89 protein-coding genes and 5 pseudogenes (1 of these 94 only partly in view) are annotated in these 115,343 nt (G+C 56.4%); 56 read left to right on the forward strand and 38 right to left on the reverse strand.

All coding sequences use genetic code 11. The features are described 5' to 3' along the window. Positions 1–387: 387 nt before the first annotated feature. On the reverse strand, positions 388–975 hold the full coding sequence (locus tag P3T16_RS23685) for a TetR/AcrR family transcriptional regulator (protein WP_429344107.1): 588 nt from the start codon (positions 973–975) through the stop codon (positions 388–390). Between the two features lie 1,333 nt (positions 976–2,308). Here P3T16_RS23685 and P3T16_RS23690 point away from each other — a divergent pair. The 5 genes from P3T16_RS23690 to P3T16_RS23710 all read left to right on the forward strand — a co-directional run bounded on the left by P3T16_RS23690 (position 2,309) and on the right by P3T16_RS23710 (position 6,755). After that, positions 2,309–2,701, forward strand: coding sequence for an H-NS family nucleoid-associated regulatory protein (locus P3T16_RS23690; protein WP_429344108.1), 393 nt, complete (start codon positions 2,309–2,311; stop codon positions 2,699–2,701). Positions 2,702–3,558: 857 nt separating this feature from the next. Continuing rightward, positions 3,559–4,071 carry a hypothetical protein gene (locus tag P3T16_RS23695; RefSeq protein ID WP_429344109.1) on the forward strand — a complete coding sequence of 171 codons (513 nt, stop codon included), beginning with the start codon at positions 3,559–3,561 and terminating at the stop codon, positions 4,069–4,071. A 147-nt stretch (positions 4,072–4,218) separates the two neighbouring features. Further along, complete coding sequence (locus P3T16_RS23700; protein WP_429344210.1) at positions 4,219–4,863, forward strand: glutathione S-transferase family protein; 645 nt, start codon at positions 4,219–4,221, stop codon at positions 4,861–4,863. A 69-nt stretch (positions 4,864–4,932) separates the two neighbouring features. After that, positions 4,933–5,739: an isocitrate lyase/PEP mutase family protein gene (locus P3T16_RS23705; RefSeq protein ID WP_429344110.1), complete on the forward strand. Its 807-nt coding sequence runs from the start codon at positions 4,933–4,935 to the stop codon at positions 5,737–5,739. A 380-nt stretch (positions 5,740–6,119) separates the two neighbouring features. Continuing rightward, positions 6,120–6,755, forward strand: a complete 636-nt coding sequence (locus P3T16_RS23710; protein ID WP_429344111.1) for a DUF7002 family protein — start codon at positions 6,120–6,122, stop codon at positions 6,753–6,755. A 120-nt stretch (positions 6,756–6,875) separates the two neighbouring features. On the opposite strand, the pseudogene P3T16_RS23715 reads toward P3T16_RS23710, so the two are convergent. After that, positions 6,876–7,195: pseudogene (locus tag P3T16_RS23715) on the reverse strand (methyl-accepting chemotaxis protein); the annotation flags it as partial. Positions 7,196–7,856: 661 nt separating this feature from the next. Here P3T16_RS23715 and istA point away from each other — a divergent pair. The 4 genes from istA (at position 7,857) to P3T16_RS23735 (ending at position 13,303) form a co-directional block, all read left to right on the forward strand. After that, the gene (istA, locus tag P3T16_RS23720; protein ID WP_429344112.1) at positions 7,857–9,380 is read left to right on the forward strand and encodes an IS21 family transposase; all 1,524 of its coding nucleotides are present in this window, start codon (positions 7,857–7,859) and stop codon (positions 9,378–9,380) included. A 12-nt stretch (positions 9,381–9,392) separates the two neighbouring features. After that, positions 9,393–10,160 carry an IS21-like element helper ATPase IstB gene (gene istB, locus P3T16_RS23725; RefSeq protein ID WP_429344113.1) on the forward strand — a complete coding sequence of 256 codons (768 nt, stop codon included), beginning with the start codon at positions 9,393–9,395 and terminating at the stop codon, positions 10,158–10,160. 744 nt (positions 10,161–10,904) lie between these two features. Further along, positions 10,905–12,821: a bifunctional diguanylate cyclase/phosphodiesterase gene (locus P3T16_RS23730; protein ID WP_429344114.1), complete on the forward strand. Its 1,917-nt coding sequence runs from the start codon at positions 10,905–10,907 to the stop codon at positions 12,819–12,821. Between the two features lie 173 nt (positions 12,822–12,994). Then, positions 12,995–13,303: an IS607 family transposase gene (locus P3T16_RS23735; protein ID WP_429344115.1), complete on the forward strand. Its 309-nt coding sequence runs from the start codon at positions 12,995–12,997 to the stop codon at positions 13,301–13,303. A gap of 144 nt (positions 13,304–13,447) precedes the next feature. Here the strand turns inward: P3T16_RS23735 and P3T16_RS23740 are convergent, their stop codons facing one another. Next, the gene (locus P3T16_RS23740; protein ID WP_429344116.1) at positions 13,448–14,623 is read right to left on the reverse strand and encodes an acetyl-CoA acetyltransferase; all 1,176 of its coding nucleotides are present in this window, start codon (positions 14,621–14,623) and stop codon (positions 13,448–13,450) included. Between the two features lie 259 nt (positions 14,624–14,882). On the opposite strand from P3T16_RS23740, the gene P3T16_RS23745 reads away from it, so the two are divergent. Beyond that, on the forward strand, positions 14,883–16,508 hold the full coding sequence (locus P3T16_RS23745) for a LuxR C-terminal-related transcriptional regulator (RefSeq protein WP_429344117.1): 1,626 nt from the start codon (positions 14,883–14,885) through the stop codon (positions 16,506–16,508). On the opposite strand, the gene P3T16_RS23750 is transcribed toward P3T16_RS23745, so the two are convergent. After that, positions 16,509–17,132 (reverse strand): TetR/AcrR family transcriptional regulator, encoded by a 624-nt coding sequence (locus P3T16_RS23750; RefSeq protein ID WP_429344118.1) that lies wholly within the window; start codon positions 17,130–17,132, stop codon positions 16,509–16,511. A 122-nt stretch (positions 17,133–17,254) separates the two neighbouring features. On the opposite strand from P3T16_RS23750, the gene P3T16_RS23755 reads away from it, so the two are divergent. From P3T16_RS23755 to trxA, 6 genes are all read left to right on the forward strand, one after another. Beyond that, positions 17,255–18,283: a saccharopine dehydrogenase family protein gene (locus P3T16_RS23755; RefSeq protein WP_429344119.1), complete on the forward strand. Its 1,029-nt coding sequence runs from the start codon at positions 17,255–17,257 to the stop codon at positions 18,281–18,283. A gap of 163 nt (positions 18,284–18,446) precedes the next feature. Next, positions 18,447–19,319 (forward strand): glutathione-dependent disulfide-bond oxidoreductase, encoded by an 873-nt coding sequence (yghU, locus tag P3T16_RS23760; protein ID WP_429344120.1) that lies wholly within the window; start codon positions 18,447–18,449, stop codon positions 19,317–19,319. 318 nt (positions 19,320–19,637) lie between these two features. After that, entirely contained in the window at positions 19,638–19,949 is a 312-nt protein-coding gene (locus P3T16_RS23765; RefSeq protein WP_429344121.1) for a hypothetical protein, read from the forward strand. 155 nt (positions 19,950–20,104) lie between these two features. After that, on the forward strand, positions 20,105–20,368 hold the full coding sequence (grxC, locus tag P3T16_RS23770) for a glutaredoxin 3 (RefSeq protein WP_429344122.1): 264 nt from the start codon (positions 20,105–20,107) through the stop codon (positions 20,366–20,368). Between the two features lie 79 nt (positions 20,369–20,447). Further along, a complete protein-coding gene (locus P3T16_RS23775) occupies positions 20,448–20,954 on the forward strand; it encodes a DUF1993 domain-containing protein (protein ID WP_429344123.1) in 507 nt (168 codons plus the stop codon). Between the two features lie 193 nt (positions 20,955–21,147). Then, a complete protein-coding gene (trxA, locus tag P3T16_RS23780) occupies positions 21,148–21,474 on the forward strand; it encodes a thioredoxin TrxA (protein WP_429344124.1) in 327 nt (108 codons plus the stop codon). A 317-nt stretch (positions 21,475–21,791) separates the two neighbouring features. Here the strand turns inward: trxA and P3T16_RS23785 are convergent. From P3T16_RS23785 to adh, 11 genes and pseudogenes are all read right to left on the reverse strand, one after another. Then, positions 21,792–21,941 (reverse strand): annotated as a pseudogene (locus tag P3T16_RS23785) (RNA-guided endonuclease InsQ/TnpB family protein); the annotation flags it as partial. A 704-nt stretch (positions 21,942–22,645) separates the two neighbouring features. Next, the gene (locus P3T16_RS23790) at positions 22,646–22,906 is read right to left on the reverse strand and encodes a hypothetical protein (RefSeq protein ID WP_429344125.1); all 261 of its coding nucleotides are present in this window, start codon (positions 22,904–22,906) and stop codon (positions 22,646–22,648) included. A 685-nt stretch (positions 22,907–23,591) separates the two neighbouring features. After that, on the reverse strand, positions 23,592–24,383 hold the full coding sequence (map, locus tag P3T16_RS23795; RefSeq protein WP_429344211.1) for a type I methionyl aminopeptidase: 792 nt from the start codon (positions 24,381–24,383) through the stop codon (positions 23,592–23,594). After that, complete coding sequence (locus P3T16_RS23800) at positions 24,383–24,616, reverse strand: ParD-like family protein (RefSeq protein WP_429344212.1); 234 nt, start codon at positions 24,614–24,616, stop codon at positions 24,383–24,385. The genes map and P3T16_RS23800 overlap by 1 nt, the downstream gene beginning before the upstream one ends. 406 nt (positions 24,617–25,022) lie before the next feature. Continuing rightward, positions 25,023–26,207, reverse strand: a complete 1,185-nt coding sequence (locus P3T16_RS23805; protein ID WP_429344126.1) for a thiolase family protein — start codon at positions 26,205–26,207, stop codon at positions 25,023–25,025. A gap of 70 nt (positions 26,208–26,277) precedes the next feature. Further along, positions 26,278–27,474: a DUF3322 domain-containing protein gene (locus tag P3T16_RS23810; protein WP_429344127.1), complete on the reverse strand. Its 1,197-nt coding sequence runs from the start codon at positions 27,472–27,474 to the stop codon at positions 26,278–26,280. Beyond that, on the reverse strand, positions 27,455–27,697 hold the full coding sequence (locus tag P3T16_RS23815; RefSeq protein WP_429344128.1) for a hypothetical protein: 243 nt from the start codon (positions 27,695–27,697) through the stop codon (positions 27,455–27,457). Before P3T16_RS23815 ends, P3T16_RS23810 begins: the two co-directional genes overlap by 20 nt. Positions 27,698–28,163: 466 nt before the next feature. Continuing rightward, positions 28,164–28,562 carry a thioredoxin family protein gene (locus P3T16_RS23820; protein ID WP_429344129.1) on the reverse strand — a complete coding sequence of 133 codons (399 nt, stop codon included), beginning with the start codon at positions 28,560–28,562 and terminating at the stop codon, positions 28,164–28,166. Between the two features lie 203 nt (positions 28,563–28,765). Continuing rightward, positions 28,766–29,236: pseudogene (locus P3T16_RS23825) on the reverse strand (methylated-DNA--[protein]-cysteine S-methyltransferase); the annotation flags it as partial. Between the two features lie 634 nt (positions 29,237–29,870). After that, positions 29,871–30,266: a DUF779 domain-containing protein gene (locus P3T16_RS23830; protein ID WP_429344130.1), complete on the reverse strand. Its 396-nt coding sequence runs from the start codon at positions 30,264–30,266 to the stop codon at positions 29,871–29,873. A gap of 116 nt (positions 30,267–30,382) precedes the next feature. Then, a complete protein-coding gene (gene adh, locus P3T16_RS23835; RefSeq protein WP_429344131.1) occupies positions 30,383–31,912 on the reverse strand; it encodes an aldehyde dehydrogenase in 1,530 nt (509 codons plus the stop codon). Positions 31,913–32,185: 273 nt separating this feature from the next. On the opposite strand from adh, the gene P3T16_RS23840 reads away from it, so the two are divergent. From P3T16_RS23840 to P3T16_RS23855, 4 genes and pseudogenes are all read left to right on the forward strand, one after another. Then, the gene (locus tag P3T16_RS23840; RefSeq protein WP_429344132.1) at positions 32,186–34,099 is read left to right on the forward strand and encodes a sigma-54-dependent Fis family transcriptional regulator; all 1,914 of its coding nucleotides are present in this window, start codon (positions 32,186–32,188) and stop codon (positions 34,097–34,099) included. A 1,161-nt stretch (positions 34,100–35,260) separates the two neighbouring features. Further along, positions 35,261–35,944 (forward strand): antibiotic biosynthesis monooxygenase family protein, encoded by a 684-nt coding sequence (locus P3T16_RS23845; protein WP_429344133.1) that lies wholly within the window; start codon positions 35,261–35,263, stop codon positions 35,942–35,944. Between the two features lie 47 nt (positions 35,945–35,991). Next, positions 35,992–36,207: pseudogene (locus tag P3T16_RS23850) on the forward strand (formate hydrogenlyase); the annotation flags it as partial. 761 nt (positions 36,208–36,968) lie between these two features. Next, positions 36,969–38,807, forward strand: coding sequence for an FAD-dependent oxidoreductase (locus P3T16_RS23855; RefSeq protein ID WP_429344134.1), 1,839 nt, complete (start codon positions 36,969–36,971; stop codon positions 38,805–38,807). Positions 38,808–39,112: 305 nt separating this feature from the next. On the opposite strand, the gene P3T16_RS23860 is transcribed toward P3T16_RS23855, so the two are convergent. Next, the gene (locus P3T16_RS23860; RefSeq protein WP_429344135.1) at positions 39,113–39,370 is read right to left on the reverse strand and encodes a hypothetical protein; all 258 of its coding nucleotides are present in this window, start codon (positions 39,368–39,370) and stop codon (positions 39,113–39,115) included. A gap of 172 nt (positions 39,371–39,542) precedes the next feature. Between P3T16_RS23860 and P3T16_RS23865 the strand changes: the two genes are divergently transcribed. Beyond that, a protein-coding gene (locus tag P3T16_RS23865) for an IS5 family transposase (RefSeq protein ID WP_429344136.1) occupies positions 39,543–40,360 on the forward strand; the annotation gives its coding sequence in 2 pieces (ribosomal slippage) (positions 39,543–39,891 and positions 39,891–40,360; 819 coding nt in all). Between the two features lie 533 nt (positions 40,361–40,893). On the opposite strand, the gene P3T16_RS23870 is transcribed toward P3T16_RS23865, so the two are convergent. The 3 genes from P3T16_RS23870 to P3T16_RS23880 form a co-directional block, all read right to left on the reverse strand. Continuing rightward, a complete protein-coding gene (locus tag P3T16_RS23870; protein ID WP_429344137.1) occupies positions 40,894–42,378 on the reverse strand; it encodes a PLP-dependent aminotransferase family protein in 1,485 nt (494 codons plus the stop codon). Positions 42,379–43,311: 933 nt separating this feature from the next. Further along, positions 43,312–44,031 (reverse strand): TetR family transcriptional regulator, encoded by a 720-nt coding sequence (locus P3T16_RS23875; protein ID WP_429344138.1) that lies wholly within the window; start codon positions 44,029–44,031, stop codon positions 43,312–43,314. A gap of 719 nt (positions 44,032–44,750) precedes the next feature. Further along, positions 44,751–45,212 carry a nuclear transport factor 2 family protein gene (locus tag P3T16_RS23880; protein ID WP_429344139.1) on the reverse strand — a complete coding sequence of 154 codons (462 nt, stop codon included), beginning with the start codon at positions 45,210–45,212 and terminating at the stop codon, positions 44,751–44,753. Between the two features lie 876 nt (positions 45,213–46,088). Between P3T16_RS23880 and P3T16_RS23885 the strand changes: the two genes are divergently transcribed. The 4 genes from P3T16_RS23885 (at position 46,089) to P3T16_RS23900 (ending at position 50,690) form a co-directional block, all read left to right on the forward strand. Further along, positions 46,089–46,448, forward strand: a complete 360-nt coding sequence (locus P3T16_RS23885) for a hypothetical protein (protein WP_429344140.1) — start codon at positions 46,089–46,091, stop codon at positions 46,446–46,448. Between the two features lie 26 nt (positions 46,449–46,474). Further along, positions 46,475–48,781 (forward strand): N,N-dimethylformamidase beta subunit family domain-containing protein, encoded by a 2,307-nt coding sequence (locus P3T16_RS23890; RefSeq protein ID WP_429344141.1) that lies wholly within the window; start codon positions 46,475–46,477, stop codon positions 48,779–48,781. A gap of 221 nt (positions 48,782–49,002) precedes the next feature. Next, positions 49,003–49,464, forward strand: coding sequence for a nuclear transport factor 2 family protein (locus tag P3T16_RS23895; protein WP_429344142.1), 462 nt, complete (start codon positions 49,003–49,005; stop codon positions 49,462–49,464). Positions 49,465–49,688: 224 nt separating this feature from the next. Beyond that, complete coding sequence (locus P3T16_RS23900) at positions 49,689–50,690, forward strand: NADP-dependent oxidoreductase (RefSeq protein WP_429344143.1); 1,002 nt, start codon at positions 49,689–49,691, stop codon at positions 50,688–50,690. A gap of 124 nt (positions 50,691–50,814) precedes the next feature. On the opposite strand, the gene P3T16_RS23905 is transcribed toward P3T16_RS23900, so the two are convergent. Both P3T16_RS23905 and P3T16_RS23910 read right to left on the reverse strand, forming a co-directional pair. Next, on the reverse strand, positions 50,815–51,258 hold the full coding sequence (locus P3T16_RS23905) for a hypothetical protein (protein ID WP_429344144.1): 444 nt from the start codon (positions 51,256–51,258) through the stop codon (positions 50,815–50,817). 950 nt (positions 51,259–52,208) lie between these two features. Next, positions 52,209–53,711 carry a PLP-dependent aminotransferase family protein gene (locus P3T16_RS23910; RefSeq protein ID WP_429344145.1) on the reverse strand — a complete coding sequence of 501 codons (1,503 nt, stop codon included), beginning with the start codon at positions 53,709–53,711 and terminating at the stop codon, positions 52,209–52,211. Between the two features lie 414 nt (positions 53,712–54,125). Here P3T16_RS23910 and P3T16_RS23915 point away from each other — a divergent pair, with 414 nt between their 5' ends. The 7 genes from P3T16_RS23915 to P3T16_RS23945 all read left to right on the forward strand — a co-directional run bounded on the left by P3T16_RS23915 (position 54,126) and on the right by P3T16_RS23945 (position 62,396). Beyond that, positions 54,126–55,442, forward strand: coding sequence for an urea ABC transporter substrate-binding protein (locus tag P3T16_RS23915; RefSeq protein WP_429344146.1), 1,317 nt, complete (start codon positions 54,126–54,128; stop codon positions 55,440–55,442). Positions 55,443–55,451: 9 nt separating this feature from the next. Then, complete coding sequence (locus P3T16_RS23920) at positions 55,452–56,321, forward strand: ABC transporter permease subunit (RefSeq protein ID WP_429344147.1); 870 nt, start codon at positions 55,452–55,454, stop codon at positions 56,319–56,321. After that, positions 56,303–58,252 carry an ABC transporter permease subunit gene (locus P3T16_RS23925; RefSeq protein ID WP_429344148.1) on the forward strand — a complete coding sequence of 650 codons (1,950 nt, stop codon included), beginning with the start codon at positions 56,303–56,305 and terminating at the stop codon, positions 58,250–58,252. Before P3T16_RS23920 ends, P3T16_RS23925 begins: the two co-directional genes overlap by 19 nt. Further along, positions 58,236–58,967, forward strand: coding sequence for an ABC transporter ATP-binding protein (locus P3T16_RS23930; protein WP_429344149.1), 732 nt, complete (start codon positions 58,236–58,238; stop codon positions 58,965–58,967). The genes P3T16_RS23925 and P3T16_RS23930 overlap by 17 nt, the downstream gene beginning before the upstream one ends. A 65-nt stretch (positions 58,968–59,032) precedes the next feature. Continuing rightward, entirely contained in the window at positions 59,033–60,487 is a 1,455-nt protein-coding gene (locus P3T16_RS23935; RefSeq protein ID WP_429344150.1) for an amidase, read from the forward strand. A 191-nt stretch (positions 60,488–60,678) separates the two neighbouring features. Next, a complete protein-coding gene (locus P3T16_RS23940) occupies positions 60,679–61,461 on the forward strand; it encodes an aldolase (protein ID WP_429344151.1) in 783 nt (260 codons plus the stop codon). A gap of 41 nt (positions 61,462–61,502) precedes the next feature. Beyond that, on the forward strand, positions 61,503–62,396 hold the full coding sequence (locus P3T16_RS23945) for a dihydrodipicolinate synthase family protein (RefSeq protein ID WP_429344152.1): 894 nt from the start codon (positions 61,503–61,505) through the stop codon (positions 62,394–62,396). 626 nt (positions 62,397–63,022) lie between these two features. On the opposite strand, the gene P3T16_RS23950 is transcribed toward P3T16_RS23945, so the two are convergent. Genes P3T16_RS23950 through P3T16_RS23960 form a run of 3 tightly spaced genes read right to left on the reverse strand, consistent with a single transcriptional unit; the run spans position 63,023 to position 65,824 of the window. Next, positions 63,023–63,874 (reverse strand): MFS transporter, encoded by an 852-nt coding sequence (locus P3T16_RS23950; protein ID WP_429344153.1) that lies wholly within the window; start codon positions 63,872–63,874, stop codon positions 63,023–63,025. 8 nt (positions 63,875–63,882) lie between these two features. Next, on the reverse strand, positions 63,883–64,347 hold the full coding sequence (locus P3T16_RS23955) for an MFS transporter (protein WP_429344154.1): 465 nt from the start codon (positions 64,345–64,347) through the stop codon (positions 63,883–63,885). Positions 64,348–64,378: 31 nt separating this feature from the next. Beyond that, the gene (locus tag P3T16_RS23960) at positions 64,379–65,824 is read right to left on the reverse strand and encodes an N-acyl-D-amino-acid deacylase family protein (RefSeq protein WP_429344213.1); all 1,446 of its coding nucleotides are present in this window, start codon (positions 65,822–65,824) and stop codon (positions 64,379–64,381) included. 155 nt (positions 65,825–65,979) lie between these two features. On the opposite strand from P3T16_RS23960, the gene P3T16_RS23965 reads away from it, so the two are divergent. Next, complete coding sequence (locus P3T16_RS23965; RefSeq protein ID WP_429344155.1) at positions 65,980–66,876, forward strand: LysR family transcriptional regulator; 897 nt, start codon at positions 65,980–65,982, stop codon at positions 66,874–66,876. 276 nt (positions 66,877–67,152) lie between these two features. Here P3T16_RS23965 and P3T16_RS23970 read toward each other — a convergent pair whose 3' ends face one another. Continuing rightward, positions 67,153–68,013: a helix-turn-helix domain-containing protein gene (locus P3T16_RS23970; protein WP_429344156.1), complete on the reverse strand. Its 861-nt coding sequence runs from the start codon at positions 68,011–68,013 to the stop codon at positions 67,153–67,155. A 505-nt stretch (positions 68,014–68,518) separates the two neighbouring features. On the opposite strand from P3T16_RS23970, the gene P3T16_RS23975 reads away from it, so the two are divergent. From P3T16_RS23975 to P3T16_RS23985, 3 genes are all read left to right on the forward strand, one after another. Then, positions 68,519–69,427, forward strand: coding sequence for an alpha/beta hydrolase (locus P3T16_RS23975; RefSeq protein WP_429344157.1), 909 nt, complete (start codon positions 68,519–68,521; stop codon positions 69,425–69,427). 79 nt (positions 69,428–69,506) lie between these two features. Beyond that, entirely contained in the window at positions 69,507–71,162 is a 1,656-nt protein-coding gene (locus P3T16_RS23980) for a flavin-containing monooxygenase (protein ID WP_429344158.1), read from the forward strand. Between the two features lie 134 nt (positions 71,163–71,296). After that, complete coding sequence (locus tag P3T16_RS23985; protein WP_429344159.1) at positions 71,297–72,031, forward strand: SDR family NAD(P)-dependent oxidoreductase; 735 nt, start codon at positions 71,297–71,299, stop codon at positions 72,029–72,031. Positions 72,032–72,165: 134 nt separating this feature from the next. On the opposite strand, the gene P3T16_RS23990 is transcribed toward P3T16_RS23985, so the two are convergent. From P3T16_RS23990 to P3T16_RS24000, 3 genes are read right to left on the reverse strand one after another with little or no spacing between them, the layout of a single operon-like run. Next, entirely contained in the window at positions 72,166–73,149 is a 984-nt protein-coding gene (locus P3T16_RS23990; protein WP_429344160.1) for a 3-hydroxyacyl-CoA dehydrogenase, read from the reverse strand. Then, the gene (locus tag P3T16_RS23995) at positions 73,146–74,402 is read right to left on the reverse strand and encodes an iron-containing alcohol dehydrogenase (RefSeq protein WP_429344161.1); all 1,257 of its coding nucleotides are present in this window, start codon (positions 74,400–74,402) and stop codon (positions 73,146–73,148) included. Before P3T16_RS23995 ends, P3T16_RS23990 begins: the two co-directional genes overlap by 4 nt. Next, positions 74,399–75,892 (reverse strand): NAD-dependent succinate-semialdehyde dehydrogenase, encoded by a 1,494-nt coding sequence (locus P3T16_RS24000; RefSeq protein ID WP_429344162.1) that lies wholly within the window; start codon positions 75,890–75,892, stop codon positions 74,399–74,401. Before P3T16_RS24000 ends, P3T16_RS23995 begins: the two co-directional genes overlap by 4 nt. A 165-nt stretch (positions 75,893–76,057) precedes the next feature. Between P3T16_RS24000 and P3T16_RS24005 the strand changes: the two genes are divergently transcribed. From P3T16_RS24005 to P3T16_RS24020, 4 genes are all read left to right on the forward strand, one after another. Continuing rightward, complete coding sequence (locus P3T16_RS24005; protein ID WP_429344163.1) at positions 76,058–76,813, forward strand: GntR family transcriptional regulator; 756 nt, start codon at positions 76,058–76,060, stop codon at positions 76,811–76,813. A 390-nt stretch (positions 76,814–77,203) separates the two neighbouring features. Beyond that, positions 77,204–78,316 (forward strand): substrate-binding domain-containing protein, encoded by a 1,113-nt coding sequence (locus P3T16_RS24010; RefSeq protein WP_429344164.1) that lies wholly within the window; start codon positions 77,204–77,206, stop codon positions 78,314–78,316. Positions 78,317–78,398: 82 nt separating this feature from the next. After that, positions 78,399–80,876 (forward strand): ATP-binding cassette domain-containing protein, encoded by a 2,478-nt coding sequence (locus tag P3T16_RS24015; RefSeq protein ID WP_429344165.1) that lies wholly within the window; start codon positions 78,399–78,401, stop codon positions 80,874–80,876. A 185-nt stretch (positions 80,877–81,061) separates the two neighbouring features. Then, entirely contained in the window at positions 81,062–81,910 is an 849-nt protein-coding gene (locus tag P3T16_RS24020; protein WP_429344166.1) for an ABC transporter permease, read from the forward strand. A gap of 684 nt (positions 81,911–82,594) precedes the next feature. Here the strand turns inward: P3T16_RS24020 and P3T16_RS24025 are convergent. Then, positions 82,595–83,656, reverse strand: coding sequence for a DNA-binding protein (locus tag P3T16_RS24025; RefSeq protein ID WP_429344167.1), 1,062 nt, complete (start codon positions 83,654–83,656; stop codon positions 82,595–82,597). A gap of 164 nt (positions 83,657–83,820) precedes the next feature. Between P3T16_RS24025 and P3T16_RS24030 the strand changes: the two genes are divergently transcribed. Beyond that, on the forward strand, positions 83,821–85,038 hold the full coding sequence (locus tag P3T16_RS24030) for a tyrosine-type recombinase/integrase (protein ID WP_429344168.1): 1,218 nt from the start codon (positions 83,821–83,823) through the stop codon (positions 85,036–85,038). Positions 85,039–85,323: 285 nt separating this feature from the next. Here P3T16_RS24030 and P3T16_RS24035 read toward each other — a convergent pair whose 3' ends face one another. The 3 genes from P3T16_RS24035 to P3T16_RS24045 form a co-directional block, all read right to left on the reverse strand. Continuing rightward, a complete protein-coding gene (locus tag P3T16_RS24035; RefSeq protein WP_429344169.1) occupies positions 85,324–85,773 on the reverse strand; it encodes a helix-turn-helix domain-containing protein in 450 nt (149 codons plus the stop codon). A 206-nt stretch (positions 85,774–85,979) separates the two neighbouring features. After that, on the reverse strand, positions 85,980–86,969 hold the full coding sequence (locus tag P3T16_RS24040) for a hypothetical protein (protein WP_429344170.1): 990 nt from the start codon (positions 86,967–86,969) through the stop codon (positions 85,980–85,982). Positions 86,970–87,135: 166 nt separating this feature from the next. Further along, entirely contained in the window at positions 87,136–89,244 is a 2,109-nt protein-coding gene (locus tag P3T16_RS24045; RefSeq protein ID WP_429344171.1) for an AAA family ATPase, read from the reverse strand. Positions 89,245–89,358: 114 nt separating this feature from the next. Between P3T16_RS24045 and P3T16_RS24050 the strand changes: the two genes are divergently transcribed. Continuing rightward, positions 89,359–92,496 carry a hypothetical protein gene (locus P3T16_RS24050; RefSeq protein WP_429344172.1) on the forward strand — a complete coding sequence of 1,046 codons (3,138 nt, stop codon included), beginning with the start codon at positions 89,359–89,361 and terminating at the stop codon, positions 92,494–92,496. Positions 92,497–92,821: 325 nt separating this feature from the next. On the opposite strand, the gene P3T16_RS24055 is transcribed toward P3T16_RS24050, so the two are convergent. Both P3T16_RS24055 and P3T16_RS24060 read right to left on the reverse strand, forming a co-directional pair. Next, positions 92,822–93,358 (reverse strand): TetR/AcrR family transcriptional regulator, encoded by a 537-nt coding sequence (locus P3T16_RS24055; protein ID WP_429344173.1) that lies wholly within the window; start codon positions 93,356–93,358, stop codon positions 92,822–92,824. A 171-nt stretch (positions 93,359–93,529) separates the two neighbouring features. Further along, positions 93,530–94,675 carry an alkene reductase gene (locus tag P3T16_RS24060; RefSeq protein ID WP_429344174.1) on the reverse strand — a complete coding sequence of 382 codons (1,146 nt, stop codon included), beginning with the start codon at positions 94,673–94,675 and terminating at the stop codon, positions 93,530–93,532. A gap of 265 nt (positions 94,676–94,940) precedes the next feature. On the opposite strand from P3T16_RS24060, the gene P3T16_RS24065 reads away from it, so the two are divergent. Beyond that, entirely contained in the window at positions 94,941–95,525 is a 585-nt protein-coding gene (locus P3T16_RS24065; RefSeq protein ID WP_429344175.1) for an alpha-ketoglutarate-dependent dioxygenase AlkB family protein, read from the forward strand. 200 nt (positions 95,526–95,725) lie between these two features. Here P3T16_RS24065 and P3T16_RS24070 read toward each other — a convergent pair whose 3' ends face one another. Then, on the reverse strand, positions 95,726–95,998 hold the full coding sequence (locus tag P3T16_RS24070) for a hypothetical protein (RefSeq protein ID WP_429344176.1): 273 nt from the start codon (positions 95,996–95,998) through the stop codon (positions 95,726–95,728). Between the two features lie 202 nt (positions 95,999–96,200). Beyond that, complete coding sequence (locus P3T16_RS24075; protein ID WP_429344177.1) at positions 96,201–100,004, reverse strand: hypothetical protein; 3,804 nt, start codon at positions 100,002–100,004, stop codon at positions 96,201–96,203. Positions 100,005–100,599: 595 nt separating this feature from the next. Here P3T16_RS24075 and P3T16_RS24080 point away from each other — a divergent pair. From P3T16_RS24080 to P3T16_RS24140, 13 genes are all read left to right on the forward strand, one after another. Then, the gene (locus P3T16_RS24080) at positions 100,600–101,244 is read left to right on the forward strand and encodes a hypothetical protein (protein WP_429344178.1); all 645 of its coding nucleotides are present in this window, start codon (positions 100,600–100,602) and stop codon (positions 101,242–101,244) included. 1 nt (position 101,245) lies between these two features. After that, positions 101,246–101,782 carry a hypothetical protein gene (locus tag P3T16_RS24085; RefSeq protein WP_429344179.1) on the forward strand — a complete coding sequence of 179 codons (537 nt, stop codon included), beginning with the start codon at positions 101,246–101,248 and terminating at the stop codon, positions 101,780–101,782. 95 nt (positions 101,783–101,877) lie between these two features. Next, on the forward strand, positions 101,878–102,642 hold the full coding sequence (locus tag P3T16_RS24090) for a sigma-70 family RNA polymerase sigma factor (RefSeq protein WP_429344180.1): 765 nt from the start codon (positions 101,878–101,880) through the stop codon (positions 102,640–102,642). Then, positions 102,639–103,277, forward strand: coding sequence for a hypothetical protein (locus P3T16_RS24095; RefSeq protein ID WP_429344181.1), 639 nt, complete (start codon positions 102,639–102,641; stop codon positions 103,275–103,277). The genes P3T16_RS24090 and P3T16_RS24095 overlap by 4 nt, the downstream gene beginning before the upstream one ends. An 8-nt stretch (positions 103,278–103,285) precedes the next feature. After that, positions 103,286–106,714: a UvrD-helicase domain-containing protein gene (locus P3T16_RS24100; protein ID WP_429344182.1), complete on the forward strand. Its 3,429-nt coding sequence runs from the start codon at positions 103,286–103,288 to the stop codon at positions 106,712–106,714. A 106-nt stretch (positions 106,715–106,820) separates the two neighbouring features. Beyond that, positions 106,821–107,300 carry a hypothetical protein gene (locus tag P3T16_RS24105; protein WP_429344183.1) on the forward strand — a complete coding sequence of 160 codons (480 nt, stop codon included), beginning with the start codon at positions 106,821–106,823 and terminating at the stop codon, positions 107,298–107,300. A gap of 15 nt (positions 107,301–107,315) precedes the next feature. Then, positions 107,316–107,789 carry a DUF7665 family protein gene (locus tag P3T16_RS24110; RefSeq protein ID WP_429344184.1) on the forward strand — a complete coding sequence of 158 codons (474 nt, stop codon included), beginning with the start codon at positions 107,316–107,318 and terminating at the stop codon, positions 107,787–107,789. Next, complete coding sequence (locus tag P3T16_RS24115; RefSeq protein ID WP_429344185.1) at positions 107,767–108,258, forward strand: hypothetical protein; 492 nt, start codon at positions 107,767–107,769, stop codon at positions 108,256–108,258. The genes P3T16_RS24110 and P3T16_RS24115 overlap by 23 nt, the downstream gene beginning before the upstream one ends. Before the next feature lie 5 nt (positions 108,259–108,263). Next, entirely contained in the window at positions 108,264–109,643 is a 1,380-nt protein-coding gene (locus tag P3T16_RS24120) for a hypothetical protein (protein ID WP_429344186.1), read from the forward strand. Between the two features lie 668 nt (positions 109,644–110,311). Next, positions 110,312–111,181 (forward strand): ankyrin repeat domain-containing protein, encoded by an 870-nt coding sequence (locus tag P3T16_RS24125; RefSeq protein WP_429344214.1) that lies wholly within the window; start codon positions 110,312–110,314, stop codon positions 111,179–111,181. A gap of 2 nt (positions 111,182–111,183) precedes the next feature. After that, on the forward strand, positions 111,184–112,848 hold the full coding sequence (locus P3T16_RS24130) for a hypothetical protein (protein WP_429344187.1): 1,665 nt from the start codon (positions 111,184–111,186) through the stop codon (positions 112,846–112,848). Continuing rightward, positions 112,835–113,308 (forward strand): hypothetical protein, encoded by a 474-nt coding sequence (locus P3T16_RS24135; RefSeq protein ID WP_429344188.1) that lies wholly within the window; start codon positions 112,835–112,837, stop codon positions 113,306–113,308. The genes P3T16_RS24130 and P3T16_RS24135 overlap by 14 nt, the downstream gene beginning before the upstream one ends. Positions 113,309–113,316: 8 nt before the next feature. Further along, complete coding sequence (locus P3T16_RS24140; RefSeq protein WP_429344189.1) at positions 113,317–113,907, forward strand: hypothetical protein; 591 nt, start codon at positions 113,317–113,319, stop codon at positions 113,905–113,907. A gap of 199 nt (positions 113,908–114,106) precedes the next feature. Here P3T16_RS24140 and P3T16_RS24145 read toward each other — a convergent pair whose 3' ends face one another. Together P3T16_RS24145 and P3T16_RS24150 are read right to left on the reverse strand one after the other, a co-directional pair. Next, positions 114,107–115,141 carry a carbon-nitrogen hydrolase family protein gene (locus P3T16_RS24145; RefSeq protein WP_429344190.1) on the reverse strand — a complete coding sequence of 345 codons (1,035 nt, stop codon included), beginning with the start codon at positions 115,139–115,141 and terminating at the stop codon, positions 114,107–114,109. Positions 115,142–115,176: 35 nt separating this feature from the next. Beyond that, a pseudogene (locus tag P3T16_RS24150) lies at positions 115,177–115,343 on the reverse strand (solute symporter family protein) (it continues 1,666 nt past the right edge of the window).

Here is a 115,343-nt window from a genome sequence, read left to right on the forward strand (position 1 = left end):
CGGCGTGAAGCGGCCATCACTCGGTGGAGCTACAGGCAAGGAAAAGCGGCGAATCGCGTATGGCTACCTGGCGCGGCGGTCGTGCAGCGTATAGGGAGAGGTATGTGTGCGTGAGCAATGGCTTGCCACCCGAAGTGGCAAGCCACGCCGGAGTGCAAAAGGTCCTTTGACAAGAACAACCGTTTGCCCCAAGCAGACAGTCAGCATGAACAGTTTTGCGCACTTTGGGATGAGCAGTGGCGCGGAATATTCATGTCGACGTCCGTGCGCTGGCTCCTCTAGCAGAGGGGTAGGGACGTGGGCACGGCCGCATGGCCCACCGAAGATCTGCCACGTGTGTAGATGCACAATAAAATTGGCAACTTCCTAGTCTGGAGACATAACTTCCTATGCGACCGAATCCTGTGATTGCTTCGCTGAAAACAAAGAAATGAGCTCTGCTGCGACGGTATTGAGAATTTGACGTGACAGCTTGGGATCTGAAACTGCTCGTGACAAACCCATGGCGCCGACGCAAGCGCTATACGCCAGAATCGCTTTAGCTCGATGATTGCCCTCGATCTCTGGCGGAACTTGGTTTTCGATATGCGACAGGCTGCGTTCCAGCCGTTGGGTATAGACTTCTCGCGCATCATCTGTGCTTCGCGAGACATCGTTAATTAGCGATGACAGCGCGCAGCTGCTATGCACTTCATCCCGGTGTTTTTCCGACAGATATGCCTGGATGGTTTTCTTGAGCGTTGGCTGCTGAGTAAGATCAGACTCTTCTATCTCAGCAAACGACGCCATCAGAGCTTCGACAACCAGGTCGTCGCGAGAAGTGAAATGCTTGTAGAAACCACCAACCGTCAGGCCCGCCTCCTTCATGATATCCGCAACGCTAATGCCTTCAATCCCAAGCTCACGAAAGCGCCTGGCAGCAACATCGACAATCCGTTGATGAGTTTCGGCTTTTTCCGCCTGTGAATGTCCCATAATGTGTGCTCCAAAGGGGTAAAAAAGTGTTGTAGAACAATATGATAATCCAGATGACGCGCGTCGCTGGTCGAGGGCAACAGTAGCCGATGACGGATTGCAAGCGAGCCCCTGAAAATAGGGTCAGATTAAATGTGAGCGTCCAACTATTTCGAAACAGTATATCGATAAGATTTTACCTGCAATCTTCAGGAAGATTATTTTGCTAATCGACCGCTTGAAGTCTGACATTTCCTGACCGTCGAAAGAGGGCGGGCTGTACCGCGTGCCAGTCCACGCGCCCTGACCAAATCTGCATATACAGATTGTCTTGCGCAGGGCAAACGGGCGCCCTGCCGAAGGGTGCGGCGAGGCCGCTACAACCAAAGCTATCTTTCATACTCCCGCGCGGCGAACCGTCCCGGGTGGCAAGCCAGCGCTCGCGCACCATACGTCTGTGCGCTGTATGAGCGCTGCGACAGGCAGTCGCACGCGACTCCCGGCTTTTCCTTGCAAGTAGCTCGAGGGCGTGATGACCACCTCGCACCGGAACACGGACAGCCGTATCCGGGCGAGGCAGACGTTCAGTCAACTTCTGCCCACGATGGGCGACAACGCCCGCAGCAGCAGGGTGCACGCTCCAGGCGCGTCGCGATGTGTATTTCACCGCACCGATGGTCGCCGTATAGGCCGGATCAATTCTGATCAGTTCGACACCCTCCCTGACGCACTTCGCCTCAAACGGCTGCCGGTATTTTGCGTAGAGCAGCCCCGAGGGCATGTGTGCCCCCTTCGGACTGAGCTGTGAAATCGCATTTTTTTGCCGTGAAGTCGAGGTCCTCGGCGACCAATGGCTTACGCGCCTCTTTCGCCCACGCCGCTGCCGCAGTCAGCGCATCTGAGCGCACTGCATTGTGCGGGCCTGAGCCCGTGTCTTTCCGCAGCAATGGAAACCGCTACGTTCGCAAAAGGTTGCCAAACGGTTCGGTCTCCGTCACGGCCACGTGGTCGACGTTAAAGTCAATGCCAAACGCGCTGTACACCACATCTAGAGTGGTCTTCTCCGCCGGCTGGTGATTGAGCGGACACATAGGCACGCCAGCCACATTGACCTGCTCCAAGCTGGAACGGCAAGCCGAAAGACTGGGATCGCACTGCCTAGTGCTCGCTACATTCTTCTAGTTTGCGCAAATAGTATTGTCAAAAACTCGTATACTATTGGCGAATTCTCATAAAATTCTTTTCTTTGTCCGTCTAGCGGGCTATAGTCCAACCTAATCCGGCTCGATTTGTGCGCGAGATGTGCTTGTGAGACGGAGTCGTTATTTCCCAACTTTTTTAGTCCAAAGACACGATGGCTACGTTATCCCAGATTGAGCAACGGATCGCGAACCTGCAAAAGAAGGCCGACGATCTCCGTCGCAAGAAGTCCGCATCGGTTATTTCCAGCATCAAAAAGATGATGGCTGACCATGGACTTTCAGTGCAGGATCTTGAGGCTGAGACGGCGGAATTGCGCAAGCGAGGTCGACCGGCCGGGTCGAAGAATGGCGTGCACGCCGCAGCCACGAAGGCTCCGCACGTGAAAGTTTCTCCGAAATACAGAGATCCTGTATCTGGGGCGACTTGGAGCGGACGAGCAAGACCGCCAGCTTGGATCAAAGATGCTAAGGACCGCAGCAAATTCCTGATCGATGGTCCGTCGATAACGGCGGCGCCGACGACAGCAAAGGGCAAGCGCGGCTAGAGACAACGCGCCGTTGCCGCTAGCAGCAGGGGCGACTGCAGTCATAACATTGGCCCTCGCTGGAGGGCTTCTGGCAGCTGCAGTGAGGCACAAAGAAAAAGTGCGAAGAGCAGGGCGGAACGAGCTAGCTGTGCATGCCACAGATGTAGCAACAGCGATGGACATCGCTGAGTCACAAAAATCTGCTGAACGTCGACGTCTGTGGCAGGAATGACCGCCCGCCAAGCGCTCCGGAAGCGTCTGCGCTGCCTCGTCATGTTGCGGCGGCCATTCTCAATTCGCACTTAAACGGCGGCTTGGGATCCTGTACGCGTTTGGTCGCTGGCAAGTGTGCCGTGCGGGAGGGGCGGGACTCCCACTCCAAGGTTGGGATATTCCGCCGCACAATGCCCTGCGCAGAATCGATGTGTAGGGCGTACTGCGAAGCAGCGTCCGCTCTATTATTTCAAGACTTCGACGGCCCTTCGGTCTACGCATATCCACAGCGCTATAGGCCCAAGTTGCGTAGGCCTCATGTCCACCCGACGCTCTCGTACTGCAGGATGATCCGAAACTGCGTCGAGTACGGACTTTGCCGTCGGCGCCCATCCTTGCGCGTTCACCTTGCCTGCACGCATGACACCATATCGCGCGACAGCCGCCGATAAAACTGATGTAGTAGTATTTCCGTGATTCGTTAGCCTTCGTGAGGCGCGCCGCGCGAGCCATCTTCCGTGTGCGCTGCATCTTCGCAAGCCCATCTTCAAGCCTGAGTTAATGTCGCTTAGCGATCAGCGGTCTACTATGCTTCCAGCACTCAGGGGCAAGGTCCGTTATCCTTCGTCGGTGCGACCTTTGGGATAGAGCATTACATTCCCTTGATTGGCATCTACCCCAGCGCGCAGCGACATTTAAGATTTCTCTTAAAAACCACGGCATTCAAGCAACGCTTTCTATTTCAGACTCTTATCCTCGGCCTGACGGCGGAGATCTGCGAGCCGAGTCGGGAAAAAAAGGGCACAGCAGATGCTGTGCCCACTCGACATGAGCTACAGGGTTTGGAGGAGCAGCAATTGTCGAAAAGCCTTTCGCATGTGATCGGGCCTCTGCGCCTGCAGGAGATTGAAAGGCACATAGGTTTGATCACGGCAAAGAATACCCAATTTAAGAATGGAAATACATACCTGCCGTTTGAATTTATTCTTCGTTTAAAACGAATAGTTGCTGGACGACGCTATGCGGTCGGCAAAATTCTACTGCACGCCTGGCAGCAGACCATCTGCGACCTGTATGAAGAAATGCTGTTAAGCATCCGCTTCTCGGGTGAGAGCGTCCTGGCAACCGCCACGCACGCTGGATATCGGCCGTGCAGAATCGCACGTTACGTCTAGAAGACCCAGATCGGCGCGTCGATCGCGCAAAAAAGACGATTATGGGTATAATCTATAAATGATGTTGACCAACGTGCGGAGTAGGATGAGTCGGGATACTATCCTCTGCCTACCTGCTTGTAACCACCCCAAATACCAAGGCACATGATGCGCATTCTTGACTACCCTGGATTTCCGAATCCACTTCGTGTACGAATCGCCCTAGCGGAAAAGGGTCTTTCGAACAAAGTTGAGTTCGTCACAATAGATCTGCCTGCAGCTGAGCACAAACAGCCTCCGTTCCTGGCCATCAACCCTGAGGGCACCGTACCAGTCTTACAGCTCGACGACGGGACGTACATCTCGGAATGCACCGCAATCATCGAGTATCTTGACAATTTGGACGGCAAGCCATCTCTAACGGGTGTGACACCAAAAGAAAAAGCTGTCATTCATATGATGCAAAAACGCGCAGAACGGGAATTGCTGTATGCCGTTGGCATCTATTTCCACTATGGGACACCTGGCGCAGGGCCGGCAGTTGAAGCATACAAGCTGCCACAATGGGAAGGGCGTACGCAGTGGGGAGCTTTCGAACGGGAACGAGCCGTAGCGGGAATGCACTATTTCGACCGCGTTTTGTCTAACCAGCCCTACGTTGCTGGTGATCAATTCTCGATGCCAGACATCACGCTTTTTGCCGGACTGTATTTTGCGGCATTTGCAAAGATTGACATCCCCGAGGAATGCCAGTCGCTTAAGGCATGGCATGCAAAAGTGTCCGAACGTCCGTCGGTGAAGAATCCAGCCTGACGAGATGAATCGGGCCGCGCAATCGCTTGAGCATGATCTGTTTAACAGACAACTTAGATAGAGGGAATCATGACGAATGCAGTTGCAATTTTCCGAAAGCTTCATGACAACACTACGCCGCTTCGCCTTCCGAATGCGTGGGATGCTGGAAGTGCCCGCCTGTTTGAAAGTCAAGGGGCAACTGCGATAGCGACTACCAGTGCAGGTGTCGCCTGGGCGCTTGGTTATCAGGACGGCCGACTTCTTCCGATTGGAGAGGTAGTCGCCGCCGCATCGCGCATGGTGCGAGTGTTGACAGTTCCGCTCTCGTTTGACATCGAGAACGGCTATTCTGATGACCCTAGGACGGTGGCTGAGAATGTCATGCGGCTGGTTGACCTCGGCGTTGCCGGAATCAACATCGAGGATGGTCAGGATAAGGCTACGTTACTAGCTTCGAAGATCGAGGCAATTCGTAATGCGGTCTCCAAGGCCGACGTAGATGTCTTTGTGAACACCCGAAGCGATGTGTTTCTCGCGCAACTCGTCGAGGACTCGAAGCTGGTGGACGAGTCGATCAAGCGGGGCGAGCTGTATACCAAGGCCGGAGCTGATGGCCTATTTTTGCCGGGAATCGCAAAGCCGGAAGACATCACGTCAGTCGTCAGCGCGATTTCTTTGCCTCTGAATGCAATGGCATGGCCGGGACTTGCAAACGCCTCTGAGCTCGGAAAACTGGGAGTACGCCGCCTGAGTGCTGGATCTGGCATTTCTCAGGCGTTGTGGGGCAAAGCAGAAAAACTTGCGCGCGACTTCCTGCAGAGCGGTAGCTCTGACCCTGTATTCGATGGGGCTATGTCTTACGCACAGCTGCAGCGCCTTTTTCCAGCAGATTAAGCTTCGGGCGCCTGCTTCATTCTGAGGGTGCGGCACGCGGGTCTCTTATCTGAGTCAGTCTGCGACAGCACGTCGTGCGCTTGTCGCAGTTGGACCACGGAGGCTCGCGAGATCGCAATGATTGCTGGGTGTTTCCGCCGTGTGCCGGTCAGGGTCCGTCCAGGCTAACGCGGCTCATATGTAGGTGGAACAAACAGGCGGGCGAAGTGATGAAGTCTACGCACCGCCGACTGCTCCGGTGAGCGAGTAGCTCCTCGCGCACCGAAGCAATAATGAAGTGCGCTGGGGTCTGCGCCTGCTATCCGTGTGCATGAACCATAGGAACGCGCATCCTTTTCGTGGTCTTAGTCCGCTCTGATCTTGATTATTCGAGAATCGTCTTGTCACCCGAAGAACTCTCATCCATCCATCCGCGTCTTTATCACATCACCCGGCCCAACGCGTTGTCAAGCATCAGGAAGCATGGATTGTTGCCAGCAAGCGATCTCCTTACGCTCTTCGATGTTCCGTCCGCACAGCGTGAGCTTTTAGAAACCCAACGGCGCCCTGTGAGCGTGGCCATCCAGCATCCTGCTTACGGGGAGGCTACGCTGACCGATAATGCGCCGCTCAGCGAAGTAGCCCTTTCTAAATGCCTGGATGATGACCTGGAGCCGTGGGACTGGATTCGTTTGCTGAATCAGCGTGTGTTTTTCTGGGTCGATGAAAAGAGTCTGAACAGCCACCTGATCGCTAATATAAAGCACGGAGAACAGCGGGTCGTCCTGGCGTTCGACACTCTCAGTCTCGTGAGTGCGTGTCACAAGAAGGTAGAGCTCGCCGCCATCAACACTGGATCGACCATTCGGCGACCTGCCCGGCGCGGTCTATCTACATTTGCGCCGGCGCACCTCTACAGCTACCGTGAATGGCAGCAGCTACGCGGTGGGCGTGATCGGATAAAGGAACTCACTGTCAAAGGTACCGTGCGAGACGTTGACGCTCATATGATCGGCCACTATACGATTGGAGGCTAGGCGTAGTAGCTTCACGCGTTCGTCGGAGAGCTATGCGCGTTGCATGCCGACTCGCCCGAACACTAGCCGTGACGCTTTTTTCATCTGATGCATCGACGCTGCAATGTGGTGACCACCCATTGCGTTACTATCCAGAACGAAAACAAAGACAGCTGAGCGTAAACCATCTGCTTGATCAGACATGGCTTGCGCAGCTGCCGTCGCTTGCTCAACCAGAGCGGCATTTTGCTGGGCTACCTCGTCCATCTGGCCTACGGCAGTATTGACCTGTTCGATCCCTGTCGTCTGTTCAGTGGAAACTGCCTCGATCTCACGCATGATGCCTGTCATGCTCGCAACTGCGCGAACAATGTTCTGCATGGTGTTGCCTGCATCTCGTAGAGAGACGAGCCTGTCGCAACATGACTAACCGATGTTCCGATCAAATCCTTGATTTCCTTTCTCTTTCAAAGCGGGAGAGTTCATCGAGTCGCGCGGTCCGGGCGTTTGAAAGTTTTCCAGCTTTCGTCATGAGCAGCCGCCCGGCCGCTCTCTGATTGCCACTTCGAACGAGTGAAATTGTCTGGTCCTTGAGGGGGGCGCACGGCATTTTCATCTTCCTTAACTTGTATAGAGAGTCCTTTCTCCCGATCGTTGACGCGAGGTTCCCGTCGAAGTCGTGCATCCAACGTCTGATGTGTTTCGGCGTACGAAGTTGCGCTTGCGCTTATGCGCGACATCTTCACATCGATTTCTCGTGGTTCGTCAAGCAGGGCGATGTTTCGCAAAAAAATGCCTCTGTCTTGCACCGAAGAGTTTAGCTGAGTCGCCAGCTTCACCTCCTGATTGCGGACACGCGCGATGTTATCGAGCCGAATGTACAGTGCGGATCCCGCGTAGGGGATCAGGCCTGATATGAAGACAAGATACGGTGGAAATTTTAAAAAACTTAGGTGCGTATTTCGGACGAACGTGACCGGCCGTTTCGGGATGGTGACCGGCGATTTCGGCAACGTGACCGACGATTTCGGGAACGTGACCGGGCGGACCGGAAGAAAGGATCGGCGTTGCGCATGACATCAACCACGCGGGCTATGCTCGCCGGCTTTTGCCGGAGAGACCATGCCCGCGCACCGGATGAACATGCGCATGATCAAGGACGTTTTACGACTTAAATTCGACGGCGGCTTCTCGCACGATCGGATCGCCGCGTCGCTGGGCATTTCCAAGGGCGTGGTCACGAAGTACCTCGGACTGGCCGGTGCGGCCGGGCTCGACTGGTCGAGTACCTGCGATATGGACGAAGGCGAACTCGAGCGGCGCCTGCTGGGCAAGCCGACGGGGCCAGCGGGCTACGCCCAGCCCGACTACGGGCGCATTCATCAGGAACTGCGCCGCAAGGGCATGACGCTAACGTTGCTGTGGGAGGAGTACCAGGCCGAATTCGCGGACCGGCAAACCTACCGCTACACGCAGTTCTGCGAGCACTACAGGACGTTCACGAAACGTCTGAAGCGCTCGATGCGGCAGATCCATCGTGCCGGCGAGAAGCTGTTCGTCGACTTCGCCGGCCCAACATTACCGCTGACCACTGGACGCCGCGCGCACATCTTCGTGGCCGCCATGGGCGCCTCGAGCTACACGTTCGCGTGCGCGACGCCGGCCGAAACGATGGAGGACTGGCTGGGCGGCATCGCACGTGCGCTGACCTTCTATGGTGGCGTGCCACAGCTGATCGTGCCGGACAACCCGCGCGCGATGATTGCCGATCCCGACCGCTATGAACCTCGTGCGGGCGACACCGTGCTGGACTTCGCGCGCCACTACGGCACGTCATTCCTGCCTGCTCGCGTCTATCGTCCCCAGGACAAACCGAAAGTAGAAGTTGCAGTCCAGGTGGTAGAGCGCTGGATCATGGCGCGCCTGCGTCATCACCGCTTTGCATCAGTCCAGTCGGTCGATGAAGCGATCCGTCCGCTGTTGAAGAACCTGAACGAGCGCCCGTTCCAGAAGCTGCCGGGATGCCGCGCGAGCGCATTCGCCCAGCTTGACGCACCGGCATTGCAGCCGCTGCCAGTACAACCCTACGAGCTCGCGCGCTTCAAGACAGTGACGGTTCACATCGACTATCACGTCGAGATCAACAAACACCGCTACAGCGTGCCGCACGCGCTGGTTGGCCTCAAGCTCGATGCGCGCATCACTGCCGGCGCCGTCGAACTCCTGCATCGCGGCCGCCGTGTCGCCAGCCACGCCCGTAACGATCGCGCGGGCGGCTACACCACCGTCGTTGAACACATGCCGGCCGCACACCGCGCCCATCTCGAATGGACGCCACAGCGGCTCATTCACTGGGGACAGCAGATCGGTGCGGCAACCGGCGCGCTCGTCACCCGGCTACTGCAGGAGCAGCGTCATCCGGAACACGGTTATCGGGCTTGCCTCGGATTGCTCTCGCTCTCACGGCGCTACGGCCGCGAGCGTCTGGAAGCGGCCTGTGCATTGGCGCTGGAACTGGGCGTTCACCGTTACCGCCATGTGCGCGACATCCTGATCAACAACCGTGACCGGGCTGCGGCGGCAACGCCTGCCGACTGGATCAGCCCAAGCCACGCGCACGTACGCGGCCCCGGCTACTACCAATAAAGAGAACCCGCCATGATGATGCAACAGACACTGACACAACTGCGCACCCTGAAGCTCGAGGGCTTCGCTGACGGCCTGGAGGAACAATTGACGCAGCCCGGCTCGGCCAGTCTGAGCTTCGAGGAACGCCTGTCCCTGCTGGTCGACCGGGAAGCCAGCTGGCGTGATGATCGGCGCCGTACCCGGCTGCTCAAGCAGGCGCGTCTCAAGTATCCGCAGGCCGCGATCGAGGACCTCGACACCCGCTCCGGTCGGGGCGTGGACCCGCGCTCGCTCATGAGCCTGGCACTGGGTGACTGGGTCGAAGCGGGCTACAGCCTGCTCATCAGCGGACCCACGGGCGCGGGCAAATCGTGGCTCGCCTGCGCCCTGGCGCAGTACGCCTGCCGGCGCGGGCATTCGGCGCTGTACTTACGCGTACCGCGACTGAATGAAGAACTGCGCGTGCTGCACGGCAACGGCGGCTTTACCAAATGGCTGCTGCAGCTCGCCCGCATTGACGTCCTCCTGCTCGACGACTGGGGCATGGCCCCTCTGGACGCGATGGTTCGAAACGACCTGCTGGAGATGATCGATGACCGCTCGGCGGGCAAGGCCACTATCGTCACCAGCCAGTTACCGATTGAGCACTGGCACGGCTGGATCGGCGACGAAACTATCGCCGACGCGATGCTTGACCGTCTGATGCAGCGTCATCACCGGATCACGCTTGCCGGCGAGTCGCTTCGAAAGGCATCTCTCAAACCCAAAAACCTGGAGCCCGAACTCGACCAGAACTGACACGAAACCCTACAATCGATACCGCGCAACGCCTATCCCGCCAAACCGGTCACGTTCCCGAAATCGGCGGTCACGTTCGCCGAAATACGCACTTAGGAATTCTCCCAGGATTTTTTGTTGTGTAGTAGCACATTTGGAAAATGCTTCTATCAGAACTCAAGCAGCTATCGTGGATTTCAGTAAACATCTTCACACTATTGAAATAGTCTGAATGTATGTGCCTGCAATAGAAGGGCGAACAATGGAAAGTTGCGGCCATCCGAGTGCTGCTGCTGATTGTTCGTTGCAGTCTGAACAAAGATGCGAGCGGCAAGGCTGAAGCTGCGAACATTGATTGGCTGCGAGCAGGCTTGGATAGCAAATATCTGCTAGATTGTCGCGTGTCCTGGTAGATCCTGTGAACAGCACCTGCCAGAACTGGGCAAGTAGCTGCATATCGATTCTGTTTTTGGTTGCGCTGTCCTATTACGACTCTGGCTGGTTAGTTTTCGACCAGATTTGCATCCCAATCCTGACCATAGGTATTGGTAACTTCCACATGTTTCGCTTGACTGCATACGTTGTACCGGAAGGGACCCAAGAGAAAACGTGAATTTAATCAAGAGACGCTTCGGGCTTCCTGCTAACGGGCGGGAAGCGCGTACATGACGTAAGGAGCATCGAGACACCGTGCGACGGTGCCCATCGCGACATGATCCACAAAAAGGTTCACTGAAAACTATGCTGGTTCTCGGGGATTCGGAGATGTCTGCTTCGATAAAAGACGACAGTAGCCCAAGTCTCGATACCGGAGATTCGTCCGCTCTCGACGAAATGTTCCTGCGAAGCGACACGCTTACTCGTGCTCTACGCCTGATTGTGAGTTGCAACCATGCAATGATGCATGCTGCCGACGAACAGACCCTCCTCAACGAAATCTGCCAGCTGTCCGTCGACATCGGCGGATATACGATGGCGTGGGTTGGCTTTCCTGACCCAACACGTGCTGGTCACGTCATGCCAGTTTCGTGGTCAAGTGGCGCCGACTCGCTAATGAGGCTTGTGAGTGCCGGACGCGGATATTTTCGCCGTTGCCTTGTGGCGGAGGCACTGCAGCAGCATGTCACAATCGTGGATGACGACTGCGAGGAAAAGCCTAGAAAGGACGACGAGGCAATTGTCGCATCAGGTTTCCGATCTGGAGTGGCAATTCCTTTGCTGTGCGATGGCAAGCCCATTGGCGCGCTATCGATTTATTCCGCATCGGCCAGTGGTTTCGGATCGAAGGAGCTCAGGTTATTCGAGGCAATGACCGCAGATCTCGCCTTTGGGATCAAAACACTTCGTGCGCGAAAAGAGCATGAAGCGACGAAGAGGAAGCTCGATTATCTCGCGTATCACGATCACCTTACGGGTGCCCCGAATCGATTTCAACTTCAGGCACAATTCACGGATCTGACAAAGCCAGCAGTGACCGTGGGTAGGCAATCACCGATGTTGTTGCTTGATCTTGATAATTTTCGGGAGATCAACGACGCATGGGGGCATGACTGCGGCGACAGAATCCTCGTGGAGGTCACGAAGCGGTTGGTGGGATATGTAGGAAGTCAGGGAATCGTTTGCCGACACGGGGGCGATGAGTTTGCAATACTTCTCTACAATTTCGATGCTGCGCGAGGACTCGACCGATTTGTTCAGGAGCTTTTGGCAGCGTTGAACGAACCATACGTTGCAGAGAGTAGTTTGCTGGAAGTGACGGCGAGCATTGGCGTGGCCATTTATCCGACACATGCAGAGACCTTAATCGATTTAACACGGGCGGCCGATGCGGCTCTTCAGCGCATTAAAGGTGCAGGGAAGAGCGGGTACCATGTCTTCAGTGAAGATATGCCCCTTGAGGCAGAGGTGCAGCGAGCACTTCTTGCGCAGTTGAGACAGGCGATTCGCAGGGGTGAATTTGTCCTTCATTATCAACCCAAATACGATGTTCAACAGAAGACGATTGTTAGCGTTGAGGCATTGATCAGATGGCAACATCCTAATCGTGGACTTATTGGGCCGGCCAGTTTCATCTCACTCGCGGAAAAGACTGGCTTGATTGTGCCTATTGGCGATTGGGTGATTGACACGGCCTGCAAGCAACTTGCTGCCTGGAAAAAAATGGGGCTGCCGTTGCAACGGATTGCCATCAATATTTCGGCGGTCCAGCTCCGTCGCGGAGATCTATTGACGACCGTATCGGAAGCTCTGCAGCAGAGTGGACTCTGTGCGCCCGAGATCGAGCTTGAGTTGACCGAAAGTACATTCCTCGGAGACATAGAATCAGCGTTCCAGGCCTTGCGCGACCTGCGCACCCTCGGAGTAAAGCTATCGCTTGATGATTTCGGGACTGGGTATTCAAGCCTGAGTTACCTGAAATCTTTGCGAGTGGATCGCCTGAAAATCGATCGATCTTTCATCTGCGACATCCCAGGGCAGGCCGACGCAGAAGCCATTGTAAAGACAATCATCCAGCTCAGCCGCAACCTGAATCTCGCGGTAACCGCCGAAGGGGTCGAGACGCCTGCGCAGAGGCAGATGCTTGAGGAGCTCGAATGTGATGAAATTCAAGGGTATCTGATAGGTCGCCCTGTTCCTGCTGACGAACTGCCGGATCTCTTCCCATCGCCAACCATTAGCTAAGCGTGGGTATCGAGCGAACGACACCAGCGCCTGGAGTTTGAGCCCTGACTTGAAACCCGAGGTCTTCAAGTCAGGTCGGGCAGGGTTTGCAGCAGTAAGCGTTGAGTCCGCGCAAACCTGATCATCGCGTTAAAAAACGGGTCCTACACCCGGTATCTTTGTGGAGATACCTGATGCGACTTCTATCAATTGGCGCGATGGCGGCAGAACTGGGCGTAGCGGTAGGCACGCTACGGCGCTGGCATCGACAGGACCTGTTGATGCCGTTCGGCCGGACTGTTGGCGGCCATCGGCGATACCCGCGTGACACGGTACGCGCCATCTTGGACGCTGAGCCGGCTGTCGCAGGCAAGACCGTCGGCTACGCCCGCGTTTCCTCGCGCGATCAGGCCGGACAGCTGAAGACGCAGGCGACCCGGCTCGAGCGCCATTGCGTCAACTCGTTTCGCCGACATCGAGGTCATCACCGACCTGGGCAGTAGCCTGAATTACCGTAAAAAGGAGTTGCGCCGGCTGCTGACCGACATTCTCCGTGGGCGCGCGGCGCGTCTCGTGCTGGTCACGAAAGACCGGCTGCTGCGCTTCGGTAGCGAGTTTGTGCACCATTAAGCTAACGGTATTTGCCTTTACGACCTCCGGGCCTGCAACACGCTCGCATAGTTCGCTACGGCCATGCCCCCCATGTTGAAGACAAGGCCGAACTCTGCATTCGCGGCCGGGATGCCGATTGGTGCACCCGTGAGCTGTCTGAAGGCGAGGGCGTGCATGGAGACACCCGTTGCTCCGACTGGATGCCCTTTCGCTTTTAACCCTCCTGACAGATTGACGGGGAGGCACCCGTCGGGGAACACTGTCCCTTCGTCAAGCACCTTGAAGCCTTCGCCGCGTGGAGCGAGGCCCATTGCTTCGTAGATAAGGAGTTCGGCAATGGTGAAGCAGTCGTGAACCTCCGCGAAGTCGATGTTTGCGAGCGTGACGTTCGCCTGCTGAAGTGCCGAGGAAATCGCTCTGTGCGCCCCTTCGAACGCAAGGATGTCTCGACCGGCGACGGGCAGGATGTCGTTGACGTGTGTGGCTGCCCGGATAGCGACTTCGCGCGAGAAGTCCTTTGCTCCGTTCGTCGAGGCCAGCACGATCGCAGCGGCACCGTCTGAGATAAGCGAGCAGTCTGTTAATCGTAGAGGATGCGCGATGACCGGGTTGGCGTCTGAAACCACAATGCAATGATCTACCGACATTTCCCGACGCATTTGTGCGAGAGGGTTTGCCAGTGCGTTGGCGTGATTTTTCGCGGCGATCCGGGCCATGTCATACAGCGGATCCCGATAGCGATCTCGATACTGCTGAGCAGCAGACGCAAAAAGTTGCGGAAAGCTCTGAGATGCCTCGTACCAGTCATTCTGGTAACCCGCACCCGCGAGAGCGCGGGTGACCTGTTCTGTCGAATTCGAAGTCATCTTTTCGGCGCCGACCACAAGCACCAGATCTGCCGCCCCTGAGCGGATCGCATTGATACCTGCGTGGATCGCAGCGGAGCCGGATGCGCACGCATTCTCACAACGTGCTGCGGGTTTGAATCGCAAACCCTGATCGGCTTGCAACACCAATGATGCTGGAAATCCGTCGGGCACCATCCCAGAGTTGAAGTGCCCGAGGAACACTGCATCTATCTCCGCTGCATCGATGTGTCCGTCACGGAGCGCGTCCCGTGCAGCGGTTACGATCAAATCTTCAAGCGTCTGGTCCTTCAGCCGGCCAAACGGTGTATGAGCACTCGCAACAATTGATACACCATTACCCATTTTCCTTACCTCGATTGTTTGCCGTTATGTGACTTGCTTTCCACGTGGGCCGTGTCTTCCATGCGTGTACCAGCCTCGTCGCTAAAGGTGGGGCTCTTCAGGCTCGTCACTTTCCTGTCGCGTAGCGAAGAATGGTATATCTGCGAGGCACTGTGAGGCAGTCGTCCAACTACATTAGGGTTGGCCCTTATTCATCGTTCCATAAATTCGCTTCATTATTCAGGAATCTGTACATAATCCTCATGTCAAGAGTTTGCATATGCCTATACGAGGAAGACCGCGACGTCCAGTGATTCTGTCAAGTGAACATATCGACAGGTTGAGAGGAATCACGGAGTCGACGTCGGAGCGGGAATCAGTGAAACTGCGCGCGCGATTTGTACTCGCGTGCCTGGAAGGTGCTAGCAACAAGGAGGTTGCCGCTTCATTCGGTATCGGCGAGCACACTGTCTCGAGATGGCGCATGCGCTTCGCAAACAGCGGCATCGATGGTCTCCGGGACAGACGGCGGCCGGGAACTTCAAGACGCATTACTGACCGAGTTTTGCAGACTTTAGTTGAAATAGGTGCTCGTGCGCGCGGGGATCGTCCGAGCGCTGAGGCAATGGGAAGACTGCTGGGCGTATCGAGGTCAACTGTCACCCGAGTCTGGAAAGATGTCCGTGCGCGTCGGATACAAGCCCCAGAATCAGGTCCGAAAGAAGGTGTCAGATATATTCGATTTGAGATTGTCGGAGCCTACTTCGATCGCGACCTAAAAATCATCGCGATAGACGCACGAGAATGCGTCGCCATTTCGGATGCAGGAAGCGAAGGCAGGCTCCCCGCAGGATCCGAGAAATCCCTGGTTCCCGAGACTGTCGAAACGCTACTCTTGGCCGTCGATCGTTTTGCAGGAGCTAGGCCACCAAACAAGGCTACCGAAAACGTCTTGGCATTCGTCGATGAAATACGCGCCGTTTCCAACGTTGATACCGTACATCTGCTCTGCTTTGGAGCGCGTGCGAACTGGATGGAGCATATCGTCTCAGCGCCAGACCGACGCGGGAACCTCGTGGCTCATCCGTTCGAAGAAAGTAGTCCGTGGGAAGGGGCACTAAACCGTGCGTTCAAGGTGCTTATGCGGGACAAACGCATGTCACATGAACTCCGAGTGCCGCTCAAGTTCCTTGCTGCGATGCGCACTTATGTGAAAGGCGACGGGGCGTCGCCGCCCGCCGCTCGGTTCAGCTGGTCAGTTACAGCGTCTGGCACGAAACAGACAGTGCGGAGAGCAAAGCCGGCCATTACACGCGCTCATGGGCCGTCGACGGACGCTAATGGAAGCGCAAATCGTGGCGGAGACCTTGAGCTTGCATTTTATATGGCACCTGTCGGGTTGCTGGTTTCGCGTCAACGTATGGTCGACAAGTACAATCAGGCGTTTTGCGGGATGTTCGGATACGAGATGGATGTCCTGACAGGAAGCTCCCTGGAGCTTCTCTATCCTTCGCGCGACGAGTTTGTTCACGTAGGGGCGCGTGCTTTAATGGCCATGCGGGACACAGGATTTTATTCGGACGAACGCATCATGAGGCGCGTTGATGACAGTCTGTTCTGGTGTCACGTTTCCGGGCGGGCCATCGACCGTAAAGATCCCTTCGCGGCAGCCGTATGGACGTTCGAAGACATGTCGGCGATCAGGCCGGTTACCATAGAACTAACCGTCAGGGAGCGGCAGATCGCGCAATTCCTGGTGAATGGCAAGAGCAGCAAGCAGGTCGCGAGGGACCTCGATATCAGCCATCGAACGGTCGAGGCACACAAAGCGCGACTGATGCGCAAGTACGGCGTACGAACTACGAACGAACTTATCGCGCATCTTATCGGCCGGCGCAGCGGCTAGCTAAGCTTGCGTATGCGGGTCTTGGTGGACGGCGATGTTGGCTGCGATGAGCGCGTCTGTTGCCCGTTGAAGCAGCTGCACAGCTTCTCCGCGCTCGAAGATCTGCGAGCTGACAAATGCTCCGTTTATGAGTACGGCAAGCTGCCCCGCAAGCATGTCGGGAGTGACGACATTGAGTTGCTCAGCAATGACCTTCAGTCGTCGTCGTAACTCGCGCTTATGAGAAGTTGCGACTTTTCGAGCAGGGTGATCGATTTCGGGAAACTCGGCAGCGACATTAAGTTGAGGGCAACCACGATAGCTTGCTTGCCCGGCGCGCTCTCCAATCCACTTGAGTTGACCGCTAAGCTGCCCCTTCGGATCATCCGCATATCGTTGCGCGACCCGATCCCATGTCTCCCAGAATGCCCGGTCTTCGCGTTCCAGGAAAGCTGCGACGAGGTCGTCCTTCGTGCCAAAGTGGCGGTACAGGCTGGTCTTGGCGACACCTGCTTTCTCGACAACCAGATCGACACCGACGGCACGCACCCCCATGTTGTAAAACAGATCTGAAGCCGTCTCCAGTATCTTGTTCTTAACATCCATCCCGGCCTGGTCGGCCCGGCCAACCGCGTTTTTTGACATGTCGCAATAGCCCCCGGTGAATTACACATGTCCACACTGTAGCACAAATGGGCTTGACGTGCTACAGACCTGTATGTAGCATTAAAACAGACAGGTTAGTAGCGGTTTTTTGGAGAAGATGGATGGATCGGTTGGGAAATAAGTCAGTCGTCGCTGTGTTCGGGGCTACCGGGCACACAGGTCAATTTGTGGTGAAAGAATTGCTGCGTCGCAACATGATGCCTATTGCAATTGCGCGTAACGCCAAGGCGCTGGAAGCTGCGAAAGCGGCGTTTCCTGACCTCGTTACTCGCCAGGCGACTGTTGATGATGCGGTCTCACTCGACAAGGCGTTCGAAGGCGCTCAGGTGGTCATCAACTGCGCGGGTCCTTTTGCGGATACGGCAGAAGCCGTAGCGGGCGCAGCAATACGGGCGAAGGCTCACTATATTGATGTCTGCGCCGAGCAGGGAGCGGCTCAAAAGACCCTTGATATTTTTGATGCCCCTGCCCGTGAGGCCGGCGTTGTCGTCGTCCCGTCAGTGGCGTTCTATGGTGGATTCGCAGACCTGCTCGCTACGGCCGCGCTCGGCGACTGGGATGCAGTCGATTCCATCGAGATCATGATCGGCCTTGACAGCTGGCATCCAACTCGGGGCACGCGAATTACGGTTGACCGCAAGGCTGTAGGGAACCTGGTGGTCTCCGGCGGGAAGCTCGTGGCTGCATTGCAGCCGCAGCAGAAGCAATGGGAATTTGGTGAGCCCCTGGGCAACCAGACCCTTGTGGAAGTGCCATTCAGTGAGCCCATCCTGATTTCGCGGCACATCAAGGCGAACGAAGTTCACAACTATCTCAGTCAGATTGCAGTTCGCGATGTTCTCGATTCAACCACACCTGCTCCAGAGGCCGTCGATGAGACGGGACGTTCAGCGCAACGTTTCGTGGTCGAGGTGCTGGTCACGCGAGACGACAAACAACGTGGCGCGAGCGTGCACGGGCAAGACATCTATGCCGTCTCCGCCCCGCTGATTTGTGAGGCGGTAGAGCGTCTGCTTCGAGGAAAGTTCACGTCTGTCGGCGCACACGCACCTGGCGAGGTCTTCGATGCCCGGGACCTCCTGGTTGCGCTTGGGCTTGGTTATACAGCCAGCGAATTCGCGATGGCATGAACGTCTGTACACGCCAGTAAATGAGGGATTCAGACGGCTGGCTACCGTCTGATCTCGGTTACGAGAGTCATGCAGCGGCTGTTTTCTCGTAAGACCTCAAGCCAGGTACCTCAGACCAGAGTTGACGGCATAGGAAAAAGTTATTCCGTAAATGGAGCTATCGATGAGTGAAGAACTAGACTACGTGCCTCCAAAGGTCTGGACCTGGACGAAGCCGAATGGTGGCACGTTTGCAGACACTAACCGGCCTGTCGCTGGGCCCACGCATGACAAGGAACTGCCAGTCGGTCGCCATCCATTGCAGCTTTATTCGCTGGGTACGCCAAACGGTGTCAAGGTCACGATCATGCTGGAAGAACTCCTTGAGCTCGGGCATTCCGGCGCGGAATACGATGCCTGGCTAATCGAAATCAAGAAGGGCGATCAGTTTGGCAGCGGTTTTGTAGCGATCAATCCGAATTCGAAGATACCGGCTCTCATCGATCGCAACTCGTCTGAGCCAATTTCGGTTTTTGAGACCGGCTCTATTCTGCTCTATCTAGCGGAGGAATTTGGCGAGTTCCTCCCAAGGGACATTGCGGGTCGCACTGCCGTGCTTAACTGGCTGTTCTGGCAAGTCGGTAGCACGCCATTTTTCGGAGGTGGTTTTACGCACTTCTACTCGTACGCGCCTGTCAAGATTGAATATGCGATTAATAGATATGCAATGGAGTTAAAGCGCCAGCTCGACGTGCTCAACCGTCAGCTTGCTCCGCATGAGTACATAGCAGGCCGCGAATATAGCATTGCGGACATGGCAATTTTTCCGTGGTACGGAGGCCTTGTAATGGGCTGGTATGACACGGCAGCGGAGTTCCTTTCTGCGCACGAGTACCCGAATGTTATCCGTTGGGCTGAAATGATTGCAGCGCGGCCAGCCGTGCAGCGTGGTCGTATGGTGAATCGGACATGGGGAGACGATCTATCCAAACAGCTTCCGGAGCGCCACGATGCAACCGATTTTCAGACGAAGACACGGGACAAGGTGCCGACATGATGTGCGGATACTCCTGGCAGCGTAGTTGTACGCGGCATGGACGAAGCTTTGGACAGACTCGCTTCGCGTGGCGTCGAAAGGTAGCTGACGCTCGACGTGTAAGCGTTAGCCGATTGCGTCGCGCCATTTAAGGGTGATTTTTCAACGGTTGGAATCGCGCAGCTCTGGGCAATAAATGCTGTAGTTCCCTGACCATGAGGCCGAAATGCATCATTTTTGCGATTTTCAATATCGCTAAGGATGCGGGGCGAATTCGAGATCGAACGCTCCTCATGCCATCTGAATCGATCTCGGAAGTACTTCCCGAAGGTGAATACCATGAAGACGTTGTCAGAAATTCGCAAGCTTGCCATTGTAATAGCTGCGTCGTTCGCGGCAGTAGCGCCGGCTGTTCACGCGACCACCCAAACGGAGGACGGTGCAGGTTCGGCTCGCGTCGGCCAGCAAGGCTACAATCAGAATGACGAAATGCGTGCTCCGGAGAATCAGGGCATGACTGATGTGCGATACGCCTCATCAAAGCCGAATGCGGCGTATAGCGCAAATGCATCGGGATCGACACAGGCTCGCGAAGCCCGCGAGATGACTGTGAGCACGTATTCTCCGCCAATTGTGGTAATTCGGCGCTGATTGGCCACGCCCCGACGGGGTACAGATTGTGAGTGCACCCAGAAAGCGGGAACACGACGGGGCTCGCCACCGGCGGCTAACATATTCCGCCACAATTAGAGCAAGCGGGGGATATGCATGCTGAACCGATACACGGATAATGAAGGAGCGGAAACATGAACAAGGTGATGATGTACAGCCGGCAAATTTGCCCTTACTGCGATATGGCTGAACGTCTTTTGCGGTCGCGCGGTGTCGACCAGATTGAAAAAATCATGATCGATACGAACGCTGGAACACGGGAACAGATGATGACCCGCACAGGCCGTCGGACAGTTCCGCAGATCTATATCGGAGAAACGCATGTAGGGGGTTTCGATGATCTTGTTGCACTCGATCGCGACGGTGGGTTGTCGCCGCTTCTCGGCAACGTGGCTTAATTCTCTAACGCGGCGCATCGGCGGGTCGAGACGCGCAGAAGTATTGCCACGCGTGAAGTAAACCAGATGAGGAAATCCCATGTATCACCAGGCTATTTCGCAGTGCGTACACGCTTTGAAGGCTGTTGAGATTTTTCTCGACAAAGCGGAGCGCCATGCGCAGGAGAAGAATTATGACGTCAACGTCCTTATGTCAGGCCGTTTGGCTCCTGACATGATGCCCTTCACCTATCAGGTTCAGAGTGCTTGCGATTATGTGAAAGCGGGAGCCGCTTGGCTGTCGGAGCAGAAGCCGCCAATGCATGAGGACACCGAGCGAACAATCGATGAGGTGCGCGCGCGCATCAGGAAAACGGTGGAGTTTGCGCAGAGCGTGACAGCAGAACAGTATGCGAACGCAAATGAGCAGAAAGTGAAAATGTCTTGGGCTCCCGGTAAAGTTTTGGAGGGGCAGGTTTATCTTTTGCAAATGACAATTCCAAACGTCTACTTTCACGTCGCGATGGCTTACGCCATACTACGTCAGAACGGCGTTGACGTTGGCAAGATGGATTTTTTAGGGGCAATCGATTTTATTGATGCCTGACTGCCTTGGCGCCAGAGAGGCAATCGTCAAGTGAGCCGGGTTTCAGCAAGCGACCGATGAAATTCAACAGTCGAACGAAGATCAGACTGCCATCATCGCAGCGAGAAAGAAGTCAGGATGTTTAAAGCTTCTCCATTTCTTTCGGGGGAAGAGCATTCAGACGCGAGTCTCAAACCTATAGAGGGATTAGACAATGAATGAATCAATCAAGCACATCAGCGACGCATCTTTCGAACAGGATGTCGTCAAATCGGATAAACCCGTCCTGCTAGATTTTTGGGCAGAGTGGTGCGGTCCGTGCAAGATGACTGCGCCCGTCCTCGATGAGGTCGCGAAGGATTACGGTGATCGCTTGCAGGTCGCCAAGATCGACGTGGACGAACATCAGATGACGCCAGTCAAGTTTGGCGTACGCGGAATACCCACGCTGATTCTCTTCAAGAACGGTGCGGCTGTTGCACAAAAGGTCGGCGCACTCTCCAAGTCGCAGCTTGCTGCATTCCTTGACGCGAATCTGTAACAGTATTGTCTGCAGGCGCTGCTGCTATCAGCGCTCTTTGCAATCGCGCGGTGCGGCATAGAGGGAGAAAGGGCAGTCGTCAATGCGCGAGGCGAATGTCTAGTGCGCTTTTGTTCAATTCGCAAGGATCTCGTCAGATGCCACGACGTCGTTCAGACGGTTAAGGTGCCGCAGTGCCTAGAACCGAACGGGCGGCGTCAGTGCAGTCGGCGAGCGAAATGCACGGCTGCCGTGACGCATATACCTCAGACCGGGCGAGCGTAGCATGGTGTTCATCGGATGCAGTATGGATTGCCTGCTTGTCTTACGGCGATCCGCTAGCGTTGACTGGCATTAGTCTTCCTCCCCGCTCTCAGCAGCTTGCGGCTGCCGCGATGGGCACGGAGAGGATGAGTTCCTGCCGCAAGAATATTTTCCGCCGCGTTGATGTCGCGATGGTGTTGTGCGCCGCACTCGATGCAGGCCCACTTCTTCCAGACCCTTCGAGCCTATGCGCCTTTTGCTGCAACTATAGGCCCGGGTTGAACACGCTTCATCGACCTCGTCAAACCTCGCGCCGGCGTGATCGCCCCTGTACTGAAAGCGAGCGGCGAGCGCCGGAAGGACTTCTGCCAGCGCAGCCTGCCATCCTGGCCTGCTTCCGGCGGTCGGCGTACTCTTTGCAGACCGCCTGGACAGGGGGAATGTCCGGTCTCGCCTTGCCACCGCTTTTGGTGAACGGATGGGAGTCGGAAGCCGAGCGGAACCGTCGCTCACGCTCCCATATCTTTAACAAGAGCTCGTTGCAATAGTTTCGCAGGAAATTTACGGCGCATGCTTTTTCCCACAATTGTGATGCGTGTTTGTCTTTGAGGCGAAGATGGAGAACGTGAGCGGTGTGCTACATGTGTTGGATGCGGTTGCTTCTCTGTATATGCACATCCTCAATTCTCTTTGGAAAATCAGCAGAATCCCCCTTCGTCGTTTGCAAAGGGATTTTCATCCCCGGCCTGAAGACCGAGGTCTTCAAACTAAGCGCATGATAATCCAGTAGCCGTTCGCGGGGCATAAACGGCGTTTTATTTGATCTCAATCTGAATGTTTATTCAATAATCGACTCATGTACCAGAATGAGTTTAGGAAAATGCCGAATTCGTCAAAGGCAACGACAGCGTGGCAATCGTGGGCAATATCAATGAGAAGGAGCTCCGACCGTCATCGAGTAACGACCCAAACTCATCTCGGCTATCTGGCGAGTCGGGCTTCCATTTCGCCTGGCTTCATTCATCGAGACCAGCTTCTGATCATTGGGATCCGCAGATCGGTAGGTCACCTTTTCCTGAACTAATTGCGCCCTTACATCTTCGTTCAAAGCCGGTGGAGTTGATTGAGCGAAAGATGACACAGCCGGAATAAGGATAGCTGTGGCGACGATCAGTTGAGCAAGTTTCATAACGCTTCCTTCAATGTTTGTTCCACGAACACTCGGTTACAGATTTGATGAATGAAGTGTAGACCGGTAACTGCTCAAAACTGAGCACAATCAGCGCAATTCATTGTTGTCGGCTTATGTACGACTCGCAGGCATGAAGAAGAAGCCGGAAGTGCTGCGATTACCGTGATCAGTCGCCTGCGTGATGAAGGATGGCGTATGGCCACTCGTAACTGCCCGGAAGAACCGTTTTGAGTTGCGATGAATGTCTTGGCACGTCGTGTCCAACAAAAATTGGCGGGCACCATCGCGGCGACGCCACTTGCCCAGAGCAAGGATGCCCATGAATGAGCGCTTACTGTTTTCCTTGCTTTGCTGACTCGCAAATTGTCATTCGTGCGAATCCGAGTGGCGTACGTCCGATAGCGATAGCGTGGCTCTATCTCGATCAGGCTTGGTTCGATATTGTCGGATGCCGGCTGTTAGTGATTCTGCCTGCAATGCCGTAGGGACGACATAGATGGCATGAACTTGTTCCAGTCTCCACGTATTTACGCTGAGGCAGAAGCAGGAGCAGAAGCGAAGGTTTCATGCATCTGCAGCCATGTCCACGATGAATCCAGTGAGTCGCCCAACATTCGCTGATTAAAACGTTTATACGAGGTGTGCCACCGACAAACTGGATCAATAGCTGGGAAGGTACATACTATATCGGGCTGTACTCGCCATATCCGTCGGGCCATTCAGTCAGCACCTCAAATCCGTTTTCGGTGACGCAGACCATATGTTCCCATTGCGCAGAAAGGGAGTGATCTTTTGTGACAACCGTCCAGCCATCTGGTAACACTCGAGTGTCTGATTTACCAGCGTTCAACATCGGTTCAATTGTGAAAATCATACCCGGTTCGAGCGTTAGTCCTGTCCCTGCGCGACCGTAGTGAAGCACCTGTGGCTCGTCGTGGTAAACATCTCCGATGCCATGGCCACAGTAATCGCGCACGATGCTAAATCCTTCACGATGCGCGACCTGCTGAATGGCATAACCGACGTCCCCAAGAGTTGCTCCTGGCTTCACGGCCCGGATACCGGCGCGCGTCGCTTCGTAGGTAGTCGTGACGAGACGGCGGGCGAGCACGCCCGGCTGCCCGACGAAGTACATGCGGCTCGTGTCGCCGAACCATCCATCCTTGATAAGTGCTACGTCTACATTGATGATGTCTCCAGCCTTAAGCAACTTGGAAGACGGGACGCCATGGCAGACAACATCGTTGACCGACGCGCATATCGTTTTCGTGTAGCCGTGATAGCCGATATTGGCAGGAACAGCCAGCAGGACATCCACTATGTAGTCGTGGCAACGCCTGTCCAATTCATCAGTCGAGATCCCCGGTTTTACGTATGCCGAGATCATCTGGAGAACTTGTGCTGCGAGCCGCCCCGAGGTACGCGCCATTCCAATTTCTTCGGGTAGGCGAATCGAGACTTCTGTCCCAATCATCATGCGGCCTCGCTGACCGATTGATCGGGAAGTGGGAGCGCTTGTCCGCCCGATTCTTTCGCGGCCTCGATGAGCATTGCGCACAGCTCACCATAGGACTTCGCGGGATTTAATTCGGCCAACATGCCAACGCGCAACCAGTGTTCGGCCTGTGAGTTGATCGAACGACAAAGTGCTCCGCTGGTGGAACGGAGGTTAGCGTGCATTTGTTCCGAGATCTTGATGATTCCTATGTGGCCCCAAATAAGCGTAACGTATATACGGAACGTGTAATAGCAGGAAGCGCAGAAGCCTGCTGCGAGGAGAGCTGCGGCGGGATGGTCGTCCATGCGAAAGCGGACGGTACAGTAGATCACTGCGACAACCTGGCCGACAACCTGGCGGCTCTGCGAATTGCGCTGCCTTGGTGGTGCTGCCGCCTACAACGCCAGCAACCGATTTGTTCGCCGCACATCTTTGAATGTGTCGACTTCAGTCATAACAAAGTGGTTGACTTGCACTCGACACCAACGACTCCCTGGTTTGCGTTGAACGTGGCCAGCCTTCTTCCAATGATGCGGCATTTCGTAAGCAAAACCGCACGCAGACGGATCATACGAATCGCCGCGCGCGGTCTGCCAGACAACCTGTTGCTTATCGTCAGATGATTTCAAGCGCCAGCGCAATTCCCTGGCCGCCGCCAATACATAGAGTCACGATGCCGCGCTTCAGGCCATCGCGGCGCATCGAATGGATAAGGCGAGTAGTGAGTATCGCGCCCGTCGCACCGATGGGATGACCGTGTGCAATCGCGCCGCCTTCAACATTGATGATGTCGTGCGCGAGCCCCAGCTTTTGTGAAACGGCAAGTGGCACTGCGGCGAACGCCTCGTTGATCTCAATGCGTTCGATATCACTCAACTTCCAGCCGGCCCGTTCCAGCGCGATCGGTACAGCGGGCACTGGCCCGAGGCCGAACATGCCCGGCTCGACCGCCGCGATACCGAAGGCAACGAGGCGCGCAGACGCTTCGATGCCATGTGCGTCCGCATAGTCGCGTCCTGCAACGATCATCGCGGCCGCGCCGCTGTTAAGGCCCGGCGCATTACCGGCCGTGATCGTGCCTTCGGGACGAAAAGCGGGGCGCAGCTTTGCGAGCGTTTCGACAGTGGTGTCCGGACGCGGCTGCTCGTCGCGCGCAAAGTTGACCGTACCTTTGCGCCCCTTAACCTCGACGGCGACCAGCTCTGCGTCGAACGCACCGCGCTCCTGCGCAGCCACGAACCGTTGCTGCGAACGCGCCGCCCATTCGTCCTGCGCGACGCGCGTCAGTTCGGCTTTCGTTACGAGATCCTCTGTGTGCCAACCGGAATGCTCATTCGAGAACGCATCCACGAGACCGTCTCGCAACATACTATCGTGCATCTGTGCGTTTCCCATGCGGTTACCCCAACGCCCGCTTTCAAGCAGGTAAGGCGCACGGTCCATGTTCTCCATACCGCCTGCAATAGCCACGTTGCCGAGTCCGAGTGCAATTTCCTGCGCCGCCGAAACGATCGCCTGTGCACCCGATCCACATACACGGTTCACCGTCAGGGCCGGGACCGGGATCGGGACACCGCCATCGATCGACGCCTGCCGCGCGGGATTCATCTTGTTGCCTGCCTGGATCACGTTGCCCATTACCACCGACGACAACGTGTTCGCATCTAGCCCGCTGCGGCGCAGCGTTTCGCGCACGACGATCGCGCCGAGCTGCGTGGCCGAAATGTCTTTCAACGAACCACCAAATGCGCCAATCGGCGTTCTGACGGGGTAAGCAATCACTACATCGCGTGCATTCATAGCAACTCCTCTGGTTGAAGTATCAATGTTCAGCACCCCGTGCAAACGAGGCGTTCATTTACGCATGCCGTCAACTGGCAACGACGTTTGTCGACGCGCCCACGAAGGTCTGCTGCAAGAGATCATCTAACGCTGCCAGCACATAAGGCCAAGGGATGCGCTCCTGTTCGAGTCGCACCATGTAGCTCCATCGATGTTCGCGAAGACCTCGATAGACGTCCGCTTCGCTCGCGGTTAGGTGTTCCATCACGACGTCGGAAGACTGCTCAGTTTCTCTTGCCCATAAATGGTGGTGATTCAAAAGAGTAGTCTCGTCCATCATGAGCGAGCGAATGCCATGGACAATACGTCTGGCCTGATTGAGGATGAAAAAGCCGTGCGTATCGATGTCGCCCCAGTAGATGCATACCCTGCATGCCTGCAGCCAGGTCAACTGTTTGATTACACTTACTGCGTTTCCCAATCTGATAAAGGCAATCGCTCCCGGTCGATCTGGAAGTGCGAGCCCAGAGTCACGATTTTCAACCAGAAGCACGGTCGAAGGCTCAAGCTGAAGCTGGGCTAACTCCTCGATCGGCGCTTCGATGTCCCGCAATCCGCCGGTCTTTGCGCGAAGGCGAGGGCAGAGGACCAGCAGACGGAGTCTGATCGGCGGTCTACGCAATCCACATAGATCATGAAAGTCGTCTTCGGCACATGAGACGATCGACTTCAGAATCGTGGAGACCACCCCGATGCGTTGCTCGATCCATTTGGTATCAATTCCCTCAAGTGGAATTTGCCGTAGATATATCCCCGATGACCTGTTTGCTTCGAACCACCCCAACAATCTCACCAGCCGGTCAAAATCGTCCTCGGTGTAATCAACGATGACATTTAGTCGGTTTCGTACTGCTGGAAGACTCTGAGGCCAACGCTGCAGCAGCTCCGCGTACCGCTTTACGGCTGTTACCCAACGCCGACTCTCGCTGATGGCAGCGGCAACATCGCAGGGGGAGGCAAATATCAACGAAACGGGAATAGTCTGCGCTCCTATTCGGGACCAGTCTCGAATTTTCCATTTGACCTCCCCGGGATGCGCCCACTTACGCCATTGTTCTACCCAGTTTCGTACTCCAGCCGGATTATCGAACACGTCCCGTTGGTTCGGGGCACCCAAAGAGAGCGAGAGCGGCCAGATACCGTCTCCGGCGATCCAGTTTTGAAATTGATTACTGAATCGCCGGGCCAGAGTCTCAAGGAGCCTGTCAGGCAGCGTCAGCTTCATCGTCATTCTTCATGTCGGGAGTGAACTTGAGACGTAGAGTTTCCGAATCGTAGTCGATCGGTATGACGGCCGATTGAACAGAGCCGGAGAGCGTGGTTTCTCCATCCAGAAAAAGCGAATGAAGCGATGCGATCACGACCGGCGCTTTCGTGGCGCTCAACAGCTTCCAAAGTGGCTGCTCTTTAAGAGCCTGCAAGGCAGCGATCGCTCCCAAGGTCTTCATCGGCCATCCCCACAGACGGGCGCCATTGAGACGCCAGAATCTAGTGCTACAGGCAAAAACCAGAAGAGACACCCAAACGGAATGTCAAATCAGGATTATAAAGATAATACTTCAGAAGAGGCGACGACACAGGCCTAGATTCTGCGATAGCATACACTTGCTGGTCGCAAAACGCGTAGACAGCGAATTGATGCGTTCTCGTTCTTTTCGGCGTTTGATTGCAGTGACAGGACTGAGGAGAGCGAGTGCGATCGATGAAGTGAATTTGGGTGCGAAAAGCGTACTGACGGTGGAGTCAATAGAAGGGCCATCGCCAATGCGATGTACGTCGCTATCGCGACGTCAGCTTGGCATATAACGTGCTGATGGCGGGACGCCATCAGCCTGCAGGAAGTGTCCTAATTCCTGCTGTGCCGCGCGCCTCCACCAGCAACTGAGGATGGTAAGCATATCAATTTCGACTTGCTCATTCTCGCGTTCCAATTGACCGAGTCATGCAAAGCGCCTGGCGCAGTTTCGGCGCGCCCGTCATCTGAGATAGCGAGGATAAGTCGATAAGCAGGCGTTCAATGATTGACGCCTGTGGAAGCACTGTGCCAAAAAAACGGGTCACGATCGAATCCTGGATCAGGATGGTCGGGAAATTTTCTACGTCCAGATCGTCGAAGAGATCGGCGTGATCTTCAACGTCGATCCACACGAAGCACATATCCGGATGTCCGACTGCAAGTTTGGCGAAGTCTGCACGATACTCGCGACAGGTTCCGCACCACTCAGCGCACAGGCAGGCGACAAGCGGCGTGCCTGGCACGGCAAGGCGCTCGGCGATTTGTCCGGCGTCAGTATCGGGGTTCAATACAGGCATGCGAGATTTCCAAAATAGTCTTCTTGTGGAGCATAACTACTCGAACTTGCGTGAACGTAGTAGCGGCGTGCCTCGCTCTTGACGATGCAGTCATCCGAAATGCCGAGCACCAGGAAGCGGCCCATAGTGTTAAGGCGCAAATAGTCCAACCTGGCGGAAGTGGCAGCAAGCTTTCCGCGCGGCCCAGCGCCTCATCGGATGCCTTCAAGGGAAAGGAGCGTTTCCTTTGCTGGCAGGCCGCCAGCGAATCCAGTCAACGCACCCGAAGCACCTATGACACGATGGCAGGGGGCAATAATGGAGATCGGATTACGTCCGTTTGCCGCGCCTACCGCGCGGACCGCCCTCGCGTTACCAATCTGTGCCGCGATCTCACCATATGTTCGGGTTTCTCCATACGGGATGTCGAGCAAAGCGCGCCACACCTTCTTTTGAAAATCCGTCCCGATGAAACAGAGAGGCATGTCGAATCGGTTGCGTTTGCCGGCGAAATACTCACCTAACTGACGCTCTGCCTGGTCAAGAGTAGTGTCCTCAACCGCCTCACGCATTGAACCGAGCCGAACTCTACCAGGCCGCTCGTTCTCCCAAAGGATGGCTGCCAATTCTGACCCTCTGGCGACCAGCGTCAGTTTGCCTACAGGCGAGTCGACGATTTTGTACAGATACTCCATATCTTGCTCCTGTATCTCGATGTGCTCAGCCTGAGAAACTCTGCGAACAGGTCGAGAGCCAAGGACGACCGTGACCGCAGCCCCCTCGTGCGTGACGCAACGATGTCAAGTGATTCAGACCCCTCGGATCCACGGATATCATCGCTTTGGGGTGCCCGAAGTGAAAACCCCAACTCGGATCAGAAATGCCGTGGCACTTTTTCGTTCAGTTCACGGTTGGCTGTACAGGCAGGCATTGTGATTCTGGCTTAAGAGAGGCTGTATGGGGCCGGGATTGGTGGCGATGGAGCGATTCACCAGAACCCCCACGCCAATCGCTACACTGCGATCGCCGTTGCTCGCGAAATCCACAGTACGTCACGCTCGCTACAGCATTGGCCCACAATGTGTTGCAACTTCATGTGGATGTTGTTAATAATCTATCATAAATCGTCCAGATTTACCTGTGAAGCGTCGAGAGAGCCTACTCAGAAGCGGGGAATACGCTCGATATTGAGGATCGGATCGCAGGAGCAACAATAGTACTTTCGCCCGTATTCTTCGTCTGGCAGCATAATCAGCGAAGTGATCCAAGCTGCAAATGGTCCGGTTACATCCGAAGGTGCCGAACACAATCGTGCGGCACGGACGGATCCTAAGGCCGGGTGGGTACTCCTTCCTGTACGCGGAGCACTGGCTCAGTATCTGCCCACTCTTCGTCGGAATAGAGGCGCGAACGAGTTAGAAAGCGTATCCCTTCTGCTCCATCCAGCGAAAACGCCCCTCCGCGTCCTGGAATAGCATCAATTATCAGCTGTGTATGCTCCCAGTATTCAAACTGCGCAGCGCTCATGTAGAAAGGGCAGCCATCAATTTCGCCAAGTTGCACGTCTGATCCGCCAACCATGAATTCGCCCTTCGCGTAGCACATCGGGGAACTACCGTCGCAACAGCCGCCGGATTGGTGAAAAATTAGTGGGCCATGTTTGCTGCGCAGTGTAGCGATTAGCTCCAGCGCAGAGGGTGTGACAGTCACGCGCGGGGTGCTCATAACCAGTATCTCCTTTTGGCTGCGGACTGCACTATCGTGTGGCCCGCGCTCGCATGATGGGCGCTGTTGACGGACGCGCCGTACGGCGCGCCCTTGTATCGGTGACGACCCGGCGATTAGAAAAAGCCCAGCTTCTTCGGGCTGTAGCTCACCAGCAGATTCTTCGTTTGCTGGTAGTGGTCCAAGGCCGCCTTGCACATTTCGCGACCAATGCCCGATTGCTTGTATCCGCCAAATGCTGCATGCGCCGGATACAGGTTGTAGCAGTTCGTCCAGACACGGCCTGCCTTGATCGCACGGCCCATGCGATAGCAAGTATTGGCATCGCGCGACCAGACACCCGCACCAAGCCCATAAAGCGTGTCGTTCGCTATTTTCAGCGCGTCGTCGGCATCCTTGAAGGTCGTCACAGCAACGACCGGCCCAAAGATTTCCTCCTGGAACACCCGCATGCGATTGTGTCCTTTGAGGACAGTTGGCTGCACGTAGAACCCGTTGCTGAGATCCCCTGACAATTCGGTCCGATTTCCGCCAGTCAGCACTTGTGCACCTTCCTGGCGGCCAATATCGAGATAGGAAAGGATTTTTTCCAGCTGCTCGCGCGACGCCTGTGCGCCCATCATCGTGTCGACATCGAGCGGGTTGCCCTGTTTGATCTTCGCTACGCGGACGAGGGCACGCTCCATGAAGCGATCATAAAGTGATTCCTGGATCAGCGCACGGCTCGGACACGTACAGACTTCACCTTGATTCAGCGCGAACATGGCGAAGCCTTCGAGCGCCTTGTCAAGGAAGTCGTCGTCCTGTGCGGCGACATCCTCGAAGAAGATGTTGGGCGACTTTCCACCAAGTTCGAGCGTCACAGGGATTATGTTCTGCGACGCGTATTGCATGATCAGGCGCCCTGTGGTGGTTTCGCCAGTGAACGCGATCTTGGCTATGCGGTTGCTTGATGCGAGCGGCTTGCCAGCCTCGAGTCCAAAGCCTGTAACAATATTCAGCACACCCGGAGGCAGAATGTCGGCGATCATCTCGGCGAGCAGCATGACGCTCAGCGGTGTCTGTTCGGCCGGCTTGAGCACCACGCAGTTGCCCCCAGCCAATGCCGGCCCCAGCTTCCACGCTGCCATCAGGATCGGGAAGTTCCACGGGATGATCTGGCCGACAACACCGAGTGGTTCGTGATAATGGTACGCCACCGTGTCAGCATCAATTTCAGAGAGCGATCCTTCCTGGGCGCGAGTGAGGGATGCAAAATAACGGAAGTGGTCCGCCGCGAGTGGGATATCTGCTGCGCGTGTTTCGCGGATCGGCTTGCCGTTGTCCCATGTTTCAGCGGTTGCGAGCACCTCCAGATTCTCTTCGATCGTATCGGCGATACGGTTCAGCAGCCGCGCGCGCTCGGCCGGGGAAGTGGCGCCCCACGCGGGCGCGGCCTTGTGCGCGGCGTCGAGCGCCAGTTCGATATCCTGTGCAGTGGAGCGCGCATGACGCGACAGAATGGCGCCGGTGACCGGCGTAATGTTTTCGAAATATTCCCCTCCAACTGGCTCCAGAAACCTGCCACCGATGAAGTTGCCATACTGGGGTTTGATGCTTAGGCGGGTGCCAAAGGTTTGAGGCGTAATCTGAGTTTTGGTGTCCATCGTGCTGTCTCCGGGTTATAAGGTCCGCTAACATGCGGCGCCGGATGCCTATAAAGCAAAGAGCGGGCCATATAATGTGTCGTATGAACATACTCCAGGTGAAGCAGGGGTTTTAGGGCGGTTAAGTGGCATTTTTCGTCCGTCCGAAAGTGCTTTGTGAAAGCGCTTGGTCCTGTGCACTGTCGCAAGATGCGACATCGTCGCGCGACGGCATTCCTGAAATGCGACGATAATCAGGCAGGCTCACGCGCGAGGCCATGAAAGGAGACACCAATGACCGTTCACACAAGTGTTCGCACACAAAGGCCAACGCTCGCTGCCGCGAGGATGCAGTTTGCCGAGCAGGGCGCCGTGCCTGTAGGCAGCGTGGCAGAGCCCATCCTCCGTTCGTGGCGACGCTGTGCTGATCTCGGCTTCGACATGCACGATGCTCGTCATCGCCAGGAAGTTGTGACTGCCGCTGAATTGCGCTTCGCGCAGCAACGCAACGACGTATTGCAGCGGTTTTGCGCGCCAGCTCTTGATCGATTGGTTGAATTCGCGCAGCGCAGCGACGCTCTGGCGATACTCGCCGATGCGCAAGGTCTCGTGCTGGAGACTCGCGGCGACCCCGTCTTTGCTGTTCGCGCGTCTCGCGTCGCCTTGATGCCGGGTGCGCGCTGGGACGAAGGTGAGGCAGGCACCAATGCGATTGGTACGGCGCTCGCCGAAGGGCGTGCAATTATGGTCCACGGCGCGGAGCACTTCTTCGAACCGAACCACATTCTGACCTGCTCGGCAATGCCGATTAACGATCCGCGTGGCCGCATGCTCGGCGTACTCGATTTATCGGGGCCGGCTCGCGATGTTCCCCGAGCTCTGGAACGCGTGCGAGAAGCAGTGGATCTCGCTGAGCATGCGCTGTTCGAGCACGATTGCGGCAACTGCACAGTGCTGAGACTGCATCGCGAGGCAAGTTTGCTCGGCAAGTCATCCGAAGCGCTGCTCGCTTTCGAGGATGACGTTCTGGTAGCAGCTAATCGCTATGCGTTGGCATGGCTCACACTGGAATCGACCGCGCTAGGAGTGTTTCGTTATCAGGATATCTTCAGCGGCGACCTACGCGATATTCACGAGATGCGTCATACACGCGATGGTTTGGCATTCCACGCGCGACTAGACGCGCCGGCGCGGCGCACGCTCGGGACACCACGCAATGTTGCGGTCGCGCGTGACGAAATCGTTCGTGTCGCACCAGTTGTGCAGTCGCGCAAGTCTATCGACTTGATCCTTGACGTGGCGGCGCGCGCGTCGCTATCGCGTGCGATCAGGATGCTCGATGCTGACGTCGCGGTGCTTCTGCAAGGGGAGACCGGAACCGGGAAGGAAGTCTTCGCACGCGAGATGCATGCACGCAGTTGCCGCGCAAGCAAACCGTTCGTCGCTATAAACTGCGCTGCCGTGCCCGAATCACTGATCGAGGCCGAACTGTTTGGCTATGAAAGCGGTGCATTCACTGGCGCACGGCGGCAAGGACATAAGGGGCTGCTGCGTCAGGCCGAGGGCGGTGTCCTGTTTCTAGACGAGATTGGCGACATGCCGCTTCCTCTGCAGGCCCGTCTGCTACGTGTACTGCAGGAGCGGGAAGTCACGCCACTTGGAGGCGCGAGTCCAGTAGCGCTTGACTTTGCCCTGATCTGCGCGACGCATCGTCCATTGTCAGGAACAGGGTCGCCGCAGTTGGTGCGGCCAGACCTATATTTCCGAATCGCTGAATACACTGTCGCGCTTGAGCCGCTGCGTGCACGTTCAGATCGACATTTGATTGTGCGGCGGCTCTGGCAGTCACTTGGCGCAAACACGGCTTTGCCGGGTGAAATTGACGATGCACTTTCCATCTATGAATGGCCTGGCAATTTCCGGCAATTGGTGTCAGTACTACGCGCGCTGAAGGTACTTGCTGGAGAAGGCGGCGTCGTGCAGACAGCAATGCTGCCCGCAGAGATTTTGGCCCGAATCGACACCGGTGCGCAAACAACGAGAGGCACGACATATGACTCACAGTCGAGTCTGAAAATGGCCCAGGACAAGCGCATTGTCTCTACTCTCGAACGGTGCAACGGAAATATTAGCCAAGCCGCTCAGATCCTTGGCATCCACCGCAGCACGCTGTACCGGCATCTGGCATCCTTCCGCGACGAATCTTGATGGAGTGTGGGCTCTACACTCCGATATCGCTGCGCTTTCACCGATGCATCAGCAGAGCAACTTGCGCTCAACTCGGTGTCGTGGCCGTCGATCAGGTTTGCGCGGCTTCAATGCGTACCGCTCGAAACGCTCGTTCGCGATGCAGTTGCATGCCTCGGACATCAGGTGTTCCTTCGACTTGAACTGCCTGTAGAAGCCGCCTCGAGTGAGGCTGGCAGTGTTCATGACTTCGTTAAGGTAGTTCTTTTAGCAGATTTACCATCAGACCGCATGATGGCCGCGTTCGCTTCGAAGAAGTCAGGAATCGACTAGTGACGCGACGACCTCTGCCGCATTCGTCAAAGAAAAACGCACCGTGGAAGAGGGCAATACTGCGATTTTGTCGAGCCTCGGCTATGTGAGCGGTGAGGTTCGATTGGAAGAGTCGGGCGATCGCAAAAAGGTATCTAGACCACGAGCGGTATCTAGTCAGAGATGTTTGCGACGGCGAAGACTTCATTCGGTCGAGTGGCTGCAGTGTCGACGAGACCGGACTAACACGTCTCAAATTTCAAGCCAATTGGTGGCTGCGAGCTTCTTGATGTCCCGACAGCATACCTATCATTGTGCTGTGCTGTGCTGTGCTGTGCTGTGCTGTGCTGTGCTGTGCTGTGCTGTCGTTTGTAGTGTTGAGTACATCCCAGTCTATATCGTCTCAGCACCCCACGGAACCTTACCGTCGACGCTCGGATAGCGACCAATAGCTTGGTCAGCATCCGATGATCGTCCAGCACCAACCATCAGGACGGCAGGATTTCTTCGCTACAGCGCAGAGAGACGAAATAACCGTTCCACATCGTTATTTCATCTCAGCCTGACACATCGCCAAGCCGCGCGGCACTATGATTTTAGGGGGCTGACGCCGAATGACATTTCTCGAGGCGCCGAATGTGCTCGGAATCACGGTCGCGTGAGTGTAGTCTCAGAGTAACTGGCCATTCATAACGATGCTTAGCATGAGGATACGTTCAATAAATTAAAGATTGCGATTGTAAGCTATTGAACTAGTCCTCGAAAGGGGCGTGCGCATACATCCTTACGACGCATCTGTACGGACATCTACGTCCGATCTCTAAAATTGATGTCATTTCGGCCCCATGAAGCAAGTAACAGGAGGATACGATGTTTTCAGTACTGTTCGAAGTTCAGCCGCATTCCGACCAATGGGAAGCTTACTTGGGCTACGCGAAAATGCTCAAACCAGAACTGGAGCAAATCGACGGCTTCGTCGACAACATCCGTTATCGGAGTCTCACCCGGGATGGATGGCTGCTATCTCTATCGAACTGGCGCGATGAGAAAGCGCTCGTTCGATGGCGAACGCAGGGGATGCATCATGGCGTACAGGAGAAAGGTCGCTTCGAGGTATTCAACGACTATCACCTGCGAGTCGGGCAGTTGACCCAAGATACTCAATTGCCTGGCGGATGCGAGCTAAGAGCGCAGCGACTGGATGAAACAGAAACGGGGGATGCGACGACGGTCACTCTGATCAACACAAGACGTGACGCTGATTGGGTGAAAAGTGCGCAGGCAAAGGAGGTCGCACTAGCGCTGGGTTTGCAGGATGGCGCGACTGGCATGGTATCTTGGGACGTGTTCGATGCGGTATTGTCGCCCGGCGACATTATTCTCCTCGCGGCGTGGCGCAGCCACGAGGCTGCTGACACATTCTCGAAGTCAGTCGATTTTCAATGCGTGCGCTTCCGAACCGTGCGAATCGTGCGCGACTACGGCATGTACGACAGGCGTGAGGCGCCACAGTACTATGCTGACGCACAAAGTCCCGCTGTGACCAGAAGTTGACTCGACCTCCAACAATCTGGATGTTTATTGTCATCATGAACGAACTATCTTGGGACGCGACACCGCATCCGAAGCACGTGGTTGCCGCAGGCGACTGTGCATGCACGGGCGGCATCTTCAGGGACAGTTATGCCGTGTGCGGCCAGTTGTCTGACCTGCTTCCGGTGGACGTTGCCATTCCGGGCTGTCCGCCACCACCGATCGAGCTGTTAAGAGGCATTCTCACGGCGCTTCGTTCGAGGCCGGACGTACGCGCACCGTAAGCATTGCAAGAGAGAAATAGTGGGCTGGTTGGGAGCAGGGTTCGATTTGACAGCATTTACAGTGACCGTTTATTTCAACGTGCACAAATCTGCTCATGCACATTGTCGTCGCAGGGCAAACGGTTGTCCCTGCTGAGGGACGCAGCGCAGGTGCCGTCGCCACGGGTGCCTTTCGCGCTCCGGCGCGGCGAGCCACACGGTGTGGCGAGCCAACGCTCGCGCACCACGCCTCTATACGCTACATGAACGCCCCCCAGGCAGCCACACGCGAACCTCCGCTTTTCCTTGCAGGCAGCTCGAGGGTGTGATGACCGCCTCTTACCGAAACACGGATAATCGTGCCGGCGCGTGGCGCACGTTCAGCCAACTTCCGTCCACGGCGGGCAATGACGCCCGCCGCATGTAACGCGTTCATTCTGCATAAGCTTTTCACAATTCCTCGATAGTGACATTGCATCATCTTACGAACTCTGGCAATCGTTTAGCATCCCACTGGAACACGGAAGGCGGAGATGGACCGGCGCGGCTTGCCACGCGTATCATCATTGCATCAGAATCCGATACGTCGCATCGCCACCCGCCGCATGTTCTTCGGGGCTCGAATGCTCGAAGCACCAGCTGCACCCCGAGCAAGAAGCGGACTTGAGTGTCAACACGTTTGTCGCTGTCTCGAGGATTGCATTTTCGAGATATGTCACCGGTTCCAGTATGTGACTGTGGCCCCGTTCCACCCGGGCAGTAGAAAGAGAGGACGAAGACAAATGGCAACCAAAGACCGTTGCAACGAGAACACGGGGTCGGAGCGATTGCCTGACGAAGGGTTTGATACAACTCGACCATCTCGTGATACCGGATCGATTCACGTAAAGATCTCATCATTGCCGGGGCGAGAGTGGGACTTCGACGTCTCAGATAGCACCAAAGAGAACCAGATTCCATCTCGGCATGTCTCGATCGAACAGCGCTTGCCTCAGATGTTTCCTCAGATCAGTTCGCAACGGATTGAGAGGGCGCGGCGTTATGGCACGATCGAACGATTCGAAGCCGGTCAAATCATATATCGGATGGGTGAGCGCAGCCTTGGTGTTCGCATCCTGCTAAGTGGTACTGCTCGACTCACACGGAGGGATGGACTAGGAAACACACACTTCTGGATGGAACTGGGCGAAGGCCATTTTCTCGGCGAGACAGGGCAGTTAACAGGGAAGCCGCACCTTGCTGATGCGCACGCTGTCACCGACGTCGAAGCACTCCTGATTTCACCGGGCAAATTGCGGAGGTTGATGATTGAAGAGGCGTACATCGGTGAGCAGATGATGCGTGCACTTATTCTGCGACGTGCTGGATTGGTGCAGGAAGGTATCGGGCCCGTGCTGATCGGTCCGTTAAAAAATCCGAAACTGGTCGCTCTGGAAGCCTTCTTTCGGCGCGTTACCCATCCTTATCGGATCGTTGACAGCGATACGGGCTTCGACGTGTCCGTACTGGCCGACCCTCCGCCGGGTGGTAACAATGTATGGCCTATTGTTGCGCTTACAAACGGCACTACATTGGTCGATCCGTCGGAAACGGAACTCGCAGGCGCACTTGGCTTGCTGCCCGAGTTCGACGACTCACATGTCTATGACGTGGCCGTGGTTGGGGCTGGACCCGCTGGGTTGGCTACGGCGGTGTATGCGGCTTCCGAAGGATTGTCGGTGGTCGTTTTTGATACACAGGGGCCAGGCGGCCAAGCTAGCGCAAGCGCCAGAATTGAGAACTATCTGGGGTTTCCAACGGGAATATCTGGACATGCACTGTCGTATCGCGCATTCATGCAAGCGGTCAAATTCGGCGCTGAAATTGCCACACCCTCGGAGGTGACCGGACTGAGCTGCGGAGCGAGCCCTTACGAGCTGTCATTACGCAGTGGCGACGTGATCAAGTCTCGGGTGGTTGTAATCGCCTCTGGAGCGGCATACCGTAAGCCAGACATCGAGGGCCTCGATCTGGTCAGGACTCACGGCGTTTATTATTGGGCTTCAGCTATCGAAGGGCATCTATGCGAAGACAGGGATGTCGTGGTGATCGGGGGCGGGAATTCCGCAGGCCAGGCGATTGTCTTCCTATCCAGTTTTGCGCGACGAATACATGTAATCGTGCGGAGAGGAAGCCTCGAAGTAAGTATGTCACGTTATCTCGTAGACCGTATCGCCGCCCTGGATAACGTCTCGCTGCATTTGAACGCGGTGGTCAGGGCTGCGCACGTCGATGAGGAAGGGTTGAGCGGATTGGTGGTCGCGGGTGCCGACGGCGAACAGTTACTGGAAACCCGCCACCTGTTCCTGTTTGTTGGTGCAGAGCCGAACACTGCCTGGTTAGCCCAGTGTGGAGTAGCTGTAGATGAGCGAGGCTTCGTGTTCACTGGCCAAAGATCGCATGGGGCTGCGGTTCAGACGTGTTTTCCCTTCGAAACCAATGTCCCGGGCGTCTTTGCTGTCGGCGACGTACGGTCATCATCGGTCAAACGAGTGTCCGCAGCGGTGGGCGAAGGCGCTACGGTTGTTACCGAGATTCATAGTTTCTTTGCGCACAATACGCAAGTCGGAGCGGCTGGTTGAATCGAAGTTTGAGAGACGTAGCGACCCTCGGAACGTACAGTGGGAGTGGTCTATCTGGAGCGAACTATGAGGCGTCGTGTCCCAAGGCTACCGATAGCGGTGCAATGCCGATATCGAAATGAAAAAAGCTATGAAGCAGCGCGCACCTTTCCTTCTTCATCGATAGTCGTCACCGATGACCACGAACGCGCGAGACAGGATTTTGATATGGCGGCGTGCATATTTAACGTCTCGCGACCGGTCGCGTGACGCTTGCATGATCTTGCTCGCGACACGAAACCGGGCACAGAGTCATAACGGAGGCCTTAGCGGGTCGGCTTGATATCGAATTTGTCGACTGCCACACCGAGATTGACGCCTTCCCCGGTACCTGACAAGGCAATCGATACAGTGCCTTTTGTCAACACTTGTGCCGTCCCGCTCTGAACAACACCAGCGGACGCTCCAGCTTGTGCGTAGCTGCCAAAGACCTCCTTGATGCTATAGACATTGCTGATGTCACCCCTACCGCTGACATGGAACTTGCCGGCTGTAAGGCCGCCGCCATGCATCTGGATGCTCACCGTAGCGCGTTGACCGTTATCGCACGTCACTCGACCGTGTCCTTCAGCGTGTTGGTAGATTGCAGACCAACCCGACAAACTATAAGAGGTGGTTTCAAAAAGACGTTGTAGGGGCTGTTAACTCCATGGGCATCCTGTTAACCTTGAGCATCGTAACGATGAGATCGAGGGGATGGACAAGCCAATCATTGACGATGAATTGTGGAGAAGAATCGAATATTTACTTCCGCAGCCGAAGGCTCGACGCGAGAAGTATCCGGGCCGAAAGCCAGTACCCGATCGCGCGGCTTTGAACGGCATTGTGTTCGTGTTACGTACGGGACTGCGCTGGCGCGATCTGCCTGCCGAAATGGGTTGCGGCTCCGGCGTGACGTGTTGGCGCCGGTTACGCGACTGGCAGCAAGCCGGCGTATGGGACCGATTGCACGAGCTGCTGCTGGCCGAGCTTCGCGGCGCTGGCCAGATCGATCTTTCGCGAGTCATCGTCGATTCATCCTCTGTTCGCGCGATTGGGGCGGGCCAAAAACCGGGCCAAACCCCGTAGATCGTGCGCGACCGGGATCCAAACACCATGTCGCCACCGATGCGAACGGGGTGCCCCTCTCGATCATCCTCACAGGGGCCAATCGCCACGACATCACCCAACTGTTGCCGCTCATAGACGCAATCCCAGCTATTCGTGGCATTCGCGGGCGACCCTTGCAAAAGCCACAGGTCGTCTACGCTGACCGGGGATACGACTCCGAACCACACAGGCAGAGGTTGCGCGATCGCGGCATTAACCCGATTCTCGCGAAGCGGCGCACCGTCCACGGATCTGGCCTTGGAAAGTACCGCTGGGTAGTCGAACGCACACATGCATGGTTCCATAACTTCCACCGTCTTCGAATCCGCTACGAGCAACTGGCGACGATGCATGAAGCCTTCCTCAAACTCGCTGCCTGCATGATCTGCTGGAATACTCTTCAACGATCTGCTCAGGCATTTTGAAACCACCTCTAAGAAATGTGACACTTCACGGGGGCTTTGGCTGCCTGTGCATCTTCCACATGCAAGGTCATGAACGCTCCCGCGCAAAGCAACACAGTCATGGAAAAACCGAAGGCACGCTTGCTCATCTAACGATCTCCTGTTGAATTGGAACTGCGTCTTGTTGGGGATGTGAGATTAAAAGAGCGTAATCACTGACGTGATTGCCTGAAACCAAGCATCAAAAGCTTTTGATTTCGGACGGGACCAATCATAAACAATCTATTCCTCGGCCGCTTGCTAACACTCTCGGAGCAGCCCGAGGGGATGAAATTTCTGTTGCCAGATTGACGCAACACCGAGCAGTGCACCTAAGGCAATGCAGGAGTGAGCGATGCTGCTCTGCAGACGAGCTCCAAGCCCGAGGAGCGCATTCAACAAAGGACTGAACGACGATGAGCTCATCGAACAATCGCAAGAAGCCTGCGTACCCGCACAGCGTTCCGTCAGCACGGCAAGTGATAGGGACCGATTTCCAGGAACCGGGACTAGCCTCAGTCGAGGAGCTGCCGAAAGCCATGCATCGCGGCTGCAGCCTCTCTAGGGTCTTTGCTGCCAAACCCCAGTCGAAGACCACGTCTTTCGCTGTTTCCAACGATGAACGACTCTGAGGTCAGAAGATGAAATTGTCTTGATAGCGCCTTCAGTTGGACGGTTGCAAGGTCCATCGGATCGGCGAACTCGACCCACATAGCAAGCCCCCCCTCTGGCACGACAAATCGGATTCTGTCTTCAAAGTGGCTCCGCAATAACGCGACAAAGCCTTCCCGTCGGCTCCGATAGATGTTCCGTGCGCGTCGGATGTGCCTCTGCAGTTCGCCGGTTTCCATCAGGTCTGCGACCGCCGCTTCAGTCGCCATATCGCCATGACGATCGAACGTCACGATCTGTTTCGCCATCGCGTCGATTGTCGGCTTGCTCGCGACGATGTAGCCAAGTCTGAAACTTGGTGCCAACATTTTCGAGAATGAGCCGACATAGACCGTGTTGGACAGCGAGAAGCCCGCTATCGCAGGCAACGGCTTGGCATCGAAGTTAAACTCGTTATCGTAGTCGTCTTCTATGATCGAGAACTTGTACTGCTCGGCAATAGACAGCAGCTTCAGCCGGCGTTCCGGCGACAAGGTCACCGTCGTCGGATACTGATGCTGCGGCGTAAGGTAAATCGAACTGATCGCCTCCTGCTTGCAGAGATATTCGAGGTGGTCCACGTCGATGCCCTCTGCGTCGAGGCGGACGGGACACACACTCGCGCCAGTCATTGTGAAAGCGCCGACTACAGGTGGGTAGCTGAGCTCTTCGAGGGCGACGCGCTGCCCGGGCGTGACCAGCGTGCGCGTCGTGAGAAAGATCGCCATCTGGCTCCCGCGCGTGAGGCATACATTTTCAGGCTCCACCGCAAGGCCACGATGAGATTTCAGCATCGACGCGATGGCCTCCCTCAATCTCAAAAGACCACGAGGGTCGCCATATTGAAGACTGTTGGAGCGTGAAGCAGAGATCAGGGAGGATCTGTACGACCGAGCGAGCGCCTCAGCTGGCAAGAGACGAGAGTCTGGCGCACCATCGTCAAACGATAGGGAGCCCACGCCTGTAGTGACCATCGGCGAGTCGGTGATTTCGTCGCTGATCGCGTAAAGATGTCGGATGTTGCCACGCGTCGCGAGTGATGGCGGCACATCCCCGTCGCCGTCATCTTCGGGAAGCACCGTCGACACAAACATTCCGCGCTTGGGATCCGACGTCAGCCAGCCTTGCGCTACTAGTTCATCGTAGGCATTCGTCACAGTTTTCCGGTTGATGCCTAAGTCGACGGCTAGCTCTCTGGAACTCGGCAGAACCGCCCCGGGAGAGAAGCGCCTCCGTCTGATTTCCCGGATCAGAGCGTCGACCAGTTGATGCCAAATCGGTGTTTGTAATTGCCGATTCAGCGTGATGGCAACATTCTGCTCCCAGTGCCTGATTCCCGATATGCTCATTCGCTTCAAGCCTCGCGACTAATTTTGAATCCGATTCTCCCCTGTGGCTGTCCGTTCGTTCGACGGGAACGTTCTAATAGTCAAACGCCGCGCAGGTAGGTGGGGCCCCGACGTTGTCGGCCGTGAGGTGTTATTTGAACCACCATCGACGGTGATGCTTGCCGAAGCTTCAGTGATACCGGTCGAGCTTGTCTGCTCCGTGTGGATGCTCGCGCATCACAAACGCGCAGCTCAAAATGTCCTTACCGTCTTGACCTACGAGACGTGCTTCCTCGGGTGCCTATGGCACCCTCAAACATACTTCGACTGCAGCATAGTCAACCGGCGATCGTAACCTTGCCGATGTTGACGGTAACACCCTTGACTTCGAATACAACCGTAATCAGGCGATTCACTTGCTCGAACGGGTTTCCCGTTTGAACAGCCCGCGCCAGGCACCTGCCGGTCTCCTTTGCGCCTGTTTATTGGTGCCGCCCTATCTTTCATACTCACGGTATGTAAAAAGTATATCGACGATTTACGGGTGTCAAGCAGCCGTTTCGTTCGACCCGAAAAATTACGCGCCTCGCATGAGAGGCAAGTAAGCCTCTCATGCGAGGCAGAGCGGGGGGCGGCTAACCTGCCTCGCGACGCCTAGGTTCCCCTGCACAAGCTGACGCCGGACCTCGTGTGGTCCTCCGCTGGGCCTCCGATACAGCTATCCCTGCGGCGCCACCCCGCGTCATTCTACGAAGAGTGGATTCGTCCGTAGCTCTGCTTTCGGCGGTCGCGCGGAAGCGTGAAATGCGCCAGTTACGCGGTCTCGTTTGTAATATCAACGGAATACTGAAGCTATGCGTTTTGTGATTTCCTCGGCAGCGGCCAATGCTTTTGCAACCGTTACGGCCACGGACGCACACTGTATTCGACGGGGAGTCGATATCAGACGAGCACTTATTTCCGCAGGCCTCGCAATAGCACCTCGACTTGGCGTCCCATGGCGACTCTCGCCCGTTCGCGATCGTCGGCCCGCGCGGTGACCATAATGCCTTCGCACATCGCGCCGAAAAGGAGATAGGTCAACGATGCGACGTCGTTCGATGCGAGTTGGCCTTCAGCGGCCGCCGCCTCAAGACCTGTGCGGAAGAGTTGGACTGAGGAGTTGGACTCGATCTTTCGCACGACCTCCCAACCCAAGACCGCCGGTCCATCGAGCAGATAGATCTGGCGCAACGCCGGATTAAGACACGCGTCTAGAAGGAGCATGCATTGTTTTTTGAGTCGGCTCCAGGCATCTGGAGCGCCGGCTGCTGCGGAACGGAGATGCTCCGTCAAGGCTCGCTCTTCGATCTCGAACACGGCTCTGAAGATGCCCGATTTGCTTTCGAAATGATGGTAGTAGGCACCTTTCGTGACTCCGGCGTCGGCGACAATCTCGTCGATCGAAGTCGCCGCATAACCACGGGTCCCAAACATCTCTTGGGCCGATTTCAGTAGAAGAGCCCTGGTGGCGTCCGATCTTTCCGCTTGTGTCCGCGCTTTTGCCATCGACGATTTCACTACCTGACGATTTGAAATTTCGGCATTTTCAACTTTTCCGTCGGAGAAGGTTTTACCATGCCGTCTGCTTTGCCTGTCGAGGCCCTCGACCGTGAGGGCGACGTTTTCGACCATTCTACATTCTCGCGAACAGGCTTGGCCGCATCCATGAGAGGCCATGTCCTCGAGACGCTGTTTCGCACAATCGTCCAACGCGTTTCGACGTAGGGCTGGCTGGTGAGAAATGATTCGCCGTCGATGCGAGCCAGATCGAGCCGGAAAAGAAACGAACAGCGCTCTGCAGCTGCTCGCGCGAACATCGATGGAAACGATCTTGGCCGGGATCCCCATAGTGCACGAGTATCTCGTCAAGCAAGACGGGTCGGCTTGGTGCGCACGCAGTGAGCTCAAGAGCAGTGGTGTTTGAACACGCTGGCCTGGACGATTGGACGTTCGATTCACGAGGGATGCTCGCGAAATGGCCACGACATCACCATGACTAAGATCTGCGTGACTTCGCGACGGCAGAGGAAGAAGGTCGAGATGTTCGTTGTGCATCCTTGTCATGCTGAAGATGCGCTCGATGCACCTTTATGCCTCGAAGGGCGCCCCTCTGTCGCCAAAGGGGCGCACATTCAGGATCTCATAACGTTCCGAGAGACCGCCCGCGTATCGATGAGGTTCTCGTTTCTGCACGCTTAGCGCGTTGCGCGTGTGCTCAGATGAAAAGCACACCTATCTTCCCCCGGCCGATGAGATCGCGGCCGTCCTCGGGTCAGGCGGCGTCAAAAATGATTCTGCTGACGTATGCTTGAAGAGTGGCGAACGTGGTTGAAAAGTCCTTCACTCTTCAATCAGCTTCTTGCAAGGCTGCGAACGAACGCATCAGTAGGAACGGCGGCGGCGCGGCAGACCGATGCGGCATCGAAGAGAAATAGCTCGTAGTCACACCGTTCGTCACGGAACGTGAAGTCCATGAACACGGGGACGGTGACGCGCTTGCCGTTGGCCTTATGCCCCTCAAATTCCCCAGTGAGGGTAACCGAGATCTTACCAAGCACAAGGATATGCCCGTTGTGCTCCCACTGGTTGTCCAAGGACACCGAGTAATCAGGAAAGATCTTGAAGAAGGTAGTCAGAATATTTCTCAGATTCGTCTCACCTTTATAGACACCATCAAAGCAGGGTATGTCTAAAACCATCTCGGGGTGATAGAGGCGCATCGCCTCGTCCAAATCCTGGCGACTCTTGGCTGCACCAAGCTTTGCCAAGACCTCTGCGTTCGTCAGTTGCTTTCCTGCGATAGAGACTTCCATAACGCACCTCCGTTGATGTTGCATTGTGGCCAACTGGCCGCTGCCTCGTTCGACCGCATAAATACTGTGCGTGACCACTTGGCAGAATACGTACTCGTCTGAATCCCCCCGCTACGTGATGCCGGATCTCTCCACGTCCTCGGCCTGGTGTGAGTGGACCGTTTGCATACTGCAAGTATGTAACCAGGCGCAGCTCGATGTCAACGTCGATGGCCCAGGGTATCCCCGCTAAGCGTAGCGAGACACTTTGCCGCTATCGGGCCAGTTGTTAAGGACCGGGTTCTGAGTGGATATCAAGAAATTCAAGTCCGTCTCATCTACTGATAGGCGCGTATTCGACGAGCGACGACGCAAAGCCGGAGCTGGCGAGTGCCGGCGAGCCGAAGAGCCCGCAGAGGTGGCCTGGTACAGAATCGATCGCTTTCGTTGCCGCGCCGCTTGCGCGCGAGATAAGTGCTCCACGAAGCGTTCGTATTCGGTGTGACGAGAGTAGGCCAGCAACTCCGGGCGAGCGGCGTCCGCGCTCTACAGGTCAAGCGGCGTCTGCCGGCTCGCTCATGTCGTTAGGACCGGACCGTCACTCGGTGGGTTATTGCCGAAGCTGAGCTTAACTTGACACCGACATATTTCTCCAGCGCCCGGCTGTCAGATGATTTCGTTATCAATTATGGAACTCATCTGTCGCCATGCGCAGGCTGGACCCCAAAGTCTTTCCAAACTGGCCCGCGCGCGTCCGTCGAGTGCTTGCAATGATGATGTCTGGATGTGTGTTCGCTTCCAGTGTCGAAAATAGCTTGGCAGTTTTAAAGACTGTCTGCTCCGTTGGTCGGTACTGAATACGCAACCGTGTACTCTCATTATCTATACGAGGCTCGTATGCGATCGTCCGACGTTCAGGTCAAGAATCGAGATTTGGTTTACTACGAACGATATCTGAGAATACAGCGCGAACGCGCTCGCAGGCTGGTTCGCGAAGATCTTATTGAAGAGCATCGGCTCAAGCCCCTCGGACACCACAGCGATGCACTGGCGCGGTTGGCTTTCATTCTAGGAAATGGTCCGCACGCGGGGAAATACGCGATACGCGTCGTTGAGCCATTCAAGGCATACAAGATCGTGAGTTTTTCCGGGGTGCGTGGCGTGCCGCCAACTACCGTGGATGAAACGACCTATGCGTCACCAGATGAGGCTTATCACGCAATCTTCTTGCGGCGGCTTGCTGACATCACGCGCTAATCGATACCCGCCAAAGGGAAAACGACATGTTTACCAAGATTTTCGGATACGCAAACAAGATTTCAGTCCGGCCAGGCGAAGACATCGATGTCTTTGTGAGTGCAACTGGTGCGACCACCGCAGAAGCGCAACTCGTTCGACTGATTCATGGCGACGAGCATCCTTCAGGGCCCGGGTTCATGGACCGGGAGATGGATTGCGTCGCCAATGGAACGTGGGAGGTTCAAAAGCAGCGTACGCAAGTTGGCTCATACCTCACAGTCAGCGACCCGGATAATAAATTAGACGATCTCAAGTCTTTCACGCTCTTTGCGTTTGTATATCCCAGCCTGCCCGTAACAAGGGAGATCCAGACGATACTTGGACGCTGGGACTCCACATCGAAGGAAGGGTATGGCCTTGAGATCAGCGAATCCGGAAGTCTCATGTTCCGCTGGAACACATCAAAATCGAGGGGCGAAATCTGTGACGACACTGCGCTTGTCGCGAAGACCTGGTATTTCGTCGCAGTTACCGTCGATCAAAAATCGAAGAGTGTAACGCTTCACAGGAGAAGTGTCGTTACCCGATACAACAGTCTGCTGAGCGCCAATGCGTTTGCAAATTTAAGTCCCGCTCATTTTTCCGTCGAGCTTCAGGAACCCATTGTAGTGCCGTCTGCCCGTTTTTTGATTGCCTGTGCAGATGTTTCGCTGTCAGCGGACGAGCGTTGGACCGCCCAACATCTTCACGGAAAGATAGATCGGCCGGGAGTGCTGTGGCACGCCGCGAGTGCAGCGGAGCTTACGAGTCTTGCGAGCGGAGAGGCGCCTACGACGACTGAGGGGTACATTTACTGGGACACGTCAGTGGGGTATAGCTCGTCTGGGATTGGCCAACTGGTCGTCGACACCGGTACCTTTGGAATCCACGCACAAGGCGAGAACTATCCAGTGCGCGGACAAACGGGTTGGAACTGGAGCGGCCGACATGATTCTTTTCACACGGGACCTCATGAGTACGGCGGAATCGAGTTTCACGCTGACGCCGTGATTGACTGCAAGTGGAAATTGACGAAGCGGGTCACTCTCCCATCCGGGCTTACAAGCGGTGTTTATGCTTTTCGGCTTCGCATCCATGATGGCCGAAAAATGAACGAAGAATACGTAGTGTTCTTCGTGCGAGCGAAATCGCCGAAAGCAAGACTCTGTTTCCTTGTGCCCACACAGAGCTATCTCGCCTACGCCAATGAGCATTTGTCTTTGGACGCACCGAGCATTCAACCCATGATGGGGCAGCCGCCTATCGTGGACGATGTAGATATCGCAATGTACGAGGACCCGGAGTTTGGGTATGCCACGTACGATGTATATGCGGATGGCGGCGGAGTAAGTTACTCGTCGTATTTACGTCCGCTGTTCACAATGCGGCCAAAATATCGAATGTCATCTATTGGAACCCCGTGGCAATTTCCGGCGGATTTATCGATAGTGGCGTGGCTTGAGCAGAGCGGGATCGACTGGGAACTCATTACGGACGAGGATCTGCATAAAGAGGGTTTAGCTGCGCTACAACCCTACAAATGCGTAATGAGCGGAAGTCATCCGGAATATGTTTCCGAGGAAGTCCTCAACGCAATCGAAGACTACGTGGGCGAGGGTGGCCGCGTGATGTATCTCGGAGGCAATGGATTTTATTGGAGCGTCACTCTGGATGCTGCTAATCCCGCCGTAATGGAGGTCCGCAAGCTGGATGCGGGACATCGTTCGTGGAATGCTCGCCCAGGCGAGCACTTCCTTGCTCTCAACGGACGCAAGGGCGGATTGTGGAAGCAACTCAACAGACCTCCACAGAAGATTTTCGGGATCGGAAGCATTGCAGAAGGATGGGAGACTGGCCAAGGATACACAAAGATGCCGGACAGCAGCGATCCTGCATTTTCATGGATGTTTGAGGGGATCGCAGAAGAGATTATCGGTGACTTTGGCCTTGCGCATTCCGGTTCTGCGGGCTTGGAGCTGGATCGATACGATCTAAGCAAGGGTACGCCGCCACACACTCGGATCTTGGCATCGTCCGGGGAGCACAGTGACAACTATGTAGTGTTTCAAGACGAAATTTTCTATATGCAGCCGGGTCTCACTGGAACGTACGATTACAGGATCCGCGCAGATATGACTTACTTCGACACGAAAGCAGGCGGCGCAGTTTTTTCCGTGGGTGCGATCTCGTTCGGGCAGGCACTCCCTATCAACGGCTTTGATAACAGCGTCTCGCGGCTAGTCGGAAATGTCGCCAGGGCGTTCCTGGCGGACAAGCCGCCAAGCACATTCATCGACGAGAATTTTAAATAGCGAGCGCTGGGACGAAGAGCTATGTCTTGAATTGGCGTCTGCAAAGTGCTCGCGTCTGCAACGATCGTTTCGCTCGTCTCCCTATTGCTCTTGCTGGTGAACTCCGATGCCGCCTGAGCGACGCGGTGTTGGTTAATCAGTACTGGGAATTATATTTTGCGGTTTGCCGAAAGTAATTGCTTCGAGTCGGTAAACTCCGCACCACTTAACAGGAGATTCGGATGACCTCGCCAAATGCCCCGAAGGGAAAGCTCACGAACGATGAAGTTCTGGCCATTCTGTCAGCAGCTGTAAGTCGTCAGGATACGGAAGAGGCGTTGAAGTACTACCACCGAGAAATGGTGCTCGATGTTCCCGCCTTCGGGAGTGTCTACCGGGGAACCGCAGAGATGCGGACCTTTCTCAACAAGTTCTTTGCGGTATTTCCAGACTACACGATTACGGCCGACGAATCGTGGAAGAAGGACGATCACACGATGGTGCTCGGCAAGCTTTCGATGACCGTCGCCGGCGAATACGAAGGGCATAAGCCGAATGGCAGGCGAGTGACTGTCCCGGTTTTCATGGACCTCACGTTTCGCGATGAATGCACTGACTATGAACTATTTCTGTTCGATATCGCATCGATCTGTCGTGCGTCGGGAATCCCGACCGATGCCTTCGTCCGCCACATCGCCGGCTGAACTTGCGACGGAGGCGTGGCTTTTGACAGATGTACGTCGCGTCGATGGAAGGGCGCTAGCGACAGGCTTGTCCGGCTGGACGCGCATTCGGAGTCGCGTCGACGGGGAAAAGGTTGGTTTTTTACTGCTCGAAGACACTTCGCATCGGTCAACGTCGATCGTAGAGTCGAAGCGTTTGTGGCTTTGAGATTTGATTATTTAACAGGAAGAGGAACGGAGGAAATATGTCAGATAAATCTCAGACGATGCGTGCGGTTCAGCTATCTGAGTGGGGACGTGCCGACACGTTGAAATTGGTAGATGTTCCGCGCCCGGAGTTGGTCGCTACGGAAGTCTTGGTTAAGGTCAAGGCTGTCGGACTTAACCCGATCGACCCGGTCACTATTGACGGAGGCGGGTACATGAACTTCTTGACCCTCCCTTATATCCCTGGCTGGGACTTCGCCGGCGTGGTAGAAGAAGTAGGGTACGGCACGACCCGTTTCAAGGTGGGTGACGAAGTATACGGCATGCCTTGGTTTCCGCGACCGGGAAACGCATGCGCTGAATATTTGACAGCACCGTCACGTCACATCGCGCTGAAGGCCAAGAACATAACTTTCGAGGAAGCGGCTGGGCTTCCCTTGGCTGGGCTAACTGCATATCAGATGATTGTCGACGGTGCGCGAGTCAAGAAGGGCGACAAAGTCCTCATTAACGGAGCCGCCGGCGGCGCTGGCCATCTGGCTGTCCAGATCGCAAAGGCTCTGGGAGCGCACGTTACTGCCTCGGCCAGCACTTCGAAGCTTTCCTTCTTGAAAGAGCTTGGGGCCGACCGAGTAGTTGACTACACGAAAGTGAACGTCGAAGACGAAGTCAGCGGCATGGATTCGGTGATCGAACTCGTCGGTCAAAAGACATGTATCCAGATGCTCAAGACGCTCCGAAAAGGTGGCGTCCTGGTCAGTGCGCATCACTATCTGGTTCCAGGTCTGGCAGAGGAGGCGGCGAAGCTTGGCGTCCGGGACTCCTGGTATCTTGTGGAGCCAGACTATACCGCTCTCGAACAGATGACAGCATTAATCGAGAGCGGCAAGATGAAGATCAAGGTGTCCGAAGTCTTTGCGTTCGAAGATGCGCCGAAGGCTCTGTATGAGATGGCCCAGCGCCACTCGACGGGCGTGATAATTACATCCAAGAAGGAAGACGACCGCCATTCCACAGGGAAGATGGTCCTGAAACTGTAACGCTACTGCCAGTGACCGAAGTCTGAAAGACAGCGTGACAACACGAGCTAATCAAGCGCTGTCGTATCTGTGGAGGTGTTTGAAGCGGCGGTGATGATCGCCGCACAACGATCGGAGCTTCTGATTAGAGCAGTGCCGTTCGACGGCAGAAGTAATGATCTCGCAATTCGAGGACGGATCGAGCAAGACCACGATTTCGTCCGCCTTCTGGTTTGAAAGGACCGTCGATGAACTGAATCATCTCGCACAGCGAGCATGCGACCGGATGCAACCGGACGTCGCGACAACTGGACGAGAGACACGCTGTCGGAAAGTTGACGGTCAGACTGTTCTTACGCGTAACTGAAACAATCAAACGGTTCCGACGCTGGCTTGAATCGACCTTTCGACTGGGGCAGGGCTGGTGAACTAGCCGTTGTGAAGACGCTGGTACCAGTTCCTGCTCAGGACTGTCGTACCCAGCGTCGATATAAGTAACATCGTATTGATTCTCAGCAAGCGCGCCGCGAAGCGTGCATAAATCTTCAAACAGTACATGTCGAAAAACAGCCGCGTTTTTGGAGAGCATGCTGATTCCTTTTGTTTATCGAAGGTGCAATCTGCACTGAGACGATAGCTGACAGATCGAGGACAGTCCAGCAGCGCGCCAATCACGCTGGATAGGGCGGTGCGATGTATTGAGCGATGCTCTCAGATTGCTCCCCCCTTCGTCCTGTTTTCGATGAAATCGCATGCTACCGTTGGCAATCATTTATCTCCGTCTCTGGGTCGACGAGGTAGTGCGGACGTAAAGCTGCAGACCACGCCAAGACGAATCGCCTGCGTAAAATGTCAAGGAAAGAATTGTCGGCAAAGATCCCATGGCAGCCTGCACTACGCGGAATTGTGCTTTATCGATCCATGCCCTCAGCGTAGCGCCTTTCCAATACCGGTTTATCTCTCCGGCCGCGATCTGAATGCGCGCAGATGGCTAGGTCATGCCAGCGCGTCTAGCCGGGCGTTCCAAACGTCAGTGGCTCATGGAAGATATTTCCATACAGGCCCATCAGGAAGCGAGCCTGCTTCTTGTCCGGTTCACTCTAAAATTCGAAAGAGTTGAGGACGCGCTCGGAGCGATCTCGCGGTGGGGGGCTAAGCATCGCCCGCTTGGCGGCAAAAGGCGATAATCTCTACGAAAAGAGCGATCCCGACCAGTGTGCGCGACATTGGGACGCTCTCTGGTCTCCAGCATGACTGGCACAGATATCGATATCGGACTCGGCTAGACGATCGACATTCTTGCTGGTCGCTTTGCGTCAGTCCCAGACCGCCTGTCGGCCCCACGGTGCTTTTCCCTGGCAAGCAGATCCGAGGCAATTGCGTTTAGTATGGTCCTAATGACGCTATCCACAAACGCCAGGAGTCCGGATTCGAAAACGACAAAACTATTCCCATGCATATCGTAGAGGCTTGTCGACCGCTGATCACCGTTGAACGATTAACGATACCGGTGGATGACTGCGCCGTAAAGATCACCCGTCACAATAACTGGTGACAGAGAGCGTTATTGAGCCGCTCAATTCCAGACTTGAATTCACGTTCGTTCAGGCTGGCAAACCCGAGGCGCAACCCGTGCACGGAGTGACGATGGTCTGCGAACGTTGAGCCGGACAGAATTTTCACCCGCGCGTCGCGCGCATTGTCTTCAAGTAACTGCATGTCCACAGTTTTTCTTAGGGTAATCCACAAGGCTAAGCCACCTATGGGAACTCGCAAGGAAGCGTGTTCCCCAAGGGTGTCCGACACTGCTTTCACCGCTGCATTGCAGCGACCCTGATATACCTGTGCTGCGTGGCGGATGTGTCGCCTGAGTTCGCCGCTTTGCAGTAGGTCAGCGACAGCACGCTCGGTGACCGAGTTCCCTTGACGATCAATGAGAACAATCTCATTGGCGATTCTCTGGACGATAGAGGGAGGCGCAACGACGTAGCCAATTCGCAGGCCTGGAGCAAGAATTTTGGACAGAGACCCGACATAGATGACCTTGCCACGTCGATCAACACTGGCTAAAGGTTGCATTGGATTGCGAGCAAAATGAAATTCGTGGTCGTAATCGTCCTCAACGATAACAAAGCCAAGCTCGTCCGCTAATTTCAACAACTGCATGCGGCGCTCGAGAGGCATCGTCACCGTCGTCGGATACTGGTGATGTGGAGTTAAATAGATTGCCTTGATGTGATGTTGCTGGCAAGCAGCAACCAACGACGTCGGCACCATTCCAAACTCATCCTGCTCGATGCTGACAATCGCGGCACCGCAGGCACGAAATGCCTCCCGCGCGGGAGGGTAGGTCAGCGTCTCAAACGCGACTGAGTCGCCCGGGCGAACCAGGATGCGAGCGGCAAGATAGATACCCATCTGACTTCCACGAACGATGCAGATACTGCTCTCGTCCGCATTCAATCCTCTTTCTATGCGTAGCATTGACGCCAGTGACAATCTCAGCGCGGGCAAGCCTCGCGCATCCGCGTAGCCAAGTTGATTTCCGCGAGCAGATTCGATCAGCGCGTGCCTGAACGCCCGCGATAGTGCGCCAAACGGAACGAGACGCGTGTCCGGTGCGCCATCTGTAAAGTCAATGACTCCTTCTGCAGCGGAAGCTGGCAGCGGCTTGTCACTCCCATATGCGTGATATGCCGGATGTGGCAACGTGCTGCGGACCAGTCTGCGTGCGGGTTCGCTGTTCCCATGGACATCGGTGTGTGGCAGCTTTGATGATACGAAAGTACCCCGTCGGCCCTCGGTCGTGAGCCAACCTTGGGCTGAAAGCTCATCGTAAACCGTGACAACTGTCTTACGATTTATCGAGAGAGAAGCGGCAAGCTCCCTGGATCCAGGCAAGGGAGTACCGGGTCGAAGGAGTCCGGCGCGGATCTTTTCTATGATCTGACGCCCGATCTGAACATTCAAGGGGCGCGAAATGCTCCGATCAAGCGCGATCTTGAACTCCCAGTTTCTCAGTGCATTCTTCTGCTCGGACATACTTATCTCCGCGTTAGCTTTAATCCTGGACCCCTGAAGTCAAAAAAACTGGACTACCTGTGGGTCCAAAGTACGCATAGCATTCATGACAACGGATGCGCAGTTCCTGACTTTGGATTCTGCATCCAATCCAGCTCTTTCGGCAGGATTCGGGCTCTGAATCTATCCAAGCCTAGTTTGGAGGCCCCGAACGGGCACGATGATATACATCCTGTGACGCTTTTGATCGAACAAATTATTCTTGTGTGGTAAGTATAACTATTTAGTTACAAGAAAAAAGCGCGTGCTCAAACTATGTGAATTTGGCTATTTCGAGAGCTAAGGCCTGATGTGCGAGTTTCGTAAACCAGAGCCTGAGAGACATTCAGTAGGAATTGGCGGTCGAACTCAACATTGAATAGGGACGATCAGGTCATGAAGAATTACCAGTCCAAACAGAAGCCATCAAGAAAAGCAGTAGACGCGACTAACTTCAAATCTGGCCTGACGCGCCGAGACCTGTTGAAACTTTCTATGGCTGGGATAGGTGCGGCAGCCGTGGGAGTTCCTCTCGTAGGGAAGGCAGCTGACGCGGGAGATGGAGCCATTCATGCTGCAAGCATGTTTGACATGACCGGCAATCTGAACATCTACGGTGTTCAGGCAATGAATGTTTCAAAATATGCAGTTGACGCGATAAATCGTTCAGGTGGCGTCCTCGGAAGAAAGCTCGTTCTGCACACTTACGACACACAGTCGAAGATTGAGCTGTATTCACGGTACGCGCAGGAGATCGGATCTGACGATCGCATCGCGGCAGTCGTCGGCTGCTTCACTGGCGCATCCCGGGAAGCTGCTCGACCGGTGTTGAGCAGATATGGAAAGATCCTTTTTTTTCCGACTATCGACGAAGGCGGAGAGTGCGACAAGTTCACGTTTATGCAGGGCAGCGACTGCATTCAACAGGAAGCCCCTTTGATCGAATGGGCAACAAAAAATGTGGGGAAGACGTTTTATGTCGTGGCTGCAGACTACGTTTATGGTCATGTAGCTACTGCGTGGACTCAGTCGCTCGTCAGCAAAGCAGGAGGATCAATCAAGGCCGTCGAGTACGTGCCGCTCGACGTGTCTGATTTTGGTTCGACAATCCGGAAAATTCAAACTGCCGCACCTGCGGTGGTAATGTCGAATCTCATTGGAAATAATCATATTGCTTTCTATCGGCAGTTTGCAGCAGCGGGCCTAAACAAGTCCATAAAAATCATTTCACCAACTTTCGGGCTCGGCAACGAACAACTGGTCTTAACGCCAGAGGAATCGAGCGGTATCGTGGTCGCTTATTCATATTTCGAATCTCTGAACACGCCGGAGAACAAGAATTTTCTGGATGGGTTCAAGAAGATGTACCCCAACGCGGGACCGATCTCCGATCCGCCGGCGCAGGTCTGGAACGGCTGGCAGCAATGGAAAGTTGCCGTCGAAAAAGCAGGCTCAACGGACACAGCCAAAGTTGTGGCGGCCCTTGAATCGGGCGTTCCGTACGTCGGTCCTACAGGCAGAGTTTCCACAGACGGACCATCGCATAGAAATATCCAGGATATTCATCTGGCTAGAGTGTCTGGGCAGCACGGCTATGAGATCCTTCAAACGTTTGGCCAGATTAAGCCATCGCGAGAGGTCGTAGGTGCAGGCACCTGCGATCTGACAGGCAAAGACGCATCCTCGCATCGGATGATCAATCCGAAGTTCTAGGAGAGTGTGATGTCAGCGTTGCTTGTGATATGCCTGTCCGTCCTCACGAGTGTATCGATTCTCGTGCTTATTTCGTTAGGTCTTGCATTGATCTTCGGTCTGATGAAGATTGTGAACATGGCCCACGGCGAATTTCTCATGGTTGGCGCCTTCACGGTTGTGACACTCGTGCGGCTTGCTAGTTGTCCTCTGTGGCTGTCCATTGTGGTTGCCGGGCTAACGAGCGCGGTCGTCGGTGCAGTAGTGGAAGTCACATTGGTACGCCCGCTGTACAAGTTGCGACTAGTAGACACTCTTCTTGTCACCTTTGGTTTAAGTCTTGTTCTTTTTCAGCTTGCAGTCGACCTGTTTGGAACTACATCGCCGGGCATAGCGACTCCGCTTGGAGCCGCCAGCTTCGGAGGCTACTCGGTGTCGATCTATTCGGCTGTCGTTTTACCGTTAGCAGCATTGGCAATGGTCGCCGCTATTTATCTCATTTTCACACGGACCAGATACGGCCTCTTGGCCCGTGCTACCGCTCAGAATCCAGAAATGGCCAGCGCACTTGGCGTATTTGCTCCTCGTGTCAATCTTATTACGTTCTCGCTGGGATGTGGACTCGCGGGTTTGGCAGGCGGACTGATCGCCCCCGTTATCGCGGTTAGCCCTGCAATGGGGCAAACCTACGTTGCTCAGGCTTTCATGGCTGTTGTTACTGGTGGCCCAGCGTTCCTGGTTGGCACAGTTGCATCGTCTGTTCTGCTAGGAAGCATTGCCAACGTTGTGTCACAACTGCTCACAACTCTCTGGGGTGTGACAGCGCTTCTTGTTACGGCGATGGTCATCATCCGCTTCATGCCAGGTGGTTTATCAGCCTCATGGCGCCGCAAGTTCTGAGCCATCACGAGATAGAGGAATTTATGCAGATCCGTCAGAACTTCCGCGATGCTCACCAGGCTGATTCCGCTGGCATAGACTCGGACGTTACTTCATATCTGGACTGGCTACGCTTGGCAACGAGACGCGGGCTTGTGTGTCCCATATTGCTAGCAATAGCGGCGATTGTCCTGATCCCGCACATCGGTGTGGCGTTGCAACTTAAAAGCGTGTTGTGGCTCAGTTTTGGAATTGTTGCTCTTAGCTTAGATCTGGTTTGGGGGAAGGCCGGAATATTCAGTTTCGGGCAAAACGCGCTGTTTGGTGTCGGCGCATACGCGTATGCTGTCGCAGCGGTTAATTTTTTCCCAGTGACGCACGAAACCGGGAGCTCGGTGATCGTCGCTGTACTGGCGTCTGCGGTATTCGCTGGCGCTATGGGTTACGTGCTGTTCTATGGACGGATCGGAGACGTATATTTTGCTATCGTGACGCTCGCAGTTACCCTGGTGTTCTACACCGTCATGTCTAGCACCTCGGGCCCTGAATATCACATCGGCGAAGCGCTGTTGGGTGGATTCAATGGCATTCCTTCAGTGCCTTCGATAGCTCTCGGCCTTCCTGGAAACGCTAATAATGCTGAGTTCGCGCCGCCGCAACTGCTCGCATTCGCGATATGCCTTGCTGCACTGTTGTACGCAGCGGTGAAATTCATAGTGACTGGCCGGTTCGGCCGAATGTTGGCCGGGGTGCGCGAAAACGAGCTCAGGATGGAATTGCTGGGTTATGACATCCGACTGTTGAAGCTTACTGTGTTTGTAATTAGCGGTGGCATCGCCGGGGCCGGTGGAGCTTTGTTCGCAGCTTGGGGCACCTTTGTTAACCCATCTCTCTTCAGCCTATCTCAAGCGGCATTAGTAGTTATTTGGGTCATGGTGGGTGGTCGCGGGTCGTTACTCGGGTCCTTCGCGGGCGTCGTGCTCGTGCAGTGGATCTCGGACTCTGCGGATGCCGTGATAAGTGAGCAAACTCCGCTCGTGCTCGGGCTGTTGCTAATTGTAACCGTTCTCCTCATACCATCTGGCGTCCTTCCGTCATTGGCAAAGCTAGCTCGTCGCGCAGTGCGCACCCGGCGTAATGGAGACGAAGGAAAATCGCACACGGCGGCGCTAGCCAATCTTTCGAGCGATACGCAGATGGCTTTCGATGACCTCGACGTTACACCTACGTCGAAAGGCAATATGCGTGCCATCGAAGTGAAGAAGAACTTCGGCGGCATTTCTGTGCTTCGTGGTGTGACCACGGATTTCGGCGGGCCAGGAGTCCATGTGGTGATTGGTGCGAATGGCGCGGGCAAGAGCACGTTCTTTGGCGTATTGACCGGACGCCACACGGCGACTAGCGGATCAATTGAACTGGATGGCGTGGAGGTGACCACGTCTCCGACCTACAAACGCGCCCGAAGCGGTTTGGGCATCAAGACCCAGGTTCCAAGTCTCTTTCCCGGGCTGACCGTTGCAGAAAATCTCGCGCTCGCTCGCTATCGGTCGACGGCTAAGCATCCATCGCCGCATGTCAGGAGCACGCTTGCTACTGTCGGTCTGCATCTCAGGATGGACGCGGTGGTATCGAAGCTGGCACACGGCGAGCAGCAATGGCTCGAGATCGCCATGGTGCTCACGCAAAATCCGTCGGTGATCCTTCTTGATGAGCCTGCAGCCGGGATGACGGCGGAGGAGCGTTTGGCCACTGTCGCACTGATTCATCAGCTTGCGAAGAGCCATACCGTGGTCGTGGTGGAGCACGATATGAATTTCATTCGCGCACTCAATGCGCCAATTTCAATGCTTCATCAGGGGGCAATCTTTAAACGGGGCAGTTTCGACGAAATTACTGCTGATGCGACTGTCATCGACGCCTATCTGGGGAGAAAACATGCTACTCAGCGCTAGAGATGTCTGGTCTGGGTATGGTGATATCACCATCCTTGAAGGAGCTGGAATCGATATCGACACGGGCGAGACAGTAGCTGTGCTTGGTCGGAACGGTGTAGGCAAGACTACATTTGTGCGCGCGCTGAGCGGCGCGTTGCCCTGCAAGCGTGGTTCAATCCGCCTCGAAGGGATCGACATCACGACGCTTGCTGCACATGAGCGAGCAAAACGAGGAGTTGCATACGTGCCCCAAGGCAGACAGATTTTTTCCCAGCTCACGGTTATGGAAAACATTCTTGTCGGCGCATACGCCTCAGGTTTCGAAACTACTCGCGTTGCGCGCCTGATCGACGAGCTACTCAGCTACTTTGAATCATTGAAGCCAAAATTGAAACATCTTGGCGGGAGCCTGAGCGGTGGGCAACAGCAACTCCTCGCGCTGGCACGTGCGTTGATCACAGAGCCGAAGGTGTTGCTGCTCGATGAACCGTCTGAAGGCATCCAGCCGTCGCTTCTGGATGATATCGCGGATGTCCTGAATAGAGTATCTGTCGGCCGTGGACTTGCGATCCTACTGGTAGAGCAAAACCTTGACTTCGCACGAAGATTAGCCACCCGTGGTTACCTGATGGAATCGGGAAAAATCAAGCGGGAAGTCAAAATTGATGAATCCTCGAACGATCGCGAATTGGAACGTGAGTTGTTCGGTGCTGTTGCTCCTGAAGGAGCTTGAGTCCGGGCTGGTGCGAAGTCGCGCCGGCTGCTTTTACCTGATCGCTAGCTATTAGGAAAGAAATCATGTCCACGCTTTTGAAAACCTCTGAGCATGCCACTTCAGAACTTCACTATGTCAGTGCAGAGGAAGCAATTCGAGGCTTTCGTGACGGCAATTTTTCACCTGTTGATTTGATGAAGGCAGTCATTGCCCGGTGCGAAGCCGTGAATCCGGTCGTCAATGCGATCACGAATCGCTTTTACGAGCAGGCGCTGAAACAGGCAGAGGTGGCGAGCGAGCGTTATCGCTCAGGCGCAGATGTTCGTCCGCTTGAGGGCATCCCGCTTGCGATCAAGGAGCTGCACCCAATGAAAGGTGTGACGACAACGTGGGGTTCGAAGATTTTCGAAGGGGTTCCTGCAGATCGGACATTGCCAGCGGTTCAACGGCTACTCGACGCAGGCGCGATCATGCATATCCGGACAACCACGCCCGAATTCGCGCATTGCGGCCACTGCCACAGCCCCTTATACGGCATCACCCGAAACCCATGGAACCAAGAGTACAGCAGTGGTGGTTCGTCTGGCGGCTCAGCGGTCACGGTTGCGGCTGGTATGACAACAATCGCTGAGGGAGATGACGGTGGAGGCTCGATTCGCATGCCTTCTTCGATGTGCGGAACTGTCGGGTTTAAGCCTTCATACGGCCGCATTCCCGGTTTGCTGCTTGACACGATGTTCGAGTCGATCATCCATATTGGCCCGATCACCCGGACAGTGGGTGACGCTGCACGAATGGTCAATGTTATGTCGGGGCAGGATCGAGACGACATTACGAGTTTGCGGGATCGAATGGATATTCCAACGGATCAAGCCGCCGGCGGAAGCATGGAAGGAGTGCGCATTGCATTCTCTCCGGACCTCGGATACTTCGAGATTGACCCCGAGGTCGCGCGCAATACGAAGCTCGCAGTCGAGAAGATGGCGGCCGCCGGCGCAATTGTGGAAGAGGTCGATGTGGGTTGGAGTGATCTGACTTATGACGCGTGGGTCACGCACTGGGAAGGCCTCTTCGCAACAATTGCGCACCAGCACATACCGCAGTGGCAATACAAGATGGATCCGTTTGTGCGTAAGTTGCTGGAGAAGGGGCTTGGGCATAGCGCTGTTCGAGTCAAGCAAACGGAGATTGTTCGTTCGCAGATGTGGAAACGTCTGTCGCCGATTATGGCGAACCACGACGTTCTGGTCACGCCGACGCTCGCGTTGCCAGCCTTGAAGGCTGACCACAAGAACGACGATCCTGGTTTCAGCATCAACGGTAAACCGGTTGACGCATTTCTTGCGTGGGCGCTGACGTATCCGTTCAATCTGCTTAGCCAGTGCCCGGCATTTTCGCTGCCTTCCGGATTCAGCAGTTCGGGCGTTCCCACAGGCGTTCAGCTCATCGGTCGCCCGTTCGAGGACGCAGCAACGTTTGGCGTCGCACGCGCATTCGAGGCCCTGGCTCCGTGGTCGCAAGCTCATCCGGATCTTTGATGCGGACGGTGAAGAGTTTGCGTTAGCCGCAGCAGGCTCGCGTGTAGACACCCGCCGGAAGTGCATTTGTGACGGCCCGACGCAGAGGGCGTCAGACTCTACGTTGGGTCGGGCTAGAACAGGTTCTCAGGCCCAGTGATGCGCAGCGTGCGGAGTGACTGGGAAGTACCAGACCTATTAGAGAGTGACATATGGCTAAAACCCTTCAATTATCGAAGACTGAACTTGTCGCTCGAGCTCTTTCGCAGATGGACAGCGAATTGACGGACGAGCAGTGGTCGACTCGCCAGAAGTTGGCACTAACGTGCCGCATTCTGTTTGAGGGAGGGCATGACTCCGGGCTGGCGGGACAAATCACCGCACGCGCTGAGCAGCCTGAGACGTTCTATACGCAACCCTTTGGCCACGGATTTGATGAGATCACGCAGCAGAATCTGCTGGTAGTGAATCAGGATCTCAAGACTCTCGATGGAAAAGGGATGCCCAACCCGGCAAATCGCTTCCACACCTGGGTCTATCGAGCTAGACAGGATGTGAACTGCATCATCCACACCCATCCGCGATTTGCATCGTCACTGTCGATGCTTGAGGTGCCCCTCGTTGTATCGCACATGGACCTGTGTCCGCTTTACGACGATTGCGCGTTCCTGGAGAAATGGCCCGGGGTGCCAGTCGGCAATGAGGAAGGGGAGATTATTTCCGGTGCGCTTGGCGACAAGAGGGCGATTCTGCTGGCGCATCACGGCATGCTCACTACAGGAAAAACGGTCGAGGAGGCGTGTGTGCTCGCGCTTCTTCTTGAGCGGGCGGCACACATGCAACTGACTGCGATGGCCGCTGGCGAAATCAAACCTATCGATCCCGAGCTGGGACGTGAAGCTCACGACTGGATATCAACTCCGAAGAGACACGCGATAGCATTCAGCTACTACGTTCGTCGAATTTTGGGAAAACATGGCGATTGTATTGAATAAGTATTGTTGCGATTTTTTACCAAACTATCAAAGGAAAAATCATGTCTATATCGAAGTTCAGGGGCATTATCGCGTACCCAATCACACCGTTTCATCCGACCGACGATGGCATTGATGTAAAGAAGCTAGAGCTCTCGATTGAACGGTTGATTGCTGATGGCGTCCACGCAATCGCACCACTCGGTAGTACGGGAGAGAGTGCGTATCTTTCAGATGAAGAGTGGGATCAGGCTGCGGAGGCTTCGATCGTGCAGGTGGCAAAACGAGTTCCAACGGTAGTTGGGATTTCGGACTTGACTACGCGAAACGCAGTTCGTCGTGCGAAATTTGCCGAAAAATTGGGCGCTGACGCAGTCATGGTATTGCCGATTTCATACTGGAAGCTGACAGAGCAGGAAATCTTCGAACACTATGTGAAAATTGGAAAATCGGTGAGCATTCCGATTATGGTCTACAACAATCCAGCGACAAGTGGCATCGACATGAGCCCGCAGTTCATCGCACGCCTAGTCCGTGAAATCGACAGCGTGACGATGGTAAAGGAGAGCACTGGTGACATTCAACGCATGCACAAACTCTACCAATTATCCGACGGCGGGATCCCTTTCTACAACGGGAGCAATCCTCTGGCACTTGAAGCATTCGTCGCAGGTGCTGCCGGATGGTGTACCGCTGCCCCTAACCTGATCGCAAATCTAACGCTGCAGCTGTATCAAGCAGTCATCGAAGGGAAGCTTGATCGTGCGCGCGAGGTGTTTTATCAGCAGTTGCCCATTCTGGAATTCATCCTCAAAGGTGGTCTTCCGACTACGATCAAGGCAGGGCTTCAGCTTGCAGGCTTTGACGTCGGTGTTCCACGTGCGCCTCTGGCTGCACTGTCGGGAGAAGGACGAAACACACTGAAACGGTTGCTTGACCAGGTATCGTCGAGTTGACGTCTTTCCCCGTCCTCAACCTTGGAGTGTCGCGCATACGCGAAAGAATGACGGGGAATTATTATTAGCAACGTTCCGAATTTCTATTCTCTCGTACGCTAGTCGGAAATAGTTTGACGCGCGTCTTCTGGAAGAAAATGCTCATCGGACATAACGCACTTGAGTCGTTAGTGTGGAACGATTTGCTGTAGTTGCCGTCGATCGGCCTGTGGCCGGGCAGTTTTTGCGTCCGTCGAGATTCTCCCGCGCCTATATGTTCGTGGTCGATTCGGCTGACCGCACGCATACATCTGGGATGTTGTCATCACACAAATTACCGAAGAGGGCGACCGACATATCGGAACGCGCTTCATCTTCGTTGCATCAGCCGACCCGTGTGAGGCAGTTTGATATGCACGGTCCGATCTCCATGCAGCTACCGCTTATGCGTGCCCGCATTGCGGTGCACTGCGACGCTCCGGCGTTCGGTACGTTGATGGAGTGAAATATCAACGTATAGGCACTGCAAGACGCGGACAGCTTGAATCGACGGATTTCGTTTCCAGATGCGCAATTCATCGTTGCCCTGAAGGACGGAGTTTTGTTGCGATTTCCGGGATAAATCTATTTCCTGTCACTGGAATTAGTCAGCCAGCAGACATATAACGGCGAGGAATTGCCAGAATAGGCAGCCCTGCGACGAACAATGTCAATGCCAGCAACCCTACGCCTGCAGCCGTATTTCCGGTGATCTGCTTCAGAAGCCCCATGGTAGATGGGCCGACGAAACCAGCGACTGACGCGCCAACATTCACGAGACCAGCTCCACCAGCGGCGGCCGAGCCCGTGAGAATTCGGGAAGGCAGACTCCAGAACATGGCGAGGGTGCTCATGATTCCGGCCACGCCGACAGTCAGGCACGCAATCGAAGCAACTGGTAATGCATAAGTGGCGACGCTGCCGAGGAGTGCAACACCACCGATGAACACGGGGACGGCGGTATGCCAGCGCCGCTCGCCAGTTCGTACAGAGTGCTGCGCGTTCAGTACCATTGCTGTCGCCGCGACCAGGTAGGGGATCGCGCTGATAAGCCCAGTCTGGGAGTTTGTGAGGCTGCCAAACGCTTTTATCATCGTTGGCATCCAGAACACGAGACCATAGTTGCCGATGTTATATAGAAACGACGTGGCGATCAGCAACCAGAGTGTCGGTTCTTTCAGTGCGGGTAAAAGGTTCGCTTTCTTGCCGATTGACTCCTTGGCCAGTTCCGCACGGATGATAGTGATCTCAGGCGCGCTGAGCCACTTTGCGTCCTCGATGCCGTCGACGATAACGCTCTTCAGGACGATGCCGAGCACTACTGCTGGCAGTCCTTCTAGGAGAAACATCCATTGCCAGCCATGCAATCCGTATCTTCCGTGGGTCGCGTCCATAATCCAGCCAGACAGCGGCCCTCCAACGATGACCCCCAGCGGCATTGCCAGAAACAGCAGTGACATGACCTTGCTCAGGCGGAATGACGGGAACCAGATGCTGAAGTAGGCGATGACGGCCGGGAAGAAAAACTGGCTTCCGTCAAACCAAGCAGGAACCGCACTGCATAGAAGGTCGATTGATTGCTCGTTAGCAACGTGAGAATGGAAACGATGCCCCAGGTGAACATCGAGCCCGCAAGGCAAGCCCTCACTCCGATTCGCTTCACCAGATAGCCAGCCGGAACCTGAAGAAACAGATAACCCAAAAAGAACAGCCCGGCGCCAATGCCATATGCGGCCTCGCTCAGGTTGAGCTCGCTCATCATCTGCAGCTTCGCAAAGCCGACGTTCACGCGATCGAGATAACCGAAGAAATAGCAAAGCAGGATGAGCGGAACGGTACGGATGGCGAGTTTCCGGTAGACGGCGTCTACCGAGACGGTCGACGTGCTCGCTGCGGCACCGTGTACGGTCGCCGTGTGATTCTGGGTGGCCATGACTATTCCGTGTGGATGTGGGCACTGCAATTCAAATCGCGTCGGCGGTACGACGCCGCAAAGCGCGCCCCGGCCGGGCGCCGGTGAATTCTCCAAGCTGAAACACTGGCACGCCATTGACGATAACGTGCTCGATGCCTTCAGGCCGGAGCGTCGGGGCTGCAAAAGTCGCGCGGTCCAGGACGCGTTCTGCGTCGAAAATCACGAGGTCGGCGTATTTGCCAGTTGCAATATGACCTCGACCCATTAGACCAAACTGCTCGGCCGTTAGGCCAGTCATCTTTCGCACCGCCATTTCGAGCGGAAACAGCTTCAGCTCGCGGGAGTAATGTCCCAACACGCGAGGAAACGTACCCCATAGCCGAGGATGTGGCGCGGTATCGTTAGGAAGACCGTCCGAACCAACCATGGTCCTCTCGTAGGAGAAAATTCGCTGAACATCGGCCTCATCCATTACAAAGTAGATGGCGCCCGCAGGCTTTAAATCCTCAATGGCGGCATCGACTGATCCGTCATACAGCGGCAGAATGTCGGCGAAGTCCTTTCCTGCAAGTTCTGGATGCGGGGTGGACCAGGCCAGCATTACACGAGAGGACTGCCGAATGCGGTCTGCACGAAGCATCGTGGAAGTAGCCGGATACGGGTGGCAATCGAGGCAGAGCGGCTGCAGCTTGCTCTGCTTATGGATAATTTTGAGCGTCTCGACTGACCGTCCGTGATTATCTTTTCCTGCGACCTTGTGGTGCGAAAGCACCACGTTTGCACGGACGGCTCGCCCAATCTCAAACGCCTCTTCGAGCGATGGGATGATATCTACTGTCTCATCCCGGAGATGAGTCGCAAATACACCGCCGTTTCGACGGATGGGCTCGAATACTTCGATCAACTCCCTTGTGCTAGCCGCAGCCGCCGGCGGATAGAACGTGCCGGACGAGACGCCGATGGCTCCTGCCTGTAAGGCTTCCTCGACGTCCGCAGCCATCTTCGCGATCTCGTCGGCATTCGCGGGACGCGACAGGTCTTTCATATGCCGCACGCGCAGGGTCGAGTGACCAACCAGAGCCGCAAGATTCACGGCCGCCGGATTCTCATCGACCGCATCAAGGTATTGCGCGAACGTATCAAAGCAGAAGGCGCTCGGGAGACCCAGCAGGTCAAGTGGCTGTGGAATGGCGTGCGATCGAAGCGGGGCGAGGCTGATGCCGCAGTTGCCACCAATAACGGTAGTGACACCTTGGCAGATCTTCGGCAGGACGTCGGGGTGGCTCAGCAGGTATGCGTCGTCGTGTGTATGACTGTCGATGAAACCCGGAGATACGACCTTGCTGGTCGCGTCGATGACGGCCTTCGCCGTTGAGTCAGACAGGTCGCCAACGGCTTCTATGCGGTCGCCGCAAACGCCAACATCTGCGCGAAAGCGAGCCTCGCCGGTACCATCAATGACGTCCCCGTTCTTGATGAGCAAATCGAAATGCATCAGTGTCTCTTTCGCGGTTGTGGCGGCAGCAAGGGCGGAAAGACGCGGGCAGCCGAGCGTTTTGCCGCAATGACAGTTTCGTTTCAGCGACAATGGTTGTTCCACAAAAACACCGCGTCCAATGCCGGTCACTTAGGGATTCATGCGAAAAAGCTATGAAAGTCGAAAACTCTGAACTTGAGGCATTCGTGGCCGTCGCAGAGCTAGGCAGCTTCCAGCGGGCAGCGGACAAGTTACATTTAACGCAACCAGGGCTGTCACGGCGCATCCAGAAGCTCGAACAGACGCTCGGTGTCGAACTTCTGCACCGCACGACGCGCAGCGTCACGTTGACCGGCGTCGGGCGCCAGTTCCTTCCCATGGCAAGACAGCAGATGTCGCAGTTGGGGACAATGCTGTCATCAATTCGGGAGATAGCCGAGAAGCGGTTCGGAAAAGTGCGGCTATCGAGTATTCCGACAGTCGTGATGCGGATGTTGCCAGACGTTCTACGCAGCTATGCCGAAAAATATCCCCAAGTCGGGGTACAGATATTCGACGGAAATCACGACTTTGTCCTGGGTCAGGTTCGCGCCGGGCTCGCTGAGTTCGGGATCAGCATGGACCCCGGCGATGACGAAGATTTGAGCTTCGAGCCGTTATTGACGGACAGCTATGTGCTTGCGGTGCATCGCGACGACCCCTTGGCAGAATCTGAGAGACTGTCGCTGGACGAGTTAAAAAACGTGCGACTCATCATAGGCGGCCGCGACAGTGGAAACCGGCTACTGCTGGAACTTTTGCTTGGTCACGAATCAATCAGTCTTCGTTGGTTTTACGAGGTAGAGCATATATCTTGTGTAGTTGCATTGGTTGAGGCCGGACTCGGATGTGCGATATTGCCGTCCTTGGTCTTGTCGGCGCATCCGAGCTCAAGCATAAAGACGGTGCAGATTTCAAATCCCGATATTCGACGAACGATCGGCATCATTCGGCACAAGACAATTTCTATGTCAGCAATAGCTAGCGATTTTTGTGAAATATTCGCTCGCTCATGGGGGGCGATGTACTAGAGATTTGTCAACTGGACGCGCGAGCTGCTCGAAGGAGAGCGCAGGAGTCTCGCAAAGGCCATTCGCCGGCTCAAAGGCCTGCTCGCGGTGCGTCCGCAGATCGATGAACTCGCTGCGGACCGCTTGCGTCTGAACCGACATCGCAAAGCGAAGCGGCGTCTTCCGACGCATCAAAGCGCAAACCGTCCGGCAATTCTTCAGTCTCAAGGGCTAGTTGGAAAGAATGTCGGTCAGTTCATGCTGGTGGACGAAAGCGTTCCTCGCTGCTTTGCATGCCTAGATATTCGCTTCGACGTTTTTTCTGAGCCGTAGCGGCGTGACGCCCAGGCGTTCAGAGAAAAGACTGGTCATGTGCTGCTGTGATGAAAATCCGCATTCGGCAGCGACGTCGCAGATTCGCGCGTCGGTTTCGCGCAGCATGGTTGCGGCCACGTCAATGCGTTTGTCGAGAACGAGCCGATAAAGTGAATAACCGGTCCTCCCTTTGACTCCGTCAACTACGACGCGAATGGGAAGCGCCAACTCTGCAGCAATGTCGCCGCACGTCAGGTTGAGCGATATGTTTCCGATTATGAACTCTTCGAGTCGCGCGAACTCCGCGTCCGACATCGCAATTTTGCGTTGCCCCTTTGAGGATTCAAGGTGGCGGGTCGCTTCGATATAAGTCAGCGTAGCAAGACACTGGATTTCCCATGGGTCAGGCATCGCAGAGGCAGAGACTTTTTGCCGTGCGTAGCGCGCCAGATGCTGAATCGCTGCAGCGCCAATGTTGTCCACACTGCCGCATCGGCGCAGCCTCTCGATTTCCTGATCGGTCACTGCGCGCTGGAACCCGTCCGAATAATGAAAAGCAATGAAACTGTGCCGGACCTCCTTCGCATCGATGAGCATGCGACTTCCTTTCGGATGGAAAGCTGCTGTTTCCGCCCTGAAAATGAGTGGCAATGATGGACCATCGTCGTAGCGAGTCCGCGAGTTGATGTTGCCGAGAAGAAGGCAGATTACGTCCGAAGAGTTTGTCACTTCAAGCAGATAAGGGCCCGAAGTCGATACGCAATATTCCAGCCCAGGAGCGCTGCTGTGGACGCCGAACTGCTCGATTCCAACCGGCGCGAATGGTTGAGCCTGGCTACTCATGTGTGTCTCCTTAAGCCTGTTCGGCCTGCCTGACGACGGACATTCTCACGTCGCAGCTTTTCTTGCAGTCGCTCAGGCGACCTGTATCACGTGAGTATAGACGAGTCATTCAGAGCTAGCAGGACGTACCTCGCGTCGAGTTTACCCGGCTTTCGCTTGCCAACTCGCGTGGCTTTGGCGGGCGACCGGCAGCGGGCATTGCGTTATCGCTGCCTACGCAAGCAGCTCGGCCAGCATCCGGTCAAGCCAAAACCGCGCCGTCGCTTTCACCTCCGCGCAGAAATCTATAAAGAAAAAAATCTGGAAGACGTCGTAATTCGGCGAGGACTATTTTGCTGTCATGCCCACCTAAATCATAAAAATTCGCGGCGCATACGAGGAATGTAGGCGTTGGAGTCAGGAGTTACCCTGGAGTTAGTTCAAATTACCGTAATACGGTGTTATTGTAATCGCATGGTATGCTCAACGTGAGCTGATGGGCTTCTCATCAGCGTTGGAGGAGAAAATGTCAGACTTGCGTCCCACCGATTATCTTGGCGAGATCTACGCTACCTGGGCAACAGCGATAGCCCAGCATCCGGACATGTCGCTCGATCTGCTGCGCATCGTTTTCGACGACTGGCAGCGCGCGACAGTCGAGCCGGAAGGCGTGACGTACAACATGCGGAACCTGGGCGGCGCGCCCGGCATGTGGGTCACACCCATCGACGCCGATCCCGCACACGTTCTTCTGTTCTTCCACGGTGGCGGGTTTGCGCTCGGTTCGTCGGCAAGCCATCGCAAGCTGGTCGGGCATCTGGCGAAAGCGTTGGGGGTCAAGGCTTTCATTGTCGACTTCCGCCTTGCACCCGAACATCCGTTCCCCGCTCAATTGGACGACGGCGCGGCCGTATTTGAAGCGCTTGTACGGGAAGGCTTTAAGGCGTCGAATATCACGCCCGTCGGCGACAGCGCGGGCGGTAATCTCGCGATTAGCCTCGTGTTGCAGCGTCTGAGGGAAGACCGTCCGCTGCCGGATCAGGTGGTTGTCATGTCGCCGTGGCTGAACATGGAAAATTCGGGCGCGACGATCGACAGCAACGACGCGACCGACTTCCTCATCACGCGAGCCGGCTTGCAGGCCAATATCGACCGCTATCTGAGCGGTCGGGTTGCCCCGAACGACCCGCGTGTGAATCCTCTCTACGCCGATTTCACGCGTTTTCCGCGTCTATATGTCAATGCCGGGTCCTCCGAATCGCTGTTCGACGATAGCGTCCGCCTGAATGACATCGCCCGCGCTGCGGGCGTCGATGTAACGTTCACGGTTGGCGAAGGCATGCAGCACGTGTATCCGTTTCTAGCCGGGCGGGATCTCGCGGTCGACGAGGAAATCGAGCGCATTGCAAGTTGGCACCGGAAAGGCCGTCAATAACTTCTTCTGTAACGGAACGTTTGCTCGGCGAAAAGCGGAGCGCAGCAACCAATCACTGCAGACTTGGAGACGAATCATCATGGAAATAAGTACAACGAAATTAAATAAGAACGATGCCACGAGCCAGACGGACTTTGACGCAATCGTCGTCGGTGCGGGCTTTTCTGGACTGGGCATGCTGCATCATCTGCGCAAGCTCGGACTCACCACCCGCGTTTTCGAAGCGGGCTCGGGAGTGGGTGGAACGTGGTTCTGGAACCGCTATCCTGGCGCAAGAACAGATAGCGAGTTTTACTACTATTCATTTTCGTTCTCCAAGGACATCCGCGAAGAGTGGAAATGGACAGAGCGCTATCCGGGACAACCGGAAGTCTTGAAATACCTGGAGTTCGTCGCTGAACGACTCGATCTCTACAAGGACATCACTTTCAACACAAAAGTGACGCGCGCTGAATACGACGAGGCACGCAATATCTGGAAGGTCACCACCTCAACGGGAACTGTGCTAACAGCGCGTTATCTCGTCAGCAGCATGGGTGTGCTGTCCGCGCCGTCCACGCCGAAGATTTCCGGTATCGAATCCTTCAAGGGCGCGATTTATCAAACCTCTACGTGGCCGCAGACTGGCGTCGACCTGACTGGCAAGCGTGTCGGTCTGATTGGCGTAGGTGCCTCTGGTGTGCAGATCGTTCCCGTGATCGCGCCTCAGGTTGCGGATCTGTTCGTGTTTCAGCGGACCCCGAACTATGTCGTGGCGAGCAGCAACTACAAGGTAGACGATGCATGGATGGGCCAGATCCGCGAAAACTACGATGCATTGCATCGCCGCGCAACCGAACACGGATTCGCCGTTCCGTTCAAAAAGCCGGTGCATGGGGCACGCGAGGTGTCTCCGCAAGAACGGGAACGTATTTTCGAAGAAGGCTGGAAAGAGGGCGGATTTCACTTCATGCTCGAAACGTTCAATGATCTGGCGACCAACGAAGAGTCCAATGCGTATGCTTCCGACTTCATCCGTCGCAAGATCAGGGAGACCGTGAAAGACCCCGTCAAGGCTGAGCTGCTGTCGCCGAAAGACTATCCGTTCAACGGCAAGCGTCCGCCAGGCGGTCACGGTTACTACGAAGCGTTCAATCGCGAGAACGTGCAAATCGTCGACATCCGCGCCAACGGTATCGACGAGATCACGCCGCAAGGCATTCGGGTGGGCGACCGGACGGTCGAACTGGACGTCATTATTTTTGCCACTGGCTTCGACGCCATGACGGGCACCTTGACCCGCATCGACCTGGTCGGCCGTGACGGTGTCGTGCTGCGCGACAAATGGGCGAACGGCTTGCGCACGAATATGGGTTTGTCGGTCAACGGCTTCCCGAATTTCTTCATGATCCTCGGGCCGCAGACGCCGTACGCGAACCTGCCGGTGGCGATTCAGGAGGCGGTCATCTGGGTGAGCCGCGCTATTGAATACGCGGAGCAAAACGGCATACCTGCCATGGAGGCGACGAAAGAAGCCGAAGACGCGTGGGCCGCTGAAGTGCACCGAGCCGGATCGGCAACGATTATGGCGAAAGGCGCGGGCGCGCATGCGTGGTTCCTTGGCGCGAATATTCCGGGCAAGCCCCAGGAGTTCAACGTCTACATGGGCGGCGCAGACGTTTATTTTCGACGCTGCGAAGAAGTGGCGGCAAACGGCTATGAGGGTTTTCTTCAACAAGCCCCGGCGTTGTCCTGACGCCCTGCGAAGTCTTAGGGCTGGCGGACCCTTCGCCAGTCCGGTTCCTAAAGCGCTATTTCACACCCACGGGCCGACGTCGCTAAGGAGCTCGTGGTTTCCTGCATCTTGACAATCGACTGGAGACGAAGCACATGAAACGATTCGAGGGCAAGACGGTAGTGGTGACGGGTTCCGCACGCGGACAAGGCGCGGCGGAGGCGCAGAGGTTTCTGGAGGAGGGCGCGAATGTCGTGATCAACGACGTTCTCGACGAGGAAGGCGCTGCGCTTGCGGCACGCTACGGCGAGCGCGCGATTTACGTACGCCACGACGTGACGAACGAAGAGTCATGGCGCGGGCTGTTCAATGCGACGGAGCGAAAATTTGGGCGATGCGATGCGCTCGTGAACAATGCGGGCGTTTATCGTCCGGCGTCGATTGCCGACACTACCGTCGATATGATGGAGAAGTTTTTTCAGGTGAATCAGCTTGGCACGTTGCTCGGCATGAAGCACGCCGTGCCGCTGCTGAAAAAGAGCGGCGGCGGTGCAATCATCAACATTTCGTCGATCGCTGGGCTGCGCGGTTTTGCGAATGCAATTGCGTACGGCAGCACCAAATGGGCCGTACGCGGCATGACGAAAGTGGCGGCGTCCGAACTGGCAGGTGATCGCATCCGTGTGAACTCCGTGCATCCGGGCTTTATAGCGACCGATATGCTGCGCGAGAACTCTGACGAAACCAATCGCGTAGGCGCGGAAGCGGCGCCGCTCAAACGGCATGGCGAAGCGTCCGAGGTTGCCGCGCTGGTGAGTTTCCTTGCAAGCGACGAAGCCGCGTTCATTACGGGTGCGGAAATCGCGATTGATGGCGGGTGGGCAATCTAGAAAGCGAGAACGTGCGTCACTTTGAGCGCTTCCACCAGGAAGCGCTCTTCTTATGCGACGACGTTTTTCGGCATAATGCAGCAAGAAATCCCGACCGGCTATACCGGACCGGGATTGCTGAACACAAACGCAGATCAGTCGGACGAACCAGACACTGACGCGCGCATCAGTTGCTCGTCGCGCCACTGCACGCGCTGCTCCCAATCCTGAAGGGGAAGCAATGCGCGCCGCTGTCGCGTCACTTCCGCGACGAGATCGGCTGTCCACGGATCCGACTGGCCGCGCTCGGCGCCCATTCTCTCGTAAGCCGGTCCCATCTTGGAGGCGTGAGACTCAATGCCGCCGCGCGTGTTAAGGTCCACAGTCTCGAACGGACCGATCACGCTCCAGCGGCGGCCGAGACCACTGCGCACCACCTCGTCGACATCCGCGACGGACGCAACGCCATCTCGCACGAGACAATAGGCTTCACGTAGCAGTGCGCCTTGCAGGCGATTGAAGATGAAGCCTTCCACTTCACGCTGCACGAGCACGGGACGCATTCCGACGCTTGCGTACAGATCCATCGCACGCGATGTGAACTCAGGCGACGTGTGCATCGAAGGCACGATCTCGATTACCGGCAGCAAATAAGGCGGATTGCCGGGATGAGCGACGACGATTCGCGAACTGGCTTCGAGACCTTCTGCTATCAGGCTGGGTTGTAACGCAGATGTGGCGCTCGCAAGAATCGCGTCGGCCGGAGCGAGCCGACCCAGACGCTCGAACAGATCGCGTTTAAGGCCGAGTTGCTCCGGCACGCATTCCTGGACGAGCACAGCTTCGCTCACCGCGTCGGACAAGTCGGCGTGCAGCGATACGCGTCCCAGAATCGCTTCTGGGGTATCGCGTAGAATGCCGTGCGAGTCGAGCAGGGCGAGCCGTGCCTCGAGATCGGCGCGCGCTCGGGGCAGCGCCTCCGGGAAAGCGTCCCACAGACGCACACTGAAGCCGCCCGACGCGAACACCAGCGCGAAGGCGACGCCGATTGAACCAGCGCCCGCAATCGCGACAACGGGCCGGCTAGCCGGCTGTGCCAGCGCCTCCCACAATGACTGACTTGAGGTGTCTGACATCATGGTAAGGTCCACCAGCTACGGTCATCGTCGTATCCCTTTTGCAGGATGCCGACAATCGCCTCGCGATTCAATTCGCGCGGGTTATTCGCGATCAGGCGCGTCGCCAGCATGGCCTGATCGGCGACCTGGCCGAAGTGCTCGGGGGCGATACCGATGTCGCGCAGATTGAGCGGAGCACCGACGATGGCCAAAAGCGTTTCAATACGCTCGATTGCCCGATGCGCCTGTTCGATTTCCGGAAGCGATGCGTCGGCCACGCCGAAGATACGGCCAATTTCTGCAAACGCCTCGACGCGCGCGGGGAGGTTGTAGCGCATGATGTACGGCAGCAGCGCACCAACGCCAAAGCCATGCGGCGCATGACAGAATGCGCCCATCGGCGACTGAATGGCATGTGCGCCCGCTGTACCCGTCGTGTTAATGGCCATACCCGCGCAATAGGCGGCCATCATAACATCGGCGCGTGCATCGATATTGGACGGCTCTTTGACGACTTTTTCCAACGCTGTGTTCAGCAGAGCGAGGCCTTGTCTGGCGAACAGGTCCGTCAGCCGGTTCTTTCCGACATACAGCTTCTGATCAATATCCTGCGCACTCGGATTCTTGGCGCGTGCAGTGAATGCCTCGATGAGATGCGACAAAGCGTCCGCCCCAGTGGCGGCGGTGAGCCCCGGAGGACAACTAAGCGTCAGTTCCGGGTCGATGATTGCGGCGTACGGCTCGAGGTGCGGGCTGGCAATACCGAGCTTCATGCCCTTGTCCCGATCGAATACAACCGAAATACAGGTCACCTCGGCGCCGGTGCCGCCCGTTGTTGGAACAGTAATGACAGGCAGACCCGCGCAGGAAACGCGGAATTCGCCATAGAACTCACGCACGTCGCGTTTGTTTACCAGTGCAACGGCTGCCACCTTGGCCAGATCGAGGCAACTGCCGCCACCAATTCCGATGACAGCATCAATTCGCTCCAGCGTAGGTGTGTGCGCGTCAAAGCGCTCAACGACGGTGAGCACGTTCTCGCGCGGCAGATCGGGTTCGGTTTCCGAAAAGACAGAAACCTTGAGGCCGTGCTCCAGCAGTTGTCCCTTCATTTGTGCGAATTCCGGGCTTGCTGACATCCGGGCGTCTGTGACCACCAGAACGTGCGACGCGATGCCTTTGGCCAGATAGGGCAATTGGCGGCGTTGGCCCGGTCCGAAAAGGACCGTTTTCGGCTGCCGAAGCAGGCCAAGTCCAAGTGTGTTCTCGCTCATGCTGCTGTCTCCACGGGATCTTTCACGGTGATCGCCAGATATTTGGGTTCCAGAAACTCGTAGATGCCGTCATGTCCGCCCTCGCGGCCCAGACCCGATGCTTTTACGCCGCCGAACGGTGCGGCCGGGTCGGCCATGATGCCGCGATTCACACCGACCATTCCGAAGTCGAGACGCTCGCTGAGCGCAATGGCTCGTGAGAGATCCTTCGTGAACAGATACGCGGCCAGGCCGAAACGCGTGTCGTTTGCAAACGCAATCGCCTCCACGACTGAATCGACCGGGAAAATGGCCGCAACCGGCGCAAAAAGCTCCTCGCCGCACAACGCGTCGCCTGCTTCAGCGAAACGGAGTACGGTCGGCTCAAAGAAAAATCCATCGCCTTCGATCGGCTTGCCTCCGGCGAGCACCTCGCCGCCAGCGTCCTTCAGTGTACCCACGAGATGCTGGACACGCTGGCGCTGCCGCGCAGAAATTATTGGCCCGACGTCGACGCTTTCAAGACCGTTGCCAACGCGTAAGGTCTTGGCGCGTTCCACGAATTTGCGCGTGAACTCTTCTTCGACTGCGCGGTGCACGATGATGCGATTGGCCGCCACACACGCCTGTCCCGCGTTGCGAAATTTGCAGATGATTGCCTGCTCAACAGCGAAGTCGATATCGGCATCCTCCAGCACCACAAAAGGCCCGTCGCCGCCCAGCTCCATCGATGCATTGATGACATTAGGTGCTGCCTGTTGTAAAAGCTTGCTGCCCACACCCGTCGAGCCGGTGAAGCTCACTTTGCGCAACCGGCGGTCCTCCATCAGCGATGCTGAGATGCTTGATGCCGACGTTGTGTGAATCAGATTGATGACCCCACGCGGAAAGCCTGCGTCGTGCAGCGCCTGAACGAAAAGCGCAGACGTAAGTGGCGTTTCCTGCGCGGATTTGGTGATGACGGTGCAGCCGGCGGCGAGAGCCGCGCCGGCCTTGCGCGCGATCATCAGCAGCGGGAAGTTCCAGGGCGTTATCAGCAGGCACGGACCGACCGGCTGATGCGACGCCACAACGCGATAGCCACCGTGGGAGCCATCCGCGAACGTACCGTGCAAATGCGCAATCTGCTCGGCGTACCAAAGAAAAAATTCAGCCGACAGATTGAATTCGCCACGCGACTCGGTCAGCGGCTTGCCACTTTCGAGCGTCATCGTACGGATAATAATGTCCGCACGCTGGAGAAGCAACGCGTGGGCTTTATGGAAAAGGGTGGCCCGCGCACGCGGCGGTACACCTCGCCATGCGGTCTGCGCAGCGACGGCGGCGTCGAGCGCAGCTTGCGCATCGGCGTTGCTGGCGTCGGCGACGGAGGCGATGGACAAGCCGTTGGCGGGATTGAGCACCTCGAAGGTAGCCTCCGTACCACGCCAGGCGCCGTCAATATAAAGGTTGAACGGTACGCCGTGGTCCAACTGCGGCGCGTCGAGTACTTCCGGATTCGCTTGAGTCACCGTCATCTCCTGATGTGAACGAGGGAGCCATTCCCTGAATTGTCCAGCTCGGGCGCTAGAACCGTATTACGATAATATCGGAAGGCCGTATGTACTGCAACGTCATTTACGGTGATAAACTCGCGGTATCCAATCGATACGACAATCGGAACGCAGGGGTGAGCTATGAACAAAGCGGTACGCGTGGTGGAGCGGCATGCGGCTCCGCTTCGGCAGCAGGTGGTAAAACTTCTGCGTGAAGACATTCTGGACGGGCAGATTGCGCCGGGTGAGCGGCTGGTCGAAGGAGCGCTCTGTACCACGTACGACGTCTCCCGAACCGTCGTCCGGGAAGCGCTCAGGCAACTCGAATCCGAACATCTGGTCACCGTTTTGCCGAACGGACCGGTGGTGACTGTTCTGACAAAAAGAGACATCGAATCCATCTATCAAGTGCGAGCGACGCTCGAAGGACTTGCAGGCGAACTGTTCGCGTCCAACGCACCGGAAGATGACGTCGCGGCGATGGTCGCCTTGCGCGACCGCATGGAAGAGGAGTACGTCAACGGCACGGTCGAGCAGCGCGAAGAAATCAAGGAAGAGTTCTATTCGCTGCTGCTAAAAGGTGGCGGCAACGATGTGCTGGCCGAGTCGATGAGCGTGATTCATGCGCGAATTGCGTTGTTCCGTCGCTACGCGTTTGTCGACGGCAAGCGAGTTGCCCTGTCAATGAAAGAACTGCGACGCATCATTGACGCTGCCGCAGTGCGCCGCGATCCTGAGCGTGCGCGTCGGGCCTGCGAGGAACACATTCAGGGCGCAAGCAAACTGGCCGTCGAAGAATATTCGCGGCGCCTTGCCGAAATCGACGCTGCCAACACGGCGATCACACCGCCGGCGGAGACGCCGAAGCGCCCGACGCGGCGCGAAGTAGTGGCCTGAGAGCTCACAGGACGTCCCTCAAAAGTGACGACGTGAGTCGTCACACCCTGGGACGTCGAAGCCTTTCCCCGCCTGTCTAGCGCTGAGCCTTGCGCGCACTGCCTCCGGCGTCGAAGCTTGCCCAGCGACCCATCGGTCGTGTGGCTGTTATTTATTCTTCGTTTCCACCTCCGCGCGTGCCCACGTTTTCCCTCGTTCGGCAGTCTCACTGTCTGTTGATCGCCAGGGATTAACCTTAGTTTCTATTACCGTATTACGGTGATATCGTAATCGCACACTGTCGTCGTTTGATGACAACTGCGCCAGCCGCTTTGCAACTGAACATTTCTTGAAGCGTCCGGATGACCGGATGGCACGTTCACCATGTATATCAATCTTTGAGGAGTCCAAATGAGCACGTTCACTCAATCGAAGCGGCGCGCAGGGCGTTTTTTCAATGCGCCAGCTATAGCCGTGCTGATGCTTCTCGCCACTGCATGTGGCCAGTCCGCTTACGGCGAGGGAAATACGACGCCCGCAACGCAACCTGCGGACATCAAGGCGCTCTGCGGCAGTAAGCCGGTGATCGTCGCCTTGACGGATGGGTACGGCGGCGACACATGGCGCAAGACCACGCAGGCCGAGTTCCGCGACGAGGCAGCGCGGTGTCCGAACATCAAAAAGGTGGTCTACGCGAATGCCAACGGCGACCAGCAGAAATCCAACGGTGATATCAATAGCCTTGTCTCGCAAGGCGTGAACGTGCTCGTCTCGTTCAACGACTATGGCGATGCGATGTTGCCTGCGTTTCGGTCCGCGCGGCGCGCTGGCGTGGCCGTTGTGCCGTACTTCTCCAGAATTGGCGGTGCGTCTGGCAGGGACTACTCGTCCAATGTTTACTACGATCCCGCCAGTGTCGGAACGATGTGGGCAGATTGGCTTGGTGCGAACGTCAAGAGCGGCACTGTGCTGATGTTGGGTGGGCCGGCAGGCGCGTCTTCGTCGCAAGGGTTCATGAATGCGTTGCAGGCAGGACTTAAGAAGTATCCGGGAATCAAGCTGCTGGAAACGAACTTTATCGCGACAAACTGGAACCCGACAGACGCGCAAAAAGCTGTAGCTGGTCTGATCGCTAAGTATCCGAAGATCGACGCCATCGCCTCCGACTACGGCGTGACCACACTTGCTGCCGTCAAGAGTTTTGAACAGGCGCACCTGCCTGTTCCTGCAATGGTTTCGTTCGCGACCAATAACGAAATAAGCTGCAAGTATCTGGCCGACCGGAAGTCCGGCGCAGGCTGGCAATACCTCGCGCTTGACGGTACGAATACGCTCGTACGCGTGGCGCTGCGCCGGGCAATGTCGTCGTACGAAGGAACCCCGAACAGTGAACCGGTTGCAGCGGCTCCGTACGTTTTCGCGGACAGCGCGAAGCGGCTCGATCCCAAATGTGACGCATCTGCGCCCCCTGACGCGGATTTGTCCTCGTCGCTAACGATGGACGCGCTAAAGAAGCTGTTCTGATCCTCGTGACGTGACGCTTGCCATCACGCGCGGGAGAACTACGAAAGTCTTGGCGTTTCCGATTGATCGACGGGAGAAGCAAATGAATCGTCAGAAAGTGCTGCTGCAGGTTGAGGGCATAAGCAAAGTCTTTCCAGGTGTGAAGGCGTTGGACGAGGTCTCTTTCTCGGTCAACGCCGGTGAGGTGCATGGCCTGGTCGGTGAAAATGGCGCTGGCAAGTCAACCTTGATGGCTGTCGCATCCGGCGCGCTTGTGCCTGAAATCGGGCGGATCGTGATCGACGGTGTTGATACGCTTGGTGAGCCGGAGCAAGCACGCGCGTTGGGACTTGCCATCGTGCGGCAGGAACCCGCGTTAATGCCAGATCTCAGCGTCGCTGAAAATCTTTATCTGGGCGTGCCCGCCGTCGTGCGCCCACCGCTTTCGGCAGCCAAAACGTGGGCGCAGCGGTTGCTGGCTGAGTGGAGCGGCGACGTGGGCATCGACGCCGGGGCGCGAGTATCGAGTCTGGGTTCCGAACACCGTTTCATCGTGGAAATCGTCAAGGCGCTCGCGGCGAAACCAAAGGTTCTGGTACTCGACGAGCCGACCGAGCACCTGCTCGCCGGCGACGTCGAGAGGTTGTTCAAGTGCATCCAGCGAATAACGGACTCGGGATGCGGCGTGGTGTACATCTCACACCGGATCCGCGAAGTTCAGCGCGTGGCGAACCGCATCACCGTGTTGCGCGACGGACGGGCCCAAGGCACGCATGACGTTGCGACGCTGACAGAACAGCAGATCGTCGAATTGATCGTGGGCGGTGCGCTTGATCGCGAATTTCCAGCGAAGGCTTGCGCGGCGCACGAAGACGTCATTCTGGATATCCGCTCATTGAGCGGACCCGGCTTCGGAAATGTTTCGCTGCAGGTGCGGCGCGGCGAAATCGTGGGTCTGGCGGGTATCGACGGCAACGGTCAGCGCGAGTTCATGCGCGCTTTGGCGGGTCTGTCGCGCTCAACTGGTCACATCACGGTAGCGGGCGAAGCTGTCACGCTTCGCAACAGCAGCAATGCTGCGGCAGACGGCATTCGGTATGTACCTGGCGACCGTCACCGCGAAGGAATCTTCGGCGAGTTGTCGGTGCGCGAAAATTTCTCGTTACGCAGTCTGTCGATGGACGCGCTGCACGGCCTTGTAAATAAAGGTAGCGAAACGCAGCGCGCGCGGCAGGCAGTCAACACATTTGCGGTCAAGACGCCTAGTGTGGAAACTCCAATCCGCTCGCTGTCGGGCGGTAACCAGCAGAAGGTCGTACTGGCCAGTGTGCTCGCCAGCGAGCCCCGTGTCATCCTTGTCGACGAACCGACCCAAGGCGTGGACGTCGGTGCGCGCATGGCCATCTACACGCTGCTGCGTGATAGCGCGGCCAAAGGCATTGCAGTGGTCATGGTGTCGTCGGACGCGATGGAGGTTGCCGGCCTCTGTGATCGCGTGACGATCTTTTCTCGCGGGCGTGCAGTCAAAGAACTGCAAGGGGAAGACGTCACAGAGAACAGCATCATCTCGGCAGTGCTGACGTCGACCTCTGAACGCAAGCGCGACTCGAATAGAACAGCTGGTTTTTGGAGCTGGGCGGCAGGAGATCAGGCGCCGCTCCTGATGCTTGTCCTTGCTGCGCTTGCGCTTGGACTGTTCGCGTCACACGCGAACGAGGCCTACCTTTCCGCGAGAAACCTCACCGGGATGCTGGCGCTCGCGACGACGTTAGCCATTGCGTCATACGGACAGCAGGCGCTCATGCTAGTTGGTGGGATCGACCTTTCGGTCGGCCCGCTGATGGGCCTTTCCGTTGTGATTCAATCGTTTTTTCTTGTCGATGGCGCGACGCCGGAGCATCAGTTGGCCGGCTGGATACTGATGTTTGCAGTGGCTGCAGGTGTCGGAGTTCTGAACTGGCTGCTCGTCGATCCATTACGGCTTCACCCGATGGTTGCCACGCTGGCCACTTTCATGGGATTGCAAGCGATTTCACTCGTTCTGCGCCCGGTCGCCGATGGACTTATCGCTGAATCGGTCATGGACGGAATAAGCGCGCACATTGGCATGATCCCCGTCGCGGCCGTGCTTGCTATCGTCGCCGCGTTCGGTCTCGAGTACGTGTTGTTCAGGTGCCGGATAGGACTGTCGCTGCGCGGCGTCGGATCAAAACTCGAAGCGGCGCGTGTCGCAGGCGTCAAGCCCCGACTGACTTTGCTGACGGGATATGTGGGGTGCTCGCTGCTTGCAGCGGTGGCAGCCGTGCCTTTGCTTGCGCAGGTGGGCACGGGTGATCCGCGCTCGGGTGTCAATTACACGCTGGCGAGCGTGGCCGCCGTGGTGATCGGCGGGGCGAGCCTGCTGGGCGGCAGAGGTTCCTTTATTGGCGCGATGCTCGGCGCCGTGCTGCTTACGCAGGTCAACACCGTGACTACATTCCTCGATCTCAGTGATGCGTGGCAATCATATCTGCTCGGCGCAATGATTCTCGCGTCGGTGGCCCTCTATTCGAAAAGCCGGCAAGTGGTGGTGGCGAAATGAACCAGAACTCGACGACCCAGGCTAGCCCTGCGGCAGAATCTGTATTTCGGGGCGCAACGGATCTGCGACGCGTTCGTGCTGTAGCGACAGGCGAGTATGCATGGATCTGGCACGCGACGGCTGTGCTGTTCGTCATAAGCGCAGTGATAGCACCTGGAACCCTTGCGCGCAGTTCCCTGTTGGCGATGTTGCCGTTCGCAGGTATTCTCGCCATCGTTTCGACCGGACAGACGATGGTGATCCAGCAACGCGGTCTCGACATGTCGTCGGCGGGCGTTGTATCGCTCGGCGGCGTTGCGATGGCTATCCTCAGCGCGTCGACAGGTTCTGTTCTGTTGGGTGCCGGCCTCGCGGTCTTGCTCGGGGCTGTGGTTGGTGTGGTCAACGGTCTGCTTGTCACGCGCATCAACATCACGCCCCTCATTGCCACGCTCGCCGTCAATGCGGTAGTGATCGGCGCGGTTCGCTCGCTGACGGGCAATGCGCCTATTGCGGTTGCTCCGTCCGTGCAAACTTTCTCGCATGCGTTGATCGGCGGCCTGCCTTGCAGCCTTTTGCTCGCCGTTGGATTTGTGCTGGTCGCGTGGTTGGTGATGCGCAAGACGTCGACGGGGCGGTGTTTCGTTGCAGTCGGAGTGAATCCACGAAGCGCGGAAGCGGCGGGGCTCCGGGTCACTTTTTATCAGATCGGGGCCTACGTTGCTTCGGGAGTATGTTTTGCGGTCGGCGGGATTCTGCTGGCCGGCTTTATTGGCAACGCCTCTCATACGGCCGGTGAAGATTATCTGCTTCCAGCAATCGCTGCCGTGGTGGTTGGGGGCACACCCTTTACCGGCGGGCGCGGTAGCGTTGTGGCGAGTGCGATTGCTGCGCTATTCATGGCGCAACTAGGGCAGATGGTGCTGGCGCTCGGCGCTGGCGTTGCGGTTCAGTTACTTGTGCAAGCGGCCACGATCGTGACAGCAACGGCGATAAGGTTCTTGCCCCACCTGCTGGCATGGATGCAGAAACGGCTGGCGCCGACTTGGCATTGATCGCAAGGGCGCATCATTAGGTAGTGAGCCTGTGCAAACCGGACCGTCGCGTTCAAAAACGAGCTCTGAACCTAGTATCTTCGTGGAGACAGCTGCTCGCACCAGATATTCCTTATCGACTCGAAAGATGAGACGGTTGGTAACCAGTCGCGCCAGTTGCGAAGGACCAGCGATGACGCCTATGTGCTGGAGATTTGCGCGCCGGCCCGGCTAATACTCTCTGAGGGCGGAAAGTATCTTGTCTTTGGCGGCGTCACGTTTGGCTACGACCACGAGGCACTGGATGCGGCCTTGGACGCGGACGTCGCACTCAGCTAGACGCCGCATGTCGGTACGGGGGAGGGCTGGCAGGCGTTCGTATCGATTGAACACAAGCCAGCTGAAACGACTACACCGGATGCTGCGCGAGGCGCTAGCCAAGTAAGCGAAGTTTGTTATCGAAACCGATTTCCAGTGGGTTCTTGCAGTCGTTCCATGTGGGTCTGCCGGACGGCTTGATCCATGCCACGATTCACGCTGGTCGAGAAAAAGGCGGTCGAAGTCCTCAACCTTGCCTCGACCTTCAATCAGGCGCCTTGCTCGTATCTGCAGCTCTACGCGGATCATTGACGATTTCCGGATTAACCAACACTTGCGTTTTTGACGACCTGTCGATCGCACGTGTAGTGCGCTACACCGAGTATCTCAGCGACCTGACGAGGTTGACCTGCGAGCCGCTATATCTGTGAATTTCAGTTCGCGGCGCACGCCTCGCTTGCTGGCCGATATCGGACGGCGGGGATGGTGAGGGTGGTGAGATATAGGGGGGCGGCCGCCTTCCATTTGATGGGACAGCGCTTCCAGCCGTTCGCGCAGGAGCTCACTCGCCGCTATTTGCTCGTCGAGTGCAGTTCTCTTTGACGCTAACTCTCCCTCGACGCTCGCACACCGCGTCATGGACGCCGCCAACTGCGCCTTCGCAGTTGAAAGAGAGTCGCGTAGTTGGTCTCGTTCGGCCTGGTGCGCGGCCAGAACTTCGGCTGACCGCTCGATGCTCGCCTGCAATTCCTGGCGAGTCTGGCGTGCGGCTGTGCGCTCGTTGTCAATTTCCAGGAGCGCCCGCTTTTCAGCCGCAAGCAGGCGTTGCTCGCTCTGACTGTGCGTATGACGGAGCTTACCCAGTTCCTCGGCAAAATCCCGTCGGGCATCCGACAGTGCCGCAGCGGCGCTTGCCGCTTCCTGTCTGAACTGCGTCAGTTGATCTTCCAGCATTGCCCTTGCGGTTTCCAGTTCGACCAGGCGGGCCTGCAGCCTCGCGTTGTCGCGCCCGAGTTCCGCCGCGCCACGCGCCGCGTGCTCAGCGGCGAGAACCGCAGCATCGCGCTCCGCGACGCTGCGCTGGGCCTGTTCGTGCGCTGTGGCAGTCTCGCTCTGTGCGTCCTGCCTGAAAACCTCCAATTCAGCATTGGCCGCATCATTGGAGAGCTTCCAGAGCGTCGCCGCGAGTTCACCGGCGGCCGTCGCGACCTCGGCAGGCAAATCTGGCTGACCGACGTCGACCCGTGTCTTGTTTCGCACGTCGCCCCAAAAGTCCCGCAGAGCCTTTGCCGGTGCGCTCATGCTGCCTTTGCGAACAAGCTGATAGAGCTTGTTCGCAGTCGGCGTTTCGCTGTACCGGAAGAACATCAGTGCGCAGACCTCGCGATAAAGCTCCTGCGTGTCCGAGACGCGTTCACGGAGGGCTGCAATGTCGGTTTCGAGAGCCATGAGGATCCTTGTGCGAGGCGACGGACGAATGTGTTGATAATACAACGTATGACGACTAATTTGCTACATTCAGTACTCCATACACGACATTAGTACTATAATGTCGTGTATGATGTATTCGGTCTTTTCGCGATAAATTCTGGTTTTTAGGGAGCTCTAAAGCAGTGTCTGACGCTCAACTCATCACCGTGCAGCCTGTGGAATCGCTCGTGGTTCCGGAAATCCTTGACGGCCGTGATGGCACGAACCGTGGCGCGGTCGGCGGCTCGCAACTGTCGGCGACGAATGACCTGGACGCCGTGCGTGCTTGGCTTTCGAACTACGCGGACACCAAGACGACGTTCGACAATTACCGCAAGGAAGCCGAGCGCCTGTTGCTATGGGCTGTTGTTCAGCTTGGTAAGCCGTTGTCGTCGTTGACGCACGAGGATCTGCTGATGTTCAAGGTGTTCCTCGTCGACCCACAGCCGGAGAGTCGGTGGGTGTCGACGACCGGTGGCAAATATCCGCGCGGCGACGAACGCTGGCGCCCATTCAACGGTCCGTTGTCGCCGGCCAGCCAACGCCAGGCTCTGATCATCCTGAACGCGATGTTCACTTGGCTCGTCAACGCAGGCTATCTGCGTGGCAATCCGATGGCGTTATTGCGGCAACGGGCAAAACGCTCCGCACCGCGAGTCACGCGATATCTGTCCATTTCACTCTGGGACGAGGTGAAGCTCTTCGTCGAGCAGCTTCCGGTGGAAACCGAAACGCAGCGGGCTTACCATGCGCGTTGCCGCTGGCTGACGACCCTGTTTTACCTCCAGGGCATGCGAATCTCTGAAGTGGCCGGCGGCCAGATGGGCAGCTTTTTCAGACGGCTCGGTGCCGATGGGCGGGATCAGTGGTGGCTTGAGACATTGGGTAAGGGCGACAAGGAGCGGATCGTCCCAGTGTCAGGTGAGCTTATCCAGGAGCTACGACACTATCGGACTGCTAATGGCCTCTCCGCTCTCCCCACCCGGTCTGAAGAAACACCGCTGCTCATTCCATTTAAAGGCCGCGCCCGCTGCATGTCACGGTCCGCTGTTCACGATGCCATTAAAGGGATTTTTGCCGGCGCCGCGACGTGGCTGCGCGCCAAAGGGTCCGAGTTCGCTGATCGCGCTGATGAACTTGAACGCGCGTCTGCGCACTGGTTACGTCACACAGCCGGATCACATCAGGCCGATGGCGGCGTGGACTTGCGAACTATTCGCGACAATTTGGGACACGTGTCGTTGAATACCACGAGTCTTTATCTGCACACCGAGGACGACGAACGGCATAAAGAAACCGTCAATCGTCATCGTATGAACTGGGGCGACGCGAAAGACTCGCCCGATGGTTCGCGAGAATAGAGATGATAAAAACCGACCCTCTCTCAATCGATGGAGATGCCCGCCATTCGCCATTTTAGTCTTGAATGGCGGGCGCCTTCATCATCGAAAGTGGGCCGCCGGGGCTTATTGCAGTCGTGCGCGATTCGCGCGACCTTCTTCGGTTGGGCAAGTCGGCGAACGGCCAGTGATGGTTTCTGGGCCGACTGCCAACCACCGGCACGACAAAAGACGCTCCATCTTGAGGCAAATGCGCTGAATGTTACCGGCTGCGCCTGTCTGGATTGAGCCGATGGTGAGTTTTAATCAGATCTCCAGCCACTCGTCCTGCGCACGTGACCAGAATTCCTGTTGCACTGGCGCGGCGATCTCGCCATCGGGCGCATTCCGCACCAGGTATTCGCCTACCCGATGCGCACGGCCACTTTCAGTACGTTCTATCCGCCAGCCAGTTCGAATCGCGAAGCCTTGTCGAACCAGATCCCGCTTTCTCGCTGGCGGATGGTAGATATCAAGATACCGGCTCGCCTCAAAGGTTGTGACACTGCCCAGGCGCCCTATCGCTTCCAATAGTCTTAGACATTGTGAGCGCGAATCCACGCTGCTATTCCTAGCACGAATGGATTCAAGGATCGCCTTGCGATCAGAACTGGCGGTCGTGCAGGAAAAACTATGGACATCTCGAGTGCAGTTTTCGTCGTCGGTGACGCGTTCGACCGACTTGTCAGCGACTTTTGCTGCAGCGATCTCTTCCAAGAGTCGGTGCCGGCTTCGTCGATATTCTCCTCCGGACCGGCTCTCTTCTAGCCGGTGAAATCGGGACGTACGGGTCTGATATATAAATCTGGTCATGTCTGCTGCTCCTGAACAGCCACGGTACGTTCCGTAGCACAGACCAGATTTTTTCAGCAGGAGCGTTCTAGAGCACCGCAACTGCGTGACTTGGTGCCGCAATTGCGGTATCAGCCAGCGTCGACGCTCCGGTTTGCCGCCGCAAATTTGCTTTCCAACGTCCGTTTCGAGATGCCGGGCGTTGCTGGGAAGTGAGCGAGCAACCCCTCAATCACCGCATCCTGGCTCGCAAAAGCGGAATATTTCTTCCCGCTGCCCGGCGACTCTCCTAGCAAGAGATGCAAGAGTCCGCCGATGATATTCAGATAGGTGCTCTCCTCCCTGCGTCCAAGGTTCGCAGCTGGTTCCCCTTGCAAAGACTGCTCAAACTCGCGCAGCGCAGCGGTTCGAACCACCAGGACGGCGTCGGCGGGCAATGCTCCGGCCGGATAGTAGTTATCGGGGTCGAGCCAGGACTTTCGCTTCGAGAGGAACTCTTTCCTGTCTTCCTTATGCTGCGCCAATAATCTTTCAGCATCGTCCTTGCTTATCTGGTCGATAGCGATCCGGAGCTCGAGCTTCTTCTTCGCAGCGGTCGACCCGCGTTGAAATTCGTTATCGTCAAAGCTTTCCGTCAGTTGCCAGACCTCGGCAGCGTTCCGTTGCACAAAAGCTCCATCAAGGCCTGAGAGCGTAATCTCCGGACCGCCCGTGAGAAGCTGATACCTGTGCTCTACGTCTAGGCGTTCGTTCCCGACGAGGAGCAGATCCCAAACTCCTTCGATGCTCTGCACGCTGGGCTCCAGGGTGAGATACCTCCTGTCATCGAGATTTAAGCTTTTCATGTATCGGACGGGCTTCCCAACGGCATGTCCTGGAATTCCGGGCAGCATTTCGGTTATGCCACCCGGAAATTCACCCCACTCGACGTCCTCAAGACTTACGACCTTTCCGCGCCTCGCTGTCGCGTGGTTCACAAAGTTAGCCGACAGAACGAGATGACCATCGAGTGCCAGTCGCAATATGTCCGCAGCCGTCACATCTTCAGAGACGACCGAACTCAGGTGACCCGCAGCTTCGTCCAGAGTCACCCATTCTCTCAGTTTGAAAAGCTTGCTCATTTTTCCCTTCGATTGTCTGGTGTTGTACCCAATCCATGAGAGAGCGCGTAAATGCAGAAGACTATTTTTGGGATGCGCAAAATCTAGCCATTCACGATTGATGCGTGGTGACTGCGGTCTCCACAATTCATGGCAAAGGCCAAAGTCATATCGAGGCCACTATAGCTCAGATGTCGCGGAAGATTTCACTAAACACCTCTTCGAGTTCTGTCCTCCCATCGTCCGCGAACGGATCACTGAGGGCGCGCGCCTGTTCTGCATTCTGAACGAGTCTCGCTGCCGCCAGCGCCCGCTCGGGTTTCTGACCAGACGCTGGAACAGCTTCCGGATAGTAGTCTTCGATGGCTCCTTTCGAGAGTACACAGATGCCTGTTTGGCGCAGCGCGGTCAACACCGGTGCCAGGGCGCTGCGAGCGACTCTATCTTCGCGACACGCGCGCACACGCGCGATAGCGTCCTCCCACGTGAACAGCCCCTCTAGCCTCTCCAGGATACCGTCGGTTATCTGCCCGTCCGCTTGAACCTGTCTCAATGCCGCTTTCGCTTCATCGTACCTGGCTCGCCAGGAATCCTGGTGAACCTTGTTCTTTATCTGTCGACGATTTGGCTCCGCCTTGATGTTCAGATCAGCAATCCTGGCGTCAATTGCCGCTATCGCTGTTGTTCGGGCATCACGTGCATTCGCATCACCGCCGAGATGCTGATACCCCTCGAACAATGCGTCCAAATCTGCGATTATTTTCACATCGATGCCAAACGCTGAGAAGAAGCTTCTGAACTTCTCGAAATTCCCCTTCCCGGAAACCCTCACTATCGCGATATTGCGCTCCTCGAAGTCCCATTCTTCAGAAAGCAGCTTCGCAATGTGCCGGCAGTAGGCATCATCCGACTCTCCTTCGAGAAGTACCACTCTGCGACTGAAGAATGCGGCGTCAGCATTTTCGAACTTTGCGAGTTGAAAAGTCTGCGCTCTTTCCAGGTCTAGCTCGAAGTTCACGGGGAAAAGCTCTCCAACCGGCTTAGCTTCAGTTTCGCGCTTTGCTACACGCACGAACGACGCGGTTACTCCGGGGGCAAAAAACAACGGTGAATGTGTCGTCACTACGACCTGATGCTCCACGGAGACGGTTGCGAGCGTGTTAAACAAAGTCTTCTGCGACTTTGGATGCAGGTACAGCTCCGGCTCTTCGAACAGGAACATCAGTGGTCGATGATTCGCGACTCCGCCGGCCTCACGTTCGCGGCGCAGGGCGAGTTGGCGAACGTAGGCCTGCAACAGTGCAAACGTCAGCGACCGCTTTATACCGTCGCCCTTGTTGTCGATGAGATCGCGAGTGCCGTCGTCGACGTAAATTTGTGCGGAGCTGAGGATGGCACGTAGCTCGGGAGGAGGAATCCGCAGTTCCACCCGGGCTCTAGGGAAATTCTGGTTCAGTAGCCGCTGAACCAGCGTCTCGAGTTCTTGCACACAGCGATGGCGAGCGTCGACCCCGTTGTCGCCCTCCACTGCCCGGTTAAAGATAGTGTCCAGTTGCGTCAGTGCGGCGCTGATTACGGCTAGGTCTGGCTCCATATCTTCGAGGAGCAGCCCCAACAATCGACCAAATGAAGTCGACTGCGACGTCTTCATATCGTCATTAAAGTTCTTGACCGCCGGAATGTAGATGGACTCCGGAAGCATCGGTGTAATGGAGCTCACGATTCCCGACGGTAGAGGAGATTCTCCAGCCTCGAACTGGTCTTCGGGCAAACGAGCCACATGCGCGGCAAGCAGGGTCTTGGCACCAGTAATGTTTCGCGCGACGTCCGCATCGAATATTACGTCCGCGTAGGTATCGTGGAAGATCTCCTGGATTTGTGGCGCTCTCGCCCCTGCAAATCGCTCGGCTATGAACGCGGATCGAAGCCGCTCCTCTCGCGGGACACGAGTGGGGACAATAACCTCAACCTTTTCGCCAGGCCTGTACCTGACCACGAGCGAGAGGTTCCCGTTTTGTACGATTGCGTCAATTTTTGCACGATGCTCGTCTGCAAGACGGTCAAGGTCGTGAGCATTGATTTCGCTAAATCGAAGTTCGAACTCGACTGGTTGCGTATCGTCATAAAACAGGCTTGGCGAAAGCTGCGGCGGACGATTGAGGCCGAACGCTATCGCCTGCAACACGGAGGATTTCCCCGCGTTGTTTTCCCCGACCAGGCAGGCGAAGTGCGATGGCTGGAATCGCGCCCGATGCAGGCCTTTAAAATTTGATATTCCAATCTCTTCGAGCAGCATGTCACTCCCGTTCTCTCAGGTTATTTGCCTTCTTGTCTTCGATAAAAGACAATCTGTAGGTGCCTATGCAGATTGTCGTGTCCCGTCTTCAGGTTGCTCTAATACCCGAAATACTTGATCGCGAATATCTGCGTTCTGCAAAGCAACTCAAAAAATTGGAAATACTATCCGAACGCGGTGAGCATTACCGATGGAATCTCAGCCAAGTTGTGTCCGGACATGGTCGATATGGACTGTACCGTGACTTTGCCGCGAGGACCATTTCAGCGCATGCTCGGAAGTCCATCCACAGACGGCATATTGACCCGTTGGCTTGACCCAATCGCCGCTACATCGCTCGCTCCGGACATCCTTTCTGCAGCGATATCGATACTTGTCGCCAAGGGACGTGCAAACGCAAGTTACACCGCGTCGGCTCTTTTAAAAGCGCTGCTGCAAAGCCAAAACGCTAAAGACGAACACAGAGAGGAGGTAAAGCTTCTCGCTCCGCCGTTGACCCATGCCCTCCTGCATGTCGCCGAAGCGTCAGGACGTGGTCCGCAAGCCTCCGCGAGAAAATGGGCAATAGCGGCTTTGAGGACGATATCGACGGACACTGAGGCCTGGAAAGTCATCATCGGCCGTCTCGTGCTATGGGTCGCACATGCCACCTGCCCCTCGGACGCGGAGAGAGCTCGCACTGACGGCAGCTCGCGATACATGTCCGATCGCTTGATGACCGTCCTTGGAACTGATCAGCCAGGTGTTTACACCATCCTTGGGGTACCTTTTCGCCTTCATAGCCAATCGTCCGATGATCTGGCGGACGCTGTTCCATCTTTGCTGCAAGGCAAGCCTTTATTGTCGACCGCAAAAGTGTTAGCAGCTGCGAGCGTTGCCGCTGGCGTGGGATCCTTCAACTCCACGGCATGGACGGGATTCAGATGGATTGTCATGCTCAATCAGGTTGACCGGAACGAGACCATCAATCTTCTTGTCGCAATGGCAGAAGCAGTCATTCACATAACTCCGGAACCGGAGGTGAACCCAGAATTTCCAAAACGTGTGTCCGCGCTCCTGCTATGGCTCTGTGGATCCGAAGCAGAGGAGTCGCGCGCCTGTGGAGTCCGTACATCGCTAGACCCGGCTATTGACTACGAGCAGGACTACCTTGCGTGTCCGTCGCGGAGTCTAATCACTCTCGAATACCGCCACGTGACAGAAACACTCGCCGATTCAGGCATTTCGCTTGTCACCCGTCTCCAACGCTCCCGTCGATACTGGCCAGCGCCTGCCGTAAAGCCCCCTGCGCACTTCCTTGAAGAGCTTTGCAAATTCGCGGAAGATTTCGATGTAAGGCGGCTAGACACGGCGATGGCCTGGCGTCCAGAAGATCACTTCTTCCAGGAAATCGCGGGAGGCCTGGCTAGATTTGCCCCTCAAAAGCTGGCAGACGTGACACGTCGCAGGTTGCATTCGCTCGCTGACAGACCAATCGACGCTCGGCACTGGGTTGGCCTGCGAGCGCCGAAGCATGTCATGCTTGCTGATGAAAAGGCAGCGACTGCTGCGCGCGGGTTACGCCTGAATAAGCCGGAGCTTCCCAACGAGCATGAGAACTACCTGCAGACGCAGTTGCTGTATGTCGAATTGCCGACACTCGATGCGCCAGGCCAACTTGATGCTCTTGTTGAAGCAGATAATGCGATCATCACACGAGAACTCCTGTGGATTATCAAACCCATGAAGTCGGCTGAGATCGGCGAGTACATCCAGCGTTGGTCGCCCAATAATCGCCGGGCTATGCATGTCCTGTTCAACTACCTGGCCACGTACCATACACCACTTTCTCCGGACGACTTGCAATCTGTCACGGCCTTTGCGAGCGGAACCGACGAGCAGAATCTAAGGGTACTGGCATTCGTCGCGCTGTCGAAGTCAAACCCACTCGAATTCGGGAGATATCTGAAGGGTTCAGGATGGAAATTCATCGCCGGTCAGTCACCGCTAGAACAAGATCACGGCAGCATAGCGGTGTTAGCTGCGTCAGCCTCGGAATCTCTTGAAACAATGAGAGCCACGGTGGCACCGTGGTCGTTGCTTACGGAAGCCGTCAATCGAGGGGGGAGCCAATCCGATGTCAAATTGGGGGCTCAAGCCGTCGATGCAGCCGTCATGGCTCAGGATCTCGGTCTCAACCATCCGGACGCAGATATTCTGATAGATACGACCCGTAACGGGTTAATTTCGATCAGTTTGCAAGCAGCGGCAGATCAAGACGATGACATTCGGGCGTTTCTGAACTTCGATGCGCAGGAAATACGGCGAAGAGCCATTCGACAGAATGCTGTTGATCAGATTGAACAGGCGCGTGCAGCAGGCGCGGTTTTGAAGACACTTGGATTCCGGAAGACTGAAGCGCGAGCGCTCGTACAAAGTGCTCGGGCGGAGGTTGATAAATGGTTGGACGGTCTTTCAGAGAACTCCGATGCTTTCTCAAACCGGGTGAACTCGGCAGGAGGCTTATTTTTGGCTATCTGTGAATCACTGATGGAAATTAACCCGTCTCGAGGCGTTCAGCTATGGCACGCCTTGACTCGCCTGTTGCGTGTTCAATTCAGGGGAATCGCCAGCATCAATGATCTGATGCACATGCCCTTCCGCGTAAAGGATAGTGAACCGGTTGAAGAGCTGAGAAGAGAGCTCTACGGGGTGAGGCGCAACCCAACAAACAGCGACTATCTCGAACTTGTAATCACCGCGATTGCCAACAGCGGCCGCGACTGGCTGATCTCACGCATCATGGAAGATGAAAACTCCAACGATGATTGGCGGCGCAAGCGTGCTGTCATGCTTCGCGGCATGACCGACGAGGTCTTGATCGATGACTTGGTCTGGTTTGAGGGCGATCACGATGCTGGTTGGATTTCGATTCGCCGCGAGGCACAACTCTGGCGAAACCGACGCGCTCAGGCTGAACACTGGTGGAACCAATTCGTGCATGCGACGACGCCTGAAGCTGCTTTCGCTGCGTGGGAAGTATTCATCCGATGCGCGGATCGCCGCTTGTGGGTGACTGTTGTCCGTGATCTCGAACAGCCGCACACAGACGATCCGCTATGGTTTTTGAAGCGCGCTCATTTTGAAGCATGTAAAGGTGATCTTGACCGTGCAATGCGGGAGCAAGAGACCAAAGCGACAGAGAGGACCGACCAGAATCTAATGTCATGGAAGTCTCCAATGCAATGGCTCGATCTCAGTATCATCGACTAATTTTGCAAGAGGCAACCGTATCGACGTCCGTGCCAGAGCGGCAAGCCAAGTTGCAACAGTGTCTGATTGACTTCCGTACCGTTCGGTCTGCACGTTTTGCACTTTCATTACGACCGGTGGTCGCGCTAGTCGACACTAAAGATCGCAACGTGTCGTGAACCAACGCAAGCTGCGCCCACGCTGGTTGGGACGACCCGGTTCCCGTATACTTCCGGGTCCTGTCGCCTCCAATCCTCGCGAATAACATCCGCCATGACGCAGAAAGCAAAAAAGCAAACGCATCGAGTTTGGGGAGACACGGTTCGCGCGGAACCTGTCATGCAGACTAGTCATAAACGGGTACACGCGCTTCACGCCGGCCGAGCAAATCTTCCGTTGCGCGGTCATATACGGTGGGGTCGCCAAGCGAATTCGCCACGACCAAGGCACCAACGATCGTAGACAAAAACTGCGTCGCCCTCTTCTCCGATAGCCGTTCCCCGACGAGCTTATCGATGGCCATCCTGAAATATCTCTTCACTTCTGTAGCGACCTCCCCTGGCAGACCAAGCGAAGCAGCCCCGAGTACGGTCGCTGGGCACATTCGGTCTTCTGAGATCAGCGTCCCTTTGAATACTTCTATCCATACCTGGACGGGGTCAGGATTGGTCTCGAGCTGCTGATCTATGACTTTCGCGACGTGATCTGTATATCGCCGAATGACGGCGGCCCCCAGTTTCTCTTTGGTGCGGAAATGATAGTGAACACTCGAACTCTTGATGCCGACGTCGGCGGCAATTTCCCGAAAACTGAATCCGTTGAACCCGCCAATCCGCATCCGCCTTTCTGCAGCGTCCATGATTGCAACAGCAACATCATTCATGGCAAATTTCCTTGAGACTTAGACTGCGCCTTCAGCTTAAAACTTTAATAGTTATCGACTATGCAATCGCTGCCCGGTAGACACTGCCGTGGATCCGCGCAGTATCTAACCGCGCGATCTGCCGGGATTGATAGCCCAGACAGATCGCCCACAGTAAAGCGACTTCACAAGTTACGCCGGCTGCTGCTCCGCTTCGCGCGATTCCGCGTACGTCGGAAAGTTGGTATAGCCGTGCCCGTCACCACCGTAGAAGGTGCTCCGATCGTAATGAGCGAGCGCAAGATCGTTCTCGATTCGATGCGGCAAATCCGGGTTCGACGTGAAGTGGCGCCCAATGGCGATAAGCTTCGCGAGACCACTGGCGACGGCGTCTTCCGCAGTTGCCGGAGTGAAACCACCTGCGGCAATGATCGGACCTTGGAAGACCTTTCCGAGCTCGCTCGCGGCGACTGCGTCTTGTTCTTCGTCGACGGTGTCGGCGCCGCTGATGCGAGGCTCGATGACGTGAAGATAGGCGATATCGAGGTCGTTCAACCGTTCTGCGACGTGACGGAATAGCGCACGGGGATCGCTATCGCCCATGCCGTTGAACGTGCTGCTCGGCGAGAGGCGAACTCCAACTCGGTCCGAGCCCCACACCGTGGAGACCGCTTCAATGATTTCGACCAGGAAGCGCACTCGGTTCTCGATCGGGCCGCCATAGACGTCAGTGCGCTTGTTGCTCCCGTTCTGCAGGAACTGTTCGATCAGATGACCTTGGCCTGCGAGAAGCTCGATGCCATCAAAGCCCGCCCGCTGGGCATTCGCAGCCGCGACACGGAACTGTTCGACGACACCAGCAACCTCGTCGGTTTCCAGTGCGCGGTGCGCGGACGGCCGCACCAGTCCGTCCGGTGTCGTCACGACGATGGTTTCGTCTTCCAGGAAGCTTTCGTTCACGGATGCCGTGACCGGCGTCACTTGGCCGATCGCCGTGCTCGTTGAGCGGCCAGCGTGGTTCAACTGAAGCAGGATCAGGCCGCCCTTCGCATGCACCGCATCCGTGATCTGCTTCCAGCGTGCGACGTGCTCCTCGCTGTAGATGCCGGGGGCCGCGTGATAAGGGCGTGCTTCCGGTGCAATTGCCGTTGCCTCGGCGATGAGCAGGCCACCCTCGGATGCGCGCTGGCTATAGTAATCGCGCATTAGATCGCTCGGATTTGCGCTCGGCCAGTGGGCGCGCAGTCGGCTCAGGGCGGGCAACACGATCCGATGCTTAAGATCGAACGCGCCAATCTTGACTGCTGTGAAAAGCGCCTTCTGTGACTTCGTAACCATCTTGAACTCTCCGTTTTGAAATGTAAGAACTATCTATCGATAGATGCGTGATTGAGACAATAGCTGTCAGGAAACCCAGCGTCAATGACGTGTATTTGGGTAACAGTTCCCCATAAATGAGGAGAATCCGATCGGTCGCCAACAGCGTGACGCGGAGCCCGTCTGGCGCTCTCACATAATCCTGAATGGAATACTGTATAAAAAAACAGGTAAAATGGACGTTCAGGCAATCTGACACCCGGACCAGACAGCGAAGGAATCCGTGATGACGTTTCAGCAAGGTCTTTTCGAAGCAGAACCACTTTCGGTCGTACAGGACGACGAAGGCGGCATCCGGTATTTGCCGGCGGCCATCAGCGTCCGCCTTGCAGACCGCTGGTTTGACTTACTTATGCGAAAGGCGCATTGGACTACCTATCGCCGCATGATGTACGACCGTGAGGTGGCAGTCCCGCGACTCATGGCCGGATACAGAGATGATGGAGAATCTGAGTTGCCCGAGCCACTTGCCGAAGCATTTGCACAGATGCGCTCTCTCGTGAGCGCACCGTTTAATAGTGTCGGTCTGAACCTTTATCGCGATGAAAGTGACAGTGTCGCTCCACACGGCGACAAGGTAGAGAAACTCGCTGTCGGCCAGCCTATCGTCGTTCTGTCGCTCGGCGCGACTCGCCGGATGTCAATTCGGCCGAGACGTGATCCCGGCCATGTCCGGCACGTTGATCTTGAGGCAGGGAGTGTTCTCGTAATGAGCTATGGGTCGCAATTGACTCACGAACACGGAATACCGAAACTGACGGCGCACTGCGGCCCCCGGATCAGCCTCGCATTTCGTTGTTTTGATTTGTGAACATCAAGCGCAGGAGCCGAGATTCAGTCCTATATTGGCTACGTCGCACACTGGATCTGCTCGAGGTGTGTATGACGATACGATCGGTGGCGCCGCGTGGTGCGCACGAATGTTCTCACGCCAAAAGGGTATGTGCGGACCTTGGGCGCTAGCAAGGCCGCCGTGTTGCAGTCGACATGTTGGAGACCTGGCAGCCGTGCTCAGTGACGTTTTTCGTAGTGGTTACCGGTGCGAGCGTTTTTGTAATGGCCGCCTTTGTGCGAGGACCCGTGGCCGCCGGCATAGTGACCTCCTCTCGCCTCAGCAATAAGCGGTGCGACGAGCAAGGCACAGACAAGCACTACAACAATTTTCTTCATGGTGGTCTCGTGTTTGATGGATGCGCCAGAAATTCCTGCGCCTGACTGGATATCGGCATACGACAAACGGTTCCCGATTAGTGAAAACCACAGGACTTCAAGCAGTCCAAGCATTGCTTATTGCCATCCCGACAGCAGGCAGAGTCTTGGCCCCAACTCGGAGGGCTACATGCCGCTGCAATTTTTCCTGCCGTGGAAGATCGCGCTGTTTGAAGCCTGCTCAACTGTCACTGGTTTTGCACTCTGGAATTCTGATCGCCTGCGGCAGCTTTGGTGAGTTCTCGCTGACGATCGGGAGCACAAGCAATTTTCTGCTCTATGTGCCGGGGGGGCCTCGCAACTCGTCGCGCTCAGCCTGATTATTGTAAGATTGCGCGAGCTTGCGTAAGTCTTGCTCTAACCGGGGGTAACCGGCCTCACCGATAGCCGTTGCTTGATCGGCATACCGTTTGGCGATTTCGAGTTCCGCGTTGCCGCCGGAAAAACCATATGTTCCACGCGAGTGGAACATTTCGGTAACCATTCCGTGTCGCATGGCTTGTGCGTCGCGTCCGTTAAGCGCGTTCGCTATGGTCCGGTCGAGCCACAGGCCATCTGCATCTGCCGGAGCGTTAGCAAGGCATCTGCCGAGCATACTCATCGCGACGTCAAGGTGTCCGCTTTCAGTGCATCGTCGCCTTACGTCGTCCAGCCATGCTGTGAATACGGCGCCCTGCATCCTCCCATCATCGCCAATTCCCGGACATTTGTTCCATTCAGCAAGAAGCTGATAGGCGTTGCTCGCGACGCGCTCTGTGAGATTCGTGTCAGCGCAATCATCCTTCTCGGGCGAGCCTTCCTTCGAGTGGAACGCAAGCCGCACGAAATGACAGAAGCATTCCGGATCGCTCGCCATCCGTCGGTGCAGGAAAATCGGCTTGTGCTGAGGGTGGCGATTCAGAAGCACAAGAAACTCCCACTCGATTTTGCATACCGCGCCTACGCCCGCATCTGCCCTGCCCTGCAATTCCTCAAGCAACGTGCCGATCTCGTGCAGGCCGATACTGACGAAATCTGCTGTAGGAGAGATAGCGGACAGAAACACCTCCGTCAGAAGCGAGGTTGATACCTCTTGTTTGATGCGCAGCGCCTTATGGAGCAATCGCATCGCTGCGAAGGGCCTGTTGTTCTCGACAAGTTTCTTTACACCGGGCAGTAGCTCATCTGGCTCGATGTCCACATTCGCTCCGACGGTAGCCCAATAGATCTCGCCGACGGCCGAATCTAGCGTATCGAGGCGCCGCCATGACTCGCTACCGAAAGGCAATGAAATCAGCAGACAGGCAGCTTGAGGCGCCGACCAGTCTTTCAGTGATAGGCGATCCACCCACGTCCACCCTTCCTTCCTGAATCTTGCCGATGAGTAGCTCGATGCACCGTCGCGAAGCGACACAGTGTCATTGACAAGGTGATCTGGCAGAATCAAGCGGTCATCGTCTGTATTTCCAATTTCGCCCCACGCAGCCCCAAGCAAACCAGGAAATTTCACTTCGGCCATGAACTCGACAAGCGCCTGATGCCCCTGACTCAGGAGTTCGCGGACGGCCGCGTGCCGCCGCTTCGCCAGCGCACGTTCGTGCTCGTGCCAGTCCCCACTGTCCTGGTAGGTGACGGGATCATTGGGATTGAACAGTCCAAGATATCGGAGGGCCGGAGACTGCGGTGCGAGCGTGGTCGAGATATCGGCAAGGCGATCGACTTGCGCGGGCCTCATCGCCCACGCCGCATCGGGAAATTGACGGTGCTTCCCGATCATCTCGCACAAGGCTTTCCAGATCCCATAGCGACCATGGTCATCCAGTGATTTGACTTGCTCGCTCCCGAGCAAAGACGCTGCGTCGTTCCACGACGGCAACGGCAGAGAGTCAATTCGCGCCGCCAGATCCGCAAGCCTGACCTCATCAGATGCTGCCGCGCCTATCGCAATCGCGATGTACCTACCAGTTTGCTCTTCGAACGGCGTCTCCCCCACTGAATCGGACCAGTCCTCGGGAATCGAAGCCCTGAAGGTCGGCTTGCGCGCACCATTTGAAAAGGTATTGGCGTTCGGGAGCAGCCCAAGAAGAAGGCTCCATCCGACCGTTGGAAACGATCGCTGAACCGCTGCCACAGCAGCCAGACGTGTCGAGAACGGTGCACATGTCTGAGGGAGCCAGGGCAGAAAAATCGTGATGAGCGAGTTTATCGGGCGATTCGTCCACTTCCCGCCCGGATCAAGCATAGCCAGTTCCGCGAGGCAGTTCACGACCTGCCCGAGATGGTCCCGCTCCCACGCCAACGTTTCAAGCGCCCATAGAAGTCCCGTCATATAGTTGCGCCCGAACGTCCCATTGTCTTCCTCATCAAATACAGCGACAAACGGGGACGGCTCCTCCCCCAAGGCACTGTCGACGCATTCAAGGAACGACGATGGGGACGCCTCGGCAAACAGGGGCAACAGACCGTTTAAACTAGCCCACCGGCTCGCCGAAGCGTTATCAAGAAGGCCGCTGATAATCTGGGATACAACCCATGCCGGGCGCCCGACAGTGCAAGATGTCAATGCGCGTGGCTGAGCACCCACCAACGCGAGCGTTTCTGCGATACCTTCACGAAGCCTCGATGAGTATGAGAACGCCTTCCCATACACCGCTGCTGCGTAACGCCGATCCTTCTCCAGTTGAAGCGCGGGATCATCTTCCGCCAGCACAGCGAGCGCGGCCGCTTTGAACGCATCCAGATGCGAGTCATAGACACGGTCCGCCAACGCTCGCCATCCGTCATGTCGTGCGACGAACTTCCAGAGCCGGTCCTGGTGCGTCAAAGGCGAACCCGGTTCCGCAGTCGCCCGCCGAAGGACCTGTACCCATTCGGCGTACGGTTTGCCTGATATTGCTTCGACAGTAGCAATGTCGTCCGCCTTCTCCTCATGCCACCCACCAATCAGCATGGCGACAGCGAGATCATCTGCGTACGGTCCCGAAGCCCATCCAGGGAGGGCCGACGTTCCCTTGAAGCAGCGTACGAGCGAACTCAAATCGCCGTTGCTTCTGCGCGCCAGCACCCGGGCGCGCTCGTCAGGAAAACCGGCCTCTCGTAGTGTGCGTTCGATTTCGTAGGTGGGCGGATTGAGCAGTTGCGCGGCAAACGGCTCTTTCACGCCGCCAGGCGGGCCGCTGAACACGACTCGATGACCAGCCCGGCGAGCTTTTTCGAGTAGCAGTGCGCCCCGCTCACTGGTGACGTCAAGTTCCGGGTCGACAACCAGAACATGTGGCTGGCGTCGAGCGACAAAGTCTGCCCACGCGTCCACTCCCGAGATTACTACGCAGGTACCTGCGATGTCTGCGCGCCGCTCGGGCTCAAGGCTTGCGATGTAAGCGGAAACGAAATCGACGACTTGCCCGGGGTGAGCGGTCTCCAATCGAAGCTGCGCAACATCCCCTCGCAGGATCTCATCAAGCCGCTCACATGCGTCCTGCCGTCCGACGAGGAATGTCGCTGGCGTCAGCACCGTGTCGCCATCGCCTGAAGCAACGAGCTTCCAATGTTCGCCCGGAAGTTCAATCTGATGCACCGCAAGATCTAGGCGTTTTGCCAGCCACAACTCGACCGCCGGCATCTCGTGTAACCATTCAACCAGTTTCGTGCCGTCGATAACTCGTACGCTGGCCCAATCGTTTCGCTGCTGGCGAGCATCGATCCAGGCAAGCTGGTTTTCGCCTCTCCAGTCGCTCGGCCAGCCCCTGCGACCGGAAAGCGGTGTGACGAAGACGAACGCGGATTCAGCACGCACGTGGGCTGGCACAGCCTGAGTGAGTTCCCGATAGTCCCTGGTCGCCTTGCCACCAGCATCCAGATTCGTGCCGATCTCCCAGTAAGAGTGCCCATCAGGCACAAACGGCTCACAGGCGAACAGAGTTTGCAATTCGCCGTCGGGTCCCGGTTGACCAATGCTGTCGCCTAGTGGAAAGCGTCGATTCGTCGGTTGCGGAGATGATGCGGCGACGAGGCGCCAGACGAGCTCAACGACGAGTCCTTGAGCTTCCACTGCGTGCCCTCGCACCCAGTCATCCAGCAGATTTTCAGTGATGAGACTCACGGGATCTCCAACGTTGAACGCGGTTCTCTTCGCAGGCGCGCACCGGGCTCGGGTTCAGGTATCGACCCATCTTCGTGGGATGGACGGCCCGTTGCACACGACGCAAGCGACGCAGACTTCCAAGCGAAGGATTGTAGGTGCACGTGTTCGCAGAAACAACTGTATCGGCACTCTCGGAATGGGCGCGCGACATCGTGGTGAGATGCTCACTCAATGTCATCAGCCAAAGCCGACGTCGGCGCCCGTAGCGGAATATGCGGGCTTCGATGTGTCATGGTCGGAGGTACAAATTTGCCCAAGGATTCAGGAAAACTGTTGTGCTCCACATGACAACACGATGGTGCGCGATTTAACATCTGTAGCCGTTGGCGCACATCGTGACGGACCCGATTTTATGCTTTTTGAATTGCTGGGCCGAGCGTTGGCAGCTGACATCCACGCGTCCTGATATAGAAATTGCTTATCCAGCGGCACCCCGGTACTCGCATCTGCAAGAGAGATCAAATCGGACAAAACACCTCTTTTTGCCACATCAAAAAAAATTTCCGCAATTTTGTCGAAAACCGCTCCGAACGGAGCATTACTAGGTGAGGCAATGATGTTTTTGGGAAATATGGCAGCCGTTTCACGACCATCGGCCAGTAGTGGCACGGTTGCAACGCCCAGTCAGGTTCAAGCGGCGATTACGGGACTGACGGAGCGCGACTTCGCAGTCTTGCAATACGAGGCCGGACGGATATGTCGGAAATATCGCGAACTGTCGCCGGATGACGCAGGGGACCTGCTCCAGGATGCTTTTCAGGCAGTAATCGAAGAGCGACGTTACTGGCAACCGACCAATGTGGCGTTCGTGCCGTTTCTGATAGGGGTGATGCAGAGTCTGGCGCACAACTACCACAAGCATATGGAGGGATCGCATTCGGTGAGCATTACCTACGAGCATCAGTTGCCCCCGACTGAAGATGGCAGTTCCGCGATCGACACGATCGCAGCGGCCGGCCACGCATCGCCAGAGGAGACGGTCAGCGACCTGCAGGATCTTTCGCTTATCGAGGCTGGAGTCTCGATACTGCGAGCGCAACTGACGCCGCATCCGGTGTCGCTCGCCATATTCGACGGGTTACTGGAGGGCAAGGAGAAAAAGGATATCAGGGTGGAACTGAACGTTGGATGGACCATCTTTTGGTCGGCCGACCGCCGCCTTACCCGCGCAATCGAAGCTTACAAACGGACTATTTAACATGAACGCCAGCAAGAAAACACAGTTCGACCAGGCGCTTGAGCACAGCGTTGTCGACTTCCTGACGAACGCCCCCGACGAAGAGGTCGCGGCGTTCTTTCAGGAAGAAGGGCTCGATGTCCACGCTCTCGCCCAACAAGGTCGGGAAGCGCTCGCGCGCGCTCGAATGGCTGCTGCCAGCAGCGAGGCGAAGGAGACATCAGCCGACAGCGTGAATCCGTTCTCGGGCGTCGGGCGGCCCGAGTACCGGAATCTGGCCGATAAGCTGGGCATCAATACCATGTTCCTCAATCGCATCAGAGACCGCGAAGTGTTGCTTGTCGACTTCCCGACCGTCTTCCTCGACCGGCTCGCTGTAGGGTTACGCGTCACGATTGAGACGCTTCGACAGTATCTGTCACTGCCGCCGGCGCCTCCGGTCGGTGGCATGTTTCAGTCGGACTCGAAACCGGTTAGTCCCGATGAAGCCGCACCTTTTTCGACGGTCGCACGAGAATCAGGCCTGTCTGAGGAGGAAATCAAACGATTGTTTGAATGACGCGCGTGGGCGCGGCGTTGCTGATTGAAAATACTTTGCCGGTTTGATGGCGCCGGACCGGTTTACCGGGATGGCGCCCGTCAGTGGAGGACATCTTGCCCAAGGCCTTAACTCGAAAAAATGCGGAAGGTGAAGTTTACGAACGCCTTCCAGATGTCGACGATAGTATCGTTCAGTGGGAAACGGTCGACGCGAGGCTGGTCGCAAGCGCGGCCGGAAACCTTGATTATCGTGCTGGCGGCTACATCAAGCACGAAGTGCTGCTCCACTTGCTGCGCAGAGCTGGCAAAGAGCAACGGTCCGACGATTTCTATGCACTGTTCCAGACTTTTATGGCGCGGGTCCGACGCCTGATACGCCCCTGGTTCGCGCGCCGCCCCGGTAACCCCGACGACCTCGCCAGTGAAACCTGTTCCGCGATCGCAAAACTGCTGGCTGAAGATGCCGCCGACCCGGCCAATGACGAGATGGATTACTTCGAGGTTCGCTTCGCGAACGCGTTGTCCTTCTTCGTGCGTGACCGGCTCGAGGAAAACCGTCGCTGGTACGCGATGCACCCGTCACGTGAGGATCTGGCAGACGATGGCGAAGTCATTGACGTCGCGTCCGTCGACGACAGCAGGGAACTGACGGACCCCGAGAGAGCCGCCCTCGGCGCGCAGATCAACCGTGCTTTTCACGCCTTGTCGGAGGAGGAGCGCTCGATTCTTGAACTACGCTATCTCAAAGGGATGAAGACGAGCTCAAAGGATGCGGACGAGGAAACCATCTCCAAAAAACTCAACCTCAGCGAGCGCACTATCCGCAACCGCCTCACGAGTGCTACCAAGAAGCTGTCGAAATTCAAGGAGCGTCAATGACTTCCATCAAGAAATCGTCTCCTGTGCTGCGAGAAGTATTAATACAATTTTCCGTTGAACAGGACACCCCGGACCCGCAACTTCTCGACACGTATATCGAGAAGTATCCCCAATTTGAGTCCCAGTTGCGTAGTCTTGCGTCCCAGCTCATGGACGCAAGCGGGGAGGCGCGCGAATGGGGAGGTGAAACTGGGAGCCTCGACCCTCACGATATTGAGGAAGCGGCAATATCGGTGAGCGTGTTCCAGAGCCGATACTTCGAAGAGACTGGGTGCGTATTTGGAGAGTCTCGGGAAGATGCCAAAACCATTGAAAACAGACTGAGCTCACTTGACAGGCCAGCCTACCGGGGCCTCGCGTCCCGACTTGGAATAAACACACTGGTTTTAAATCAGCTACGCGATAGGGAGATTGATTCCACAACAATCTCCCGACGCTTCACGGAGCGTCTCGCGCATGAGCTTAATGCAAGCGTCGGAGTGATTCGGCAATTTCTCTGTTTGCCACCTGCGGTATCTGCTATGGCAAGTTTCAAGGCTGAAGACAAGCCACAAAGCAACTCCAAGGAAAGCTTCGAAGAAGCTCTGATGCACTCTGGACTGGATGAAGAACAAATCAAGTCCCTTCTCGACTGAGGACAACCATGAGTTCATTTCGTGGGGCACGACAACGAGCTGTAGAGTTGCATGCGAAGCTGGTAGCCGCAGGAGTGAATCCCCTTGACATCACGGCACTGATTGATGCTGCAGCGAAAAATCTTGAACTTGAGATTATCCCTCTCCCCTCTGGTCACAAACAACTCAAGGGAGCAAAGGGAGTACTCGATCCACAAAGCGGAGACATCTACCTTGAAAAGGTACCGTCCTTCATCGAGATGGCAGTAGTGGCAGCCCATGAGATTGGCCACGCCTGTCTTCACGTGGAGCACCTGTTTTGCAATGAGGATGACATAGCTGGCGCAACCGCGCAGCCGAGCCACGCGCCGTCAAGCAAGGTAGGAGACTATGGTCCACATGAGCGGCGTGAACTGGAAGCCAATGTATTTGCCCGGGAGCTCCTGCTACCTCGCGAGCTTTGCAGACGGCTGTATCTTGACGAGGGAATGAGCGTAACGGACATCTGTTCTGTGACGAACCTCCCCAGTCGACTGGTCAAACAGCAATTGCTCGATGCCCTTCTGCTCCCACCACAGCCTGAATCCCCTTCAGAAACTCCTTCGACGGGCGCTGTGGGGCTTGACCACACACAAAAGAAGGCCGTCGACCATCGTTCTACTCCTTTCCAACTGATTGCAGGACCAGGAACTGGCAAGACCCGCACGCTCATTGCGAGAATCGTCGACCTTGTTGAAAAAGGAGAGTCGCCTGAATCCATTCTCGTCCTCACTTTCTCGAACAAAGCCGCCACCGAAATAACGGACAGGCTGAAAACGGCGCTTGGGGAGAAGGCACGACGAGTGTGGGTTGGAACGTTTCACTCGTTTGGACTTGATCTGGTGCGCCGGTATTACGATCAGCTCGACCTGCCTTCCGATCCGCCCATTTACGATCGCAGCGACTCCATTGACGCCCTTGAGGAGCTTCTACCGGTACTCCCGCTGCAGCACTACTACAGTCTCTCAGACCCCGCGAGAATCCTGAAGGATGTTCTTGTCGCCATATCGCGCGCCAAGGACGAACTCATCGATCCGAAAGCCTATCGCAACCTCGGTGAGCAGATGCAAATAGCCGCGTCTGGGGCTGCCGATCCCGTGGCACTAGAAGCAGCAGCCAGGAGCCTTGAGGTGGCGGTCATCTATGACGAGTATCAGAAGATGCTGCAGAGTCACGGCGCGGTCGACTTCGGTGATCTGGTCATGCGCCCTGCGCTGCTGCTAGCCAGCAATGAAACGATCCGGCAACAGGTCCAGGAACGCCACAGACATGTGCTTGTGGACGAGTACCAGGATGTCAACTTCGCCAGTGTACAGATGCTCAAGGGCATTGTCGGACATGGAAACCGCCTCTGGGTCGTCGGAGATCCACGGCAATCGATTTATCGGTTTCGTGGCGCTGCCCCGGCCAACATGTCAAACTTCGGCGCCGACTTTGTCGGAGCGGATCAGTCGCGGCTCGAAATTAACTACCGCTCATCGACCGAGATTGTCGGCGCTTTTGTCGATTTTGCCAGTCCCATGGGGGCATCGCGGGGCATATTGCCGCTTTCGCTCGAAGCTAACGCTGGTCCGACCGGAATTCCTCTTTGCTTCACTGCTTCGCCGACGCTCGAAGCAGAGGTTGACGCCATCACCTCGAGCATTCTTGCCTACCACGGACAGGGCTTTGGATATTCCCAGCAAGCCGTACTCTGCAGAACCAACGCACGGTTGGCTTCAATCGCAAATGGGCTGGAAGCTCGAGGCGTTCCGGTTCTTTATCTTGGGAGTCTCTTCGAGCGCAGTGAAATCCGCGACCTGCTCTCCCTGCTCAGCATCATCGTCGAAAAATTCGCTGGTGGACTGGTGCGCGTTGCCACCATGCCGAGGTATCGGATGTCACTCGAGGATGCGACCGCCGTTATCAGACACACCCTCGGCAATGATTCTGCTCCGCTGGCGTGGCTGGATCCGGAAGCTCCAATCGAATCCCTGTCGCCCGCCGGAAAAGCCGCGCTCACAACGTTGCGACAAGACCTGGACGGTCTTGCCCTTGACTCGCCCTGGGAGTTCCTGAGCAGCTATCTGCTGGAACGGTCAACAACCGCCCGTGACCTGGCGGCGTCAACCTCGATTCCAGACCGTATGCGTGCTGTCGCTATCTGGCAGTTTCTCGACTTCCTCAGCCAGCCGGCGCGGAAGAAATCCGGGCATCCTGTTCAGCAACTGCTCGATCGGATCAGGCAGTTGGTGCTGATGACGGAAGAGCGAGATCTTCGCATTGTGCCGGATGAGGCTGCCCATCTCGACGCGGTTCGGCTTCTCACTGTGCATGGAAGTAAAGGCCTCGAGTTTGATGTGGTTCACCTTCCCGGCCTGTCGAAATCCAGTGTCCCCGCCAACAGACAGCCAGACAAATGTCCACCGCCGGACGGCATGATCTCTGGCTATGCGGGTCTGTCGGCCAACGATGCCCGGGACGCGGCGTATCATGACGAGGAGGAGTGTCTTTTCTTTGTAGCGCTGTCCCGTGCGCGGCAGCGGCTCCATCTGTACCGGTCCGAAACACAGAAGACGCAAAACCGGGCAGCCTCGCCGTATCTGCAGCATCTCGGAACCCGCCTCAAGGCGACAGCTGCCGAGCCGTTCACCGCTGACGCTTCGACCGTTCAGGTTGACCAGCCACGAGTCCGCTGGCCGGCGCAGCTGACCGTGAGTCAGACGTGGTTGCGCGCCTACGATCAATGCCCTCGACGGTTCTTTTACACCTACGTTATCGGGATTCTAACCGCGCAAAGAAATAGCGCTTTTGCGCGTACGCACGACTGCGTTCATCGACTCATCAAATGGGTGAGCGAGCGACCTGAGCTCGGCCCAGCGGATGAGGCAGTCGTTGCAGCAGAATTTGATCGTCTTTGGAGTGAGCGCGGCCCCACTGGGCACGCCTACGCTGCCCGTTACAACGCGCTTGCACATCGAATGGCGAAGCAGCTGCTCGCATTCAAGTCTGGCGGTGCAGTTTCGACTGCACAGGATGTCGACGTGCCGTTTCCAGGTTCGTCGGCCAGTATCCGCGTCAAGGGGCATGACGTAACTCGGACCGCTAGCGGAACCAACGTAATCCGATACGTCCTGACGAAGCGAATCCCCAAAAAAGAAGACGACGCGCTCGATGCGACCATGCATCATCTGGCAGGACGCCACGTGTACGGGAAGAGCTACGCTATCGAAGTTGTGTCGCTGACCACAGCCGAACGAAGGATTCTTGAAATAGCGGACAAGAAGCTGATGTCCCAGTCTGAGAAGTGTGAGCAGATGCTTGCTGGCATGCGTCGTTGCGAATTCCCGGCCGATCGCGATGACATGCGTTGTCCTCGCTGCCCGCACTTCTTTATTTGCGACGCTTCTCCCGACGGAGAGATTGACCCAAAGAATTAGTGAAACCAGCTTGCCGGTTTCGCAGTCGCCAGGCGGTTTACATAGTGAAGGAGCGCAGTAGCGTACATCGCGCTAGACGGCTCCCACTCAATGGGAAACCACCGCTATGTCCATCTTTTTTCAGCGCGCAGGCAAGCGCGAATACCAGGTTCTCGACGAAATGGTCGAGCGCAAACTTGACGCACTCAAAGCCGCGATGGGCGGCGATGTCATTGCCGTCGAAGAAGTGCTGATTTTTGTCGAAGACGGTGATGAACCGTTGACAGCCGAGTTGCTGGAAGTCGTGCTCGTCGAAGGTCAGCATCACAAGCTGCACGCTCACCACTGCCACTACATCGAAGTCACCGTGCATTACGACGTGCACACGGCGCATCACAAGTTTTCGCCTTCGACTACGGTCGGAAAGGTGCTGCGCTGGGCGGAAGACAAGTTCCACATCGCAGAGACCGAAAAAGGTCACCTGCAACCGCAACTCGCTGGCACCAACGACCGCCCGCTCGCGACGACGCACCTGGGCGCGCTCACGAGTGGTCGCGAATGTTCTGTCGCGTTCGATCTGCTGCCTAGCCATCGCATCCAGGGCTAGCCCACGGAGGTCCATGTGAGTACGCCCGATGAAAAGGCGTTTCGCAGTGACCTGCTTAGGGCGCCCTTCATGCTCGGAGAGCTTGAGGGGCGCTGGAAGCTCGTGTCGCTCGAATGGCCGATCGCCCTGATTGACGTGACCGCGCTTGACGGCCTGCAGTACCGTCTGCGATTTGATGTCAGTAACTATCCATCCTCTGCGCCAACGTCCGGCCTATGGAGCAGGGACAAAAACGCCGCGCTTGCCTCCAACCTTTTTCCGAGAAGTCGCAACGGAACCGGGCGTGTGAAAGATGTTTTCCGCACGGACTGGATGGGTGGTCAGGCACTGTACCTCCCATGCGATCGGGTGGCGCTCAACGGACACGACGTCTGGCTACAGCAGATGCCATCAAAGGCATGGCAACCGTCCGTCGGCATCACGCACTATCTGGAACTCGTACATGAACTTCTCAATTGCACGGACTATGCGCCGCCTGCTGGCGCCTGATCACCGCTTGTCGTGCCCGCCACGCGTCTGGAGCCAGCTTCTTCGCGACCTGCGCGTGCGCGGGCGTGGCAGTCGCGAAAGCGGTGCTTTCCTGCTTGGCACGAAGGTTGACGACCGCAGGCACATTACGCACTACGTGCTCTATGACGACCTCGATCCCCGCTGCCTCGACACTGGCATCGTCACTTTCGACGGGCAGCACTACGGGAAACTCTGGGCGATCTGCCGCGAGCGCCAGCAAAGCGTTGTGGCCGATGTACACGTGCACCCTGGCTCGTCGCATCAGAGCCAGTCCGACCGCGATCATCCGATGCTCTCTGTCGCAGGTCACTTGTCGTTGATCATCCCGGATTTTGCCCGCACGCCGGTAAGACGCGATGACATCGGAATTTACGAATACCGGCACGACGGGGGCTGGGACGCAGTTCACCGTCGCGACCGGAAACGATTCTTCTACATCGGATGGTGAGTTTAATGATCAATATCGGACCGGAAACTCTAGATCGCACCATCAAGCAGCTGGTCGACAGCGGCGAAGCCTCGATCGAAGAAGCGTATGCCATCTTCGCCGGATATAGGCTTGTCATCGAAATCGATGCAGAGCATCTCGAACGCGAAGATGGGCAGATTGCTCTCGTCACGCTCGTCAGTCTCGCGTCACGCGTTTTCCACGGCGGCGTGTACGTTGAAGGGTGCGAAGCGAAGCCGCTGCTTCTCCCGCTACCCTTGGGCGCAACGATCGGGGACGCCATCGCCGCGTGCGGTGGCAGAACTGACGAAGCCCCCACGGACGCCCCGCGCATCCGTATTGGAAGCGCATGCGCGCGACGTGTGCCCTTTCACATTCGTGTCGTTTTTGACGGCTGGCGCGGCGGTATCGTGCCGGCGGACTTCGCGGACACACTTTCAGATGCCGCGCGACCGCCGGCTATGCCTCTCGCGCCCGTTCTTGCTGCGTCCTTCGCTGTTGCCGAAGCGTTCGAACACGTCAGGGCAAAAAACCCTACCGTCGGGCATTTCCCAGCCGGAATGTCGCTGTGGACGCCGCACGAACGCAACTGGCTCACCGCGACAGATGGCAGCCCCGTCCTTTCAATATTGCCAGAGAAGCTATGGCTGATCGGGCTCGGGCATGTCGGTCAGGCCTATCTGTGGTGCCTTGGCCTCCTCCCTTACGAGCCGTCCGCACCCCTGCAACTTGTACTGCAGGACACGGACGCGATTGGACCATCAACGCCGAGCACGTCAATCCTGTCAAGCCCGTCGATGGTCGGCCACCGAAAGACGCGCGAAATGGCCACCTGGGCCGAACGACGAGGATTCCGTACAGCGATCATCGAGCGACTTTTCGACGCTGGCTTTCGCGTCGCGAGCACCGATCCGTCGGTCGCACTCTGCGGCCTCGATAATATTCCCGGTCGGCGCGCGCTCGACAAGGTCGGATTTGGCCTCGTCATCGAGGCAGGACTGGGAAGCAGGCATGACGATTTCCGCTCCTTGCGCGTGCACACATTGCCAGGCCGACGTACGGCGGACGAAATCTGGAAGGATGCGCCTGCGACGGACGAAGAACACGTTCCCGACGAATACAAACGGCTCAAGGCGGCCGGCGTGCTGGATCAATGCGGAATGACGACACTGGCGGGCAAAGCAGTGGGCGCCGCGTTTGTTGGATGCGGCGCCGCAGCCATCGCCATTTCTGAGCTGCTGCGTTTTCTGCACGGCGGAGGGTTGAGCGAATCCATTGATCTTGACCTGCGCGCTGTCGATCACCTTTCCGCGCCGCCCAGCACGGCCGACATGGCTGCGTTCAATCCTGGATTCGTTTTCGCACGATCGTCCGGTCTGCCGTAAGCGTTCGAACGGGGCGCTCTGCTCGCGCAGCTTACAGTTGCGCGGGCCTTTCATGACCAACAAGAAAGGCGACGGGACATCAACCACGTTGCACCCGATAGGTTGTACGGGATCGGTGCGTGCCGCTCGAAGCTTTTTTCAAAGACAGATTTCCGGTTGATGCAAAACCGCAACCGAGTCGAGCAAACATGTGCGCATGTGGCTTGTGTGCGCTCTCGCGCATTCGATTCAAATTTTCGTCGGCACAACGTCTAACTTTCAGGACTTGCTGGCATCCGTATACCTAGAATATGCGTCATAACCTGCCGGGATGTCCTGTGCGGCAGCGGAGTGTCAGGGCGTCCAGGAACAATGGCAAGATAACTTACAAAACGTAATTAAAGACTCGTTTAGGTGCTCAACAACATCATGCGAGTCAAGCGAGCGCGCGTCGGCTCAAGCGCTCTCCGTGCTTCGCCTTCGGAGATGAGATAGGCCCCGTCTGCAGGTCATCGCGCTCACGGCCAGGAGACAAACCGTTGATTCCAGCGCCCGTCAGATTCCTTGGAGTTGTCCTGCTGCTAGTCCTAAGTGGACCATGTAGCGCTCAGACCGCGTCACGCCCTCAGTCATGTGATGCGTTGATTACTGCTTTGTCAATTGACGATGTGGCGGGCGCGAAAAGGGCGATGGATAACGGATGCCCATCGAACGCGAGGCTGGACGGCGGGGGCGCTACGCCGCTGATGTGGGCGAAGAGCGCCACTATGACCCGAGCCTTGCTGGCCGCCGGCGCCGAAGCAGATCAAAGGGACGATAGTGGCAGTAACGCACTTTCGAATGCAGCTTCGAGAAGAGACGTTGAATCGTTACAGGTTCTTCTCTCGGCAGGTGCACAAGCCAACACACAAGGCAGCCGTGTATGTGGACCGCTTTGCGAAGCGGTTGCCGGCGCGACACCGAATGTACTGGTAGTCAAGACACTACTCGACGCGGGCGCGCCAGTGAATGTCTCGGACTGCTGGAATCGGACCGCGCTTTTCACGGCGGCAATCGCGGGCGAAACGGATATCACGGAACTTCTGCTCAGCCGGGGCGCGCAACCTAACCTATACGAAACCTATCAAGGCGACACACTGCTGATCGCGGCCGCGCAATCGAACAGACCTGACGAGCTCACGATGCTGGTGCGCGCAGGCGGAAAACTAGGCTGGGCGAATGCCAGGTCGTGCGCGACTCCTCTTCATGCTGCTGCGCGACGCGGGATGCTTGATGCTGTCAAGCGCCTCGTCGCTCTCGGAGCCGATCTATCGCGCACAGATAACAATGGTCTGACCGCGAGAGGTGTTGCAGAGAAAGGAGGCCAGCTCGCTATCGCCCAGTTCCTCGCTGACGCCGGTGCGCCCTCCTCTGGGCCAATCAGAACAGAATGCGTAAGCGTCGCGGACATGCCGGATGCAGCAAAGGCATGGGCGGCGGCTCGAACGCGGACCAGATCAGAGATCTGCCGTGGAGTAGCGGGCGGCGCCATTGGCGGGCCGGTCCAATCGGGACGATGAAAATGATGACTCGTTCACTTACCGGTCGATACAAGGTAGGGTTGGTGCTTGCGGTGCTCGGCTTCGTCCTCGTCGTACTGCCTTGTCACGCTGAGCCGTCCTTGGAGACGGAGTTGCCGTATACACAAACCGTTATTTCAAAATGGTCGCGAGAGCAACGAGTCTATGTGAGTCCTGTTGTTGCGACCGAGGTCGCAGCGCAACTCCTTCAGGCATCCGTTCATCTATGTCCCTATAGCGAATCTGGTTGTGCCTTGTATCGCGACCCGGTGGTGCGCGAAGAGGTCATTCGCGCATATCTAGCCGACTTGATGCAAAGCCGCACCAGGATCCTTGGTGTCATGGAAAGGTTGTTCGCCCGCGCCGGTCTCTCATTTGCGCAGATTGGATGGCCAGAGGGTCCAGGCTTTAACCAGTTCGTTGCAGTGACGATTCCGCAGACGCAACATCAGCCGAGCGCACTTAGCTACGTGCAATGGGACGGCTTCGACGCCCTCCCCCCGAACGCGCTACGTGCAATACTACCTGTTGGGGTCCATACATTTGTCGAACGCACATCGGACGGAAACCTGAACGAACTACAGCTTCGAGTCACTCGCAATTCCTCCGGCGGCGCCGCGACCATAGTGAACTCCAGATCGCTCGGAAGTAAAAACCCATTCGAGGCGTTTCCGTCCCGCATCGAACCGCAAGTTGATCGATTTTGCCTGGCAAAACCGGTTGACCCGTCGGAGCCAAAGTACCGCGCGGTCGTTGGCCGGGGCATGCCGCCAATCGTCAAACCGACCGATTTCCAGGGTGCAGAGACTGTACGCATACATTTAAACGGAAACCCCGCAGGCTGCGACTCATCTTGCAAAAAGTGGATTGGAATTTCGGTGGTTCAAGCGTTGGTTGACTGGAGGGCTGGTTGCTCCCGATGCTCAAGCTCAACGTTGTCGCTTGTGGAAATAGAGAATGATAAGTACGTCTCGGTCCGCTTTGTCGATTGGATGCAATATCTCTCGGATTCGGATCCGCCCGGACGTCCGTCGGATCTCACCGCTTCAGCCTACATCAAAACAAGATTGTCCTCTGTGTACCAACTAAACCCATATATGGGCTTTCAACGCATTGACAATGCGAATGAATTGCCTGGGCTATGCACACGTGAGGATGTGACAGAGGCGACGAAGCCTTTCCAGTTGTCTGAGCGTGCGAAGCGACGGCTTTGTACGGCGTCAGCAATGGCTTGCGAGGTGGCGAACGGTTGCAAGGAAATCACGATAGACGTCGGCGGCGCTGACGATTGTAACGGTCCGCTAGCATGCGGATTCCCGGATCAGAGAGTCGTACTGAATTCGCGCGAGTTTCAATTTACGATTTCGAGGTCGTCGCCAGATGCTGCCAAAAGCACTCTCGTTCTTGGAATTCCCTCTCCGAAGCAAGCAGGCCACTCCATTCCGCTGTTTCCCATCGTTCTGCATGAAGTCGGACACTGGTTCGGCCTGCCTCACGTTGAGTCCGACCCCGGCACCGATGGGCGGGACGAGGTCATGATCGACACCGGAGGAACGGACGATGTCTGTATTTCGCAGGGAGCCTTGAACATGGTTAACGCCGCCGTAGACGAAAGCTGGCCGTTTCGCCTGACCGGGAAGGGAGCGCTTCGCTATGCGCCACATTGATTGCGTCGCGACAGGCATCCTCGTCATTTGCGCAGGACTTGGGATTTATGGAATCTTCTACGCGTGGCCCGGCGAATTTCCGCCTTGTGCGGTTGGGCACCTCGATGACCCTCAAAAGCTTGCGGTTGCAGAACTCACTGACATTGCAAAGTGGGGGCTTGGACTGTCAGTGGGCCTTGTCGGGCTTTTCGGCTCGATTCTGATGGGGATTAAAGAGGGTCTTAAATTTACCCATGGCGGACGCCTCCTTCTGTTATCGGCTATTCTCTGCTTCAGCTTTTCAGCCTACTTTGCGTTGGTCTGGCGGAAGTTGCTGGTGCAGGCGTTCTACGCAAATTGCATCACCTTGATCACGACTCCGTGGATGAGCAGGGCCTTCGACGTCTACACTTACTTTTTCGTTGGCGGCCTGGCGATTGTTGCGTCGATGCTCGCTCTTCTTGTCTTCAGTCAGAAATGAGGTGAACAATGGCGACTTTTCATCGCAATAGCGTCATCCTGCTTGGGGTACTCCTTCAGGTCTGCTTGCTCCCCCCCTCTTATGCACAATCTGGCAAAGATTCCCGTCAACAGGCGATCCTGACGGGCATTCAGAACTGGAGCGATACCACAGGAGTCGTCGTCACCAAGTCAGCGCAAAACCGCCTTCTCGGTGACGTCGAGATTGCGCGCAAGGATGTCCAGCACGCCAATCCGGAGATCAGTTCTGAGCAACTGGATGCGGTAGCGCCTCAGGTTGTCGTGGCATTTCTTGACCGGTCACAGCAAAACCGGGCAACAGCATCACTGCCGTCCTTGTTCGAACAGTTCGCAACAGGATCCGGACTGGTGCTGCCCTCGGTCACCGACTACCCTACTTTGGTGATCAACATAAAACCCCCGACGCCTGCCGACTTCGTGGTCACAATTGACGGCACCTCGTTCCCGGCCGGAAACGCAACATTCCGGGTCACCGAAGGCACAAAGAGCATCCAGGTCGTTCGAGGTGACAAAGCTCCTTGTCGCGCCACAGTTAAAGTGACGAAGAACGGCCCTAATTCCCTCAACTGCTCGCTATGAAGTGCCGTTGCCCGTGAAACCACGGGCAACGGGCTCGTGTGGGCATAGTACTGGGCGCGCTCGGAAAGTGGCGTGTATCAATTTCGGTACGTCAATGCGATATTGAACATCCTTGAGACCATACATCATCTTCCTGTAGAAGAAGTCCCTGTCCGTTCCGCGCCTGGCTCGTCAGCCGACACCCGAGGACGGGAGAACGTCAAACTCCGACGCTTGCTGATAGTTCTGGGTTGTGACTTGAAATTTCAGGCTTGTTCGGAGCTCGCCATGAAACTGGCTCGAGACGCTCGCGATTCACTGTGAGCGAGAAGACGTCAAAGCGGTTGTAGTAGCCGACGACATCGTGAAACTGCTTCGGTTCAACGCAGCGATTCAGATCGAACTGAGCGTAAGCGATGCCCTCCTCGTCGCTCAGCATATCGCCGATCTGGCTGCCAGTCGGATCTACGAACATGGTAGCGGCTCTCGGTGAGCCATCCAGCACGGCAGCAGCCGCCGAATCTCTTGAAACAAGATAGTCACGCATCTCGGCGTCCATGTAGCCGGCGCAGATGATCCCGAATGCCTTGGCTTCGAACGAGTGCGCACCGGCACGAAGCCTGTTCGCCGCAACGTTGTCAAAGTTGCCGCCAGCGGCCGGACGGCGCGTGGGCCACAACGCAGGCCAACTGGAAATGTGTATCTGCTCACCTTGGGCAATGAGCGAGTAGCGCGCCAATGGGTTCGTGTTTTCGCCGCAGATGAGCCCACCAATTCGGCCGATACGTGTATCTGCCACCTGAAGCCCGGCTCCGTCGCCTGCTGCCCATACGAGCTTTTCGTAGAAGGTAGGCACAAGCTTGCGATGATGGTTGATGACGACACCCTGATCGTTGATCAATACGTTCGAGTTCCAGAGGCAGCCTACGCTAGCGTGCGATCGCTCGCTGAACCCCATCGAGACGAACACGCCACAACGCTGTGCCTCGGCAGCAATCTCTTCGAGTTCGACGCCGTCCATATACAAGCTCTCGCCAGCGAAGCGCTCGAACAGGTCATGGTTGTCGATGGGCGCCCAAAGCGACGCCCACACCGGAAACGCCGGGATGTACGACTCAGGGAATGCGACCAGTTGCGCCCCATTGCGACTCGCCTCACGGATGAAGGAAATCGCTTTGGCGACGGTTGCGGTTTTGTCGAGGAACACAGGTGCGGCATGGACCGCCGCGACTTTGACAATTGGAAGATAGGACATGATTTGTACGCTTTCGCCCGAAGGGTTGACTGAGGTTAGTGATCGATTGCCGTAACGGCGCCAAGTCCTGTTTCGCGCCTGACGACGAGCTCGGCCCATCGCGATCGGGCAGCAGCATCGCGGGTCATCAGCGAGACAAGAATGACAAGCAGGAAGCCGACAGGGATGGAAAGGATGCCAGGGTTGCGCAGTGTGACGAGTG

Source organism: Paraburkholderia sp. GAS42 (assembly GCF_050436565.1).
Lineage (GTDB): Bacteria > Pseudomonadota > Gammaproteobacteria > Burkholderiales > Burkholderiaceae > Paraburkholderia.

Coding starts and splice junctions, on each gene's coding strand:
- P3T16_RS23705 (WP_429344110.1), top strand. CDS start 4,933: ATGACGAATGCAGTTGCAATTTTCCGAAAGCTTCATGACAACACTACG.
- P3T16_RS24080 (WP_429344178.1), top strand. CDS start 100,600: ATGATGTTTTTGGGAAATATGGCAGCCGTTTCACGACCATCGGCCAGT.
- P3T16_RS23890 (WP_429344141.1), top strand. CDS start 46,475: ATGTTTACCAAGATTTTCGGATACGCAAACAAGATTTCAGTCCGGCCA.
- P3T16_RS23970 (WP_429344156.1), bottom strand. CDS start 68,013: ATGAGTAGCCAGGCTCAACCATTCGCGCCGGTTGGAATCGAGCAGTTC.
- P3T16_RS23765 (WP_429344121.1), top strand. CDS start 19,638: ATGAAGACGTTGTCAGAAATTCGCAAGCTTGCCATTGTAATAGCTGCG.
- P3T16_RS23910 (WP_429344145.1), bottom strand. CDS start 53,711: ATGTCCGAGCAGAAGAATGCACTGAGAAACTGGGAGTTCAAGATCGCG.
- P3T16_RS23960 (WP_429344213.1), bottom strand. CDS start 65,824: ATGCATTTCGATTTGCTCATCAAGAACGGGGACGTCATTGATGGTACC.
- P3T16_RS23700 (WP_429344210.1), top strand. CDS start 4,219: ATGCGCATTCTTGACTACCCTGGATTTCCGAATCCACTTCGTGTACGA.
- istA (WP_429344112.1), top strand. CDS start 7,857: ATGCCCGCGCACCGGATGAACATGCGCATGATCAAGGACGTTTTACGA.
- P3T16_RS24015 (WP_429344165.1), top strand. CDS start 78,399: ATGAATCGTCAGAAAGTGCTGCTGCAGGTTGAGGGCATAAGCAAAGTC.
- grxC (WP_429344122.1), top strand. CDS start 20,105: ATGAACAAGGTGATGATGTACAGCCGGCAAATTTGCCCTTACTGCGAT.
- P3T16_RS23905 (WP_429344144.1), bottom strand. CDS start 51,258: ATGCTCTCCAAAAACGCGGCTGTTTTTCGACATGTACTGTTTGAAGAT.
- P3T16_RS23870 (WP_429344137.1), bottom strand. CDS start 42,378: ATGAGCATATCGGGAATCAGGCACTGGGAGCAGAATGTTGCCATCACG.
- P3T16_RS23685 (WP_429344107.1), bottom strand. CDS start 975: ATGGGACATTCACAGGCGGAAAAAGCCGAAACTCATCAACGGATTGTC.
- P3T16_RS24040 (WP_429344170.1), bottom strand. CDS start 86,969: ATGAGCAAGCTTTTCAAACTGAGAGAATGGGTGACTCTGGACGAAGCT.
- P3T16_RS23855 (WP_429344134.1), top strand. CDS start 36,969: ATGGCAACCAAAGACCGTTGCAACGAGAACACGGGGTCGGAGCGATTG.
- P3T16_RS24100 (WP_429344182.1), top strand. CDS start 103,286: ATGAGTTCATTTCGTGGGGCACGACAACGAGCTGTAGAGTTGCATGCG.
- P3T16_RS24005 (WP_429344163.1), top strand. CDS start 76,058: ATGAACAAAGCGGTACGCGTGGTGGAGCGGCATGCGGCTCCGCTTCGG.
- P3T16_RS23775 (WP_429344123.1), top strand. CDS start 20,448: ATGTATCACCAGGCTATTTCGCAGTGCGTACACGCTTTGAAGGCTGTT.
- P3T16_RS24130 (WP_429344187.1), top strand. CDS start 111,184: ATGATGACTCGTTCACTTACCGGTCGATACAAGGTAGGGTTGGTGCTT.
- P3T16_RS23845 (WP_429344133.1), top strand. CDS start 35,261: ATGTTTTCAGTACTGTTCGAAGTTCAGCCGCATTCCGACCAATGGGAA.
- P3T16_RS23945 (WP_429344152.1), top strand. CDS start 61,503: ATGTCTATATCGAAGTTCAGGGGCATTATCGCGTACCCAATCACACCG.
- P3T16_RS24065 (WP_429344175.1), top strand. CDS start 94,941: ATGACGTTTCAGCAAGGTCTTTTCGAAGCAGAACCACTTTCGGTCGTA.
- P3T16_RS23930 (WP_429344149.1), top strand. CDS start 58,236: ATGCTACTCAGCGCTAGAGATGTCTGGTCTGGGTATGGTGATATCACC.
- P3T16_RS24115 (WP_429344185.1), top strand. CDS start 107,767: ATGCGCCGCCTGCTGGCGCCTGATCACCGCTTGTCGTGCCCGCCACGC.
- P3T16_RS24095 (WP_429344181.1), top strand. CDS start 102,639: ATGACTTCCATCAAGAAATCGTCTCCTGTGCTGCGAGAAGTATTAATA.
- P3T16_RS24070 (WP_429344176.1), bottom strand. CDS start 95,998: ATGCTTGGACTGCTTGAAGTCCTGTGGTTTTCACTAATCGGGAACCGT.
- P3T16_RS23815 (WP_429344128.1), bottom strand. CDS start 27,697: ATGAAGACCTTGGGAGCGATCGCTGCCTTGCAGGCTCTTAAAGAGCAG.
- P3T16_RS24010 (WP_429344164.1), top strand. CDS start 77,204: ATGAGCACGTTCACTCAATCGAAGCGGCGCGCAGGGCGTTTTTTCAAT.
- P3T16_RS24135 (WP_429344188.1), top strand. CDS start 112,835: ATGCGCCACATTGATTGCGTCGCGACAGGCATCCTCGTCATTTGCGCA.
- P3T16_RS23740 (WP_429344116.1), bottom strand. CDS start 14,623: ATGGGTAATGGTGTATCAATTGTTGCGAGTGCTCATACACCGTTTGGC.
- P3T16_RS23955 (WP_429344154.1), bottom strand. CDS start 64,347: ATGGCCACCCAGAATCACACGGCGACCGTACACGGTGCCGCAGCGAGC.
- P3T16_RS23875 (WP_429344138.1), bottom strand. CDS start 44,031: ATGGTCGAAAACGTCGCCCTCACGGTCGAGGGCCTCGACAGGCAAAGC.
- P3T16_RS24085 (WP_429344179.1), top strand. CDS start 101,246: ATGAACGCCAGCAAGAAAACACAGTTCGACCAGGCGCTTGAGCACAGC.
- P3T16_RS23950 (WP_429344153.1), bottom strand. CDS start 63,874: ATGTCACTGCTGTTTCTGGCAATGCCGCTGGGGGTCATCGTTGGAGGG.
- P3T16_RS23940 (WP_429344151.1), top strand. CDS start 60,679: ATGGCTAAAACCCTTCAATTATCGAAGACTGAACTTGTCGCTCGAGCT.
- P3T16_RS23755 (WP_429344119.1), top strand. CDS start 17,255: ATGGATCGGTTGGGAAATAAGTCAGTCGTCGCTGTGTTCGGGGCTACC.
- P3T16_RS23900 (WP_429344143.1), top strand. CDS start 49,689: ATGTCAGATAAATCTCAGACGATGCGTGCGGTTCAGCTATCTGAGTGG.
- P3T16_RS23965 (WP_429344155.1), top strand. CDS start 65,980: ATGAAAGTCGAAAACTCTGAACTTGAGGCATTCGTGGCCGTCGCAGAG.
- P3T16_RS24045 (WP_429344171.1), bottom strand. CDS start 89,244: ATGCTGCTCGAAGAGATTGGAATATCAAATTTTAAAGGCCTGCATCGG.
- P3T16_RS23830 (WP_429344130.1), bottom strand. CDS start 30,266: ATGAGCACCCCGCGCGTGACTGTCACACCCTCTGCGCTGGAGCTAATC.
- P3T16_RS23990 (WP_429344160.1), bottom strand. CDS start 73,149: ATGATGTCAGACACCTCAAGTCAGTCATTGTGGGAGGCGCTGGCACAG.
- P3T16_RS23915 (WP_429344146.1), top strand. CDS start 54,126: ATGAAGAATTACCAGTCCAAACAGAAGCCATCAAGAAAAGCAGTAGAC.
- P3T16_RS23690 (WP_429344108.1), top strand. CDS start 2,309: ATGGCTACGTTATCCCAGATTGAGCAACGGATCGCGAACCTGCAAAAG.
- P3T16_RS24125 (WP_429344214.1), top strand. CDS start 110,312: ATGGATAACGGATGCCCATCGAACGCGAGGCTGGACGGCGGGGGCGCT.
- P3T16_RS23805 (WP_429344126.1), bottom strand. CDS start 26,207: ATGAATGCACGCGATGTAGTGATTGCTTACCCCGTCAGAACGCCGATT.
- P3T16_RS23985 (WP_429344159.1), top strand. CDS start 71,297: ATGAAACGATTCGAGGGCAAGACGGTAGTGGTGACGGGTTCCGCACGC.
- P3T16_RS23975 (WP_429344157.1), top strand. CDS start 68,519: ATGTCAGACTTGCGTCCCACCGATTATCTTGGCGAGATCTACGCTACC.
- adh (WP_429344131.1), bottom strand. CDS start 31,912: ATGGACACCAAAACTCAGATTACGCCTCAAACCTTTGGCACCCGCCTA.
- P3T16_RS23920 (WP_429344147.1), top strand. CDS start 55,452: ATGTCAGCGTTGCTTGTGATATGCCTGTCCGTCCTCACGAGTGTATCG.
- yghU (WP_429344120.1), top strand. CDS start 18,447: ATGAGTGAAGAACTAGACTACGTGCCTCCAAAGGTCTGGACCTGGACG.
- P3T16_RS24145 (WP_429344190.1), bottom strand. CDS start 115,141: ATGTCCTATCTTCCAATTGTCAAAGTCGCGGCGGTCCATGCCGCACCT.
- map (WP_429344211.1), bottom strand. CDS start 24,383: ATGATTGGGACAGAAGTCTCGATTCGCCTACCCGAAGAAATTGGAATG.
- P3T16_RS23840 (WP_429344132.1), top strand. CDS start 32,186: ATGACCGTTCACACAAGTGTTCGCACACAAAGGCCAACGCTCGCTGCC.
- P3T16_RS24025 (WP_429344167.1), bottom strand. CDS start 83,656: ATGGCTCTCGAAACCGACATTGCAGCCCTCCGTGAACGCGTCTCGGAC.
- P3T16_RS24120 (WP_429344186.1), top strand. CDS start 108,264: ATGATCAATATCGGACCGGAAACTCTAGATCGCACCATCAAGCAGCTG.
- P3T16_RS23820 (WP_429344129.1), bottom strand. CDS start 28,562: ATGCCTGTATTGAACCCCGATACTGACGCCGGACAAATCGCCGAGCGC.
- P3T16_RS23995 (WP_429344161.1), bottom strand. CDS start 74,402: ATGAGCGAGAACACACTTGGACTTGGCCTGCTTCGGCAGCCGAAAACG.
- P3T16_RS23895 (WP_429344142.1), top strand. CDS start 49,003: ATGACCTCGCCAAATGCCCCGAAGGGAAAGCTCACGAACGATGAAGTT.
- P3T16_RS23810 (WP_429344127.1), bottom strand. CDS start 27,474: ATGAAGCTGACGCTGCCTGACAGGCTCCTTGAGACTCTGGCCCGGCGA.
- P3T16_RS23730 (WP_429344114.1), top strand. CDS start 10,905: ATGTCTGCTTCGATAAAAGACGACAGTAGCCCAAGTCTCGATACCGGA.
- P3T16_RS23935 (WP_429344150.1), top strand. CDS start 59,033: ATGTCCACGCTTTTGAAAACCTCTGAGCATGCCACTTCAGAACTTCAC.
- P3T16_RS24060 (WP_429344174.1), bottom strand. CDS start 94,675: ATGGTTACGAAGTCACAGAAGGCGCTTTTCACAGCAGTCAAGATTGGC.
- istB (WP_429344113.1), top strand. CDS start 9,393: ATGATGATGCAACAGACACTGACACAACTGCGCACCCTGAAGCTCGAG.
- P3T16_RS23885 (WP_429344140.1), top strand. CDS start 46,089: ATGCGATCGTCCGACGTTCAGGTCAAGAATCGAGATTTGGTTTACTAC.
- P3T16_RS23745 (WP_429344117.1), top strand. CDS start 14,883: ATGCCTATACGAGGAAGACCGCGACGTCCAGTGATTCTGTCAAGTGAA.
- P3T16_RS23790 (WP_429344125.1), bottom strand. CDS start 22,906: ATGAAACTTGCTCAACTGATCGTCGCCACAGCTATCCTTATTCCGGCT.
- P3T16_RS23750 (WP_429344118.1), bottom strand. CDS start 17,132: ATGTCAAAAAACGCGGTTGGCCGGGCCGACCAGGCCGGGATGGATGTT.
- P3T16_RS23980 (WP_429344158.1), top strand. CDS start 69,507: ATGGAAATAAGTACAACGAAATTAAATAAGAACGATGCCACGAGCCAG.
- P3T16_RS23880 (WP_429344139.1), bottom strand. CDS start 45,212: ATGGAAGTCTCTATCGCAGGAAAGCAACTGACGAACGCAGAGGTCTTG.
- P3T16_RS24020 (WP_429344166.1), top strand. CDS start 81,062: ATGTTGCCGTTCGCAGGTATTCTCGCCATCGTTTCGACCGGACAGACG.
- trxA (WP_429344124.1), top strand. CDS start 21,148: ATGAATGAATCAATCAAGCACATCAGCGACGCATCTTTCGAACAGGAT.
- P3T16_RS24140 (WP_429344189.1), top strand. CDS start 113,317: ATGGCGACTTTTCATCGCAATAGCGTCATCCTGCTTGGGGTACTCCTT.
- P3T16_RS23925 (WP_429344148.1), top strand. CDS start 56,303: ATGGCGCCGCAAGTTCTGAGCCATCACGAGATAGAGGAATTTATGCAG.
- P3T16_RS24105 (WP_429344183.1), top strand. CDS start 106,821: ATGTCCATCTTTTTTCAGCGCGCAGGCAAGCGCGAATACCAGGTTCTC.
- P3T16_RS24055 (WP_429344173.1), bottom strand. CDS start 93,358: ATGAATGATGTTGCTGTTGCAATCATGGACGCTGCAGAAAGGCGGATG.
- P3T16_RS23735 (WP_429344115.1), top strand. CDS start 12,995: ATGCGACTTCTATCAATTGGCGCGATGGCGGCAGAACTGGGCGTAGCG.